This is a genomic window from Polymorphobacter sp. PAMC 29334, from assembly GCF_019431245.1.
In the GTDB taxonomy this organism is placed as follows: Bacteria; Pseudomonadota; Alphaproteobacteria; order Sphingomonadales; family Sphingomonadaceae; genus Polymorphobacter_B; species Polymorphobacter_B megasporae.
In genome coordinates this window covers 112,869-224,849 of sequence record NZ_CP080243.1, presented here as the reverse complement: position 1 = coordinate 224,849, position 111,981 = coordinate 112,869, and the positions used below count along the sequence as shown (strand labels likewise).

Sequence of the window (111,981 nt, the reverse complement as noted above, 5' to 3'; positions counted from 1 at the left end):
TCGGCGGACCCAGTCGCCGAACGATTTCCCGAACCAGCTCGCCGAACTCCTTGGCTATCTCGAGGACGATCTGCCGCCGGGTCACGCTTTCGCCAATCTTTCAAGGACTCTGCCCGGCCTGCCCGAGACGCCCGAAGTGTGGCTGCTCGGCTCGTCGCCTGATAGCGCGGCGTGGGCGGCGGAGACCGGGCTGCCGTATTGCTTCGCCGACTTCATCAACAGCGACGGCGCGGAGATCGCGGCGCAATACCAGCGCGCGTTCCGCCCCGGCGTGCGGGCGGCGAAGCCGTATACGATGGCCGCGCTATGGACGGTTTGTGCCGAGACCGACGCCGAGGCCGAACGGCTGGCGCTATCATCGCGGATGATGCTCGCGCATTTGCTGACCGGGGTGCTGATCCCGGTGCCGTCGCCGGAGAAGGCCAGCACCTGGCTCGCGGCAAATCCGAACGCAGCGCAGCGTCGCGGCCGCCGGATGATCGTCGGCTCACCCGCGACGGTTCGCGCCGGGATCGAGGCGGCGGCCGCGGAGTACGGCGCGGACGAGGCGATGCTGGTCAACATCGTTCACGATCATGCAGCGCGGGTGCGGAGTTACGAGCTCGTGGCGGAAGCGTTCGCGGATCGACGGCTAGCGGCGTGAACTCTTCCTCCCCTCCCCTGAAGGGGAGGGAAGCAGGAAGAGCGGGGAGGTGAGGGCGCTTGGCTTTAAGCCGCGATCGCTCGCCTTGCGTCCGCCGCCTTCACCAGCTCGACAGTATTCCGGATATTCGCCCGGCCCGACGCGCCGAACACCATCGACTCGATCTGCGGCTGTTCGGCGACCCACGCGATCGCCTCGGCGGGCGGGATCGCGCCGCTCGCGTAGATCGACATCGCGATGACGCGGCACGGATAGGCGTCGATCGCCGCCGCATACGCCGCCCAGCCGCCCGACATGCGGAAGCCGATCTTGTTCATGTTGGCGCAGACGATCGGGTTCTCGACACCTTGTGCTTCGAGCGCGCGGAGCAGCAGCGGAAGGTTCATCGTGATGAAGCCCGGCTCGGCGTTATAGCGCTTGCGGCAATGGTCGGCGAAGATACGGAACGCGTCCTTGAACTTGAGCCCGAGGAGCAGGTCGACGACGACGTTCTGGAGGAAGATCACCGGGGCCTGCACGCCCTCGAACATCTTCATCTCGGCGTCGACGAGCAAAGTGATCAGCCCCTCGACGTCCTTGTTGGCGATCGACAGGCCGCCACGGACCGCCGCATCGAGCAGCCCCTCCTGCGGCAGGAAGCGCTTGAGCGTCCCAAGATAGCCGTCTTCGGTCACCGCATTCGCGTATTTATGCGCGTACGGCATCCCGGGATAGAAGATGAAGTCGGCGTATTTCGCCGGGTTCGCCTTCATCGTCTCGACGATCTCGAGGATGCGGTCGTGGGTCGTGCACATGAAGGTGCGGACGCCCTCGGCGAGCGCGATGTCGAGGACATCGACGATCGACTGCGTCTTCTGGAAGCGCATCGCCCCGGCGCGCGCCTTCTCCTCCGACATGTGGTTGATGCCGAAGAACTGGTTATCGCCGAACAGCAGGCGGTCCATCTTGTGAGCCATCAGCGGCGTCCCATCAGCTTGCCGATCATTCCGGTCTTCGCCGCCGCCGGGGCGGGCGCGCGGAAGGTCGCCTCGACCGCGCCGTCGTTCTCGATGAACATCGCGAGCGTCTTGTCGGTCTCGACCGCGCTGGCGAAGTCGTTCTCCAGCGCCCCGCCGCCGATCGCCGCGATCCAGCCGTCGATCTGCGCCGAATATTCCTCGCCGCGGAGGTAGAAATCGACCGGATCGCTCAGTTCGGTGGTGTAGCGCGTGTTCCAGCCGGCGGTGTAGCCCTCGGGCAGCGCGCCGACGTCGTCGCGGAGGAACAGCTGGATCTCCTGCCGGTCGGCGTACAGCCGTCCGGCGGTGCCCCACAGGGTCAGCCGCGTCGTCATCTTGCGCACCGAGGTGTCGGTCCAGTCGACCGAGACCTGCGCGGTCAGCCCGCCGTCGTAACGCAGCGTGCCGTAAACCTGGTCGTCGGTCTCGGCCGAGAACACTGGCACCAGCGCCGCCCCGGCGACCGTTGCGGGCGCGCCGAACAGCCACGTCACGAGGTTGATCGGGTGCGCAGCGTAATCGTACAGGCAGCCGCCGCCCTGCGCGCGCTGGGTCCGCCACGACGATCCCTTGGGCTTGGTCACGACCGCACCATACGCCTCGGCCAGGACGTGGGTGACGCGCCCGATCGCATTGGTATCGACGAGTCGCTTGACCTCGCGGAACGCGCCGATGAAGCGGTTGTGGTAGCCGACCTGGCAGATCAGCCCTTTTTCCGTGGCAAGAGCGGCCAATGCCGCGCCCTCGTCGGGGTCGAGGCAGAACGGCTTTTCGCAGAAAACGTGGAGGCCGCGATCGAGCGCGGCGCGGACCATCGGGCCGTGCATCGCCGACGGCGTCGCGATAAGCACCGCGTCGAGGTCGACCGACTTCAGCATCATCTCATAGTCGGTGAAGGTTGCCAGCCCGGTGTATTTACCGAGGACGTCGAGGACGTATTTCGCGCTGTCGCAGATGCCCGCGACCTCGACGCCGGCATGGGCGTTGATCACCGCAAGGTGCGACAGGCCCATCTTGCCCATTCCGACGACGCCGACCCGGACCAAATTCCGCCTCCTCGAGCAATGCTGCAGCTTCGTAACCATAGTTCGCACCTGCAACAAGCCGGTTGACAGCGCGAGGCCACCCGCCTTGATGCGAACGATAGAGCGGTGGGGTTGAGGAACAACGAATGGCGACACGGCGAGTGCGTGTCCTCGCGGTCGCTTCGGGCGGCGGGCATTGGGTGCAATTGCTGCGACTGCGTCCCGCATGGGACGGGTGCGACGTCGCTTATGCCACCGTCCATCCTGAAGCCGCCGCGCAAGTCCCGGGCGCGCGTTTCTTCAGCTTCAAGGACGCGAGCCGCAAGAACAAGGCGAGCTTCGCCATCGTCGCGCTCCAGCTGTTCCGCGCGGTCGCCACCGTCCGCCCCGATGTCGTCGTCACCACCGGTTCGGCCCCGGCGCTTTTCGCGATTCTGTTCGGGCGGCTGTTCGGCGCGCGGACTTTGTGGGTCGACAGCATCGCCAACAGCGAAGTGATGTCGTCGTCGGGGCTGCGGGCGCGCAAGCTCGCGCATCAATGCCTGACGCAATGGCCCGAGCTCGCCGCCGATCCGGTCCCGAAATATTGGGGAGCGGTGCTGTGAGCGTGGGCCCGAACGATGCGCCCGAAGTCTTCGCCAGCGTCGGCTCGATGTTCGCCTTCGACCGCTTCGCCCGCGCGCTCGACGATTGGGCTGCAGCGCACCCGGCGACGCATGTGCTCGTCCAGATCGGTAGCGGCGCGTACGAACCGAAGCACGCCGCGTTCGTCCGGATGATGCCGCCCGCATTGTATCAACGCCGTATCGCCGAGGCGCGGTTGTTCGTGGCCCACGCCGGGATGGGGTCGATCATCGCCGCGATCCAGGCGGGCAAGCCGCTGTTGATGATGCCGCGTCGACTCGATCTGGGCGAGCACACCACCGACCACCAGTTCGCGACGCTCGCCAAATTCGCCGGGCGCGACGGGTTGCACACCGCGATCACCGTCGAGGACCTTTACGCCGGGATCGACGCGCTACTCGCCGATGGGGGGACGCCGCCCGCGCCGATCGAGCCCTTCGCCTCCCCTGCGTTCACCGATCGCATCCGCGCATTCATCCACGGTTCGGACGCCGGCTAGATGGCGCTGATCGACCTCGGCACGACCGACAGCGCGACGCGCTTCACCCTCGCGGTGACGCCGACCCTCAGCGTCGGGCCGCCCGACCAGCAGTTCCTGTTCGGCGGCGCGGGGCTCGGCAGCGCGATCGCCGCGCTCGAGGCGGCGACCGGGCGGCCGACGGTCTGGGCGACCGCGCAATATCTGTCGTTCGCCCGGCCCCCGGCGGTCCTCGACCTCGACGTCGTCGTGCCGGTCAGCGGGCGTCATTCGAGTCAGGCGCGGGTGACCGGGCACGTCGGCGCGACCGAGATCTTCACCGTCAACGCCGCGCTAGGCAGCCGCCCCGGCACGCTGGCGATGCAGTGGGCGGCGATGCCCGCGGTCCCGCCGCCCGCAGACTGCCCGCCGATGGTCTACGACTGGGTCCGGCGCGACGACGACCTCAACGCCAATTTCGAGCAGCGGATCGCGCGCGGGCGCTACGGCCCCGCCCGGCGCAGCGGCGGGCCGAGCGTCGACGGCGAGTCGGCGATGTGGGTCCGCCGGACCGACGGCGGGCCGGTCGACCGGATTACCCTCGCGCTGATGGCCGACTTCGTGCCGTCGGGGATCGGCCACGCGACCGGCGCGGCGATGGGGGGCAACAGCCTCGACAACACGATCCGTTTCGTCGGCCTCGCCCCGACCGAATGGGTGCTGTGCGATACCGTGATCGAGGGGATGGCGAACGGCTTCGCCCACGGCCGGATGCGGCTGTTCGCCGAAAGCGGCGCGCTGCTCGCGACCGCGAGCCAGTCGATGATCGTGCGGACACACGTGCCGCCAGCCGCTTGATCGACGCGCCGCGGCGCTGACGCCGGTTCAAATCCCGGGTGAAATGCGCTAGATAAGGGTCAAGCCTTGGGAGTCCGTCCGTGAATATCCAGACCAAGATCGCCGCCGATACCGCGCCGCGCTGGCCGCGTTTCGACTGGTCCGACCCGCTCCTGCTCGACGCGCAGTTGAGCGAAGACGAGCGGATGATCCGCGATTCAGCGCGCGCCTTCTGCGACGCCGAGCTGCTGCCCGCAGTCCGTGAGGCCAACCGCCACGAGACATTCGACCCCGACCTGATGAAGAAGTTCGGGCGCGCCGGGCTGCTCGGCGTAACGATCGACGGCTATGGCTGCGCTGGCGCAAGCTATGTCGCCTACGGCCTGGTCGCGCGCGAGGTCGAGCGCGTCGACTCGGCGTACCGCTCGGCGATGAGCGTCCAGTCGAGCCTCGTGATGTACCCGATCCACGCCTACGGCACCGAGGAACAGCGCCAGAAATACCTCCCCGGCCTCGCGACCGGCGACCTGATCGGCGCGTTCGGCCTGACCGAGCCCGACGCCGGCTCCGATCCCGGATCGATGAAGACCCGCGCCCGCGCCACCGCCGACGGCTTCGTTTTGAACGGCGCGAAGATGTGGATCACCAACTCCCCGATCGCCGACGTCTTCGTGGTGTGGGCGAAGCTCGCCGACGACGCGGGGGTCGACTCGATCCGCGGCTTCATCGTCGAGCGCGCCGACGCCGGGCTGTCAACGCCGAAGATCGAGGGCAAGTTCGCGCTTCGCGCTGGGGTCACCGGCGAGATCGTGCTTCAGGACGTCGCCATCCCCGCCGACCGCATCCTGCCCGGGGTCAAGGGCCTCGCCGGTCCGTTCGGTTGCCTCAACAACGCGCGCTACGGCATCGCGTGGGGGGTCATGGGCGCGGCGGAGTTCTGCTGGCATGCGGCGCGGCAGTACACGCTCGACCGCAAGCAGTTCGGCCGCCCGCTGGCGCAGACGCAGTTGGTGCAGAAGAAGCTCGCCGACATGCAGACCGAGATCACGCTCGGCCTGACCGCCGCGCTTGCTGCCGGTCGCCTGCTTGACGTCCACAACCTTGCGCCCGAGGCGATCAGCCTGATCAAGCGCAACAATTGCGGCAAGGCGCTCGATATCGCCCGCGTCGCCCGCGACATGCATGGCGGCAACGGTATCTCGGACGAATATGGCGTGATCCGCCACGTCATGAACCTCGAGGCGGTCAACACGTACGAGGGCACCCACGACGTCCACGCGCTGATTTTGGGACGCGCACAGACAGGGTTGCAGGCGTTCTTTTAGATCGCACTCGCTTGTTGGAATCGTCATCCCCGCGAAGGCGGAGACCCATCAACACTGAATGTCGGGGTGATGGGTCCCAGCCTTCGCGGGATGACGGTTGTGTGTTGTCTGCGTGAGCAGCAGTTTGCGTCGCTTCCCCGAAACGAATACGCTTAGATCGCCGTCAGCCCCAACTGCACCGCGACATCGATCACCGGCGTGTCCTGTGGGACGACATATACCAGCCCCGGGTCGCGGCTCGTCGTCACCGCAACCGCGCGGCGCGGGCACAGCTTCATGCAGCCGGTCTCGACGATGCGGATCGGCGAGCGTTTCCACTTCGGCAGGCCGAGCGTCTTGATCAGCGCCTTCGCCAGCGACTTCGAGCCGTCCTCGCCGAAGCCGCCGCCGACCTTCTTGCCGCACTTCTTGCAGATCGCGACGAGGGTCGTCGCTGACGTGGGGACGGCGCGGATACCGGGTAAGCTCATGCGTGCTCCTGCTTGACGCGTGCGGCCCAACGCTTCACGCCGCCACGATGCTCCTTCTCGCCCTTCTTTTCGTCTGTGGACTATGGGCGGGGACACAGAACGCCCTCGCCGGGGGCGGTTCGTTCGTCACGTTGCCGGCGCTGATCCTGACGGGCCTCGACCCGCGCATGGCGAACATCACCTCGACCGTCGCACTGTTTCCCGGACAGGTCACGACCGGGTTCGCCGGGCGCAGCCTCGTCGCCGGGGCCGAGCGGTTGTCGTTTCGCGCGCTCGCGGTCATCAGTCTCGTCGGCGGAATCGCGGGGGCGCTCCTGCTCCTCGTGACGCCGTCGAAGGTGTTCGGCGCGATGGTCCCGTGGCTCGTACTGGCGGCCACGGGCCTGTTCGCGTGGAGCAGCTTCGGGCCGAAGCCCAAGGGCGAGACGACACCGCCACCGGCATGGGTGTCGGCGCTGATCCAGGGGGTCATCGCGGTTTATAGCGGCTTCTTCGGTGGCGGCGCGGGGATCGTCACGCTCGCCGCGCTGACCCTCGCGCGGATGCCGATTCGCAACGCGGCGGGGACCAAGAACGTCCTCGTGTCGCTCTCGAACATCGCCGCCGCGATCGTCTTTGCCGCAACGACGGCGATTCCCTGGGCGAAGGCGGCGGCGGTCGGCGCGGGGTCGATGGTCGGCGGCTATGCCGGGGCGATCCTGCTCAAGCGCGTTCCGGTGATGTGGCTCAGGGTCGGGGTCATCGTCATCGGTGCCGCGCTGACGATCGGCCTGTTCGTTCGTGGCTAGCGGCTTTAGCCGCGGGCGTGCCTGGCGGCTCTAGCCGCGGGCGTGGCTAGCCCGCTATAGGCGCTGGATGCCCGACAATTCCCCCGACCCGCACGCGCTGGCGAAGACCGAAACGCTGATCGAGGCGCTGCCGTATCTCCAGCGATACGCAGGCCAGACCTTCGTTGTGAAGTACGGCGGCCACGCGATGGGCAACCCCGAAATGGCGAAGGACTTCGCCGACGATATCGTCCTGCTCAAGGCGTGCGGCATCAACGTCGTCGTCGTCCACGGCGGCGGCCCGCAGATCGGCGCGATGCTCGAACGGCTCGGGCTCCACAGCACCTTCGTCGACGGCCTGCGCGTCACCGACGCCGCGACCGCGCAGGTCGCCGAGATGGTCCTCGCCGGGTCGATCAACAAGGAGCTCGTCGCGTGGATCAACGCCGCGGGTGGCGTCGCGGCGGGGATCTCGGGGAAGGACGCCAACCTCGTCCGCGCGGTCAAGGTGACGCGGACGACGCGTGACCCGGGGAGCAATATCGAGCGCGAGATCGACCTCGGCTTCGTCGGCGAGCCCGTTGCGGTCGACCGCACGCTGATCGACGTGCTGACGACCGCGAACATGGTCCCGGTGATCGCGCCGGTCGCGACCGGGGTCGACGGCGCGACGTACAACATCAACGCCGACACGATGGCCGGGGCGATCGCGGCGGCGATCGGCGCGGCGCGGCTGTTCCTGCTGACCGATGTCGCCGGGGTGCTCGACAAGGACGGCCTCCTGCTGACCGATCTCAATCCGCGTACGATCACCGCGCTCGTCGCCGACGGCACGATCTCGGGCGGGATGATCCCCAAGATCGAGACGTGCATCACCGCGGTCGGCGCGGGCGTCGGCGCGGCGGTCATCCTCGACGGGCGCGTCAGCCACGCGATGCTGCTCGAGATCTTCACCCGCGAGGGGGCGGGCACGCTGGTCCGCGCTTAGCTCGTGCTCGGCTTCGCCCAACGGGAGCGAAGATTGCGCGCGGGGGCGACACGCCCTAAATGCTGCGGCGCAACCTCAAGGGCTCGAACATGAATTCGCTCGCCGCAATCGTCGGCATCGTCATCATGGTGCTGCAGTGGCTGATCTGGCTGTTGATCCTCCAGGCGATCCTGTCGTGGCTCATCGCCTTCAACGTTATCAACACCTACAACAGCTTCGTGCGCGGCGTCCTGCGGACGCTCGATGCGATCACCGAGCCGCTGCTGCGGCCGATCCGGCGCATCCTGCCCGACCTCGGCGGGATCGACCTGTCGCCGATGGTGCTGATCCTGATCATCATCCTGATCCAGCGGCTGCTGCCCGCGATCCTGCTCGATACGGGTGTGATCTGAAGGCATGGGGGGCCATTTCGGGCGGCGTGACGCTGAGCGTCCGCGTGTCGCCGCGCGCCGGGCGTAACGCGGTCGAGGGCCTGCTCCCCGACGCCGAGGGCAAGCTCCACCTCGGGGTGCGCGTCGCCGCCGCCCCGGTCGACGGCGAGGCGAACGACGCGGTCGAAGCGACCCTTGCACGCTGGCTCGGGATCAAGCCGCGCGAGGTCGAGGTCACCGGCGGGCTGACCGCGCGGTCGAAGGTCGTGACGATCGACGGCGATCCCGTCGCGCTGATCCGCAAGCTGCAGACGCTCACCGCACCAAAGGTAACGGCATGACCGCGACGATCATCGACGGCAAGGCGCACGCCGCCGCCCTTGTCGAGCGGGTCGCCGCTGCGGTTCCCGCCTTCGCCGCCGCGCGCGGGCGCAATCCGGGGCTCGCGGTGGTGCTGGTCGGTGAGAACCCGGCGAGCGCGGTCTATGTGAAGAACAAGCTGGCGCGGACCGTCGCGGCGGGAATGCGCTCGATCGAGCACCGGCTCGACGCGACCGTGTCGGAGGACGACCTGCTTGCGCTCGTCGCCGCGCTCAATGCCGATGATACAGTCGACGGCATCCTCGTCCAGCTGCCGTTGCCCAAGCATATTGCCGAAACCAAGATCCTCACCGCGATCGACCCCGATAAGGACGTCGACGGCTTTCACCCGGTCAACGCCGGGCGGCTCGCGACCGGGCTGCCGGGGCTGGTGCCGTGCACCCCGTTCGGCTGCATGATCCTGTTGAAGGCGGTCTTCGGCGATTTGAGCGGGGCCGAGGCGCTGGTCATCGGCCGCTCCAACATCGTCGGCAAGCCGATGGCGGCGCTGCTCACCGCGGCGTCGGCGACCGTCACCATCGCGCATAGCCGGACCCGCGACCTCGCCGCCCACGTCGCGCGCGCCGACATCGTTGTCGCCGCGGTCGGGGTGCCGAACCTCGTTCGCGGCGGTTGGATCAAGCCGGGGGCGACGATCATCGACGTCGGCATGAACCGCATCGCCCTTCCGGACGGTAAGACGAAGCTCGTCGGCGACGTCGATTTCGCTGAGGCGGTCGAGGTCGCGGGTGCGATCACTCCGGTCCCAGGCGGGGTCGGGCCGATGACGATCGCGTGCCTGTTGCGCAACACGATGGTCGCCGCGCACCTGCGTGCTGGCCTGCCGCCGCCGGTCGGGCTGTGATCGCAACGCTCTTCCCGCTGTTCGTCTCGGCGTTCGTCACGCTGTTCGTCGTCCTCGACCCGCCCGGCGTCATCCCGATCTTCTCGTCGCTGACATCGGGCGCGTCGCCGTTGCACCGCCGGGCGATGGCGTGGCGCTCGACCGCGATCGCCAGCGGTGTGCTGCTGCTGTTCGGCATCTTCGGCCAGGGCTTTCTCGGCGCTCTCGGCATCAGCCTCGCCGCGTTCCGCATCGCCGGCGGCATCATGGTGTTCCTGATCGCGATCGACATGGTCTTCGAAAAGCGCACCGAACGCCGCGAAAATCGCGCTGAAGAGATCAGGGGCGGTCGCGCGGTCGTCGAGGAAGACATCTCGGTGTTCCCGATGGCGATCCCGATGCTCGCCGGGCCGGGCGCGATCGCTGCGGTGATGCTGCTGTCGGCGCGCGCGCATGGAATCGCCGAGCACATCGTCGTGTTCGGCGCGCTCGCGGCAGTGCTGGCGATCACCCTCGTCGCGTTGCTCGCTGCCGGGCCGGTGATGCGGCTGATCGGAGTCAAGATCGAGGCGATGGTCACACGGCTGCTCGGCGTGATTCTCGCCGCGCTCGCCGCGCAATTCGTCATCGACGGGTTGCGCGAGGCGTTCCACCTCGCGTGAGGCCGTTCATCGACGGTTGACCCGGGTGTTGTAGTGCGGCGCACGCGTCGCTACGAGCGAGCCCAACGAGGACCGACCAGATGGACGCGATCACTCTCACAGCCCCGCCGACCGATGTTGAACCGTCGGACATCGAGCTATCGATCGTGATGCCGTGCCTCAACGAGGCCGAGACGCTCGCGATCTGCATCGAGAAGGCGAACCGGTTTTTGGCGACGAGCGGCGTCGCGGGCGAGGTCGTCATCGCCGACAACGGCTCGACCGACGGCAGCCAGGACATCGCGCGGAGTTTGGGCGCACGCGTCGTCGACGTGCCCGCGCGCGGCTACGGCGCAGCCCTGCAGGCGGGCATCATCGCCAGCCACGGGCGCTTTGTCGCGATGGGCGATTCGGACGATAGCTATGATTTCGAGGGGTTGATGCCGTTCGTGCTCAAGCTCCGCGAGGGGTACGAACTCGTCATGGGCAACCGCTTCCAGGGCGGGATCAAGCCCGGCGCGATGCCACCGCTCCACCGCTATCTCGGCAACCCGGTGCTGAGCTTTGCCGGGCGGCTGTTCTACGACGCGCCGATCGGCGACTTTCACTGCGGCCTGCGCGCGTTCCGCCGCGACAGCATCATGGCGCTCGGGCTGCGGACGACGGGCATGGAGTTTGCCTCCGAGATGGTCGTCAAGGCGACGCTCGCGCACATCCGCATGGCCGAGGTGCCGACGACGCTGTCGCCCGACGGCCGCTCGCGGCCGCCGCACCTGCGCAGCTGGCGCGACGGCTGGCGGCATTTGAAGTTCCTGCTGACCTTCGCGCCGAAGTGGCTGTTCTTCTATCCCGGCGCGGCGCTCGCCGGGATCGGGCTCGTCCTGCTGATCGCGCTGCTGCCCGGCAGCCTGCGCCTCGGCAGCGTCACGCTCGGCGTCCACACATTGTTGTTCGCGGCGGCGGGCGTCATCATCGGCGCGCAGTTGATGAGCTTCGCCGTCGTCGCGCGGCTGTTCGGGGTGCGCGAACGGCTGTGGCCGACGTCGCCGCGGATCGAGCTTGCGCGGACCTGGTTCTCGATCGACCGGACGTGCGTCGCGGGCGCGATCATGCTCCTCGCGGGCATCGTCATCGCTGCGGTCGCGCTCGGCGGCTGGGCCGGGACCGGGTTCCGCGACATGAACGTCGAAGGCACGATGCGCCTCGCGATCCCGTCGGTCCTGCTGTGCGCGCTCGGTGTCCAGGCGCTGGTGACGGGGTTCTTCACCGCGCTGCTGACGAGCGACTGAGCGATGCCTGAGGGGGGATTGGGCGGGCGGTTGCGCGCGATGCCGCCGTGGGCGGGGCAGGTGTTCCGCTTCGGCATCACCGGCGGTCTCGGTTTTCTTCTCGATGCCGCGGTGTTGTGGCTGATGATTCGTGCCGGCGCATCGCCGTACGCCGGGCGCGTCGTCAGTATCGCCTGCGCGATCGTTCTGACGTGGTGGCTCAACCGCCGCCTGACCTTCCGCACCGCCGCGCCGCCGTCATGGCGCGAATTTGGCGCGTTCCTCGTCCAGTCGCTCGCCGGGGCGGCGGTCAACTACGCGGTCTATTCGGCGCTGCTCTGGGCCGGAGCCCCCGTGGTCGTCGCGCTTGTCGTCGGTACCGCGATCGCCTCGGTCTTCAACTTCTTCCGCTATCGCGCGATCCTGAGTTAGGCCCAGGCGGCGGCGTCCTCGCCTGCGAGGTCGGTGACGACAAACGACCAGTCGCCGTCGTCGCTGACGAGCGTGTCGATCGCGGTGAAGGTCATCAGCGCCTTGCCGTCGGCGTCGACCAGCCGCCAATTGGTGGTCACCCGCGCCGCGTCATCGGGCAGCGGTTCGACCTTGTCAACGACGGCGGTGACCCCCTCGACGCCGTGCGAGTCCCATTCGGCAAGCCGCGCATCGATCCACGCGACGAGTTCCTCGTCGGTCTCAATGAAGGTCGAGCCATCGCTGCGCGCGAGCATCTGCGGCAAGCCCATGACGTCAGCGATGGCGTCGACGTCGCCGGTGTTCCACGCATCGGCGTGCGCCGCGATGAAGGCGGCGATTTCCGCGTCGATGCTCATTCCGGGTTTCCTTGGTCGCGCCGTCCGAGCAGCCGCAGCCGCAGCGCATTCAGCTTGATGAACCCCGCCGCGTCGCGCTGGTCGTACGCCCCGGCGTCGTCCTCGAAGGTGACGATCTTCGGCGAATACAGCGACAGCGGCGACTTGCGCCCGACGACGCTGACCGACCCCTTGTACAGCTTAAGCCGCACCGTCCCGGTCACCTTCGCCTGGCTATTGTCGATCGCCGCCTGGAGCATCTCGCGCTCGGGGGCGAACCAGAAGCCGTTGTAGATCAGCTCGGCATATTGCGGCATCAGCGCGTCCTTGAGGTGCGCCGCGCCGCGATCGAGCGTGATCGATTCGATCCCGCGATGCGCCAGATGCAAGATTGTCCCGCCCGGCGTCTCGTACATCCCGCGCGACTTCATCCCGACGAAGCGGTTCTCGACGAGATCGAGTCGCCCGATGCCATGCTCGCGGCCGAGGTCGTTGAGCTTGGCCAACAGCGCAGCCGGTCCATACCCCTCGCCGTCGACCGCGACCGGATCACCGCGCTCGAAGTCGATCGTGATATATTGCGGCAGGTCGGGCGCATCCTCGGGGCTGACGGTGCGCGAATAAACATAATCGGGGACCTCGTCCCACGGGTCCTCGAGGACTTTCCCTTCCGAGCTCGTGTGGAGCAAATTGGCGTCGGTCGAGAACGGCGACTCGCCGCGCTTGTCCTTCGAAACCGGGATCTGGTGCGCCTCGGCGAAGGCGATCAGCGCCTCGCGGCTCGTCAGGTCCCATTCGCGCCACGGGGCGATGATGCGGATATCGGGCGCGAGCGCGTAATAGCCGAGTTCGAAGCGGACCTGGTCGTTGCCCTTGCCGGTCGCGCCGTGGCTGACCGCATCGGCCCCGGTCGCGCGGGCGATCTCGATCTGCTTCTTCGCGATCAGCGGGCGCGCGATCGACGTGCCGAGCAGATACTGGCCTTCGTACAGCGCGTTGGCGCGCATCATCGGGAAGACATAGTCGCGGACGAACTCGTCGCGCAGGTCCTCGATGAAGATCTCCTTGACCCCGAGCAGCTTGGCCTTGGCCCGTGCGGGTTCGAGCTCCTCGCCCTGGCCGAGGTCGGCGGTGAAGGTGACGACCTCGCAATTATACGTCTGCTGGAGCCACTTGAGGATGACGCTGGTGTCGAGCCCGCCCGAAAACGCGAGCACGACTTTCTTCACCGGAGCCTTGTCGTCGTTTCGCATCTTCGTTCCTCGGGGCAGCGCGGGCGCACCATAGCGGCGGCTTGCCGCGATGCAACGCGGACGCGGAACACGCGATGGCAGCCGCCGGTTATGCCGCAACGCACCCAAGGAACCGCCGATGGACCCCCAAGTCGCTGCCTGTATCGAAGCCTGTAATCGCGCCCACGGCATCGCGCTCGGGATGGCGATGAATCACTGCCTCGAGACCGGTGGCGACCATGTCGAGCCGAAGCATTTCCGCCTGATGGGCGACTGCGCCGCGATGTGCGCTACCGCCGCCGACTTCATGCTGCGCTCGTCGCAATTCCACGCCGACAGCTGCCGCCTGTGCGCTGATGTCTGCGAAGCCTGCGCCGACAGTTGCGCCGGGCTCGACGGCATGGAGCCGTGCATCGACGCGTGCCGGGCGTGCGCCGCAAGCTGCCGGGCGATGGCGGGCTAACTTACTCGATCGAATGAGGGCGCGACCATTCTCCAACCGCCGGGTCGCTGCGCGAGCACGAAGCGGTGGTACAGCAGCGCTCCAATGATCGTTCCCGCGACGACCAGCTCGCCGGTTCGCCCGGTCTCGGCGTCCTGCCACGTCATCACCGCGAGCACTGCGGTCACAACGAGGCTGACGATGTTCGGGAGCGGGAAGAGCGGCGCGCGATAGGCTTCGCCTTGCCCGGTCACGCCGCGTCGCCGCCCGACCCATGCCGCAGTGTTGAGTAAAGCCCAGTTGGCGATCCCGTTTGCCGCCGACAGCAGCACCAGCATCGGCAGGCCGAGCAGGGTGAAGCCCATCGCCGTCACCCCGACCACGATGGTCGCGACCCATGGCGAGCCGAAGCGCGGATGGATGCTGACCAATGCCCGATTGATCGGCGCGGCCCAGATCGCGTCGCGCCCCGAGCTCCACAACCAGCGCCCGTAGCAGATCACCCCGGCCATCACCGCGTTGAAGATCGCCGCGGCAATGCCGAGCCCGATCAGCGTCGCGACGAGCGGGGAGGCGTGCTGCGCGATCAGCGCAGCGAATGGAGAGTCGGCAGCAAGCGTCGCGGGCAGGTCGCGCGCGCCGATCGTTAGCGCCAAAACCGGCAGCACCATCGTCACGATCGACGCGAGGGTTATGCGGATAACGAGGCGCCCGACGCGGACCGGATCGTGGAGCTCCTCGGCGAAATAGATCGCCTGCCCCGATCCGCTGATTGCCCACGACGCTGCGGATATCGCGACCGCAGCGATGCCGAGCGTGAGGGAAGCCGCCAGCCCGCCGGTGAACGTGACCGGTGCGGTCAAGACCTCGCCGATTCCGCGCGCAGGACTGCCGAGACCAAGGACGCTGACGAGCGCGAGCGCTGACAGTTCGATCGCGAGGAAGACTCCGGTGATGACGGCGTTGGTCCGAACGTTGAGCACGGCAAGCATTGTCGCCACCGCCAGCGCGGCGATCGCGGTCGGGACGTTGGGCAAGGCCGGCGCGACCCCGTGGAGATAGAGCGCGATCCCGCTTGCGGTGAGCGCGAGCAGAACCGGTGTGCTGAGCATGTCGAGCCCGAACTGGACAAACCCCCAGCGCGGACCAAGCGCCTGTCCGATCGTCGCGTAATCGCCGCCGGCAAAGGGAAATGCCGACCCGAGCTCGGCCTGCGCGAAGGTGAAGATGAGTGTCAGCAGCCCGCCGACGATGAATGCCAGCGCCGCGCCGGTCCCCGCCTGATGGATGATGTCGGCCCCGGTAATGAACACCGACGCCGCCGGCGACAGCACCGACAGCGTCAGCAGCGACACCGCAACCGGGCCAAGCGTGCGTTTCAGGCCCGGTGTCGCGATCGCCGCCTGTGTCGCCATCCCGTCGTCCCCGCTGCCCGGACACACGGTGGCCCGACCGGCGAGTTCACGTCAATCCCGGCGCGCTGCAGCGAAGGGTCGGCCTATTTGGCGGCGGTGATCTTCGCGGTCAGTTCGGGGACGAGCGTGAACAAATCGCCGACGAGGCCGATGTCGGCGACCTGGAAGATCGGCGCGTCGTCGTCCTTGTTAATCGCGACGATGATCTTCGAATCCTTCATCCCCGCGAGGTGCTGGATCGCTCCCGAGATGCCGACCGCGACATACAGCTCGGGGGCGACGATCTTGCCGGTCTGGCCGACCTGATAGTCGTTCGGGACATAGCCGGCATCGACCGCGGCACGGCTCGCGCCGAGGGCGGCACCGAGGCTGTCGGCGAGCGGGTCCATGATCTCATGGAACTTGTCGCCGCTACCGAGCGCGCGGCCGCCCGAAACGATGATCTTCGCCGCCGTCAGTTCGGGACGCGCGCTCGTCGTCAGGTCGGCACCGACAAAGCTCGACAGGCCGGCGTCGGGGGTGGCGGTGACCGTTTCGATCGTCGCGCTGCCGCCGGTCGTCGCTGCCTTGGCGAAGGCGGTGCCGCGAACGGTGATGACCTTCTTCGCGTCGGACGACTTGACCGTCGCGATCGCGTTGCCGGCGTAGATCGGGCGGGTGAACGTGTCAGGACCCTCGACCGAAAGGATTTCACTGATTTGGGCGACGTCGAGCGCAGCGGCGACACGCGGCGCGACGTTCTTGCCGCGCGTCGTCGCGGGAGCGACGAAGGCGTCGTAGTTCGCCATCAGCCCGACGATCAGCGGGGCAAGATTTTCCGCGAGCGCGTGGCCGTACGCCGCGTCGTCGGCGAGGAGAACCTTGGTCACGCCCGCGACCTTCGCCGCCGCGTCGGCAACCGACTGCGCGCCTTGGCCCGCGACAAGCAGATGCACGTCGCCGCCGAGCTCGCCGGCGGCGGTCACCGCAGCGAGGGTTGCATCCTTGAGGACGCTGTTGTCGTGTTCGGCCAGAACCATGACGCTCATCCGATCGCTCCCAAAACCTTCAGCTTGTCGACAAGTTCGTCGACCGTCTTGACCTTGACACCGGCGGTCCGCTTCGACGGCTCGCTGACCTTGACCACCGTCAGCCGCGGCGTCGGGTCGACGCCGTAGTCGGCGGGCGTCTTCGGCTCGATCTTCTTCGCCTTCGCCTTCATGATGTTCGGCAGCGATGCGTAACGCGGCTCGTTCAGGCGCAGGTCGGTCGTGATGATCGCGGGCAGCTTGAGCGACACCGTTTCGGCGCCGCCGTCGACTTCGCGCGCGACGGTGACATGATCGCCCTCGACGGTGACCTTCGACGCGAAGGTACCCTGCGGCCAATCTAGCAAAGCGGCGAGCATCTGCCCGGTCTGGTTGGCGTCGTCGTCGATCGCCTGCTTGCCGAGGATGATCATCCCGGGCTGCTCCTCCTTGGCGATCGCCGCGAGGATCTTGGCGACCATCAGCGATTCGGTGGTCTGGTCGGTGACGACGAGGATGCCGCGATCGGCGCCCATCGCGAGCGCGGTCCGCAGCGTCTCCTGGCACTGCTGGACGCCGATCGAGACGACGACGATCTCGGTCGCGACGCCCTTTTCCTTCAGGCGGATCGCTTCCTCGACCGCGATTTCGTCGAACGGATTCATGCTCATCTTGACGTTGGCGAGTTCGACGCCGGTGCCGTCGGTCTTGACCCGGACCTTGACGTTATAATCGACGACCCGCTTGACGGGGACGAGAAGCTTCATCGCGTTGGCTTTCCCAAGGAACTTGGCGGTGTCTGTAGGAAACGCAGGCGCGGTCCGTCAATCACGGTTCGATCGCGCCGTCGTCGCGACGCCACAGGTGGAGTGCAAAGCGCGCTGCGTCGTCGGTCCATGCGTCGACGGGATCCCAGCCGGCGGCACGAGCGAGGAGGCGAGCCTCGTCGAGGGTCCATTTGTAGCTGTTTTCGGTATGGATCGTCTCGCCTGCCGCCATCATGATCGGCGTGCCGAGGACGGTGAAGCTCGTGTCGCGGACCGCGCGGAGGTGCATCTCGATCCGCCCGAGATCGGCGTTGAAGGGGGCCCAATGGGCGAAGTCGGCGACGTCGATGGTGCCGTCGAGCTCGCGGTTGATCCGGTGCAACAGGTTGAGATTGAATGCTGCGGTGACCCCGGCGGCATCGTTGTACGCGGCTTCGAGGGTGGCCGAGTCCTTGCGCAGGTCGAGGCCGATGACGAGCCATGAGCCCTCGCCGAGCGTGTCGGAGAAGGCACGGAGCAGGTCGATCGCGGCAGCGGGGGCAAGGTTGCCGAGGGTCGAGCCGGGAAAGAAGCCAAGCTTGGGGCGACCCACGATGCCGGCGGGCAGTTTGAGTGGGCGGGTGAAGTCGGCGGCGAGCGGAAAGACGGGCAATTCCGGCAGCTTGCGCGCGAGATCGGCGGCCGCCATGTCGAGGAATTCGGCCGAGATGTCGATCGGGACATAGGCCGAGGCGGCGACGGTGCGTAGAAGCAGCGGGGTCTTGGCCGACGATCCCGAGCCGAACTCGATCACCGCGCGACCCGGGCCGACCGCAGCGGCGACCGCTGCGCCATTGGCGGTGAGGATGCCGACCTCGGTCCGCGTCGGATAATATTCGGGGAGGGCGGTAATCTTCTCAAATAGTTCGGACCCGATCGTGTCGTAGAAAAAGCGCGCGGGGATCGTTTTTTGCGGCTGGGCAAGGCCGGCCAGCACCGCCTCGCCAAAGTCGCCGTCGTCGTCGTCGCGTACGGCCAGATGGAGCATCAGACGTCCTTCGCCAGCCGCAGTCCGGTGAACTGCCAGCGCTGATGGGGATAGAAAAAGTTACGCAAACTCAATCGGCTATGCCCGCGGGGGGTGGCACACGAGGCGCCGCGGAGGACCATCTGCCCGCTCATGAACTTGCCGTTATATTCGCCGACCGCGCCCGCTTCGGGGCGGAAGCCGGGATAGGGGAGGAATGCGCTCGCGGTCCAATTCCAGACGTCGCCGAACAGCCCGCCGCCGGCGCGCGGGGCGATCGTCCCGGGGCCGTCGAGCTGGTTGCCGCTGGTCGGGTCGACCCCCTGCGCGGCGATCTCCCACTCGAACTCCGTCGGCAGCCGCGCGCCTGCCCAGGTCGCGAAAGCGTCGGCTTCATAATGGCTTAGATGGACCACTGGAGCATCGGCGGCGCGCTCGACCCGTCCCGAAAGCGTGAAGCTGGTGCCGTCGTCGAACCAGTAAAGCGGCGCTGCGATCGCCTCGCGCTTGACCCACGCCCAACCGTCGGACAGCCATAATGCCGCGGTCCGGTACCCGCCGTCGGCTATAAACTCGGCCCAGTCGGCGTTGCTGACGAAAGCCCCGGCGAGGGCGAACGGGCGAAGCAGCACTTCGTGCGCCGGACCCTCGCAATCGAATGAAAACGCAGGCGAACTTCGCTCCGCACCGACCCGCACAATGCCCGCACGATGCGATGTCCACGCGCGCCCATCGGGCGCAGCCCCGGCCGGCGCGGAAGGCGTCGGCAGATAGACGCCCGGTTCGATCGGATTCGCCGAAAACAGATGGAGGATATCGGTCAGCAGCAACTCCTGATGCTGTTGCTCGTGCGCAATCGCCAGTTCGATCAGCGTCAGCGCGGCGGGCGGCAGGCGGCCCCATGCGGCATCGAGCGCGGCATCGACATGCGCGCGCCACGCGATGATCTCGGCAAGCGCGGGGCGCGTGATCAAGCCGCGGGCGGCGCGGGGATGCCGCGCGCCGATCGACTCGTAATAGCTGTTGAACAGGAAGTTGAAGCGGTCGTCGAACACGCGGTAGCCGGCGGCTTCGTTCAGAATAAATGTCTCGAGGAACCACGTCGTGTGGGCGAGGTGCCACTTTGCCGGTGACGCATCGGCCATCGACTGGACGGTCGCGTCGGCGTCCGACAGCGGCGCGGCGAGCGCCACGGTCAGCGCACGCGTCGCCCGGAAGCGATCGCGCAGCATATCGTCCTCAAGTTTCGCCGCCGTTGCCATTGCCCCGTCGCCGGTCCCCTCCTGTTCCGCTGGTTGTAACGCTAACGACCCGCTCCGGGTACCCACAACACGTCCCCGGTGCTGCGATTTGTCACCCGGGCAAGGACGAACAGATGGTCCGATAGCCGGTTGAGGTAGCGGATCGCGGTCGGGTTGATCACCTCGACCAGCGCCGCCGTCACCGCCAGCCGCTCGGCGCGACGGACGACGGTCCGGGCGAGGTGCAGATGCGCCGCCGCCGCCGTTCCGCCCGGCAGGATGAATGAGCTAAGCGGGGCGAGCGTCGCATTCATCGCGTCGATCTCCGCCTCAAGCCGGTCGACTTGCGATGCGGTCGCGCGGAGCGACTTCGAATCCGCCGCGAAGTCGTCGCCCGGGGTCGCGAGATCGGCGCCGACGTCGAACAGGTCGTTCTGGATGCGCGCGAGCATCGCGTCGGTCTCCGCGTCCGCCGCGAGCCGTACGATCCCGATCACCGAATTCGCCTCGTCGACGGTACCGTAGGCGGCAACGCGAGCGTCGTCCTTCGCCCGGCGCGACCCGTCGGCGAGCCCGGTCGAGCCGTCGTCGCCGGTGCGCGTGTAGATGACGTTGAGTTTCACCATGGTCGTGCTGATCCTGCTCGGATGTACGTCTCGTCACCCCGGCGGAGGCCGGGGCCCATCTTGGTGCAAGCTCCGAATTTCGCGTTGCGGGGTGAGTTGGGCCCCGGCCTGCGCCGGGGTGACGGTAGGGTGATTTGCGCGCTTTGCATCAATGCCGGTTGATCAGGAACAGGATGATGATGAATACGATCGCCAGCGCCTGAAAGCCGACACGGTAGCTCATCAACCGGTTCGACTGGACCCCGGTGACGTCCTTGCCGCGCGCCATAACGATGATGCCGCGCGCGAGCATGCCGAGCGTCGCCAGCGCGGCGGCGATCATCAGGACGATCAGGACTGTCTGCGGCATGAGCTGGGCCTTTGGAGTGTCCAGCTTTAAATGGGCGTGCGCGGTGCGAAACGAAAGGCCATCCGCACAACGTCATTGCCGCAGTAAATCGAGGCAGCTATATCCGGTGCTGTCATACGCACGACACACTTTCTGTTGTAAGGGCGTATCACGGATAGAACGAACGGCCGCAGACGATTTGCGGTCTTGAGTGCGACGAGGCCTGCGAGTCCAACCGGCCGCTCCAGCACGGGAGCAGGCTACGCGCATGTATCATCCCAATCTTCTGTCGCCCCCCGAAGCCTGCCCGGCGCTCGTGCTAAACGCCGACTACACCCCATTGTCCTATTACCCGCTGAGCCTGTGGTCGTGGCAGACCGCGATCAAGGCGGCGTTCCTCGAGCGCGTCGACATCGTCGCCGAATACGATCGCGAAATCCGCTCGCCCAGCTTCGCGATGAAGCTGCCGTCGGTGATCGCGCTGCGCCAGTATGTCCGCCCGGCGACGCACCCGGCGTTCACCCGGTTCAACCTGTTCCTCCGCGACAAGTTCGCCTGCCAGTATTGCGGCGCGCGCGAGCGCGAGGACCTGACGTTCGACCATGTTGTCCCGCGCGCGTACGGCGGGCGCACGACATGGGAGAACGTCACCACCGCCTGCGCGCCGTGCAATTTGCGCAAAGGCGGCCGCACCCCGGCGGAGGCGCACATGCAGTTGAACCAGCGCGCGTTCCAGCCGAACAACCACCAGTTGCAGGAAAACGGCCGCGCGTTCCCGCCGCACTTCCTCCACGCGACGTGGCGCGACTATCTGTACTGGGACAGCGAACTGGAGGCGTAGGGGCTACGCTTCACCTGTCGCTGCGGCCAAGCCGTCCGGACATTTAGAGCTCGCTGAAATTTCCATAGACCGTCATCCCCGCGAAGGCGGGAACCCATCATCACAACCGGTTGGGGTGATGGGTCCCGCCTTCGCGGGGATGACGGCAGTGGTTGTGACGGTTGAGTATGTGACGGCTGTGTTTGTATTGACGACCCCATCAAACGACGATCGTTGTCTCAGCGAAACCTCATCCCGCGCTAAAGCAGCCCGAGCGCGCGGAAGCTGGCGTGGCCGGTCTTGCCGATGACGACGTGGTCGTGGACCGACAGGCCGAGGTGCCGTCCCGCCTCGATCACCGACTTGGTCATGGTGATGTCGTCGCGGCTCGGGGTTGGGTCGCCGCTCGGGTGATTATGGACGAGGATCAGCCCCGATGCGCCGAGTTCGAGCGCGCGCTTGACGATCTCGCGCGGGTAGACCGGGGCGGCGTTGACGGTGCCGCTGCCCATCGCCTCGTCGCGGATCAAGATATTGCGATTGTTGAGGAAGATGACGCGGAATTCCTCGGTGACGCGGTGCGCCATCGCCGCGTGGAGGTAGTCGGTCAGCGCCTGCCAGCCCGCGAGAACCGGGCGGTCGAGCGCCGCCGCGCAGAGCGACCGCAGCGACGCCGCCTCGACGAACTTCATCGCCGCCGCCCCGCCAGCAGACAGGCCTTCGACGCGTGACAGCTCGGCGGGCGACGCGGCGAGCACCGCAGGGAACGAGCCGAATTCGCTCAGCAGGCGCTTCGCCAGCGGCTTGGTATCGCGTCGCGGGATCGCCAGCCCAAGAATATATTCAAGGAGTTCGTAATCGAGGAAAGCATCGCCGCCGCCTTCGAGCAGCCGGGCCCGGAGTCGTTCGCGGTGCCCCCCCGGGTCGGTGTCAGATGGCGTAGGGGGGATGGCTCAACCCGGCGGGGCTGGTGGTGAACACCTCGCACCCGGTCTCGGTGATCCCCACAGAATGTTCGAACTGCGCCGACAGCGAGCGGTCGCGCGTCACCGCGGTCCAGCCGTCGTCGAGCAGCTTCACCTCGGGACGACCGAGATTGATCATCGGCTCGATCGTGAAGATCATGCCGGGCTGGAGCACCGGGCCTTTGCCGGGACGACCGACATGGACGACGTTTGGCGCATCGTGGAACACCCGCCCGACGCCGTGCCCGCAGAAATCGCGGACGACCGAGCAGCGCTGGCCCTCGGCGAACGACTGGATCGCCCAGCCGATGTCGCCGAACGTCGCGCCCGGCTTGGCCACGGCGATGCCGCGCTGGAGGCACTCCCACGTGATGTCGACCAGGCGGCGCGCCTTGAGCGGGACGTCGCCGACGAGATACATCCGGCTGGTGTCGCCGTGCCAGCCGTCGACGACGACGGTGACGTCGATGTTGACGATGTCGCCGTCCTTCAACCGCTTCGCGCCCGGAATTCCGTGGCAGACGACGTGGTTGACGCTGATGCACGAGGCATGGGCGTAGCCGCGGTAGAAGATCGTCGCCGGCACCGACCCGGCGGCCATGACAAATTCGTGGACCATCCGGTCGAGATCGGCGGTCACCGCCTCGGGGACGACATGGGCGACGAGCATGTCGAGAACGCGCGCGGCGAGCTGCCCGGCGGCGCGCATCCCGACAAAGGCTTCGGGCCCATGGAGCTTGATCGCGGTCGATGGCTCGTCGAGGATATCGGCAGTGGCGGCGTAGGTCATGGTCACAAGGTAAGCCGCCGGGTGCGACGTGGCAACCACGGCGGCGTTGTCGACACCCGGGGCGGGCTGGGCTAAACCGCGCCCATGTCAACCACCGCCGCTGCCCCCGCCGATCGCATCTACACCGCCGCGCTCGTCGTCATCGGCGACGAGATCCTGTCGGGGCGGACGCAGGACGCGAATACCGCATATCTGGCGAAGTGGCTCGGGGTCCAGGGCATCCGCCTGCGCGAGGTTCGCGTCGTCGCCGACGACATGACCGCGATCGCCGATGCGGTGAACGCGCTCCGCGTCGCGCACGACTATCTGTTCACGACCGGCGGCATCGGCCCGACGCATGACGACATCACCGTCGACGCGATCGCCGCCGCCTTAGGGGTCGCGGTCGTCCATCATCCGCGCGCCGTCGCGATCCTCACCGAGCATTACGGCGACCGGATCAACGACGCGCGGCTGCGGATGGCGCGGGTTCCCGACGGTGCCGAACTCATCGCCAATCCGCGCACCCAGGCTCCGGGTATCCGCATCGGCAACGTCTTCATCATGGCGGGGGTGCCGGCGATCACCCGGTCGATGCTCGCCTCGCTCGACGGCCAGCTTCCGGGCGGCTTGCCGGTCCTGACGCGGACGATCGCGGCGTGGACGTACGAAAGCCGGGTCGCCGAGCTGCTCGCGAGCGTTGAAAAAGCGCACGACGGCATCCAGATCGGCAGTTACCCATTCTGGCGCGAGGGCAAGACCGGGGCCAATTTCGTGCTGCGCAGCGTTGACCGGATTACGCTCGACACGACGGCGAGCGCGCTGATCGCCGCGCTTGCCGATGAAGGTATCGAGGCAGTCGACGGCGAGTTATGAGGAGAATGCCGCGATGAAGGCCATTAAGTTGATCGGCTTCGGCGCGTTGCTTGCGCTGTTCGTGCTGTTCGCGTTCAACAATTGGACGCGCGTGTCGGTCGACCTGCCCAACGGCTCGATCGTGCTGATCTTCCTGCCGGTGATCGTGCTGGTGTCGATCCTGATCGGCTGGCTGCCGATGCTGCTCGTTCACGTCGCGTCGAAGTCTGCGTGGCGTCGGCGAACGACGCGGGTCGAACGCCTGCTCGACGAGGCTCAGGCGCTGGGGCCGCGCGTCGCCCCGCCGGTCACCGAGCCGATCGTGACGCCGATGCCGTCGAGCTTTCCCCCCGCCGCGTGACGACCAACCCGATCTACGTCGCGATCGATACGAGTGAACTCGCTGCAGCCGAGGCGCGCGCCCGCGCGGTCGCGCCGCATGTCGGCGGGCTCAAGCTCGGCCTCCAGTTCTTCATGGCGCACGGTCCCGACGGGGTGCGCCGGATGCAGGCGTTCGGCCTGCCGATCTTCCTCGACGTCAAGCTTCACGACATCGGCAACACCGTCGCCGGGGCAATGACCTCCCTCGCGCCGCTCGGGGTGGCGATCGTCAACGTCCATGCCTCGATCGGGGTCGAGGCGATGAAGGCGGCGCGCGCGGCGATCGCTCCCGCGACCGCGATCATCGCGGTGACCGTGCTGACCAGCTTCGACGACGGCGACCTCGCCGCGATCGGTGTGACCGCGCAGGTGTCCGATCAGGTTGCGCATCTCGCCAAGATGGCGCGCACCGCCGGGTTGCAAGGGATCGTCTGCTCAGGGGCCGAAGCGGCTGCGACGCGCGCGGCTTGGCCCGACGCGATTATCATCGTGCCGGGCGTGCGGCCTGCGGGCGGCGAGCTTGGCGATCAGAAGCGCGTGATGACCCCGCGTGCCGCAATCGACGCAGGCGCGTCGATCCTCGTTGTCGGCCGCCCGATCACCGGCGCCGCCGATCCCGCCGCCGCCGCCGCCGCGATCGCCGCTTCGCTGTGACCCTCGATATCAAGATCTGCGGGCTGTCGACGCCCGAAGCGATCGACGCCGCCGTCGGTGGAGGCGCGAGCCATGTCGGCTTCGTGTTCTTTGCGGCCTCACCTCGCAATGTCGATCCCGACCGGGCATCGGCGCTTGGCCAGCGGGTGCCGTCGCACGTCACCCGCGTCGGCGTTTTCGTCGATCCCGACGATGCCTTGCTCGACCGCACGGCAGCCGGGCTCGACGCGATCCAGTTGCACGGGCGCGAGACCCCAGCGCGCGTTGCCGAAGTCCGCCGCCGCTACGGCCGCCCGGTGTGGCGCGGTGTCGGCGTCGCCAGCCGCGACGATATCGACGCGGCGGTCGCGGCGTTCGGCGGCACTGCCGACCGATTGCTGTTCGATGCCAAAGCGCCTAGGGGAGCCGCCTTGCCCGGGGGAAACGGCCTGCGCTTCGACTGGCGATTGCTCGACCGCGTCGGTCGCGCATGCTGGGGCCTGTCGGGCGGGCTCGATGCGGGATCGGTGGCGGAGGCGGTGCGGACCGCGCATCCGTCGCTGGTCGACGTGTCGTCGGGAGTCGAGGACGAGCCGGGAGTGAAGTCGGTGGCGAAGATCAAGGCGTTCATCGCCGCAGCGCGGGCCGCGTAATGGCGACGGCAGCAGTAACCGGGAGCGGGCGTCCGAGCCTGCGGACCGGCCCCGACTCGCGCGGGCATTTCGGGGCGTTCGGCGGACGCTATGTCGCCGAGACCCTGATGCCGCTGATCCTCGAACTCGAGGTCGCGTATCGCGCGGCGCAGGCCGACCCGGCGTTCGCCGCCGAGTTCGATTACCTGATGAAGCACTATGTCGGGCGTCCGTCGCCGATGTATTTCGCCGAGCGGCTGACGAATGCGCTTGGTGGCGCGAAGATCTACTTCAAGCGCGACGAGCTCAATCACACCGGCGCGCACAAGATCAACAATTGCATCGGCCAGATGCTGCTCGCCCAGCGGATGGGCAAGACGCGGATCATCGCCGAGACCGGGGCGGGGCAGCACGGCGTCGCCACCGCAACCGTCGCCGCCCGCGCGGGTCTGCCGTGCACGATCTACATGGGCGCGCGCGACATCGCCCGGCAGGCGCCGAACGTGTTCCGCATGAAGCTGCTCGGGGCCGAGGTGCGGAGCGTCGAATCGGGGTCGAAGACCCTGAAGGACGCGATGAACGAAGCCCTTCGTGACTGGGTCGCGAACGTCCACGACACCTTCTATATCATCGGCACCGCCGCCGGGCCGCACCCCTATCCCGAACTCGTTCGCGACTTTCAGTCGGTCATCGGCAAGGAAGCGCGCGAGCAGATCGTCGAGGCCGAGGGCCGCCTGCCCGACGTGCTGTGCGCCGCGATCGGCGGCGGGTCGAACGCGATCGGGCTGTTCCACCCGTTCCTCGACGACGACGTCCGCATGATCGGGGTCGAGGCGTCGGGTCATGGCCTCGATACGACCGAGCATGCCGCAAGCCTCGCCGGCGGGGTGCCCGGGGTACTGCATGGCAACAAGACGATGTTGCTCCAGGACGCCGACGGCCAGATCACCGAGGCGCATTCGATCTCGGCGGGGCTCGACTATCCCGGCATCGGGCCCGAGCACGCGTGGCTCCATTCGATCGGGCGCGTCGAATATCAGTCGGCGACCGACGCCGAGGCGCTCGCGGCGTTCCAGCAGCTGTGCCTGCTCGAGGGCATCATCCCCGCGCTCGAACCCGCCCACGCGCTCGCTGCAATCCGGCGGTTCGCGCCGGGCATGAGCCGCGACACGATCGTTCTCGCCAACCTGTGCGGGCGCGGCGACAAGGACATCTTTACCGTCGCCGAAGCGCTCGGGACCCAGATGTGAGCGATCGCTTGAGCCGACGCTTTGCTGCATGCGCCGCGCAGGACCGTGCCGCGCTCGTCACCTTCGTCACCGCGGGCGATCCCGATCTCGACCGGGGACCGAGCATCCTCGCCGCACTCGTCGCCGGAGGAGCCGACATCATCGAGCTCGGCATGCCGTTCACCGACCCGATGGCCGACGGCCCGGCGATCCAGGCGGGCAATATCCGCAGCCTGATCGCGGGGACGACGCTGCGCGGCGTGCTGGCGATGGTCCGCGCCTTCCGGGCGACGGATGCCGCGACGCCGCTGATCCTGATGGGCTATTTCAATCCGATCCTCGCCTATGGAGTCGAGGCGTTCGCCGCCGATGCCGCCGCCGCCGGGCTCGACGGGACGATCGTCGTCGACCTGCCGCCCGAGGAGGACGCCGAACTCGCGCCGATGCTGACGGGGCACGGTCTCCACAATGTCCGGCTGGCGACGCCGACGACCGATGCGGCGCGACTGCCGACGGTCCTGTCGGGGGCGTCGGGGTTCGTCTATTACGTCGCGGTCGCGGGGGTCACCGGGACCGCGTCGGCCGCCGATGCCGATATCGCCAGCGCGGTCGCGCGGTTGAAGGCGGCGACCAGCCTGCCGATCGCGGTCGGCTTCGGCATCAAGACTCCCGCGCAGGCCGCCGCGGTCGGGCTCCACGCCGACGGCGTCGTCGTCGGCTCGGCGCTCGTGTCGCTGATCGGCGCTGCCGCCGAAACCCGCGCGAACGACCTTCCCGAACAGGTTGAAGCCTTTGTCCGCGGGCTTGCCGACGCTGTCCGCACCGCGCGTATCAGGACCGCCGCATGAGCTGGTTGACCCGCATCCGGCCGCGCCTGACGGCGATGCTGACCCGGCGCGAGACGCCTGAGAACCTGTGGCGGAAGTGCGCCAAGTGCGGCGCAATGCTGTACATCAAGGACTTCGAGGAAACGCTGGGCGTCTGCCCGCGCTGCGGTCACCACGAGCGGATCGACCCGACGACGCGTTTCCACCAGATTTTTGACGGCGATTACAAACGGCTCGATGTCGCCAAGGTGCCCGAGGACCCGCTCAAGTTCCGCGACCAGAAGCGCTACGTCGACCGGCTCAAGACCGCGCGGGCCAACACCGGCGAGCCCGAGGCGATGGTCGTCGCGACCGGGACGATCGGCGGCGAGGCAGCGGTCGTCGCGGTGCAGAACTTCGCCTTCATGGGCGGGTCGATGGGCCTGGGCGTCGGCGAGGCGTTCCTGTCGGGGGCGATGGCGGCGGTCAAGGCAAAGTGCCCGTTCGTGATCTTCACCGCAGCCGGCGGCGCGCGGATGCAGGAGGGCATTCTCAGCTTGATGCAGATGCCGCGGACGACGGTCGCGATCGCCGAACTGCGCGAGGCTGGGCTGCCGTACATCGTCGTGATGACCGACCCGACCACCGGCGGCGTCACCGCGAGCTATGCGATGCTCGGCGATATTCAGATGTCGGAGCCCGGTGCGTTGATCGGGTTCGCCGGGCAGCGGGTGATCGAGCAGACGATCCGCGAGAAGTTGCCCGAAGGCTTCCAGCGCGCCGAATATCTGCTCGACCACGGCATGCTCGACATGGTCGTCCACCGGAAGGACCTCAAGGCGACGCTCGCGCGGCTGATCGGGCTGTTGATGCGGCAGCGCGTGACGCCGCCCGTCGCTCCCGCGGCCTGATCCGGGGCAGGGGGCAATGGAGGCGGCGCGGTCCGACAACCCGGTGCTCGATGCGCTGCTCGCGGCGGCGTTCAAGCTCCATCCGGCGACGATCGACCTCGCACTCGGACGGCTCGAACGCCTGCTCGGGCGGCTCGGCAACCCGCATCTCAAGCTGCCGCCGGTGTTCCATGTCGCCGGGACCAACGGCAAGGGGTCGACGGTCGCGTTCCTGCGTGCCGGGCTCGAGGCGTCGGGGCGGCGGGTCCATGTCTACACCTCGCCGCATCTGGTCCGCTTCAACGAGCGGATACGGCTCGGCGGGGCGATCATCGACGACGCGACGCTGATCACGACGCTGCGCGACGTCCTCGACACCAACGGCTCGGCGGCGATCACCTTTTTCGAGCTGACCACCGCAGTCGCCTTCCTTGCCTTTGCGCGCAGCCCCGCCGACGCGGCGGTGATCGAGGTCGGGATGGGCGGGCGGCTCGATGCGACCAACCTCGTCACGCCGGTCGTCACCGGGATCGCCGCGCTCGGCCTTGACCATCAGCCATGGCTCGGAAACTCGATCCTCGACATCGCCGGCGAGAAGGCCGGGATCGCCAAGCGCGGTGTGCCGCTATTGCTGTCGCGCTATCCCAAGGCGGTCACCGCGCGGATCGCTGAGGTCGCCGGGCTGGCGGGGGCGAAGCTGCGCATCCGCGGCGACGACTGGGACGCCGCGCTGTACGAGGGCGCGCTCCACTACCGCGATATCGATGGCAAGCTCGCGCTACCGCTGCCCCGGCTGACCGGCGCGCACCAGCTCGACAATGCCGCGCTGGCGGTGGCGATGCTCCGCCACCAGAACGCGGTGCCGGTGCCCGATAGCGCGCTGCGTGCCGGGATGGGCTGGGCCGAATGGCCGGCGCGGTTGCAACGCCTCGACCGCGGGCCGCTCGTTGCGACGCTGCCGGCGGGGAGCGAGGCGTGGCTGGACGGCGGGCACAACCCGTCGGCGGGGCGGGTGATCGCCGATGCCTTCCGCGGCCATCCGCTCGCCGAACGTCCGTTCTATCTTGTCGTCGGCATGCTCGACACCAAGGACCCGGCGGGTTTCCTCAAGCCGTTCGCGGGGCGCGCGACGGCGGTCTATGCCGTGCCGATCCGGGGCCATGCGTCGCATCCGGGCGAGACGATCGTCGCGCGGGCGAAGGATACCGGGCTGCCCGGGATTGCCGCCGCCTCGGTCGCCGACGCCCTCGCCGCGATCGCCAAGGGCGCCGACCGCGCGCGCCCGCCGGTGGTGCTGATCACGGGGTCGCTCCATCTCGCGGGCGAGGTGCTCGCGGCGAACGGACAGAGCCCGGCCTGACGGCTTCCCCTCCCCTGAAGGGGAGGGGCGAGAGACACGCTTCTTGGCGTGGCCCGGGGGTGGGGGCTTCTCCAAGCGATGCGGTGCGAGGCGACTGCCCCACCCCCGACCCCTCCCCTAAAGGGGAGGGGAGGAGAAAAGCTCAGTTCGTGTCGTTCGCGCCCGCCGTAAACCGCCCCGCGTACCGCTTGGTAATCCGCTCGACCGGCATCACCACGAACACGTCGACCGTGTTGAACTGCGGGTCGACATACGCCCCGTCGCCGATGAATGCCCCGACGCGGAGGTAACCCTTGACCAGCGGCGGCAGCGCCCGCGCGGTGAGCCGCTGGTCGTAGGCAAGCGCGGTCATCCGGTCCATCGGGACATAATGTTCCGCAAGCGCCCTTGCGCGCAGCTCGGGCGGGGCAAGGTGGTGGTGGTACAGATACGACAGCTCGGCGGCATGGACCCGCGGGTCGGCCCCGTGGAGCGACGCGCAGCCGAACATATGGCCGATGGCGTGGGTCTGGAGATAGCTTGCGATCCCGCGCCACAACAGGGTGATCGTCGCGTTGTTGCGGTACGCCGGGGCGACGCAGCTCCGCCCGAGCTCGAGCAACTGCCCGCCGGTGGTCGACTGCTCGATCAGCGGCGACAGGTCGTATTCGCCCGCCGAATAGAAGCCGTGATTCATCTGCGCGACGACCTGGCGGAGCAGGCGATAGGTGCCGACGACGTGCGGCCCGTCCCCGGGCATGCCGTGGTCGATGACGAGCAGGTGGTCGCAGATCGCGTCATAGGTATCGACGTCGCGCTTGGCCGCGACCATCGCTGGTGACGGCGTCGCGCCCATCTCGTCGTAGAAAATCTGGTAGCGCAGCGCCTGTGCGGCGGCGATCTCGGCCTCCGACGTCGCCAGCCGGACGTCGAGCTGTCCCGACCGGTGGATGTGCGGAGCCCCGGCCAGCACATGCGCCGCCACCGCCGTCGCCTGCTTCGCCGCAAAACCCATGATCACGTCCCCGCGCCGCGCCCAAGTCCGGGCATCTACCGGTGAATTGTTACAGTGTAACTTATACGGGCGGGGCGGGGCTAGCGGTGCCGTTCGGGGTTGTCGCATCACGGGGCGGGGAAACGCGCGGTGCTTCGTCGATCAGCCCGCGCCGAAGCATGTAGAGATAAATCAGAATGCCCGGCAGCGCGGCGACGGTGGTCAGCAGGTAGAACGACGGATAGCCGATCGCGGTGATCAATGCTCCGGTGCTCAGCCCCGCGACGAGCCGCCCGAGAACCGACGCCGCCGCCGACAGCAAAGCGAACTGTGTCGCGGTGAAGCGCAGGTCGCACAGCGCCGAGAGATAGGCGACGACCGCGACGCCCCCGACCCCGCTGCTGAAATTCTCGAAGCCGATCGACGCCGCCATGCCGATGTTGGTATGCCCGGCGACCGCCAATGCGGCGAAGCTGAGGTTCGACACCATCATCAGGATGAGGCTGACGAGGACCGCACGGCGCAGCCCAAGCTGGGTGTAAACGATCCCGCCGACGAATATTCCGACGAGCGTCGCAACGAGCCCGAGCCCGACATCGTAGAAGGCGACCTCGTCCTTGGTGAAGCCGAGGTCGTGGAACAGCAGCCGGAAGCTGAGGTTCGCCAGCGTGTCGCCGAGCTTGTGGACCAGCACGAAGAGCAGGACGAGCAACGCCCCGTCGCGGCGAAAGAAGTCGGCGAGCGGGGCGATCACCGCATCGATAACCGCACTCACGCCGCGCGCGGTATTGGCGACCCGCCGCTGGATCGGCTCGCCGAGCAGCCAGCCCGCCGCGATCGCGGGGAGCGCGAACAGCGACATCGCGACATAGGCGGTCGACCAGCCCTGTCGCGCGGCGATGACGAGCGCGAAGCCGCCCGCCGCCTTCGCCCCGAGCTGCCAGCCGTATTGCGACATGCCCGACCCGACGCCCAATTGTTCGGGGGTCAGCGTCTCGATGCGAAAGGCGTCGATGACGATGTCGTAGCTCGCGCCGAAAAACGCGACCGTCAGCGTCGCCGCGACGACCGGCGCGAGCCCGGCGGCAGGATCGGCGAGGCCGAGCCAGCACACCGACGCCATGACGCCAATGCCGATCACCACCAGCCACGCCCGCCGCTGTCCGATCAATGCCGCCAGCCCCGGGATGCGGAAGCGGTCGATCAGCGGCGCCCAGAGGAACTTGATGTTGTAGAGCAGGAAGGCGAGCGTGAACGCGGTCACCGCCTTCTTGTCGATCCCCGCCTCGGCCAGCCGGGTCGTCAGCGTCGCCGCGATCATCGCGAACGGGAATCCCGACGAAATCCCGAGCAGCAACGCCCCGACCGGCGCGCGCTCGGTATAGGGGCGGATGCCAGCGGGGATGGCAGCGCGCCAGCCGGTCGCGGAGGTCAAAGCGCGCTCTCCGACTCGTTCGCGCGATCGGAAGTTGACGAAGTTGACGCCACGTCGCGATGAAACGCACCCCCGGTGAACTGGGTCGGTGTTTTCGGCTGGGAGCGGAAGGGCGCGGTGTTCATCGAGCGATGTTACCCGCTCGGCTCGCGTGTAGGACAGCGCTAATTGCTGCCCGCTCTCCAATCACCCCGGCGAAGGCCGAGACTCCGCCGTGTCGGCACCGAAGCTCGCGTTGCGGTGAGAGTGGGGCTCCGCCTTCGCCGCGGCGACGGCGAGGGTTGGACGACGATGCTAGCCTTCGTGGGGCTCGCCTTCGTGGAGCGTCACGGTATGAGGGCAAAATGAACCGCCTGCTGACCTTCGATGCCGACGCCTTCGGGGTGATGGCGCTGTGCCTTGGCGCGGCGTTCGTGCTGGGTCTGATTATCGGTCTCGAGCGCCAAATCCGCCAGCGCAGCGCGGGTCTGCGAACGATGGTGCTCGTCTCGCTCGGCGCCGCGGCTTTCACCCTGCTCGGCGGTCGCCTGCTCGGCGGCGAAGGCCAGGTTCGGATCATCGCGTATGTCGTATCCGGGATCGGCTTTCTCGGCGCCGGCGTCATCATGAAGGACGGCGCGCAGGTTCGCGGGCTCAACACCGCCGCGACGCTCTGGGCATCGGCCGCCGTCGGCGCGACGGCAGGCGCGGGGCTGTTGGTCGAAGCGGCGCTGGTGACGGCGTTCGTGCTGGCCGGCAACACGCTGCTTCGGCCGCTCGTCGACCTCGTCAACCGCCAGCCGATCGATACCAGTACGGAGGCGCTTTACCGGGTCCATGTCACCTGTGACCCCGAAGCGGTCGCCGCGGCGCGCGACCTGCTCGATGCCGAACTCGAACGCTTCCATTACCCCGTGCGCGAGGTCGAATTGCTGTCCGACAATGATGATGTCGTCGAACTCGCGGCGATCCTCGTGCCGACGACGGCGATACCGGCCGACCTCGATGCGATCGTCGGCCACCTTGTCGGGCACGACGAGATCGACAGCGCGACGTGGAGCGTCAGCGCGACGACGTAGTTGCTCGCGCGGCATGTGACGCCAGCGCAGCGGCTTCGTGCTTTCACGGTGCGGGCGTGTGCGGTACCATGTGCGCGTGGACCTGCACGCTCCCTTCCGCACCCCGACCGCTGGGCAGCTCGCGCTCGCCGAGGCGATTCCGCGCGCCACAGGGGCCATTGTGAGCGGCACCACCAGCCGGGTTCCAGCGTCGGTCTATACCGACCCCGAACACTTCGCCGCCGAGCAAACCGCACTCCGCCGCCTCCCCGTCGTCGTCGCGCCGTCGGCGTTGCTGCCGGGGCGCAATATGAGCGTCACCCACGACGGCTTCGGCGTCCCGCTGCTCCTCGCCCGCGACGGCAAGGGGGTGCTCCGGGTATTCCTCAACGTCTGCCGCCACCGGGGGACGCGGCTCGTCGAGGCAGACGAGCCGACGACCGCGCCGCGGCTAGTTTGTCCTTATCACGCATGGACTTATGCGCTCGACGGGCGGCTGACCGGGCTGCCGCGGCCCGAGAGTTTCGCCGGGCTCGACAAGGCGTCGCGCGGGCTGGTCGAGATGCCGAGCGTCGAAGCGGGGGGCCTGATCTGGGTCGGACTCGACCGCGACCACGACTATGATTTCAGCCTTGCGAGCGGACCGCTCGGTGCCGACTTCGACGCGCTGGGGTTCGCCGACCAGTATCTGTATCGCCGCCGGACCCATACGGTCGCGTCGAACTGGAAGCTGATTATGGACGCGTTTCTCGAGAGTTATCACGTCACCCGCCTCCACGCCGCGACGATCGGCCCGTATTTTCAGGACGGCGTCACCACCGGCGACACGATCGGCCCCCACGCCCGGTCGGCGGTCGGGCGCGCGGAGAAACTCGACGGGGTCGACTGGAGCGACTGGGGCGCGTTGCGGCGGACGGTGACCTTCGCCTACCAGCTTCTGCCGGGGACGGTGATCGTCGCCTCGCCCGATTATATCAACATCATGACACTGATGCCGCAGAGCGTGAACACGACACTGGTCGAGGATTTCATGCTGATCCCCGAACCCCCGGCGACGCCGAAGGCCGAGGCGCACTGGGACAAGTCGTGGAATTTGCTCGACGGCGGCGTCTTCGCGGGGGAGGATTTTCGCGCCGCCACGCTCGGGCAGCAGGGGCTCGAATCGGGCGCGGTCGACCATGTCTTGCTCGGGGGGATGGAGCAGGGGATCAAGCGCTTCCACGACACGCTGACCGGACTGATGGCAGCCTGAAGGAGACGATGATGACGCCGACGACCATCGCGATCCTCAGCAGCGCCCTCAGCTTCGGCGCGCCGCTCGCGCTTGCGGTCTATGAGATCGTCACGATGCGAAAAGGCCCGCGCGGCGGTGACGACGACCGCCGCCCCCCGGTCATCGGCCCGCAGCCGAAGCCGCTCCCCGACTGCCTGCTGCCGGTCAACCTGCTGCGCCGCGGGCGAATTCCGGACTTCGAAGACGCTTAGCCGGCCGATCGTCGCCGGTGCTGGGTGAAACTATATCGATCGCTGTGGTGTTGCATGTGCGAACCACAGGAGACGGGCATTGGCGGGAACAGCGTTGGTCGTCGGGGCGGGCGGTATCGTCGGCAGCGCGACCGCGACGCTGGCGATCGAACAGGGATGGACAGTGCATGGTCTGGCGCGGCGTCCGACTAACCAGCTTGGGGTGCATCCGGTCGCCGCCGACCTGCAGGACGCCGACGCGACGCGATCGGCACTCTCCGGGGTGAACCCGGACGCGGTATTCATCACGACATGGCTGCGGCAGGACAGCGAGGCGGAGAATATCCGCGTCAACGGCATGATGGTCCGCAACCTGCTTGACGGGCTGCCGAAAGCGACTGCGCCGCGCCATGTCGCGCTGGTGACGGGGCTCAAGCATTACCTCGGGCCGTTCGAGGCGTACGGTAAGGGCGCGCTGCCGCAGACGCCGTTCCGCGAGGAGCAGTGCCGCCTCGACGTCGAGAATTTCTATTACGCGCAGGAGGATGAGGTCTTCGCCGCCGCCGAGCGCGACGGCTTCACCTGGAGCGTCCACCGCCCGCACACCGTCATCGGCAAGGCGGTCGGCAACGCAATGAACATGGGGACGACGCTAGCGGTCTACGCGACGTTGTTCCGTGCGACCGGGCGGCCGTTCTATTTCCCCGGGTCGACCGCGCAATGGGCCGGGCTGACCGACATGACCGACGCGCGCCAGCTTGCCCGCCATCTGCTGTGGGCGACCGAGACCGAGGCGGCGCACGACCAGGCGTTCAACGTCGTCAACGGCGATGTCTTCCGCTGGCAATGGATGTGGAGCCGCATCGCCGACTGGTTCGGGCTCGAGGCCGCCCCGTTCACCGGTGCCGAACATCCGCTGGCGGAACAGATGGCCGACGACGCGGGGCTGTGGCGCGAAATCGCTGCGCGCCACCGACTCGCCGAACCCGACCTCGCGCGCCTCGCGTCGCCGTGGCACACCGACGCCGATCTCGGCCGCCCGATCAAGGTCGTCACCGACATGTCGAAGAGCCGCCGTCTCGGTTTCACCGGGTACGAGCCGACCGACGATGCGTTCTTTGCGTTATTCGAAAGCCTGCGTGCGGACCGCCTGATCCCCTAAGCGACGAGGCATCCGCCCGCCCCGCTTGACCCGCCGCCGCCGCTCCCGCACCACGGCGTCATGCGGGAACCGTCATGAAAAGCACGCGCCTCACCAGCTTCATCCTGGTTGCGCTCGTCCTCGGGCTGGTCACGGGATGGTGGGTCCATTCGGCCTATGCCGCGCCTCAGGCCAAGGCGATCGCCGCCAACCTGTCGATCCTGACCGACGTCTTCCTCCGCCTGATCAAGATGATCATCGCGCCGCTGGTGCTGTCGACGCTGACGGTCGGCATCGCGCATATGGGGGCGAAGGACGGCGGCGCGTCGTTGGGGCGGATGTTCGGGCGGACGCTCGGCTGGTTCATCGTCGCGTCGCTGGTGTCGCTGACGCTTGGCGCGGTGATCGTCAACCTGCTCCAGCCGGGGGTAGGGGTCGGCCTTGCGCTTCCCGCCGCCGACGCCGCGACCGGGCTTGCCAAGACCGCGTTCAACCTCAAGGACTTCGTCACTCACCTCGTGCCAAGCTCGATCTTCGACGCGATGGCGAAGAACGAGGTGCTCCAGATCGTCGTCTTCTCGGTGTTCGCCGGGTGCGGGCTGATCGCGATCGGACCGGCGGGCGCGCCGATCGTCCGCGCACTCGACGCGGTGGCGACGCTGATGCTCAAGGTGACGGGCTACGTCATGTACGCCGCGCCGTTCGCGGTGTTTGCCGCGGTCGCCGGGTCGATCGCGACCGAGGGGCTGGCGATCGTCATCACCTTCGGCAAGTTCATGGGCGGCTTTTACCTCGCGCTGGCAATCCTGTGGGTTTTACTGCTGGGCGCCGGAGCGGCGGTGATCGGACGCGCGCGAACCGGCGGGCTGCTCAAGGCGATCCGCGAGCCGTTCCTGATTACCTTCGCCACCGCGTCGTCGGAGGCGAGCTACCCCAAATTGCTCGAGGCACTCGAGCGTTTCGGCGTCCCCAACCGGATCGCGTCGTTCGTCCTGCCGCTCGGCTATTCGTTCAACCTCGACGGGTCGATGATGTACTGCGCCTTCGCCTCGCTGTTCATCGCGCAGGCGTACGGCATCCACCTCAGCCTCGCCGCGCAGGTCAGCATGCTGCTGCTATTGATGGTGACGTCGAAGGGCATCGCCGGCGTCCCGCGCGCGTCGTTGGTCGTGATTGCGGCGACGCTGCCGTTCTTCAACATCCCCGAGGCCGGGCTGCTGCTGATCCTCGCAGTCGACCACTTCCTCGACATGGGCCGCAGCGCGACCAACGTCATCGGCAACGCCGTCGCGGCGGCGGTGGTCGCGAAGTGGGAGGGGGAACTCGGCGCGACTGAAGACGGGCCGGTGCTCCTTCCCGCGTAGCGGTTAGCGGCGTGAAGCGGATCCGGAGCGCGGGGCAAAACTCCTCGCGGCAGGAGCGTCGGTTGCGCGACGATCAGGGCGATTCGCTCAATTGACCGGCGCATGGCGGCGATAGCTCAACGCCTCGGCAATGTGAATGCGCGTGACTTTATCCGCTCCCGCCAGATCGGCGAGCGTCCGCGCGACGCGGAGCACGCGGTGATACCCGCGCGCCGACAGTCGCAGCGCCTGCGTCGCCTGCACCAACAGCTTCTGCCCCGCGTCGTCGGGGGTCGCGACCGCTTCGAGCAGTTTGCCGTCCGCTTCCGCATTCGTCCGCGTCGTCGTCCCGGCGTAGCGCGCGTTCTGGATCTCGCGCGCCGCCGCGACTCGCGCGCGGACGGTAAGGCTGTCGTCGGTCGGGGGGGGCAGCGTCAGGTCGGCGGCGCTGACCGCGGCGACGTCGACGTGGAGGTCGATGCGGTCGAAAAACGGCCCCGAAATGCGGCTTTGATAGTCCGCCGCGCACTTCGGCGCGCGCGAACAGGCGAGCGCGGCGTCGGCGAGGTGCCCGCAGCGGCACGGGTTCATCGCCGCGATCAACTGCACGCGCGCCGGGTAGGTCAGGTGCGCCGCCGCGCGGCTGACGGTGACCGTCCCGGTCTCGAGCGGCTGGCGCAGCGAATCGAGCACCGCGCGCTGGAACTCGGGCAGCTCGTCGAGGAACAGCACGCCGAGATGCGCGAGGCTGACCTCGCCCGGTCGTGCCCGCGCGCCGCCGCCGACCAGCGCCGGCATCGACGCACTGTGATGCGGCGAGCGGTAGGGGCGGGCGCGGAGGAGTTTGCCGCCCTCCAACTCGCCCGCCATCGACGCGACCATCGACACTTCGAGCGCCTCCGACGGCGTCAGGTCGGGGAGGATGCCCGGCAGCGCGGCGGCGAGGAGCGACTTGCCCGACCCCGGCGGCCCCGACATCAGCAAATTATGCCCGCCAGCAGCGGCGATCTCGAGTGCACGCTTGGCGGTCTCCTGCCCCTTGATCTCGCCCATGTCGGGGCCCGAGCGGACGATCTCGGCGACGCTGCGGATCGGCGGCGACAGCAACTGCGTGCCCTTGAGGTGGTTGATCAGCGTCAGCAGGTCGGGCGCGGCGATGACGTCGACCTCGCCCGCCCACGCCGCCTCGCCGCCCTGTGCCGCCGGGCAGATCAGCCCGAGGTCGTGCGCCGCCGCGTGGAGCGCCGCGAGCAGCACCCCCGGCACCGGCGCGATCCGTCCGTCGAGACCCAGTTCGCCGACGACGAGGAAACCGCTGAGCATCTCGCTATCGAGCAGCCCCATCGCCGCAAGCAGCCCGAGCGCGACCGGCAGGTCGTAATGCGACCCCTCCTTGGGCAGGTCGGCGGGCGACAGGTTGACGACGACGCGCTTCGGCGGAAGCGCGAGACCGATCGCGTCGAGCGTCGCCTGGACACGCTCGCGACTTTCCTTGACCGCCTTGTCGGGCAGCCCGACGATGATGAAGTCGGGCCTTCCGCCGCTGACCTGCACCTGCACGTCGACCGAGCGCGCCTCGAGCCCGAGGAACGCGACCGTCCCGACATGTGCCACCATTTCGTTACGCCCCCGTCACGCCCCGCTCCCCCTGTAGCGGCAAGGTGCGCGCGTGGGCAAATCGCTGGGATCGTTCCGGGTGTGACGCTGTTCACAGCGGATGCATCGGCGCTTGTCCAAATTGCGCCACAGCCTGCCGCTATGGAATTGCTTCAAATGATCCACCAAAGCTTCGTCACCAGCCTGATCCGCAACGAGCCGGCGCGCGTCGCGCAACTCGGGGCCGGACTGGTGCTGATCGCGGTCGCCCCGCCGCTTGCTTTGATCCCGCAGCCGTTCCCGATCGCGATCATCGTCGCCGGTGCCGGGCTCGCGCTGGTGTTGCGCAATTCGAGCTGGGCGCGACGCCGCTATGTCCGCTGGCACCGCCGTCATCCGCGCGCGGGGCGCGTCGCCGATTTCAGCCTGCAGCGGCGCGGGCACCGTGACGTTCGCGATTTGTGGCGCTAAACCTCAAGGGATGATCGCCACCCGAAGTTTGCTTGTTGCCGTATGGCTGCTCGTCGCCGGGTGCAGTGGCCTCCTCGACAAGCACGGGTTCACCGATGTCGTCGAGACGAAACCGAGTCCCGACGGCGCACTGGTCGCCGCGCTCGTCTGGGAGGAGCGCGGCATGGGCAAGCCGCACACCAGCGGCATCGTCGTCGTCGCGAAGGGTGGCGATCCGCTGACCGGAACCGCGGTCCTTCTGCAAAGCGAAGACTTCCGAAACGTCGAATACCGCTGGACCGGGGCGAACGCGCTCGAAATCCGCCTGCCGTGCGGCCAGTGGTCGTCGCTCGCGAACCATTGGCTGCAGCCTGAGACCAAGCGCGTCGTGGAGATCGACTTCCTGTCGCCGAAGGGGTGCGTGGCCAAGCCCGGCACGACCGCGCTGCCCCCCGGCGCGACGCAACCGGCGGCGTTGCAACTGTCGCCGAATTGACTCTTGGCGATCGTGCCGCTAAGCGCACCACCTTGATTTCGGCCCCGAGTTTCGTGGCCGCAACGCGACGCCCGAGGAATGAGCGATGAAGCGGACCTTTCAACCGAGCCGACTGGTGCGAGCGCGCCGTCACGGCTTCCGCGCACGCATGGCGACCCCGGGCGGCCGCAAGGTGTTGGCGAACCGCCGCGCCAAGGGCCGGACCAAGCTGAGCGCCTAGCCGTTTCTGCGGTCCCGGTCGCACAGACGCATATTCCGACGGTTTCGGCGCGCAAGGACTTCCTTGCCGCCAATTCTGGCCGTCGCGCACCGACTCCCGGTTTCGTCCTGCTCGTCCGTCGCCGCGATGACGATGCGCCGATGCGCGCGGGCTACACCGTGACCAAGAAGATCGGCAACGCGGTGATCCGCAACCGGCTCAAGCGGCGGATGCGCGCGCTTGTCCGTCAAGTGCTCCCCGCGAACGGCGTCGCCCACGCCGATCACATCCTGATCGGGCGGAGCGAAGGGCTGACGCGCGGCTTCGACAAGCTCGCCGCCGATTTGATCAAGGCGCTTGCGCGATGCGCTGGCTGATCAACGTCCTGATTGCGCCGATCCGCGCGTACAAGCTCGTGCTGTCGCCACTGATGCCGCCGTCGTGCCGGTTTACCCCGACGTGCTCGACCTATGCGATCCAGGCGATCGAGCGCCACGGCCCGCTCAAGGGCGTCTGGCTTGGCACGAAACGCATTTGCCGCTGTCACCCATGGGGCGGGTCGGGCTATGACCCTGTTCCGGACGCTGCGGCGACCCCACATATCGCCCCGACGCAATGACGCCCCGCCCGACGCCCGCCCAGAAGAAAGCCTCCGCGTGACCGATAATCGCAACTTTCTCCTCGCCATCGTCCTGTCGGCGATCGTGCTGCTCGGCTGGAATTTCCTGTCCGACCGCTACATCCCCAAGGCTCCGGTGGCAAAACCGGTAATCGCGTCGCAACCGGCCAATCCTGTCGCGGTGGCGTCCGACGGCACCGTCGTCCCCGCGGTCGGCGGGGCTGGCCAGTTGCGTGATCGCGGCGCAGTGCTGCGCGAGACGCCGCGCGTCGCGATCGACACGCCGCGCCTGTCGGGATCGATCAACCTCAAGGGCGCGCGCTTCGACGACCTCGTCCTCAAGGGCTATACCGAGACGATAGCCAAGACCTCGCCCGACGTCCGCCTGCTCGCGCCGAGCGGCTCGGCTCAGGCGTATTTCAGCCAGTTCGGCTGGAGCGGGACCGATGCCCCGCCCGCCGACGCGCTGTGGACCGCGAGCGCGGCAAAGCTGACTCCGTCGACCCCTGTGACGTTGTCGTACACCGCGCCCGGCGGCACCGCGTACGAGATCGTCGTTGCGGTCGATAACGACTATCTGTTCACTGCGACGCAGCGCGTTCGCAACGCCGGCACCGCGCCGGTTACCGTCCGCGCATGGGGCCTCGTCAGCCACGCGGGCGAGGGGCTCGAGAAGGACGCGGGCAACCTCCACGTCGGCCCGATCGGCGTCGTCGGCGACCGGCTCAAGGACAGCGAGGTCGCGTATAAAAAGCTGACCGACGACGGGCCGCAGAGCTTCCCGACGACCGGCGGCTGGCTCGGCATCACCGATAAATACTGGGCGGCGGCATTGATCCCCGACCAGAAGACCGCCGTCGTCGCACGCTTTGCCAAGGCTCCCGACAACCGCTTCCAGACCGATTACCTCAGCCCCGCTGTGATCGTCGCGCCAGGCGCGACGATCACTTCCACCGCGCATCTGTTCGCGGGCGCGAAAGAGGTCGACGTCATCGGCCGCTATAAGACCGCGCTCGGCATTCCGTTGTTCGACCGCATCGTCTCGTGGGGCTGGTTTTGGTTCATCGCGCAGCCGATCTTCCAGCTGCTCGACTTCCTGTTCAAGCTGACCGGCAACTTCGGCGTCGCGATCATCGGCCTGACGTGCATCATCCGGCTGATCATGTTCCCGATCGCGGCGAAGCAGTTCAGTTCGATGGCGCGGATGCGGGTCGTCCAGCCGAAGCTCAAGGAGCTTCAGGAGCGCTACAAGGAAGACAAGCCCAAGCTCCAGACCGAGATGATGGCGCTGTACAAGAAGGAAAAGGTCAACCCGGTCGCGGGGTGTCTGCCGGTCGTGCTGCAGATCCCGATTTTCTACGCGCTGTACAAGACGCTGCTGGTGTCGACCGAAATGCGCCACCAGCCGTTCGTGCTGTGGATCAAGGATCTGAGCGTCGCCGACCCGCTGACCCCGGTCAACCTGTTCGGGCTGCTGCCGTTCACGCCGCCCGCGATGATCGGCATCGGGCTGCTGCCGATCATCCTCGGCGTGACGATGTACTTCCAGCAGAAGCTCAATCCGCCCCCGGTCGATCCGGCGCAGAAGCAGATTTTCGCGCTAATGCCGTGGGTGTTCATGTTCATCATGGCCCCGTATGCTGCCGGGCTCGTGGTGTACTGGGTGACGAACAACTGCCTGACGATGCTCCAGCAATGGGTGATGATGCGGCGGCATCCGATGCCCGCGACGCCCGCCGTCATCAAGTGATCGACGCTCCCCCTATCGGTCCCGAGGATCCTCCCGAAGACCCGAAAGCTGCCGCGTACCGGATCGAGACGGCGCGGCGCGTGTTTGCCGGGCCGATCGAGTTCCTGCTGTCGGCCCCCAAGCTCGAGTTCCTTCCCGAGCCGAAGGTGTCCGAGATTGCCTTTGCCGGTCGATCGAACGTCGGCAAGTCGTCGCTGCTCAATGCCCTGACCGGGCGCGCCGGGATCGCGCGGACGTCGAACACGCCGGGGCGGACGCAGGAGTTGAACGTCTTCGACGTCGGCGATCCGCTCCACTTCCGCCTGATCGACATGCCCGGCTACGGCTATGCCGAAGCGCCGAAGGACGTCGTCCGCAACTGGAAGGCGCTGGTGTTCGACTATCTGCGCGGGCGCGCGGCGCTGAAGCGCGTCCTCCTCCTGATCGACGCGCGCCACGGCATCAAGCCGGTCGACGCCGAGATCATGGGGCTGCTCGACAAGGCGGCGGTCAGCTACCAGGTCGTCCTGACGAAGGGCGATAAGATCAAGCCGACCGCGCTCGTGGGCACTGCGAAGGCGGTCGCCGATATCGCGCGGACGCATCCCGCGGCGTTCCCCCACGTGTTGACGACAAGCGCGGAGAAGGGGGAGGGTATCCCCGAACTCCGCGCGGCGGTGGTGGCAGCGCTGACATAGCGCGGTTCGAAGCGATCGAGTCGCGTGTCATTTGGCGATCGCGACATAACAAGGGGCGGGAAACGATATGCTCAAGCTCATCATCGGCAATCGCGCATACTCGTCATGGTCGCTGCGCGGGTGGCTCGCGCTCAAGCAGTCGGCGCTGCCGTTCGAGACGGTGCTGATCCCGATGGACACGCCCGAATGGGTCGACGGATCGGCGAAGACGCTGATGCCGTCGGGCAAGGTGCCGACCTTGTGGGACGGCGACATCGCGGTGTGGGACAGCCTTGCGATCATCGACTGGCTCGCCGATCACCTGCGGACGGCGCGGATCAGCCGCGGGCATTTCTGGCCGCATGACCCTGCCGCGCGCGCGTTTGCGCGGTCGATGTGCGCCGAAATGCATAGCGGGTACGCGGCATTGCGCGCGGGGTGTTCAATGAACCTCAAGCGCGACTATCCGGGCTATGTCCCGACGCCCGAGGTCGCCGCCGACATCGCGCGGATCGACGCGCTGTGGACCGAGGCGCGGACCCGTTTCCACTCGATCGACGATGCGCATGATGGGCCGTTCCTGTTCGGCACGCTCAGCGCCGCCGACATCATGTTCGCCCCCGTCGTCACCCGCTTCAAGACGTACGGGATCGCCTTGAGCGAGACGAGCGCGGCGTATGTCGCCGAAATGCTCTCGCACCCGTGGATGATCGAATGGACCGACGCGGCGAAGGCCGAGACCTATCCGTTCAACCGCGACTATTTCGAGCAGCACGGCGGCGTCGACGGCGGCGTTCCCGCCTGAGGCCGGGCCTTGAGCGAGACTAACCGCCGCCGAGCGCCGAGGCGGGGACATAACCCGTCGCTTCACTCCAGAACATGTCGACGTCGGGGTAGGTGCAGCGGTCGGTCGCCGGCCGGTCGGTGCCGACTGCGAGGAAGACCGCATCGGCGGTGCTGCGATTGACGAGGTGATGGCCGTCGACGACGCCCTTGGCAAAGCTGGCAACGTCTCCGGGACGCATCAGGGACTCGCCGGCGTCGTCGATCAGGACCGCCTCGCCCGACAGCATGACGACGAGTTCATCCTCGTCCGAATGCCAGTGGCGCATCGACGACATTGCGCCCGGTGCGAGGGTGACAATGTTCGCCCCGAAATCGGTCAGGCCGCCGCCGACCGCCCGGTTGCGGCGCCCGGCGACGAGTTTGTCGTATGGCGGGAGGTAGCCGGTCCTGCTGACTTCCGGGAGAGCGGCGAGGTCGAGTTTGGGCATGGCTCATCTAGTCGCAACCGTCGTCGCTTGAGAAGGGGGCGGACAGCGGTTAGGCGGAACGGATGATCGATGCCCTCGACCTCGCCCGCCGCCTGATCGCCTGCCCGAGCGTCACTCCCGCCGATGCGGGCGCACAGGATGTCCTCGCCGCCGCGCTCGAAGCGATCGGCTTCACCGTCCACCGGCTGACCTTCGGCGAAGCGCCCGACGGGCCGATTGCCAATTTGTTCGCAACGATCGGCAGCGGCGCGCCGCATTTCGCCTTTGCCGGACATACCGACGTCGTTCCCCCCGGCAACGGGTGGACAGGCGACCCGTTCGCCTCAACAGTCGAGAATGGCTGGCTCGTCGGGCGGGGCGCAGCCGACATGAAGGGCGGGATCGCCGCGTTCGTCGCTGCCGCCGCGACCACGGTCGCGCGCGGCTTCGATGGCAAGCTGAGCCTGATCATTACCGGCGACGAGGAAGGCCCCGCGACCTTCGGCACCGCGCCGCTGCTCGACTGGATGGAAGCGAACGGCCATGTCCCCGATTTTTGCCTCGTCGGCGAGCCGACTAGCGCGGCGGTGCTCGGCGACATGGTGAAGATCGGGCGGCGCGGGTCGCTCAACGCGTGGATCACGGTCAAGGGCGCGCAGGGCCACGTCGCCTATCCGGCCAAGGCCGACAATCCGGTGACGCGACTTGTTCGCATCCTGACGCGAGCCAAGGAGCGCGTGCTCGATACCGGCAGCGACTGGTTCGACGCGTCGAACCTCGAGGTCACCGACCTCACCGTCGGCAACCCGGCGGGGAACGTCATCCCGGCGCAGGCCAGCGCGCGGCTCAACATCCGCTTCAACGACCTCCACCGCGGGGCCGACCTCGAGGCATGGCTGCGCGCGATCGTCGCCGAGGAGGCGCCGTCGGCCAACGTCGTCGTCCGCATTTCGGGTGAGGCATTCCTGACCGAGCCCGGCGCGCTGTCGACGCTTGTCGCCGGGGCGATCGAGTCGGTGACCGGCACAACGCCCGCGCTGTCGACGAGCGGCGGGACGTCGGACGCACGCTTCATCCGCCGTCTGTGCCCGGTCGTCGAGTTCGGGCTCGTTGGCGCGTCGATGCACAAGATTGACGAAGCGGTGCCGGTCGCCGACATCGCCGCGCTGACGGCGATCTACACCGAAGTGCTGACGCGCGTCTTTTAGCTGCTGAACGCCATGCAGGCCGCGCGCCTGATGCATGCGCGGAGTTCGCGTTGCCCTACGGTCCGGGCGCGCTTGGTGCGCTTGACCTCGCTCAACGGCTTTTCGGGCCGGGGGAGAGCGATCCGGTAGAAGGCAGGCGTTGCCCGCACGCCGCCGATACTCTCGAAAAAAGTGTCGTACACGTTCGCGAAGGCTTGTTCGTCGCCAGTATCGCGAGCGGGTTGGGCGCTTGCTGCAATCCCGGCGAGCGCAGGGATGCCATAGCAATTGGCGATTCCGGCCAGGACAGCGATGAAGACGATGGCCGGTGACAGGTTGCCGAGCGACCGGATTGCCGCCCGCAAACGGTTGAGATCCGCCGGCATGCCTTGGATGCGCGTCACCGCGATGATCGTCTCGGCGGGCGACCCCGCCAGCGACCCTGGGGCGAAACTGAACGAGCAGATCGAAAGGATCGCATCGTCGAGCGTGTACTTAAGCGTCAACTCGCCCTCGTTGTCGGTCGGATGCGAGAAGACCACGTCGACGCGGTGATGCCCGGCATCACTGTCGTGGCACCAAAGTTGCTTGCCCCCGTCGACGATTGCCAAGAATGTGACCGCCGGGACTCTCGTCGCGATGAAATCATAGTGATGGATCATCAGCGCGGCGCGCTCGTCGCTCGTCAGTCCGATCGCCAGATGAAAAGGGTTCAAATATTTTCGCGCGAGCTGGGGTTGCCGCGCGCGGATCGCCGCGAAGATTGGCCGTCCGACCGCCTCGCGGACCGCGCGATGCCGGCCGCGATTCGCCAGCAAGGTGCCGAGACGCGCTGCCAGTCCGGCAAGCTTCGCGCCTTCGGCGACAAAAGCAGTCGGCTGGATGCGCATCGAGATCAAGCCGTCACTTGCAGAATAATCACCAGACCCGTGTAATAACCCCCGAAGCCGAAGGAAATACCGGGGCAAGTAGCATTGTCAAGCTGGACGCCTAGACACAAATAATGTTCCGCTTGCCAAACGACTTTGGTCATTTGATTAACTATAGTGCCCAATGCTGATGCAGACACTACATTCGGGACGATGTTTTGTCATGCTGACTACGATCATCGCCGATAGGCGGCCGCAGGCCGTCATCGCTACTTTGCAGCCAGCAGAGGTGACGCATGGGTTGCGGCGGGCGGCCCGCGACGCCATTTCGGAGCGACATAAATCCGGGGCTCCCATGCAGCACGACGACGATACCGACCTTTCGCCCGAACTCGCCAGCGTTGCGCCGATCCCGCAGGAACGCGTCGAGGCGGCGATCCGCGACTTGATCCGCTGGGCAGGCGATGACCCCGATCGCGAAGGGCTGCTCGACACGCCGGGTCGGGTAGCGCGCGCGTATCGCGAATATTTCCGCGGCTATCTCGAGGATCCCGGTGTCCACCTTGCCCGCACCTTCGGCGAGGTCGGCGGGTATGACGACATCGTCCTCCTCCGCGATATCCCGTTCCAGTCGCACTGCGAACACCACATGGCCCCGATCATCGGCAAGGCGCACATCGCTTATCTGCCGCGCAACCGCGTCGTCGGCATCTCGAAGCTGGCGCGCGTCCTCCACGGCTATGCGCGGCGGCTCCAGGTCCAGGAGCGCCTCACTGCCGAGGTCGCTGACTGCATTCAGAAGCAACTCGATCCGATCGGAGTCGCCGTCGTCATCGAGGCGACGCACAGCTGCATGAGCGCGCGCGGCGTGATGACGACGGGGGTGACGATGACCACCAGCCGGATGATGGGCGTCTTCCGCGACGACGACCGATCGCGGAAAGAAGTTCTCGCGCTAATGGGCAAGGGATAGCGGCCGTCCGGGCTTCTATCCTGTGATCAGACTTGTGCGCGGCAGCCGATTCGCTGACTAGGAACGATCTATCAGTCTCGCCTCCTGAGCGAAGGACCACGACCCGATGACGATGTTCATGTTTGCCACCGGCATCGAGAATTCCTACCCGATGGTCGGTGGCAAGCGGGTCGACGAGATGGCGAAGTGCCGTCACTACGATCACTGGCAGGCCGATTTCGACGCGGTCGAGGACCTCGGTATCGGTTATCTGCGCTACGGGCCGCCGATCCACACGACATGGCTCGGCGACGGCAAGTACGACTGGAGCTTCACCGACACGGTGTTCAACGACCTGCTCCGGCGCGACATCACCCCGATCGTCGACCTGTGCCATTTCGGCCTGCCCGACTGGCTCGGCAACTTCCAGAACCCCGATTTCCCGGTACTGTTCGCGCGATACGCTGGCGACTTTGCCGCGCGCTTCCCGTGGGTCCAGCTCTACACGCCGGTCAACGAGATGTTCATCTGCGCGTTGTTCTCGGCGAAATACGGCTGGTGGAACGAGGCGCTGTCGAGCGACCTCGGCTTCGTCACCGCGCTGAAGCACATTGTTCGCGGCAACGTGCTGGCGATGCAGGCGATCCTCGACGCACGCCCCGACGCGATCTTCATCCAGTCGGAGAGCTCGGAATATTACCACGCCGACAACCCCGCCGCGATCGGTCCGGCCGAGGTGCTCAACTCGCTGCGCTTCCTCAGCCTCGACCTCAACTTCGGGCGGCGGACGGGATCGGAAATGTACCAGTACCTCCTCGATAACGGGATGAGCCGCGACGAGTACGACTGGTTCATGAACGTCCGGCTCAAGCAGCACTGCATCATGGGCAACGACTATTACTTGACGAACGAGCATCGCGTCGCCGCCGACGGCAGCAGCCGAGCGTCGGGCGAGGTGTTCGGCTACGATGGGATCACGTGGCAGTATTTCCAGCGCTACCGCCTCCCGACGATGCACACCGAGACCAATCTCGCCGACTACGGTGACGGGCAAGCGTCGGTCGACTGGCTGTGGAAGCAGTGGGCGAGCGTCCTCAAGGTGCGCAACGACGGCATCCCGATGGTCGGCTTCACCTGGTATTCGCTGACCGACCAAGTCGATTGGGACACCGCGCTGCGTGAGGACAATGGCCGGGTCAATCCGCTCGGCCTGTATGACCTCGATCGCAAGATTCGGCCCGTCGGCGCGGCGTACAAGCAACTGATCAAGGACTGGGCGCTCGTCCTGCCAACGCAGAGCGTGTGCATGGTCGTGCCGCTGGTCAAGCCGAGCGAATATAACGATCCGTGGGCGCAACGCCGCCGCGAGGACGCCGCCGCGGTGCGCCGCGCCAAGCACGCCAACCTGACGCAGATCGAAACGAACAGCTAGGCGGCCTCGCGTAGCTTCGCCGGGGCATTGAACTCCATCGTCCCGTCGGCGACCTTCCCATAGCGCAGCGCCAGCAGGTCGCGGACGTAGTTCTGGTGGACCTTCCACGGCACTGCGGTCCCCTGCTTGGGGAACTTGTCCATCGACCGGGTGACGTAGCCCGACGAGAAGTCAAGGAACGGCGTCTCGCCGCTCGCCCCGGCGTCGCGCCGGGGCGTCGCGATGCGCGTGCCGGTGCGGTCCATGTGCTTGAGCAGGCGGCAGACGTACTCGCTCGTCAAGTCGGCCTTGAGCGTCCACGAGGCGTTGGTGTAGCCGAACGCACTCGCGAGGTTGGGGACGTCTGAATACATCATCCCCTTGTAATTGAAGGACTTCGCGAAATCGACCGGCGCACCGTCGACTGACACTGCCATCTTGCCGAGCAGCGACAGATTGAGCCCCGTCGCGGTGACGATGACATCGGCGGGCAACTCGGCCCCCGACTTGAGGACGATGCCGTCGCGGGTGAAATGGTCGATGTGATCGGTGACGACCGACGCGCTGCCACCCTTGATCGCGTCGAACAGGTCGGCGTCGGGAACGAGGCACAGCCGCTGGTCCCACGGATTGTACGCGGGGGTGAAGTGCTTTGCGACGTCGTAGTCGGGGCCGAGCTGGGCGCGGACGCCGTCGAGGATCAGCCCCTTCACCTTCGCCGGATTCTTCCGCGACTGGTTGAAGAACATCATGCCGAGCAGGACATTCTTCCAGCGGACGAGCGCATAAGCGAGCTTGGCGGGGAGGTTGCGCCGCAGCCGGTCGGCGATGCCGTCGACCGCCGGGCGCGCAACGACGTATGACGGCGACCGCTGGAGCATCGTCACATGCGCCGCCGTCCGCGCCATCGCGGGCACGAGGGTTACCGCCGTCGCGCCGCTGCCGATGACGACGACGCGCTTGCCGGCATAATCGAGGTCGGCGGGCCAGTGCTGCGGGTGGACGATCTGGCCGGCAAAGTCGGCACTTCCGGCGAAATCGGGCGTGTGTCCCGCCGCATAGTCGTAATAGCCGCTGCACATGAAGAGGAAATTGCAGGTCAATTCGACGGGCACGCCATCGCGGGTCGCGGTTACCGTCCACAAAGCGTCGGCGCTCGACCATGCGGCGCTGTCGACGTGGTGGCCAAAGCGGATGTGGTGGTCGATGCCGTGGTCGGCGGCGGTGTCGCGGACGTAGCTCAGGATCGACGGGCCGTCGGCGATCGCCTTCGCTTCGCGCCACGGGCGGAACGAATAGCCGAGCGTGTACATGTCCGAATCGGAGCGAATGCCGGGGTAGCGGAACAGGTCCCACGTCCCGCCGATCGCGCCGCGCCCCTCGAGGATCGCGTAGGTCTTGCCCGGACACAGCGTCTGCAGATGGTACGCCGCGCCGATGCCCGAAAGGCCCGCGCCCACGATCAGAACGTCGAAATGCTCGGTCATTGCCGCGCCTCCACCCAAGTCATTGAGAGGCTAGCCGATCTTTTGCGGACTGGCTATCCGCGCAGGCGGTAGCTCGTGCCGAGTGCAAAAGTCTCGCCCGGAGCAAGCGTCGCTATCCCCGGATGCCCCGGGGTATTGAGCGCATCGGTCGGGTGGGTCACCGCCTCGATCGCCGTAATCGTGTCGCCGACCGGGGCGAAGACGACCATCCACCGCGCCGCCGGCCCTGCGACGATGTCGAGCGAGACGCCGTCGGGCCACTCGATCGTGGCGTCGCCGCCGAAACCCGCAAAGACATTGTCGGTATCGTGGTCGGCGGGATGGAGCCGGTCGGTCAGCTCGGTCGACGGGTCGGCGACGAAGGCGGTCGGCATCACGAACGCGTCGGTCTCCCACCAGCCTTCGGTCCGCGTGATCAGCCGCGTTCCCGGCGGGTTGGGGAAATAAGGGTGGAGGCCAAGCCCGGCGGGCATAGGGGTCGCGCCGTGGTTGGTCACTGCGATGACCCAGTCGATGCCGTTCGGCTGGACGACGAAATCCTGCGTCGCGACGAAATCCCACGGCCATTCGTCGGCGACGTGGACATAAGTCAGTCGCGCAGTCGACTGGGTCACCCCGCTCGGCGCCCACGGTTTATGCCAGCCAAGGCCGTGGATACTGTGCGGCGACGGCGGAAAGTTGAGAGGGAGCTGGACGCGTCGCCCGCCCCAGTCGAAGCGGCCACGGTCGATGCGATTGCTGTACGGCACCAGCGGAAAGGCGCTTAGGCTGAGCGGATCGCGCTTCTCGACCGCCCCCGGCAACGCATCGCGCAGCACCGGCCGCCCGCGCCAGTGGAACGCGGCGATGCCGCCCCCGGCCTCGGGCGCGAGCGTCAGCAGCGTGTCGCCGCTGGTGAGGGTCAGGAGATCAGTCATGCGCGGGCGAAGATGGCGGCGACTTCGGCCGGACGCAATGGCGGCGCGAGTTGCGCAATGTCGCACTGATGCGGGGCCTTGTCGGGGCGCCAGCGGACGAAGCCGGTGCCGTGGCGGAAGCGGCCCGAGGTGACCTGATCGTACGTCACCTCGACGACGAGTTCGGGGCGCAGCGGCTGCCATTCGGCCGAGCGTTCTGTGTTCCATCGGCTCGGACCGCCGGGGGCCTTGCCGGTGAAACCCGGGGTCTTAACGAGGGCTTCGAGCCGTTCGGTCAGCGCCGCGCGGTCGACGTCCTTGATCCCTGAGGTAAAGCCGACGTGATCGAGCTGCCCGGCGGCGTCGTACAGCCCGAGGAGGAGCGACCCGACCTGTTTGCTGCCACTCGCGTAGCGGAAGCCGCCAACCACGCAGTCGGCGGTGCGGCTGGGCTTGAGCTTGAGCATCGCGCGCTCGCCGCTGCGATAGGGATCGTCGCGGCGCTTGGCGACGATGCCGTCGAGCGCGCCGCCGCTCGTCGCGAGCCACGCCGACGCGGCGGTGGCGTCGCGGGTCATCGGGGACAGTTGCAGCATCGGATCGTCCTCGCCCGCCATCAGCGTTTCAAGCGCCTTGCGGCGGCTGCTCAGCGGCTCGGCCGTGAGGTCCTGACCGCCCGCAGCGAGGCAGTCGAAGACGATGAACTGCGCCGGGGTTTCGCGCGACAGCTTGGCGATCCGGCTCGCGGCGGGATGGAGCCGTGCCTGCAGCGCATCGAACGCCAGCGCGCCGTCGATGGTGACGATCACTTCACCGTCGAGGACGAAGCGATCGGCGGCGAGACGCGCGACCAGCGCCTCGATCTCCGGAAAAAAGCGCTGGAGCGGCTTGCCCGACTTCGACATCAGCGCGACATCGCCGCCATCGCGAAAGGCGAGGCAGCGGAAGCCGTCCCACTTCGGTTCGTACTGCCAGCCGTCGCCGTCGGGTAGCGCCGAGACAAGCTTCGCCTCCATCGGCGCGGTGGTGAGGGGCAGCGGCAACACGCAGCGTCTAACGCGGCTCCCACCCGGGCGGGGCCATCTCGAATCCGGCGAAATCAAAGCCGGGGACGACGACGCAGCCGACGAGCGCCCAGCCGTCGCCCGCCGTCGCTGCCTGCCATAGTCCTGGTGCGACGACGTGCTGCGGGGCGTCGCCTGCCGTCGGGTCGGGGCCAAGGCGGATCACGGTTTCGGTCCGGTCGAAGGTCCGCAGCGTGAGCGGCGTCCCGGCATGGAACAGCCAGATCTCGCTCGCATCGACGCGGTGCCAGTGGCTCGATTGCCCGGCTTCGAGGAGGAAGACGATCGACGTCCCCGCCGCGCGCTCGCCCGGCTCGGCGTCGGCGCGCCACGTCTCGCGGTACCACCCGCCCTCGGGGTGCGGCGCAAGTCCGAGCGCGGCGATCATTGCCGCCGCGTCAGCCACGGTAGATCCCGCCCGGCATCCCGGTGACGCCGTGGCCGAGTATTTCGAACAGCCCCCCGGCGAGCGGCTGCGCGGCGGCGGCATCGGCGTCGAGCTCCTGCGCCGCGCTGGTGACGAACAGCCGGTCGAAGCGCGCGCCGCCGAACGCCATGCAGGTGATGTTCGACACGGGCAATTTATGCTCGGCAACGATCTCGCCCTCTGGGGACACGCGGCGGACGCACCACCCGCCCCAGAAGGCGACCCACAGATGCCCTTCGGCGTCGGTCGTCATTCCGTCGGGGTTGCCCGACACGTCGCGCCAGACCTTGAACACCCGCCGGTTCGACACCTCGCCGTCGGCGGCGAGGTCGAAGGCATAGGTCGTCCGGTCGAGCGTGTCGGTGTGATACAGGATTTTGCCGTCGGGGCTGAACGCCGGGCCATTCGAGATGCGGTAGCCGGTATCGATGCTCGTCCATCGACGGTCGGCGCCAAGGCGGTAGAGCACGCCCGACCGGTCGCGCTTGAGGTCGTCCATCGTTCCCGCCCAGAAATTGCCGTACGGGTCGATCTTGCCGTCGTTGAAGCGGTTCGTCGGAAAATCGGGTTCGGGATGGTCGATCACCTCGAAGGCGCCGGTGTCGGGGTCGAGGAAAGCGAAGCCGAGCTTGGTCCCGGCGACGAAACCGCCGCTTGCGCGCAGGCCGATCGACCCGACCCGGCATGGCGCAGTCCAGTCGCGGCGCTCGCCAGTTGCCGGGTCGAAGCGGTGGATCGTCGATCGCTCGATGTCGACGAACCACAGCAATCCGCGCGCCGCGTCCCAGATCGGCCCTTCGCCGAGGTCGCAGTGCGCCGGCCACACGCAGCGCCAGCCGGGACCGTCGAGTGCTGTTTCCATCGTTGCTCCTTAGCGCCGAGAGACTAGATACGCTATCGCCCGGGCCGACCGTGGCCATGAACGTTGGAAACCGCATGACCGATCCCAAGCCCCTCCGCTCCGCCGCAACCTACGGCAAGCGCGACCGCGACGGCTTCATCCACCGAAGCTGGATGAAGGCGCAGGGCTTCCCCGACCATGTCTTCGACGGCAAGCCGATCATCGGCATCTGCCAGACCTTCAGCGAGTTCAACCCGTGCCACAGCCACCTCCGCGACATCGCCGAGGGGGTCAAGCGCGGGGTCTGGGAGGCGGGCGGCGTCCCGCTCGAATTCCCCGCGATGTCGCTCGGCGAGACGCAGATCCGCCCGACCGCGATGCTGTTTCGCAACCTGATGAGCATGGACGTCGAGGAATCGATCCGCGGCTATGCGATGGACGGCGTCGTCCTGCTCGGCGGGTGTGACAAGAATTCGCCCGCGATGCTGATGGGCGCGGCGTCGGTCGGCCTTCCGGCGATGCTCGTCAGCTCGGGGCCGATGCTCAACGGCAAGTTCCGCGGCACCGACATCGGCAGCGGCACCGACGTCTGGCGCTTCAGCGAGGAGGTTCGCGCGGGGACGATGTCGAACGCCGACTTCATGGCCGCCGAGGCCGGCATGTCGCGCTCGCCCGGCACGTGCATGACGATGGGCACCGCGTCGACGCTGGCGTGCATCTTCGAGGCGATGGGGCTGTCGCTGCCGTTCAACGGGACGATCCCCGGGGTCGACGCGCGACGCAAGGCGATGGCGCACCGCACCGGCAACCGCATCGTCGAGCTCGTCCGCTCGGGCGCGACGATGGCCGATGTGCTGACGCGCGAGGCGTTCGAGAATGGGGTCAAGATGTGCGCGGCGATCGGCGGATCGACCAACGCGGTCCTCCATTTGCTCGCGCTCGCCGGGCGCGCCGGGGTCAAGTTCGACCTCGCCGACTGGCAGCACCTCGGCGCATCGGTGCCGCTGCTCGTCGACCTGATGCCGTCGGGGCGCTTCCTGATGGAGGATTTCCATTATGCCGGCGGCGTCCCCGCAGTGGTCGCCGAACTCGGCGAGGCGCTCCATCTCGATCATGTCGGCGTGTCGGGGCTGAGCCTGCGCGATATCGCGGGGACGGCGCGCAACGATGATCCCGAGGTCATCCGCCCGCTCGACAAGCCGCTGATGGCCGAGGGCGGGCTGGTCATCCTCAAGGGCAACCTCGCCCCGCGCGGCGCGGTGATCAAGCCCGGCGCAGCGTCGCCCGAGCTGCTCCAGCATCGCGGTCGCGCGGTCGTGTTCCATTCGATCGAGGATTTCCACGCGCGCGTCGACGACCCCGATCTCGACATCGACGCGTCGTGCGTGATGGTCCTCCAAGGCTGTGGCCCGCGCGGCTATCCGGGGATGCCCGAGGTCGGCAACATGCCGCTGCCGCGTAAGCTGCTCGAGGCCGGCGTCCGCGACATGGTCCGCGTGTCCGACGCGCGGATGAGCGGCACCGCGTTCGGCACCGTCGTCCTCCATTGCGCCCCCGAGGCGCATATCGGCGGGCCGCTCGCGTTGGTCCGCGACGGCGACATGATCGCGCTCGATACGGCGAATGCGTCGCTGACCCTCGAGATCAGCGACGAGGAGATGGAGGCCCGCGCGGCCGCATGGGTGCCGACGCCCCCCGCCTACGACCGCGGCTGGTACAAGTTGTACATCGACCACGTCACCCAGGCCGACCAGGGCGCCGACCTCGACTTCCTGCGCGGATCGAGCGGAAGCGTCGTGACCCGCGAGTCGCACTGATGGCGGGGACCGACTTCTCGAACGGCTTCGTCGCGGTCGACTGGGGCACGACCAACCGCCGGGCGTGGATGATTGACGCCGCCTGGGCCGCGAGCGCGCCGGTGACCGACGCCGAGGGCATCCTCAGCGTGACCGACTTCCCCGCCGCCGTCGCCGCACTCCGCGACCGCGCCGGGGGCCGCCCGTTGCTGATGGCGGGGATGATCGGGTCGAACCGCGGCTGGCATGAGGTGCCGTACGTCGCTGCCCCCGCCGGGCTCGCTGAAATCGCCGCGGCGGTGACATGGGTCGAATCCGGGGTCGGCATCGTGCCGGGCGTTTCGTTCATCGACGGCGACCTCCGCGCCGACATCATGCGCGGCGAGGAAGTCGCGCTGCTCGGCGCGTGCGCGGCGGCGAGCGTCGAATGCGACGGGCTCGTCTGCCACCCCGGCACGCACACCAAGTGGGTCGAGATGGAGGAGGGCCGGATCGCGCGCTTCCGCACGGTCATGACCGGCGACGTCTTCGCCGCGCTCGCGCAGAAGTCGATCCTGTCCGACCTGCTCGCCCACCCCGCCCCGGTCGACGAGGCTTTCCTCGCCGGGGTCGATCACGCGCTGGCGAATGCCGACCTGACCGCCGAACTGTTCGCGGTCCGCGCGCGCGTCATTCTCGGCAAGGCGGAGGCGGTCAACGCCGCGTCGTACGTCTCGGGATTGCTGATCGGCAACGACGTCAAGATCGGCCTCGGGCGGCTGCGCGCCGACGTCGTTCCCGTACTCGGCAGCCCCGATCTGACCGGCCGCTTCGCCGTGGCGCTCGCCCGCGCCGGCCGCGAGACGATCGAGCGCGACGGCGACACTGCCTTTGTCGCGGGAATGAACGCGATCGCGGGAGCCTTGGCATGAGCCATCTCGACACCTTCCGCGCGCATTTTGCCGAATGTCCGCTGATCGCGATCATCCGCGGCGTCGCGCCGGGCGAGGTCGTCGCGGTCGGCGATGCGCTGGTTGCCGCAGGAATCCGCATCATAGAAATCCCGCTCAATTCACCCGATCCGTTCACGAGCATCGAGCGGCTCGCGAAGCATCTCGGCGATACGGCGACGGTCGGCGCGGGGACGGTCCTTTCGGCGGCGCACGTCGAAAGCGTCCACGCCGCCGGGGGGACGCTGATCGTTTCGCCCAACATCGACACCGCCGTCATCACCGCGACGGTCGCTGCGCGACTGGTTTCGGCTCCGGGCTATTTTACGCCGAGCGAGGCGTTCGCCGCGCTCGCCGCCGGGGCGCACATCCTCAAGCTGTTCCCGGCCGAAGCCGCAACGCCGACGGTGCTCAAGGCGCTGAAGGCGGTGCTGCCGAAGGACGTCCCGGTGCTTCCGGTTGGCGGGATCACTAGCGAAAGCATGGCGGCATGGATTGACGCCGGTGCCGCGGGTTTCGGGCTTGGCGGCGGCGTGTTTCGCCCTGGCATGACCCCCGCCGACGTAAGAAATGCTGCATCGCAGTATGTCGCGGCGCTTTCACGCTAGACCCGTGATTCTCGGCTGCTAGGCTTGGGCGATGGCCACTGCACTTTCCGCCCCCGCCCTGTTGCGTGAGCGCGTCTCGCTCGACGGCGTCTGGGATTTCCGCCTCGACCGCGAGGAGACATGGCGCGCGATTCAGGTCCCCGGCGTCTGGCAGGCGCAGTTCGACGATCTGCGCGAGACGCAGGGCGTCACATGGTACCGGCGCAACTTCACCGTCCCGCGCAAATGGCAGAGTGGCGACGCCAGCCATGAAGTCGTCCTCGGCTTCGGCGCGGTCAACTATCTCGCCGAAGTCTATGTAAACGGACGCCGGGTGACGGTCCACGAAGGCGGCTATCTGTCGTTCGAAGTGACGCTCGACCGCGACGCCTTGTGGTCCGACAACAGCCTCGAAGTGAAGGTGACGCTGCCGTCGAACGACCGCGCCGAGTTTCCCGACCACCCGTTCCAGGAAATCCCGCACGGCAAGCAGAGCTGGTACGGCCCGATGGGCGGGATCTGGCAGCCGGTCTGGCTCGAACGCCGCGCGGTGGCGAACCTCGGCACAATCATCCTCGGTGCCGATCTCGACTCTGGCGCGGTCGGGGTGTCGGTCGCGGTCTCGCCCGGCGCGGCCGGTGCGGTGCTCGTCGCGACGATTGCTGGACCCGACGGCGCAGTGGTGGGGCGCACGCGTGTCGATTGCGGCGATCTGGCGCTGGTCCCGTTCGGCATCACCGTCACCGATCCGCAGGCATGGTCCCCCGACACGCCGCATCTTTACGACCTGTCGGTCGAACTTGTCACTGGCACGACGGTGCGCGACAGCGGCACGCGGCGCTTCGGTTTCCGCACGATTGCGACGAAGGACGGGCAATTCCTGCTCAACGGCAAGCCGTTTTACATGCGCTGCGCGCTGGACCAGGATTACTATCCGGAGGGGCTCTACACCGTCCCCAACCTCGCCTACCTCGAAGACCAGTTCCGCAAGGCGAAGGCGCTCGGCCTCAACACTGTCCGCTGCCACATCAAAGTCCCCGACCCGCTGTATTACGACGTCTGCGACCGGCTCGGGCTGTTGGTTTGGACCGAGTTTCCCAACTTCGAACGCTTCAGCGAAAAGGCGAGTGAGCGCGCTCGGACTACCGCCGAGGGCATCATCGCGCGCGACGGCCACCACCCGTCGATTATCGCGTGGACGATCATCAATGAAGATTGGGGGACCCGGCTGACCGAGGACCCCGATCACCGCCGCTGGCTGATCGACCAATATGACTGGCTGAAGAAGCACGACCCGAGCCGCCTCGCGGTCGACAATTCGGCGTGCTTCCCCAATTTCCACGTCAAGACCGACATCGAGGACTATCACTATTACCGCGGTGTCCCCGACCGGCGCGGCGAATGGGACCATCTGACCGACCGCTTCGCCGCGCGCGAGGACTGGACCTTCAGCCCGTATGGTGATGCCGAGCGGCGCGGCGACGAGCCCTTGGTCTGCTCGGAATTCGGCGTCTGGGGGCTGCCCAACCCGCGCGACCTGCGCCGGGGCGGCACCGTCGACCCGTGGTGGTTCGAGACCGGCGCGCAATGGGGCGAGGGCGTCGCCTACCCCAAGGGGCTCGAGCAACGCTACCGCGGCTTCTTCCTCGACCGCGCCTTCGGCAGCTTCGACGCGTTTATCACCGCGACCCAATGGTATCAGTTCACCGGGCTCAAATACCAGATCGAGAAGCTCCGCAGCAGCGCGTCGATCCAGGGCTATGTCATCACCGAGCTGACCGATATCTATTGGGAAGCCAATGGGTTGATGGACATGGAGCGCAACCTGCGCGCCTTCCATGTCCCCTTTGCCGACGTCAACGCCGACATCGTCCTCGTCCCCGGCTTCCGCCGTTGGGGGTATTGGGCGGGCGAAGCAGTCGATTTCACGCCCGCCGTCGCTACCGGCGGCTGCACGGTCGAGCCCGGCGCGGTCCTCGACTGGACCCTCGAACCGCTCGGCCTATCGGGACGCGTGCCGGTCGCAGCGGCGGGCACCGGCTCCGTCACGGCGATTGCAGGGTTCGACGTCGTCCTCCCGGCGGTCGAAGCGTCGGTCGCGGTGACGCTGCAGATGATCCTGCGCGATGCCGACGGCGGGGTACTCGCGCGCAATTACGAAGCGCTGAGCATCTATCCGCGCCTTCCCACGCCCGAGACTCCGCCGATCTGGACCGACGACGAGGGGATGCGCCACCGGCTCGTCGCGCTTGGCTACACGCTTGCCGATACCCCCGACGCGGCGCTGTCGCTTGGTCGCGCGATGGACACGCGGCTCGTCGAGGCGGTGCGGCGCGGTCATCGCGCGCTGGTCGTGGTCGAGGACGGCCCGAGCCGCTGGCTGCGGTCCGACGAGCCGCCGTCGCTGATGCCGGTACCGTATCACATGGACCAGGCTTTCCCCGGGCTGTTCGCGCAGAACCGCGACAACACGATGTATCGCGGCGACTGGATCACCGCGTTCAGCTGGCTCCAGCGGTCGGGGCATTTCGCCGCGATCCCGGCGCACGCGACCAACGGCCCGATGTTCGACCTGTCGTTCGAGCGCATCGTGCCGCATCACGTTCTCGTCGGCATGAAGCCGTGGGAGCATGAGGCGCACGTCCCCGCCGGGCTGGTCGTCGGCTGGGGCCACCGCGCCGGCGCGGTCATCGCCGAACGCTGGTTCGGGCGCGGCAAGGCGGTGCTGACGTCGTTCCGCGTGTGCGCCGACGCCCCGGGAGCCGATCCGGTGGCGACGACGCTATTCCATGCGCTCATCGCCCAAGCGCTTAGCGGCTAGCATCGAGCGGCTGGCCTTATTTCGTGTCGTCGGCCTTCTTGTCGGTCGAGATCCCCGCAGCATCGCGTTCGGTTTAGCTCCCCGACACCGTGCCCGACTGGGCGTTGGTCCCCCCGGTCGCGTGACCCGAGGTGTTTGCCGCCGCGGGGAGGTCGCGGTCGTCGTTGCTGCCGGTCACTGCGCGTCGCCGCCGTCGCCGTCACGGGTCGCGTTCGGATTGTCGCCGCCGCGATACGCCGGGTCGGTCTGCCCGCCGGGCGAGCCCGCGCCGCCGGTCGTGTCGGTTGTTTCGGAGCGTGCGCCACCACACGACTCGCCGCCGCCGTTTGCACCCGGCGTGCCGTCGATATCGGGCCGGGCATCGACGTTGCCGAAGCCAAGTTCGCGATGATCCTTGTGGTCGGTCATAGTCCGTCCTCCTGCGAGGGTTAACGTCCGCCTCGCCCGCGCCGTTCCGCACTGCTAGGTTCTGCCGCAACACGCCCGGGCCGTCGCGTCCGCGCACAACGTCTTGGGGACGATGATGACCGACGAGCTTTATCCCGTGACCGCCGCTGCGGCCGCACATACCGGGATCGACACCGCGACCGCCGCCGCGATGCGCGCCGCCGCGCACGACGACCCCGACACCTATTGGCGCGGGCAAGTCGACCGCCTCGACTGGGTCAAGCCGCCGGCGAAGATGGGCAATTGGAGCTTCGATCCCGTCGATATCCGCTGGTTCGAGGACGGCGTGCTCAACGCCAGCGCCAATTGCCTCGACCGCCACGACCCCGCTGCCGTCGCGATCGTGTGGGAGGCCGACGACCCCGCGACCGCGCCGCGCCGCATCACGTATGGCGAACTCCTCGCCGACACCTGCCGGATGGCGAACGTCCTGATCGGCCTCGGCGTCGACAAGGGCGACCGCGTCACGATCTATTTGCCGATGATCCCCGAGGCGGTCGTCGCGATGCTTGCGTGCGCGCGGATTGGCGCGGTCCATTCGGTCGTCTTCGCCGGTTTCTCGCCCGAGGCGATCGCTGGGCGGATCACCGACGCCGCGAGCCGGGTCGTCATCACCGCCGACGGCGGCTGGCGCGGCGGCAAGCCGCTCCCGCTCAAGGCCGCGGTCGACAAGGCCGCCGACATCGCAGGGACCGTCGAGGCGATCCTCGTCGTCCGCCATTCGAGCGCGCCGGTGACGATGCACCCGGAGCGCGACCATTGGTGGCATGACCTCAAGAACGCCGTCCCGGCTACCTGCACCCCTGAGCCGATGGGGGCCGAGGACCCGCTTTTCCTGCTCTACACCTCGGGATCGACCGGCAAGCCGAAGGGCGTCCTCCACACCACCGGCGGCTATCTGCTGTGGGCGAACCTGACCTTCGATATCGTCTTCGACTATCGCCCCGGAGAGGTTTTCTGGTGCACCGCCGACGTCGGCTGGGTCACCGGACACAGCTATACCGTCTATGGCCCGCTATCGGCGGGGGCGACGGTGCTCATGTTCGAAGGCGTGCCGACCTTCCCCGACAGCGGGCGGTTCTGGGCGATTATCGCGCGGCACAAGGTCAATGTCTTTTACACCGCGCCGACGGCACTCCGCTCGCTGATGCGCGACGGCGATGCGCCCGTCGAGGCGCACGACCTGTCGTCGCTGCGGTTGCTCGGCTCGGTCGGCGAGCCGATCAATCCCGAGGCGTGGGGCTGGTATCACCGCGTCGTCGGCAAGGGCCAGCTGCCGATCGTCGACACGTGGTGGCAGACCGAGACCGGCGGCATCCTGATCTCGCCGCTCCCCGGCGCGACCCCGCTCAAGCCCGGGTCGGCGACGCTGCCGCTTCCCGGGATCGAACCCGCGCTGGTCGATGCCGAGGGCAAGTTCATCGACGGCGCGGCGAGCGGCAACCTCGTCATCACCCGAAGCTGGCCCGGGCAGGCGCGGACGCTCTACGGCGACCATGCCCGCTTCGCCGAGACGTACTTCAGCACCTACAAAGGATTGTACTTCACCGGCGACGGCGCGCGCCGCGACGACGACGGCTATTATTGGATCACCGGGCGGGTCGACGACGTCATCAACGTCAGCGGCCACCGCCTCGGCACCGCCGAGGTCGAAAGCGCGCTCGTCGCTCACCCGCACGTCGCCGAGGCGGCAGTCGTCGGCTTCCCGCACGACATCAAGGGGCAGGGGCTGTACGCGTATGTCACGCTGATCGCCGGGATCGAATGTTCCGACGAGTTGCTCGCCGAACTTCGCACCAGCGTCCGCACGATCATCGGCCCGATCGCCACCCCCGACCACCTCCACATCACCCCGGCACTCCCGAAGACCCGGTCGGGCAAGATCATGCGGCGCATCCTGCGCAAGATCGCGGAAAACGACTTCGCCGCGCTCGGCGATACGTCGACGCTCGCCGACCCGGGTGTGGTCGATACGCTGATCGAGGGGCGGCAGAACCGCTAGGCGGTTATGGCTGCTTCTGCGGCGCGCCGACGGCAAAGGCCTGCCCGCCGATGACGACCTGCGACAGCCGGTTGGAGGTCGATGCGGCGGCGGCATAGTTGCCGCGCTGGAGGTTGGCGGTGATCGCGATCTGCGCGCTGCGCAGCTTGAGCAGCTCCGACGGGGCGATCAAATGCGGGCTTGCGGGGGCCGACGGCTGAACTGCAGTTACCACCGGAGCCGCCGTCAGCGCCGCGACAAGCTGGCCGTTGCTCGCGGCAAGGTTCTGCGCCGTCGCCTTAACCTGCTGAAGACTGCGCGCTTGTTCGATCAGATTGTCGGCGCTGATCTTGAGCGTCGCCCCCGATGCGACGTCGAACGGCGTGTCCTCGACCACGGCGGCACCCCCGTTTGCGTCGAGCAGGCGCATCGCCGGCGTCGGCAGGTTTTCGGTCGCGAAGCTCGGCGAGAAGGTCACCGTCATGCGGCCCGGTCCGGCGGGCGCGCCCTGCCCGATGGTAAACTGCGCGAGCGAGATCAGCAGGGCGACGAGCGCGAAGGCGGCACCGAGCGTCAGCGCGCGCATCCGGAAGGCGGCAAGCCCCGGATCGACCGGCTGCCCGCGCCAGACGAGGAGAAAGGCGAACAGGAACACCGCCATGCCGACGCCGATGCCGCCGAGTTGCGCGAGTTTGGCGACGCCGTCGATCAGGCTTGCCGGTAAATCCATCGCGCTTCCCCCGCTTAGACTTTGGCAAGCCTAGCACAGATCGGGGAACGAATCATGGGACGAGCTGCTATCCATGGTCTTCAACGACGATGGAACCGCGATGGCCGACCTTCTCTGGCAGGGCAAATACCTCGAAGTCCGGCGCGACGGGACGTGGGAGTATGCCGCTCGGGTCGGCGGGATGGGCGCGGCGGTCATCCTGGCGGTGACCGACGCGCGCGAGATCGTGCTGGTCGAGCAGCTGCGCCGGGCATTGGGGAAACCGACGATCGAACTGCCCGCCGGGCTGATCGGTGACGACGGCGACTTCGACGCGGCCGCCGCCGCGGCGCGCGAGCTCGACGAGGAGACCGGGTTCACCGCAACCGGCTGGGAGCGCATCGGCGACTTCGCGACGTCGCCGGGGATGTCGTCGGAGATGTTCACGTTGTTCCGCGCAAGCGGGCTGAAGCAGACCGGCTCGGGCGGCGGTGTCGCCGGGGAGGACATTACCGTCCATGTCGTGCCGCTCGACGGGATCGGCGACTGGCTCGCGGTGCAGCGGGGGCGTGGCTGCGTGATCGATTGCCGCCTGATCGCGGCGTTGGGGCTGGTCTGACGCCCGACCGCGGCGCTGCCCTACAGGCGCGCCGTTATGCTAGACTTTCCAGCGACGCGGACGTGCGACAAAGAGGGGGGAAGCATCTCCGTTCCGCCAGAAAATGAGGCGCGAACTCCACCGCCTTTTGTGTGAACTTATTTTGAACTTCCCAGATAGGTTCGTTCAGATCCGCTTCGTCAGCGCGATTGCGACCCGGCAGCCGGCGCGGATTACCGCCGACATCACCGGGAAGCCGGTCCCGCCCATCGCGCTCGCGGTCTCTTTATGCTCGACCTCCTCGGCCTGGAAGTCGGCGATATGGGCAGCGAGCTCGGGGTCGATGTCGCCGCCCTTGCCGTCGGAAAGCGCGTCGCGCTGCGACTGGTAATGCCGGTCGATCTCGGTCTCGACCGCAACGGTGCACGCCATTGCGGCGTCGGGGCCGAGCAGCGCGGTCGCCGCACCCAACGCATAGCCGGCGACGTGCCAGATCGGGTGGAGCAGCGTCGGGCGGACCCGCCGCGCGACGATCAACCGGTCGAACACCGCAAGATGCCGCGCCTCCTGCGCCTTCATCCGCCCGATCTCGGGAGCGATCGGTGACCGGTTGCCCATCACCGCAAGCTGCCCCGCATAAATCCGCGCCGCGCCGTACTCGCCGGCGTGGTCGACCCGGATCATCTGCTCGACGGTCTCACCAGCCACAACGCAACGCCTCCAATCAGGGTCGAAAACAAGGCGTTATACCCCGCCATCGAGATACCGAACAGCGTCCACGCCGCCGCATCGCAACGGATCATCGGCGTCGCCAGCGCGGCAGTGATGAAGTCGGGGCCCGAGGCCAGACCCGCGGCGGTGCACGCCTGCGGCCCGGCCCACCAGTGATACTCGACCCCAGCGTGAAAATATCCGATCGCCGCCGTCGCCAGCACCGCCAACGCGGCGAGCGTGACGACCGCGCGGTTGCTCCGCATCGCCCAGGCGACCAGCCCGAGGACAAGCGCGGCGACATGCGGCCAGCGCTGCCACAGGCACATCTCGCACGGGGCAAGGTGGCCGATGTACTGGAACGCGAGTGCCCCGCCGAGCAGCGCAGTGCTGCCGACAAGGACGAGCGCGTTGGCGGCCTGATTAGAGCGCATAGCGGATCACCACGAAAGCGGTCAGCAACAGCAGGCAGACGATCGCGACCCAGTGGAAATGATGCTCGATGAAATGCTGCGCGGCCGTGCCGAACTGGCGGAGGAGCAGCGCCACGACGAGGAATCGGCCGCCGCGTCCGACGATCGAGGCGAGCAAGGCTCCTGCCAATCCGAGGTGGACGCTCCCTGCCGCCACTGCCGCTGGCATCGGCGCGAGCAGGAACGCGACCGGCCACAGCGCTGCATTGCCCGCGACCTGGACCTTGAACTGGTCGAACTCGGCTTTCTTGTGTAGGAAGATCAGCAGCGGATCGGCGACCGCGTTGAACAGCGACGCGCCGATGTAATAGGCGATCACGGCACCTGCCGCCGACGCCACCGCGCCGATCACCGCATAACGCAGCGACCGTTTCGGCTGGGCGATCGACATCGGCAGCTGGAGCAATTCGGGCGGAATGGTGAATAGCGCCCCGTCGATGAACGCGACCAGCGCCAGCCAGCGCTCGGCATCTGGGCGGCCGGCGAGGACGATAAGCCGGTCGTAAAGTGAGCGGAGCAAGCAGGGACCCTTCCGGCAGCGACGATTTGCCGTCTAGCACGTCGGCGGCTCAAGTCGTCGACAAAGGTGTCGCCGTGCGTTCGGTAGTGATCAAAGGAGCATGTTTTTGATCGACGACCACAAAGACGACCGCGGCGCGACACTCGAGCGGAAGCGGACGCTCAAGATGGCGGAGTCTACCCACGCCTACGTCCGGGGCAACACCGTAAAATTCTACGAGTGGCTTGCCGAATCGTCCGCCGCCGCCGCGCTGCCCGCCGGACCGCCGGTATGGATCTGCGGCGACTGCCACCTCGGCAATCTCGGGCCGCTCGCCGATGCTGACGGCAAGGTCGACGTGCAGATCCGCGACCTCGACCAGACCGTCATCGGCAATCCGACCCACGACCTGATCCGGCTCGGGCTGTCGCTCGCCACCGCCGCGCGGGGTGCAGACCTGCCCGGGGTCACGACCGCGCGGATGATCGAGGAAATCGTCGACGGCTACGATTCCGCCCTCGCCGATCCCAGCCATCACGACCCGGCCCCCGAGCCCGACGCCGTCCGCGCGGTCAGGCGGCGTGCTCTCGGCCGGCGCTGGCGGCACCTTGCCGAGGAGCGACTGAGCGACATCAAGCCGACGATCCCGCTCGGCAAGAAGTTCTGGGCGCTGACCGACGCCGAGCGATCCGGTCTCGACGCGCTGTTCGCCGAGGACGGGGTCAAGCAGATGGTGACCACGCTCAGCGGACGGAACGATCACAATGACGTCGCGCTGGTCGACGCGGCGTACTGGATGAAAGGGTGCAGCTCGCTCGGGAAGCTGCGCTTTGCGGCCTTGATCGCCATCGAACGCCACGGCAGACCGCCACAAATGGCATTGGTCGATATCAAGGAAGCGGTCGCGGCCGCGGCCCCGGCAGCCGCCGGCGCAACCATTCCAGCCGACCACGCAATCCGCGTCGTTACCGGAGCCCGCGCGCTATCCCCGAACCTCGGTGAACGGATGCTCGCGGCAAAGCTGCTCGGCAGCCCCGTCGTGCTGCGCGAACTGATGCCGCAGGACCTCAAGCTCGAGATCGACCAGTTTTCGCGGGTCGAGGCGACGCGAGCGGCGCGATAACTCGGGCAGGTCGTCGGCAAGGCGCATGCCCGGCAAATGGACGGTGCGACGCGGCGCGAGTGGCGATCGTTGCTCGGCGACTACCGCGGCAGCGGCATCGAGGCACCATCCTGGCTATGGCGCGCGGTCGTCGACCTCGTCGCCAGCCACGAAGCCGGCTACCTTGAACATTGCCGCCGCTATGCGATGGCCGCTTAGCCCTTCGCGGCGGTCTGCACCGCTGCGAAGGGCGCGAGCCGACTGATCAGCTTGACCGCATAGTCCATTTGATAGTCGGTGATGCCCTTTTTCTTGAGCGTCTCGGGGGTGTCGGCGAAGCGCGGATCAGCTTTGACGTCGGTCTCGATCAGCTTGTCGCCCGCCTTGACCTCGTTGATCAGGTGGCGCTTGAGATCGGCCTCGCGCAACTTGGGGCGCGACGCGTCGGCGGCGAGCGGATCGCTGAGCTGCGGCACGACGATATCGGGCTCGATCCCGGCTTCCTGCACCGACCGGCCGGACGGGGTGTAGTAACGCGCGGTCGTCAGCCGCAGCGCGCTCGTCTCGTCGAGCGGGATCAGCGTCTGGACCGACCCCTTACCGAAGCTGCGCTGGCCGAGGATGATCGCGCGGCGCTGATCCTGCAGCGCCCCCGCGACGATCTCCGCCGCCGATGCCGAGCCTTCGTCGATCAGGACGACGACGGGCTTGCCGCCGGTCAGGTCGCCGCTGTGCGCGTAATAGCGCTGGATGTCGTTCTTCGTCCGACCGCGCTGCGAAACGATCTCGCCGTGGTCGAGGAAGGCGTCGCTGACCTCGATCGACTGGTCGAGCAGCCCGCCGGGGTTCGAGCGCAGGTCGACGACGAAACCAGCGAGTTTGTCGCCAAGCTGCTTCTCGATGCCGGCGATCGCCGCCTTGGTGGCGGGACCGGTCTGCTTGCTGAACGACGAGATGCGGATGATCCCGGCGTCGCCCTTGACCTCCCACTTGACCGGCTTGATCTGGATGATCTCGCGCTTGAGGGTAAATTCTAGCGGCTTCGGCGCGCCTTCGCGGATGACGGTGATCTTGATCGTCGTGCCCGCCGCGCCGCGCATCTTGTCGACCGCCTCGGTCAGCGTCACGCCATACAGCAGCTCGCCGTCGATCCGGGTGATGTAGTCGCCCGACTTGATCCCGGCGCGTGCGGCGGGCGTATCGTCGGTTGGGGCGACGACCTTGACCGCGCCCTCTTCGGTCGAGACGGTCAAGCCGAGTCCGCCGTACTCGCCGTCGGTGACCTGCTTCATGTTGGCGAAGTCGCGTGCGTCGAGGTAGCTCGAATGCGGGTCGAGGCTGGCGAGCATGCCGTTGATCGCGCCCTCGATCAGCTTCTTGTCGTCGACCTTGTCGACATAATCGGCGCGGACGCGCTCGAACACGTCCATCAGCGCGTCGAGGCGCTTGTTGGTGTCGGTCTCGGGTGCAGCCTGAAGCATCGGCGCGGGGAGCAGGACGAGAAGGCTCGCGGTCAGCGCAAGTCGGACGCGGGTCGACAGCATAAGCAATTCCTTCGGCAATGCGCCAGATATAGCATTTCGGCCGCAGCTAGCCATCACGATGATACGGATGTCCCGCCAGCAGCGATGTCGCACGATAAAGCTGCTCGGCGAGCATGCCGCGAACCAGCAGGTGCGGCCATGTCGCGGGACCGAAGCTGAGCAACAAGCCGGCATTTGCCCGCGCAGTTTCGCCATGCCCGTCGGCTGGACCGATGACGAAACGCGCCTCGCGCATCCCGTCGTCGCGCCATCCGGCCAGTCGATCGGCAAAGGCTCGCGACGTCAGCGCGGTGCCGCGTTCATCGAGGAGGATCGTCACCGCGGGGCTCGGCAGGTCTGCGACCTTGCCGCTGCCCGCGTCGCTCAATTCGGTCAGTGTCAGCGGCCACGTGATACGCTTGAGATAGCGATCGACGAGGTCGGCCTCCGGTCCGCGTCCGATCCGCCCATGCGCGACGACGTGGAGGCGCAACTAGGCGTCTTCGCCGTCGTCGAAGGCATCTTCGGTGCCGAGCGATGCGGCCTCGAACGGGGTCGCGTCGGGAACCGGATCGAGATCCTTGAATGCGGCGGCTTTCGGCGGGGCGCGGCGGTCGCTGGTCGATCCGCTCGGGCCGTCGAACGCCCACATCTTCTCGAGGTTGTAAAAGGTGCGGACCTCGGGGCGGAACAGGTGGACGATGACGTCCTGCGCGTCGATCAGTACCCAGTCGGCGGCGGGCAGGCCTTCGATCCGAACACTGCGTCCAAGCTCAGCCTTGGCGCGCTCGGCGATCTTCGCCGCCATCGACGCGACCTGCCGCGTTGACCTGCCGCTGGCGATGACCATGTGATCGGCGATCGATGTCTTGCCGGCGAGCGGGATCGACACGACCTCGACCGCCTGGTCGTCCTCGAGCGTCGACATCACCAGCGCGTGAAGCGCCATCACCGCGGGGTCGTTTGCGCCGACGGCACGCGGTGCAGCAGCGGTCGTCAAAGCCGTCCGGGGAGCGGCGGCGGGAGTCAAAGCCAAGTCGTAGTCCTCATCATCGGGAAGCCCTGTCGGGATCTGCCCAGTTCGGGTCAGCGCTCCGGATCGCTGTCGCCGACAGCGGGCTCATCCTGATGTCGAGAACGACGATCGCCGGAAGCCTCCATTCGCGCCAGCGCCGCACGGATGCCGAAGCATGCCGCCAACGCCTGAACCACGCCATCGCCGGCGCCGTCAAAGCCCGTCCCATATAGCCCGGACGCGCGAAAACCGCAATCGGCACCAGAAGCGCCAGCGCGCGCCACCGCGACCAATGGTCGAAGTCGACGAGGTTGTCCGCGCCCATCAGCCAGACGAACCGGACCTTGGGGTAGCGGCGAAGCAATACGGCGACGGTATCGACGGCATAGCGCGTGCCGAGCCCGACTTCGAGATCGCTGACGACGATGCGCCGGTGCCGCGCGACGACGTTCGCCGAGGCAACCCGCGCTGCGAGCGGGGCCATGTCCGTGCTGGCTTTGAGCGGGTTCTGCGGGCTGACCAGCCACCAGACTTCGTCGAGATCGAGCCGCCGCAACGCCTCGACGCTGATGTGCCGATGCCCGGCATGCGCGGGATTGAACGACCCGCCGAGGAGCCCGACGGTCTTCAGCCGCGGACCTGTCCGGTGCCGCGGACGACGTTCTTGTACGTCGTCAGCCCTTCGAGTGCGACCGGGCCGCGGGCGTGAAGGCGGCCGGTGGCGATGCCGATCTCGGTGCCGAAGCCGAACTCGCCGCCGTCGGCGAACTGGGTCGAGGCGTTGTGGAGGACGATTGCGCTGTCGACCTCGGCGAGGAAGAAGGCGGCGGTGTCGGGGTCGGCGGTGACGATCGCGTCGGTGTGATGCGAGCCGTGGCTGGCGATGTGGTCGATCGCTCCGGAGACGCCATCGACGAGTGTGACGGCGGCGATGGCGTCGAGATATTCGTTGTCCCAGTCTTCGGCGGTGGCTGGGACGAGGCGGCGGTCTAGCGGCATGAGGTCGGCTAAGGCACGGACTTCGCAGCCGGAATCGAGCAGGGCGGCGATCAATCCGGCGGGGTCGGGGTAGGCGCGGTCGATCAGCAGCGTTTCCATCGCGCCGCAGACGCCGGTCCGGCGCATCTTGGCGTCGAGGACGATCGCCTTGGCCATCGTCGGATCGGCGGCGGCGTCGACGTAGACGTGGTTGTTGCCGTCGAGGTGGGCGAGGACCGGGACCCTCGCTTCGGCGAGGACGCGCGCGACTAACCCCTTGCCGCCGCGCGGAATTATGACGTCGATCAGACCGTGGGCGGCGAGCATTGCGCCGACCAAGGCACGGTCGGGGGAGGCGACGAGCTGGATCGCGGCGGCGGGGAGTCCCGCGGATTCAAGGCCTTCGACCAATGCGGCGTGGATCGCGGCGTTCGATGCCGCTGCCTCGCTGCCGCCGCGGAGAATGACGGCGTTACCCGCCATCAGGCACAAGGCTCCGGCGTCGGCGGTGACGTTGGGGCGGCTTTCGTAGATGATCCCGATGACGCCGAGGGGAACCCTAACCCGTTCGAATCGCAGGCCGTTGGGCTGTTCCCAGGCGGAAATGACCGCACCGACTGGGTCGGGCAGGGCGGCGACGGCGTCGAGTCCGGCGGCGATTGCCTCGATTCGGGCTTCGTCGAGGTGTAAACGGTCGCGGAGGGCAGGTGAAAGTCCGGTCGCAGCTGCCAGATCGTGCCGATTCGCCGCCAGAATCGCGCCGGCCCTCACGCGCACAGACGCCGCACAGGCGCGCACCCCGTCGGCTTTCGCCCGCGCCGTCTCGCGCGCCAGCAGCGCCGCCGCCCCGCGCGCAGCGGCCCCCATTTCGGCGATGATCGCCGTCGCGTCGGTCACAGTAGCACCAGATGATCGCGGTGGATCAGCGCCGATCGCGGAGCATAGCCGAGCAGCCCGGCGTGGGCGTCGTTGCGTTGTCCGGCGATCAGAGCGGCGTCGGCGGCGTCGTACGCGACCAGCCCGCGCGCGACTGCTCCCGCCGGGCCGACGACCTCGACGACGTCGCCGCGTTTGAAGCGGCCCTCGACGCGGATTGCCCCGGCGGCGAGCAGGCTGCGTCCGGCGGCGAGTGCGGTGACGGCCCCCGCGTCGACGACGATACGGCCGGCGACGGTCAGGCGTCCGGCAAGCCACGCCTTGCGCGCACGCGCCGCCGGTCCCGCGACGAACACCGTGCCGTGGCCGGTCGCGGCGAAACGCGCAAGCGGACGGTCGACGCGCCCGTCGGCGATCGCGAGGTGGATGCCCGCCGCGAGCGCGATCTTCGCCGCCGCGATCTTCGCCGCCATGCCGCCGGTGCCGAATCCCGAACCTGAGTCGGCGGTCGCCATCGCGTCGATCTCGGGGCCGATCGCGTCGACGGTCGGGATCAGCGTCGCCGCCGGATCGCGCCGCGGATCGCCCGAATACAGTCCGTCGATGTCGGACAGCAGGATCACCGCCACGGCCCCGGCGGCCTGTCCGGCGCGCGCGGCGAGGCGGTCGTTGTCGCCGAAGCGGATCTCGGCGGTGGCAACGCTGTCGTTCTCGTTGATCACCGGGACGACGCCGAGCGCCAGCAGCCGGTCGAGCGTCGCCGCGACGTTGAGATAGCGCCGCCGGTCCTCGAGATCGCCGAGCGTCAGCAGGATCTGCGCCGCCTGGATATCATGGTGCCCGAGCAGTTCGGCGTAGCACGACGCGAGCATGATCTGCCCGGTCGCCGCCGCCGCCTGCGCGTCCTCAAGGCTCGCGCGTCCGCGCTTGGGCAGTCCGAGCCGTTGCGCGCCGAGGGCAATCGCCCCCGAGGTGACGATCGCGACCTGCTGTCCCGCGGCGCGGCGTTCGGCGATATCGGCGAGGACGCCCGCAAGCCAGTCGCGGCGGACGGTGCCGTCGTCACCGACGAGGAGCGAGGAGCCGATCTTGACGATGAGTCGGTGGCATTGCGCGGGGGAGAAGCGCGCGACGCGCTGGCGGATTGCGTCGTCCCCCCCATTAAGCTTGTCATCCCCGCGCAGGCGGGGACCCATCACCCCGACCGGCTGGGCTGATGGGTCCCCGCCTGCGCGGGGATGACGGTTGAGATTGTGACCGCCCTCCTCAACTGAATCCGCACCCCCGCCTTCGCGGGGATGACGGTTGGGGTTGGACCCGCCAGCGTCAACTGCATCCACGCTTTCGCTGGGTGCGCGGTTGGGATTGGCTCCGCTCCTTAGACCGGCGTCCACGCCTTGTCCTTCGCTGCCCCTGCCGCCGGGGCCTTCGCCTTGCCGACCGCCTCGACGAGCCGGTCGAGCACCGCATCCATGCCGTCGCGGGTCGCCCCCGACAGGACGAACACCGGCTTGCCGCTCGCTTTTTCCAAAGCTTTCTTCTTTTTCGCCAGCACCTTCGGCTCGACGAGGTCGCTCTTGTTGAGCGCGATGATCTCGTCCTTCGACTCGAGGCCCGCGCCATAGGCGTCGAGTTCGTCGCGGACGATCTCGTACGATTCGACCGGGTCGGGCTCGTTGGCGTCGACGAGGTGGAGGAGGATGCGGCAGCGCTCGATATGGCCGAGGAAGCGGTCGCCGATGCCGACGCCGTCGGCCGCGCCGGCGATCAGCCCGGGGATGTCGGCGAGAACGAACTCCTGCCCTTTGTGGCCGACGACCCCGAGCTGCGGCTTCAATGTCGTGAACGGATATGCGCCGACTTTGGCATGGGCGTTGGTGATCGCGTTGAGCAGGGTCGACTTGCCCGCATTCGGCATGCCGAGCAGCCCGGCGTCGGCGATCAGCTTGAGCCGCAGCCAGACCCACGCCTCGGCATAGTCGCCGCCGGGTTCGAACTCGCGCGGCGCGCGGTTGGTCGACGTCTTGAAGAAGGCATTGCCCTTGCCGCCCTCGCCGCCGCGCAGCAGGACGATCCGCTGCCCGACCTTGGTGAAGTCGGCGAGCAGCGTCTGGTCGTCATCGTCGTCGATGATCTGCGTGCCGACGGGGACCTTGATGACGAGGTCGTCGGACCCGGCGCCGGTGCGGTCGCGGCCCATGCCGTGCTGGCCGCGCCCGGCCTTGAAATGCTGCGAATAGCGGAAGTCGATCAGCGTGTTGAGCCCGGCGACGCTCTCGAAGACGACATCGCCGCCGCGTCCGCCGTCACCGCCGTCGGGACCACCGTATTCGACGAACTTCTCGCGACGGAACGAGACGGCACCGTCGCCGCCCGCGCCCGAGCGGAGGTAGATCTTGGCTTGGTCGAGGAACTTCATGGCGGACTAATACACGATTCTGGCGCGAGGTGCTTGCTGCGGAATGGGGCGGGGCGAGGGTCGATCAGATGCTCACGGGCAGCGCGTCGCGCCTTGTAGCGGAGCGTTGCGATGACTTGCGAGCAACCCAGAAAGACAGCGACCTCTAAACGGCGTCATCCCCGCGAAGGCGGGGACCCAAAGTCACTGACGGTGGTGACCTTGGGTCCCCGCCTTCGCGGGGATGACAGAATTGAGGGCGGGGCCGATCGATAGACGACCGCGAACCGCGCGCTCCAGCGAGCTATTCGGCGGCGATGGCCATCGGTTCCGGCCGTGCGTCGACGCTGACGTACTTGCGGCCGAGCTTGCCCGAGTGAAACACGACGACGCCTTCGGCAGTCGCGAACAGCGTGTGGTCCTTGCCGAGGCCGACGTTGCGGCCCGGATAGACGAGCGTGCCGCGCTGGCGGATGATGATGCAGCCGCCCGTGACGTCTTGGCCGCCGAAGCGCTTAACGCCGAGACGACGCCCTGCCGAGTCGCGACCGTTGCGGGACGAGCCGCCTGCTTTCTTATGTGCCATGGTGCCTTAACCTACCGAAACGATCTTCAGGACCGTCAGCTGCTGACGGTGCCCGTTCTTCCGGCGATAGTTATGCCGGCGCTTCTTCTTGAAGATGATGACCTTGTCGCCCTTGGTCTGCGCGACGATCTCGGCGGTGACGCCGCCCGCCGAAACGAGACCGCCGTCGCCGAGCATCAGCGTCTCGAGCGTGACGGTATCGCCCGCCACGCCGTCGAGCTTCTCGACGATGATCTTGTCGTCGGTGGCGACCCGATATTGCTTGCCGCCCGTGCGCACTACCGCGAACATGTTCTTTAACCTTGGCCGAATCGATTTGCGCACGGGTCCGCCACGGGGGCGGTCGTACGGGAAGCGGGTTGCTAGAGGGTGAGGCCGCGGTTGTCAACGTTTACGGGGGCGGGGGTTGGCGCCGGCTTCTTCCCTCTCCCCTTGAGGGAGAGGGACGGCGCGCCCTCGCGCGCCAGGGTGAGGGTGAGTGCGGGGAGAGAGCGACTCGATATGCCATCCTCACCCTCACCCTGGTCGCGCGAAGGGCGCGACCGTCCCTCTCCCTCAAGGGGAGAGGGAAGACCGTCACCCGCTGCGACCCCGCCGCCGGGTGACGCTGCCCCCCGCCGTCCCTATCTTCGCCCTATGAACATCGCCTTCACGCCCCCCGCGCCGGTGCCGCTGGCCAAGCCGTTGTCGCGACTGCGCGGGGCGGCGCAGTTGCTCACCGATCCGCTGGGGATGTGGACGCAGCGGCACTTCGACGAGTGGGTGTTGAGCGGCAAGTCGCTGCTCGGGCATATCACGATCGTCAGCGACCCGGCGTCGATCCGTACCTTCATGCTCGATCACGCGGCGAATTACGTCAAGGACGACCTCCAGCTGCGGGTGCTCAAGCCGAGCCTCGGCGAGGGACTGTTCACTGTCGAGGGGCCGGCGTGGAAGGTTCAGCGGCGCGCGCTCGCCGGGCTGTTCACCCCGCGCACCGTCGCCGGGTTCGCCGGGCCGATGGCGGCGGCGGCGGTGGCGCTGACCGATCGCTGGGCAAGACGCGGCGGGCGCAGGCTGCTCCAGGTCGACCGCGAGATGACGCAGGTGACCTTGGATGGGCTCGACGCGTCGATCTTCTCGGGCGGGCTCGGCGGTGACCGGGCGCAGGTCCATGACGCGCAGTCGTTCGTCACCGCTGCCGGGGCGATCGATCCGCTCGACCTGTTCGGCGCGCCGGCGTGGATTCCGCGCGTCAGCCGCCTGCGCGCGGCCCCGGTGCGACGCTACTTCGACGGGCTGATCGACCGCCTCGTCAGCGATCGCCGTGCGCTTATTGCGGCCGACCCCGCCGCCGCGCCGCGCGATCTGCTGACCTTGTTGTTCGAGGCGCGCGACCCCGAGACCGGCGAGGGGCTGACCCCGGCGGTGGTGCGCGACAACGTCCTGACTTTCCTCGGCGCGGGGACCGAGACGACGTCGAGCGCGCTGAGCTGGGCGCTGTATCTGCTGTCGCAGGATCACGCCGCGCGCGAGCGGATCGAGGCCGAGGTCGACGATGTTCTCGGCGGGCGGACGGTCGGGGCGGACGATGTCGCCAAGCTGGTTTTCACCCGCGCGGTGATCGACGAGACGCTGCGGCTGTACCCGACCGCGCCGCTGATCCAGCGGATGGCGGTTGCCGAGGACACGCTCCACGGGGTGACGATCCCGCCGGGGTCGACCGTGGTCTATGCGCCGTGGGTGCTCCACCGGCATCGCAAATTGTGGGACCGGCCGGGCGAGTTCGACCCGACGCGGTTCTTGGCCGGAGCGCCGCCGATCGACCGCTTTGCCTATCTGCCGTTCGGGGCGGGGCCGCGGGTGTGCATCGGCGCGAGCTTTGCGCTCCAGGAGGCGGTGGTGACGCTGGCGACGATCGTCCAGCGCTGCCGCCTCGACCTGCTGCCGGGGGCGGTCGTCATGCCCGAACACCGGATCACGCTGCGCCCCAAGGGCGGATTGCCGATGCTGGTGACCGCGCGCTAGACTGCGCGCATGGTCCGTATCCTCTTCGCCGCGCTCGCCCTGTTCTTTACCGGAGGTGTCGCGAGCGCCGCCGCGGTGCCGGTCGAGGGCGACTATGTCGTCCGCGATTTCACCTTCGCCTCGGGGGAGAAGCTGCCCGAGTTGCGGCTGCATTATACGACGCTCGGCACGCCGCGGCGCGATGCGGCCGGGCACGTCACCAACGCGGTGATGGTCCTCCACGGCACCGGCGGGAGCGGCAAGCAGTTCTTCGCGCCGCAGTTCGCCAACGCGCTGTTCGGCCCCGGCCAGCCGCTCGACACGTCGGTCTATTACGTCATCCTCCCCGACGAGATCGGTCACGGCGCGTCGTCGAAGCCGAGCGACGGCCTCCACGCGCGCTTCCCGCATTACGCCTATGCCGACATGGTCGCGGCGGACCATCTGCTGCTGACCAAAGGGCTCGGTGTCGACCGGCTGCGGCTGCTGATGGGGACGTCGATGGGGTGCATGCACACGCTGACGTACGCCGAGGCCTACCCCGGTTTTGCCCGCGCGCTGATGCCGCTGGCGTGTGTTCCGGTGCCGATTTCGGGGGCGAACCGGCAGTGGCGCAAGCTCGCGATCGACGGGATCAAGCTCGATCCGGCATGGGCCGGAGGCGATTATAAGGTCGAACCGGCGGCGGGGCTGCGGACGGCGATGTCGCTGCTCGTCGCGTTCGGCAGCGCGCCGCTGGCGATGCAGCACGACCTGCCGACCGGCGACGCGGTCGACGCCGCGGTGACCGCGCGGATGGCGCGCGACATGCCGCTGCGCGATGCCAACGACCTGATCTACCAGCTCGATTCGTCGCGCGACTATGATCCCGGGCCAAAGCTGGCGACGATCGACGTCCCGCTGACATGGATTAATTCGGGCGACGATCTGATCAACCCGCCCGAGTTGCACCTTGTTGAAGCCGCGATCGGGCGAGTGCAGCAGGGGCGTTTCGTTCTGATTCCTGCCAGCCTCGCGACGCGCGGGCACGGGTCGCATACCTCGGCGGTGCTGTGGAAGGACGAGCTTGTCGCGTTGCTGGCGCGGTCGGGCGACCAGAAAAAGCTGTCATCCCCGCGAACGCGGGGACCCAATGTCCCGATTGCGACCTTGGGTCCCCGCTTTCGCGGGGATGACATCCAAACAATCGTTCCCCACTAGGCTGGTAGCTTCTGCGCTTTCGCCTTCTCCGCCGGGCGCTTCGACTGGGCGAGGACGGCGGCGGGGTCGGCGGCGGTGAAGGCGCTGCCGGCGACGGTTTCGCTGAGCTGCGCCCAGGTGATCGGAACCGCCACCCCCGCCCCTTCGCGCGCGCGGACCGAATAGGGCAGGACCGCGGTCGCGCCGCGCTGGTTGCGCAGCCAGTCGACGAAAATTCGTCCCTTGCGCTTGGCCTTGCTCATGTTGGCGACGAAGGCGTCGGGCATCTCTGCCTCGAGCGATTCGGCGAACGCCTTCGCCCACGCCTTGACCGTGGGCCATTCGGCGTCCGGGACGAGCGGCGCGACGACGTGGACACCCTTGCCACCGGTGAGCATCGGGAAGCTCGCCAGCCCCGCTGCCTTGAGCCGGTCGCGGATCAGGACGGCGGCAGTGCGGACGACGGCGAAGTCGAGCCCCTCGTCGGGGTCGAGGTCGATCACCAGCCGGTCGGGGCGCTCGATATCGGCGACGCGGCTGCCCCAGCCGTGGAACTCGATCGTCCCCATCTGGACGCAGTTGAGCAGCCCCTCGGGGTTGTCGACGAATAGGTAGGGCTCGGTCTTGCCGTCGGATTCGGCGATGTCGACGTGGTGGACGTCTTCGGAGAACATGCCGCTGTCGTGCTTCTGGAAGAAACACGCCTTGGCGCGCCCCTGCGGGCAGCGGACGAGGCTGATCGGGCGGCCGCCGAGCTCCTTGAGCATGACGTCGGCGACGACCGCGTAATAATCGACCAGCGCGCCCTTGGTCATGCCGAGGTCGGGGAAGACGATGCGGTCGGGGCTGGTGACGCGGACGCCGTGGCGGTCGGGAGCAGGGGTGGCGGCGACAGGATCCGAACCCTTCGCCGGGGCTTCGAGCACGACATCCGCCGCCGTCTTGTCGCCGCGCAGGCCGAGGAAGCTGGCGTGGCGAACGTGGCCGTCGGCGGTGAATTCGGCGAAGGCGACCTCGGCGACGAGTTCGGGCCGGACGAAGTTCGCGCCGCGCTTGGCGATCGCGGGCAGCTTGGCGGCGAACGGGGATTTGTCTGCGGCGAGCTTGGCGAGTTTCGCGGCAACATCTTCGAGCGTGCGGTCGTCGAAGCCGGTGCCGACGCGCCCGGCGTAGCGCAACCCGCCGCCTTCCTGCATGCCGAGGAGCAGAGAGGCGAAGCCGCGCCCATTCTCGGACTTCGACCAGCCGCCGATGACGAACTCCTGGCGGTGGGTGCATTTCGACTTGAGCCACGACCCCGATCGACCGGGGCGCGACTTGCCGTCGGCGCGCTTCGACACGACGCCTTCGTAGCCTGCCGCACACAACGCCGAGAACATCGCCTCGCCGCCGCCGCGGACGTGCTCGGAATAATGCAGCGGCGCGGGGGCGTCGGCGAGGAGGGTCGCGAGCTTCGCCTTGCGCTCGATGAGCGGCAGACCTGCGAGATCCTCGCCGTCGAGTTCGAGCAGGTCGAAGGCGAAATACAGCAGCGGGCCATTGTCCTTGAGCGCGGCCTGGAGCGTCGAGAAGTTGGGCTTGCCAGCGGCATCGAGCGCGACGATCTCGCCGTCGATCAGCGCCGACGCACACGGCAGCGTCGCACACGCCGTCGGCACCGCGCCGAACTTCGCGGTCCAGTCGAGCCCGCTGCGGGAGTAGGCCACAGCCGTGCCGCCGCCGACCGCGATGAGCGCGCGGTAGCCATCGTATTTGGTTTCGTGGAGCCAGTCGTTCCCTGTCGGGGGCGTGTCGACGAGAGTGGCAAGTTGGGGTTCGCGAAAAGGGGGTGGTTTGAGGGTAGGGGATTTGCCCGACTTCGGCTTGTTCCCATCGCCTTCGAACTTTCTGTCATCCCCGCGAACGCGGGGACCCAATGTCGAAACATCGGGACCTTGGGTCCCCGCTTTCGCGGGGATGACAGTCGATTTTTTGCGGGCCGTCGCGGTGGTCGTTTTCACGGGCGGCTCACCCGCCGCAATCGCCTCCATCGTCCGCCCGGTCTCCACACTCGTATCGAAATCGAGCTCAGCCCCGATCGCAAACTCATCCGCGATCTTGCCGAGCAGCCAATTCTCCGCCTTGCCCTCGGGCTTGAGGCGGATCAGCACCCATTCGCCCTTCATCCGCTCGCCGGTGAGCTTGAAGTGTAGCTTGCCCTTCGCCATCCCCTCGCGCGGGTCGATCTCGTTGGTCCACGTCCCGCGGTCCCACAGCATGACCGTGCCGCCGCCGTATTCGCCCTTGGGGATCGTCCCTTCGAAGGCCGCGTAGCTCAGCGGGTGGTCCTCGGTGCGGACTGCGAGGCGCTTGACCGACGGATCGCCGCTCGGCGGCTTGGTCACCGCCCATGACAGCAGGACACCGTCGAGTTCGAGACGAAAGTCCCAGTGCATGCGCGACGCCGCGTGGCGCTGGACCATGAAGCTGTTGCCGGTGGCGCGCCCGGGGGTGCCCGCGGGCTCGGCGGTTTTCGCGAAGTCGCGCTTGCTGTTGTACTTGGCGATAGCGTCGGCGGGGGTGGGCATGGTGTGATCCCGATCTCTGCCGTCATCCCCGCGAAGGCGGGGGCCCATCACCACGGACGGTTGGGGTGATGGGTCCCCGCCTTCGCGGGGATGACGTTATAAAAATGAGCAGTCGCGCACTTTGATCGTGGCAACCCAGAGGGTCACGCGCGCTTCCTCGCCGGGGCCTTGGTCTCCGGCTCGGCCTTCGCCGCCGCCTTCGCCTTGCGCGGTGCAACCTTCGGCGGAGCCGCCGCCGGGGCCGCGCCGCCCTTCTCGATCGACGCCTTCAACGCCGCCATCAGGTCGATCACGTTCGATGCCTTTGGCGCAGGCTCATTGTTCTCGACATCGGCGACCTTCTTGCCGCGCTTCTCGTCGATCAGCGCGCGCAGCGCATCCTCGTAACGATCGTGGAACTTGCCCGGATCGAACTTCGCGGTGCGCTTGTCGATCAGCGCCGTCGCCAGCTCCATCAGTTCAGGCGTCGCGGCGTCGTCGGGGATCGAGCGGAAGAACCCGCTCGCCTTGTTGACCTCCTCCTCATAGCGCAGCGTCTCGAGGATCATCCCGCGCCCGCACGGCTTGAGGCTGATCAGATACTCGTGGCCGCGCATCGCCAACTGGCCGAGCCCGACCTTCTTCGCCGCCTTCAGCGCGTCGCGGATGACGCAGAACGCCTCCTCGGCGAGCTCGTCCTTGGGGACGCAGAAATACGGCTTTTCGAAGTAGATCGGGTCGATCTCGGCGGCGTCGACGAACTGGGTGAGTTCGAGCGTCTTCTTCGATTCGAGTTTGACCCCCTCGATCTCGTCGTCGGACAGGATGACATACTTGCCCTTTTCGACCTCGAAACCCTTGACGATCTCGTCGGGGTCGACCGTGCCGAGGCCGGGGACGGTCTTCTCATACTTGATCCGCTTGCCGCTTGGCTCATGGATCTGGTTGAGCGCGATCGTCCCGGCGCTTCGTGTCGCCGAATAGAGCTCGATCGGGATCGAGACGAGCGCGAGGCGCAGCTGTCCCGACCAATAGGCGCGCGCGGCCATGTCGTCCCTCCATTGTCGCCGGATCAACTTATGCGTGCGCGAGTCGTTCCGCCACCGAAACGGGAACCGCGACGACGATGGGGCGCTAGGGAGGCGCGCGCTCTCGCGCTAGGACGTTAAGTGAGGCGCGCGGCCGCGCGCCGGGGGGACGCATGAAGACACTCTGGCTCGTCCTCAATACCGCGAGCGGATCGACGAGCGACGCGATCGTCGGCGAGTTCGAGCAGGCGTGCGGTGACTATGTCATCGCCGGGCGGACCGCATTTCCGGCCGAGACGCTTCCCAATGCGACGGTGCTCGACGCCGCCGGGGTCGATACGCTCGTCGTCTTCGGCGGCGACGGCACGATCAATGCGGCGACGTGCAAAGTCGAGGACTGGGACGGGACCGCGCTGATCCTGCCCGGGGGAACGATGAACGGGCTGGCGAAGCAGCTCCACGGCGACATCGGCTGGGCCGAAGTCCTCAAGCGCGCGCCGAACGGGCACGCGATCCACGTCCCCATCGCGATCTGCGGCCAGCACCGGGCCATGGTCGGGGTCATCCTCGGCCCGGCGTCGTCGTGGTTCCACGCGCGCGAATATGTCCGCAGCGGCGCGTGGTCGAAGGTGACCCGCGCATTGCGCTACGCCGCGCGCAAGACCTTCGCGCGGACGATCCGCGTCGTCGGGGAAGGGGCCAACTCAGGGCGGCACCGTGCGGTGATCGTCACTCCGCGCGACCATGATCTCGAAATCGCCGCGGTCAGCACCGACAGCTGGTTCATCGCTGCACGGCTCGGCTGGTCGTGGCTGCTCGGTGACTGGCGCGATGCCGATGGCGTCACCGTCACCTATGCGCCGTCGGTCGACCTCGCCTCATCGCGGCAGGTGTCGGTGCTGTTCGATGGCGAGCCCGCGAAGCTGCGCGCGCCGGTCCATGTCGAGCACGCGGTGACCCGCCTCACGTTCATCGCGACCAAGGCATGACGACCCAAGGCCGAGGGCCTACTTCATGACCCGCTTATTCCACGTCTCCGACCTGCATTTCGGGACCGAGGACCGCGACGCGCTGGCGTGGTTCGCCGCCGCCGTCGCCGCCGAGCAGCCCGACGCGGTGATCATGACCGGCGACCTCACCGCCGCTGCGCGCCGCCGCGAATTCACCGCCGCGTGCGAGTGGCTGGTCGCGCTCAACGTCCCGGTGACGGTCGAGCTCGGCAATCACGACATGCCGCTGTTCAACCTGTGGGAGCGCTTCACCGATCCGACCAAGCGCTTCGACCGGCTAGAACGCACCGTCGAGCGGCCGCTGGTGCTGCCGGGCGTGTCGATCGTACCGCTGCGGACCGCAACGCGCGCCCAGCTCCGGCGTAACTGGGCCGAGGGGATCGTCCGGCCGCATCGCCTCGCCGAGACGCTCGCGCTGTTGGCGAAGGCGCCGCCTGAAAACATGAAGATTGTCGCCGGGCACCATCCGCTCGGCGGGCTCGGGAGCCGCCATCGGACGCGCGGCGGGCGGCGGGCGCTGGCGGCGTTGGCGGCAACGGGGGTCGACGCCGTGCTCAGCGGTCATACCCACGAGCCGTTCGACATCGTCGTCGACGGCGTGCGGCTGATCGGCGCGGGGACGTTGTCCGAACGCATCCGCGTCTCGCCGCCGTCGTTCAACGAACTGACGATCGACGCCGGATCAATCGGCGTCGTGGCCCGCGTGATGGAGTGAGCGATGGCGGACTTGAAGAAGGGTGACAAGGTCGAGTGGGATTCGAGCGGCGGCCACTCGGTCGGCAAGGTGGTGAAGAAGGTCACTACCCCGACGAAGATCAAGGGCCACAAGGTTGCCGCGTCGAAGGACAACCCCGAATATATCGTCAAGTCCGACAAGGGCGGCGAGGCGGCGCACAAACCGGAAGCGCTGAAGAAGGCGAAGTAGGCCGGACTCTCCGCCGTCAGCCCCCCGCGAGCGTCATCCCGTCGATGCGGATCGTTGGCACGTTCGTCGCGTGGCGGAAGACGAGGTCGTCGGCGGGGGTCAGGTTGCGGAACATGTCTTTTAGATTGCCCGCGATCGTCACCTCGGCGACCGGCACCGTCAACTGGCCGTCCTCGATCAGATAGCCGCTGGCGCCGCGGCTATAGTCGCCGGTCAGGCCGTTGACGCCCATGCCGATCAGCTCGGTGACGTAGAAGCCGTGCTTGATGCCCTTAAGCAGGTCGGCGCGGCTCGTCGTCCCCGCCACCATATGGAGGTTCGATGGCCCCGCTCCCGGGGGGCCCGACACGCCCCGCGCGGCGTGGCCAGTCGGCTCGAGGCCAAGCTGGCGCGCGCTCGCCGAGTCCATCAGCCAGCCGGTCAGCCGCCCGGCGTCGATGATCGACCGCGCCGTCGTCGCCAGCCCCTCGCCGTCGAACGGGCGCGAGCGGAGGCCGCGGATGCGGTGCGGTTCGTCGCGGATCGTCACGCCGGGGGCGAATATCTCGGCGCCGAGGCTGTCGCGCAGGAAACTCGTCCCGCGTGCGATCGACGAGCCGGTGATCGACCCGACGAGATGCCCGAGCAGCGACGAGCCGACGCGCGGATCGAACACGATCGTGATCGCCTGCGTGTTGAGCTTCGACGGATTGACCCGTCGCGTCGCGCGCTCGCCCGCCTCGCGGCCGATGACGGCGGCGGCGTCGAGGTCGGCGAAGTGGCGGACGCTGTGATAGGCGTAATCGCGCTGCATCGCTTGGCCCTCGCCCGCGATGACGCTCGCCGACACGCCGTAGCTCGTGCCGCGGTAGCCGCGGGCGAAACCGGTCGACGTCACCAGCGCCATCACCGCGCGCCCGGCACTGCCGCCGCCGCCTTCGGAGTTGGTCACGCCGGCGACGCTGCGCGCGGCGTCTTCGGCCTCGATCGCGAGCGACTTGAGAAGTTCGGCCGGGGGGTCGCCGCCGTCGTCGAGATCGAGCGCCGGGGGGTCGTCGTGCATCAGCCGGTCGGCGGGGGCGAGCCCGGCGTATTCGTCCTCGGGGGCCTCGCGCGCCATCGCGACCGCACGGTCGACGACCGCGGTCATCGCCGCGATCGACAGGTCCGACGTCGACACGCTCGCCGATCGCCGCCCGACGAAGACGCGCAGGCCGACCTCCTCACCTTCGGATCGGCCGATATCCTCGAGGGCGCCGAGGCGGACGCTGACCGAGGTCGAGGCGTCGCCAACATAGACCGCATCGGCGGCGTCGGCCCCGGCGGCCTTGGCGGCGGCAAGGGCATGGGTCAGGCGATCGATCGCCGCATCGACTTTAAGCATAGTCGCGACTTAGGGACGGTGACCGGGCGACGCAACCGTTACGGAGGCGGGGCGTTGAGCCCCAACCATAGATACAGGGAGCAAAAATATGGGCATCGGCACGATCCTTCTCATCGTCCTCATCCTCCTCCTGATCGGCTCGCTGCCGAGCTGGGGTTATTCGAGCGGCTGGGGCTACGGCCCGTCGGGCGGGCTCGGCCTGATCGTCGTCATCGTCGTCATTCTGGTGCTGATGGGTCGGATCTAGTCCCGATCGCACGTTCGAACAGGAAGAACGTGCCGCAGGCGAGCAGCGCCGCGAGCACGAACGCCGCCCCCGGCAGATGGACCGGGGCGGCGGGGCTCGAGAAATAGGCGAAGGCCTGCGTCATCACTGGCGGCCCGACGATCGCTGCAAGGCTGACGAGGCTCGACACCGCGCCCTGCAACTCGCCCTGCGAATCGCGCCCGACCTCCTGCGACATCAGTGACTGCAGCGACGGGTAGACCAATCCGCCGAGCGTGCCGACCGCAATACCGGCGTACATCATCCAGCCTTCGCTCGCGCTGGCGTAAATGACATAGCTCGCGATCGCGCTCAGCACGGCCCAAGGCACGAGGCGCTTTTCGCCGAAGCGCGGGATCAGCACGCGGGTCAGGACCGCCTGCGCGATGATCGCCGAGACCCCGACCGCCGCGAGCGACCACCCAACCTGCTTCACGCTCCAGCCGAACCGCGCGAGGGTGAAGTAATTCCACGTCGACTGGAGCGACATCTGCGCGAAGCTCCACAGAAAGGTCGCGCTGGCGAGGGTCAGGACGATCGGGCGCAGCGCGCGCAACCGGACGAGCGATCCCCAGACATTCGCGCGACGCCAGTCGAAGGCGCGCCGGTCGGCCTTGGCGAGCGACTCGGGCAGAGCGAGATACCCATAAGCGACGTTGACCAGCGCGAGACCCGCCGCGACAAAGAACGGCGTCCGCGCGCCGTACACCGCAAGCAATCCGCCGATTGCCGGTCCGATGATGAACCCAACGCCGAACGCAAAGCCGAGCAGCCCGAAGTCCTGCGTCCGCCGCTCGGGCGGGGTGACGTCGGCGATATAGGCATAGGCGCTGTTGAACGACGCGCCGGTGATGCCGGCAATGATCCGCCCGGCGAACAGCCACGCCAGTGTCGGCGCGAACCCGGTCAGCAGATAGTCGAGGCCGAACGCGGTCAATGACGCGAGCAGGATCGGTCGCCGGCCGTATTTATCCGACAAGCCGCCGAGCACCGGCCCCGACACGAACTGCATCGCCGAATACGCCAGCATCAGATAGCCGCCGATGCGCGCCGCCTCGCCGATTTCGACCCGCGCCAATGACATGATCAGCTCCGGCAGCACCGGCATGATGATGCCGAAGCCGATCACGTCGATCAGGATGGTGACGAAGATGAAGGCGAGTGCGTGGGGGTGGCGTGATGGAGCGGCGGTGGGGTCCGGGGCGGGGGGTGAACTGGTCATCGGCGTCAGCATTAGCGCAACCGCAAAGCCGGGTCGCGCGTCGTCTCGTGGCGCTGCTCCCGTCGCGCGCTCGTGTCATGCTATAGGAGATCGATGACCGGCCCGACCCTGATCGATGCGCGCGGGCTCCGCTGTCCCTGGCCGGTTCTCAGGCTGGCGCGGGCGTTGCGCGACGGCGCGTCCGTCGAATTGCTCAGCGACGACCCGGCGGCGGCAGGTGAGGTTGCGGCGTTCGCTGCCGGGCGCGGGCTGAAGATCATTGCCAGCGAAAGCGCGGCGGGAAGTATGCGATTCGTCGTCGGCGGCTGAGGTCGGCTTGGCCTGGAGGTGAGGCCTTACAGGCGTCAGACCATCATCGACCCATCGGAGCGCGCGGCGATGACGCGACCGATCGCGTCGAACAGTTCCTCCATCGCGACCGGCTTGAGCAGGAGCTCATCGGCACCGTGCGCGAGACACTGCGCGCGCAAATTATCGGCGGCGTCGGCGGTGATGACGATGATCGGCAGCAACGCCTTGGCGTCGTGGCGCTGGCGGATCAGTCCGATCGCTTCAAATCCATCCATGCCGGGCATCCGCAAGTCCATCAGGATGGCATCGAAATCCATCCCGTCGATCATCCGCAGGCCCTTCTCGGCGCTGTCGGCTTCGTCCATGCCAACACCCGCAACCATGAGCATATCGCGCACGACGCGTCGATTCAGGGCATCGTCCTCGATCGCCAGTACCTGCATCGATACCTCATGCGGACTCACCGATGTCCGTCCGTCAATCCATCGCTAGTTCACTCGGGTCCAAAAAACCATGCTGAACAATAAATGACCGGGATTAGCATGACACGAGTGCCGCTTGGGGCAAAGCGGCGAGGGCGTCGCGGAGCCCGTCGATGCTGACCGGCTTGACGATGATCGCGCCGGCCCCATGGCTGTGAAGGACGTCGGCGGATGCCGCCATTCCCGCCGGGACGAGTACCGCGACTGCGACCGGCAGCGCCGCGAGCCGAGCGACCACGCCGGTCAAATCATCGCTTTCGAGACCCTCGGCATCGATCAGAACGATGTCGGGCTGGTCCTGCCCGGTCCGCTCGATCGCCTCGGCGACATCGCAGGCGCCGCACCGGTCGAAGTGCGGATCGAGCCGGGTCCGCAGCATGCTTCGCGCGATCGGGTTGGGGCCGACGATCAGTAATTCTGGTCGCGCACGGCTGGCGCGGTCGGCGACCTGCGGCACGACCGGCACGGCCGCGACGGCGATCGTGTAGGGAATCTGCAATTTGAAGACCGACCCTTCGCCGAGAACGCTGTCGACGACGATGTTGCCGCCGAGCGCGCGGGCGAGATGGCGCGAGATGGCGAGCCCGAGCCCGGTCCCGCCGAAGCGCCGGGTGGTGCTCGTGTCGAGCTGGCGGAAGGGTTCGAAAATCGTTTCGAAGGCTTCGGCGGGGATGCCGACACCGGTGTCGCGAAACGCGATCTCGACCTGTTCGGTACCATCGAGCGTTGTCGGCGCGGCGGTGATGCGGACCGACCCCTCGGTGGTGAATTTAACCGCGTTCGACAGCAGGTTGAAGGTGATCTGGCGCAGCCGGACGACGTCTGTGACGATCGGCACGAGGGTCTTGTCGACGACGAGATCGAGGGTGATCCCCTTGTCGAGCGCTTCGACGCGCCACAATGCGACGAGGTCCGGCAACACGATGGCGACATCGACCGTGCCCGATTCGATCGCCAGCGCCCCCGAATCCATCTTGGCGAAGTCGAGGATGTCGTCGACCAGCGTGCGCATCGCCTGCCCCGCCGAATGAACCAGCCCAAGCCGCTCGCGAGTCCCGCCGGTGACGGTCCGGTCGGCGAGCATGACCTGGGTCATGCCGAGGATACCGTTGAGCGGGGTGCGGATTTCGTGGCTCGTGGTCGCGAGGAACTGCGACTTGGCGAGCAGCGCCTCGGCGAGTTCGGAGTTGGTCTGCTCGAGTTGGCGGTTCGCCGCGAGGATCTCGTTGCGGCTGCGACGAAGCGCCTTGAGGTAGATGATCAGAAATAACGCGGCACCGGCGACGAGAACGAGCAGGCCCGCAAGCAGCAAGGTCCGTTGCCGTGCCTCGAGCCGCGCGAGCGTCACCGCCGCCTCGAGCTTCTCCGTCTTGTACGTGGCGATCTTGGCATTCTGGTTCACGAAATCGAAGCGTGCGGCGATCAGCGACGAGCTCGTCGAGGTGGCGAGGGTCCGCCCGGCTTCGTCGAGTGTGCGGAACGATTCGAGGTGGTCGAGCGCGCGCTGATAATCCCCCGTCAGCTTGTATGCGCGGTATGCGGTCAGGTGGATCGGGCGGTAGGTCTGGTCGGTCGTCGTGTTCTCGGCGTTGGCAAAGGCCGACTCGATCGCACGGACTGCAGCGTCGGGATTTCCCTCCGCGAGTTCGAGCCGCGCCTGCGCGCCGAGCAGCGAGGGCCGCTCGGCACTCGCCTTGGGATCGGTCGTCAACGTGAGCCCCTGCCGGATCGTCAGCCGGGCGGCCGCAAACTTCCTGTCGATGATTTGTAGATCGGCGATATTGTTCAGGATACGAGCACTCAGAAGCGGACTTCCCAGTTGCTGCGCGAGGCCGAGCGCATGTTTGTATTCCTGCATCGCCGAATCCGGCCGGCCGGTCTGGGCGTAAGCGTTCGCCATATTATTGCTGGCGGACAGACCGAGCGTCGGATCGCTCGGGTAAACTTCGCGCGCCTGCCGGTAGTAATAAAGGACGCGGTTGAAGTCCTGCGCGTCTTGATAGATCGAGCCAATGCTCTGCAGCGCTTTCGCCTCGTTACGCGCATCGCCAAGCTTGGCGAACATGCCATAGGCCTGCTGGAGGTCGATCAGCCCGGCCTGGGGCCGCCCCTGCTCGACCGCGATCCTCGCCCGCGTCAGCAGCAGGTCGGCCTGCAGCTTCGAACCCGGCGCGATACGCTCGACGGTGTGCAAGGCGACCACGATCCGCGCCTGTGCTGTCGAGACGTCGTTGGTTCGAAACGCGGCTTCGCCTTCGAGCCATTGCGAGGTCGCGAAGGCAATGTCGCGCGCATCGCCCGGCGGCCATCCGACCGCGATCTTGCCGGCATCCTCCGCCAGACGCGCGGCGCGAACCGGATCGCCGAGCATCGCCGCCCTGGTCTGGACGATGGCGGCATCGAACGCTTTGTGATCGATGGGGGCGGCCGTTCGCGGCGTCGATGCGGCGGCCGGCGCCGACAGTGCGACGACAAGTGCCAGGCCAACCGCGCAGATGCTGCGCGTAAGGCTAATCCGTCGCGGTTGCGCCATCTGCGACTGCTCCCGGTGGGTTGTCGCGCTCGGACCGGATCCAGAACGCTTTTGCCGGCGTGAGCGAGGTGTCGGTGTTGGTCAGCCGTGCCAGGTGCGCGGTGTCGCGAAGAAATGTCTCGAGCTGCGCGATCCTGAGCGCGGGGCTGATGAAAAAGCCTTGTGCGACGTCGCAGCCCATGACGCGGAGCAAGGCGAGGGTCGCATGGCTTTCGACGCCTTCGGCAACGACCCGCATCCCGAGCGCGTGGGCAAGGTCGATCGTCGACCTAACGATCAGTGGATCGCGGTTGCTCTTGGTCATGCCGCTGACGAACAGCTTGTCGATCTTCAATTCGTCGGCGGGCAGTTCCTTCAAATACGCGAGCGATGAATGGCCCGAGCCGTAGTCGTCGATCGAGAGGCGAATGCCCGACGCCGCGAGCAGGTGGAAATTGACGAGCGCCGCCGCGGGATGATCGATGAATGCTGTCTCGGTTATTTCGAAACCGATCACGCCCGGGGCCGATTTCACCATCGCGCACACGTCGGCGACGAAGACGTCGTTACTGAGCGACTTTCCCGACATGTTGACGTGGAAGCGAAGCTCGATGCCTTGCTTAAGCAGTCGTTTCTGGTCGGAAATCGCCTGTCGCAGCACCCATAAGGTCAGACTGTTGATCTGACCCGACTCCTCGGCGATCGTGATGACACTGCCGCGATCGACCTCACCGAGATTGGGGTGTTGCCACCGGATAAGCGCCTCGACACCGTCGTAGATCCCGCGGCGCAGGCAGAGCTTGGGCTGGTAGACGAGATAGATTTCGCCGCTCTCCAGCGCGCAGTCGAGTTCGCTGCGCAGAAGCCGCGCATAATCGCGGGCGCGCCGCCGCCGTATCCGCTCGGCCGGGTCGGTGCGGGCATTGGCGGGGTTCGAGAAACGGGCAAACGTATGGCCGACCGCAGCGGCGATTTTGGTATAGAGGCGAAGAGCGTCGGTCACGCTGCAGCCTAGCGCTAAACCGGCTCACTATCGACAGCTTTTATCAGGTCGCGAATCAGCATAGGGCAGAAATCAATCTCTCGTCTGTGCGGTTCGACCCGGTAGCAGTGCTTTTTCAGCCGCCTGCCCCGCCAAAAACGACGCGCAAGTCCTTAACAGACTATTTACGAAGGTTTATAAGTGTTTATAGTCAAAGGGATTTTCGCGTCTTCAGAGAAAAATCGGTATTAATGGAAAAAAACCACTAACTTTTGGACGTGGCCTCTTGCGCGTCAAGAGAAAATATGGTCAACAGAATATAGACTGCAACGACGCCAACTGTGGAGTTCGAATTATGGGTATCCTGCTCGGTATTATCTCTACCTTTTTCCGCGACATCCCGCCCTGGGCGCAGTAAGACGCGGATAGTCTATTCGAGAGGACTTCTTCAGAAGTCGCTCGTATTGACGAAGACATAGCTCCGCTGTCGGCTTTTGGTCGACGGCGGAGTTTGTTTGTTGGGGCGTTGCCCTTCTACATCGGGTCCGGCTGAATCCCCTTGCGATCTTGATTCGATCTGGTCGATGGCGGTAACGATTGCCCGCAATCATATTTCCAGGGTGCGACGATCTCTTTCATCAGACTGGCTGCCAGCTTGATTACCGACGCTGGGAGCTACACGGGTGGCTCGAATTAGTCCGGTACCGATCCGAGTTCTTGACGGCGTCCGCGTGCTTGATCTCTCGCGCGTGCTTGCCGGGCCGTGGTGCACCCAGATCCTGGCCGACTTTGGCGCCGACGTCCTCAAGATAGAATTGCCCGGTCGCGGTGACGATACCCGCGCGTGGGGCCCGCCGTTCGTCGGGTCGCCCGACGATCCCGACGCGCTCGGCGAGAGCGCGTATTACCTGTCGTGCAACCGCAACAAGCGCTCGGCCGCGATCGACATCGCGCATGCCGAAGGGCGCGCCTTGCTGCTTCGCCTCGCGGCCGAGGCCGATATCGTCGTCGAGAACTTCAAGGTCGGCGGGCTGGCGAAGTACGGCCTCGACTATCCCACGTTTGCGGCGATCAATCCGCGGCTGGTCTATTGCTCGATCACGGGCTTCGGCCAGACCGGGCCGTACGCCGACCGTGCGGGCTATGATTTCGTCGCGCAGGCGATGGGCGGGTTCATGAGCATCACCGGCGAGGCCGACGGCCCACCACTGCGCGCCGGGGTCGCGTCGTGCGATCTCGCCACCGGCATGTACGCGACGGTCAGCATCATGATGGCGCTGCGCCATGCCGAGGCGACCGGGGTCGGCCAGCATATCGACGTCGCGCTGCTCGACACGCAGATCGCGATGCTCGCCAACCAGTCGCTCAACTGGCTCGCGGGCGGTGTCACTCCCGGCCGCATGGGCAACCGCCATCCGACGATCGTGCCGTACACGACCTTCGACGCCGCCGACGGGACGATCGTCATTGCGGTCGGCAACGACGGGCAGTTCCGCGCCCTGTGCACCGAACTCGGCATCGCCGAACTCGGGACCGACCCGCGCTTTGCCACTAGCCGCGCCCGCCTCGCCAACCGCGATGCGATCGAGGCCGAGGTTCAGGCGCGTGTCGGCATCCTCGACGGTGCCGCGTTGATCGAGCGCCTGTCGGCGTGCGGCGTCCCCGCCGGGCCGGTCAACTCGATCCCGCAGGTCTTCGCCGATCCCGTCATCGCCGCACGCGGAACGGTCCACAATTTCGAGCGCGACGACGGCGTCGTCATCCCCTCGGTCGCGTTTCCCGGCAAGCTGTCGGCGACGCCCGCCGATTATCGTGCCCCGCCGCCGTTTCTCGGGCAACACACGCGTGAGGCGTTGTCCGACTGGCTCACGATCGACGACGCGGCGCTCGACAGCCTCGTCGCGGCAGGGGTCATCGCGCAGCACGATTGATACGCAGCGCACTCCGGCGACACCGCAGACCCTAGCCGATCGCGCCGCCACGACGTAAAGCCAGCCAATTCTCCGCGCAGCTGGACCGATCCGAAGCCCCATGCACCCGATCGAACCGGCATCGCCGCCGTACCCTCAGCCGCCGTACGCGCGCGACGAGCTGCTCCACGAGATTTTCGCTGCGACCGCAGCGCGTTCGCCCGATGCGACCGCGCTGCGCCTCGCCGATCCCGATGTCGCGAGTGGACGGCGCAGCACGCTCACCTACGCCGATCTCGGCCGCCGGGCAGCGCAGGTCGCGCACTTCCTCCGTGATCGCGGCGTCGCGCGGGGCGACCGCGTCGTGCTGTGCCTGCCGCGCGGCCTCGACCAGTTCGCCGCGATCCTCGGCGTCCTCCAGGCGGGTGCCGCCTATGTCCCGGTCGACTGGGGCTTTCCCGCCGAACGGATCGACTTCATCGCCGCCGATGCTGCGGCCAAGCTGATCCTGACGACGGTCGAACGCCTCCACGACTTCACCCACCCGCAGGTCGTGCCGCTCGACGACCGCCTCGGCGAGATCGCGACCGGCGAGGCGTGGCATTTCACGCGAAGCTCGACCGCCAACACCCCCGACGACCTCGCCTATATCATCTACACCTCGGGGACGACCGGGCGGCCCAAGGGCGTCGCGATCCGTCACCGTAATATCGCGCATCTGGTCCGCTCGGAAAGTGCGATCCTCGGCCTGACCACCGCCGACGTCGTCTTTCAGGGCTTCAGCCTCGCCTTCGACATGTCGCTCGAGGAGATGTGGCCCGCCTTCCTCGCCGGGGCCGAGCTCGTCGTCTCGAGCGAGGCGCTGGCGAAAAGCGGCCCCGAAGTCGCCGTCGCGATCGCCCGCGAAGGTGTCACCGTCTGGCATTGCGTGCCGTCGCTCCTCGCGGTCGTCGATACGCCGCTGCCGCACGTCCGCCTGATCAACCTCGGCGGCGAGGCGTGCCCGCCCGACCTCGCGCGGCGCTGGGCGCGCGACGGGCTGCGGCTGCTCAACACCTATGGCCCGACCGAGACGTCGGTGACCGCGACGTGGGCCGAGTTGAGCGCGACCGCGCCGGTGACGATCGGCACGCCGCTGCCCGGCTACCGTGCATGGGTCGTCGGCGAGGACCTCGTCGCGGTGCCGCCGGGCACCCCGGGCGAACTCGTCATCGGCGGTCCGGGGGTCGGGGAGGGCTATGTTGGTCTCGCCGAACAGACTGCAGCCAAATTCGTCACGCTAACGCTCGACGCCGACGCCGGTCCCGAACTCGTCTACCGCTCGGGCGATCTCGTCACCGTCGGGCCCGACGGCAATATCGCTTTCGCCGGACGGATCGATACGCAGGTCAAGATCCGCGGCTACCGCGTCGAGCTCGGCGAGATCGAGGCCGCGATCGGCGACGACCCCGCCGTCGCCGCGGCGGTCTGCGCGCTCCACGCCGCCGACGGGATCGAAACGCTTGTCGCCTATGTCGTCGCGCGTCCGGGCGCGACGATCGACACCGCCCGGATCGCGGCGGCGCTCAAGAATCGCCTGCCGTCGTACATGCGCCCCGGCCTGTACGAGCCGCTCGACCGGCTGCCACTGCTGGTGTCGGGCAAGGTCGACCGCAAGGCACTCCCCGCGCCGGTCGCGCGCGCGGCGCCAACCTCGATCGAAGCCCCCGAAACCGCAATGGAAACCGAACTCCACCGAGCATGGAGCGAAATCTTCGCGCCGCTGCCGGTCTCGGTGACTGCCGATTTCTTCGAAGACCTCGGCGGCCATTCGTTGCGCGCGGCACGGGCGGTATCGCGCGCACGCCAGCTGCCGGGGCTCGCCGAGCTGTCGATCAACGACTTGTACGCTGCGCCGACGATCCGCGCATTGGCGACGCGACTGGCGGCGCGCGGGGTCTCGGCGGGGGCGACGATGACGACGGCGTTCGCGCCGGTGCCGCAACTGCGTTTTGTGCTCTGCACAATCGCGCAGACGCTCGCGCTGCCGCTGATCTACGCCTTCGCCGGGTTGCAGTGGCTGCTGCCGTATCTGGCCTATGTCTATTGGGCGTCGAACGGCCTGACGCGCGCGCAGGCGGCGGCAGCAGGAGCCGCGGCGTTCATCGCGCTGCCGCCGATCCTGTTGCTGATCTCGGTCGCGTGCAAATGGCTCGTCCTCGGGCGGACCAAGGCGGGTGAGTATCCGCTGTGGGGCCTTTATTACTTCCGCTGGTGGTTCGTCCGCCGCGTCCTCGAGACCGTCGCATCGCAGTATCTCGCGGGCACCCCCGCCTTTGCATCCTACTACCGGTTGCTCGGAGCGAAGGTCGGGCGCGACGCGCTGCTGCTGTGCGATTTCATCGACACCGCCGACCTTGCGACGATCGGCGATGATGCCTCGCTCGATTCGGGATCGATGCTCGCGACGAGCGCGGTCGAGGGCGGACTGCTCAAGCTCGGCCCGGTCGTCGTCGGCGCGCGCGCGACGATCGGCGCGATGGCGGTGGTCGGGCGCGGCGCGCGCGTCGGCGACGGCGCGATGCTCGACGGACTGTCGGCGCTACCGACCGCTGGGGTAATCCCGGCGGGCGAGCGCTGGTCGGGATCGCCTGCCGAGTTCGCCGGCAAGCACGCCGCCGACCTGCCGCCGCGCGCAAGTGCTGTCCGCCGCCACGTCACCGCCTTCGCCCTGCTCGTCGCCGCCGGCCTGTTACCGATCGCGGCGTTGATCCCGATCGCCCCCGGCCTGATCGCGATGATCGAGGTCGACTGGTCGACCGAGGGGTATAGCTTCGTCGCCTTCTCGCCGCTGCTCGCGACCGCCTATGTCATCCTGATGTGCGCGCTGATGGCGGCGGTGAAGTGGGTCCTGCTCGGCCGCGTCCGCCCGGGTGTCCACGCCGTGACGAGCGGCTTCTACCTGCGCTTCTGGATCGTCCGCCAGCTCGGCGCGCTCGCGCTCGAACTGCTCCACCCGATCTATGCGACCTTGTTCGTCCGCCCGTGGTTCCGGCTGATGGGCGCGAACGTCGGCCGCCGCGCCGAGATTTCGACCGCGACGTCGGTGGTCCACGATCTGGTCACGATCGGCCCCGAAAGCTTCATCGCCGACGGCGTCGTCCTCGGTGCGGCGCAGGCCGAGCCGGGGCGCATCCGCCTCGCCGCGACGATAGTCGGGCGGCGGACCTTCGTCGGCAACAGCGCGCTGATCCCCGCTGGCAGCATCCTCGGCGACGACTCGCTGATCGGCGTGCTGTCGCGCCCGCCCGAGGAGCCTGCGCTCGCCGCCACGCCGGGGGCGACGTGGTTCGGCTCGCCGCCGCTGCGGCTGCCGGCGCGGCAGGTCGCGACGATGTTCGACGAAGGCGCGCGCTTCAATCCGCCGAAGCGGCTGGTCGCGGCGCGACTGACGATGGAGACGCTGCGGACGATCCTGCCGCTGTCGATCTTCATCTCGCTGCTCAGCCTGCTGCTCAGCGTCGTCGGCGACCTTGCCGACATGCCGCACCCCGCCGAGGCGATCGCGATCTGGTTCGCGCCGCTGTATTTCGCCTTCGTCCTCGTCGCCGGACTTGCGGTCGTCGCGCTCAAGTGGATCGTCGTCGGTGAATATCGCGCGACGACCAAGCCGCTGTGGAGCTGGTTCGTCTGGCGGACCGAACTCGTCACCGCGACGTACGAGAACCTTGCGGTCAATCTCCTCCTCGCACCGCTACGCGGGACCCCGTGGCTCGCCGCATATTTCCGGCTGATGGGGGCGAAGATCGGCCGCCGCGTCTATCTCGACACCACCGACATGACCGAATTCGACCTGATCGAGATCGGCGACGACGCGGCTTTGAACGACGCCGCCGGGCTCCAGACGCATCTGTTCGAGGACCGCGTGATGAAAGTGTCGGCGGTCCGCATCGGTGCCCGCGCGACGGTCGGGTCGCTCGCGATCGTCCTGTACGACGCGGTGGTCGACGACGGCGCCGAACTCGGCGACCTGTCGGTCCTGATGAAGGGCGAATCGCTCGCGCCCGGCACGGCGTGGGAGGGATCGCCGGCCCGGCCCGCCGCGCGGTGATCGGCTGGAGGCTGGGGGATGTCGGCGGCGACGTTGGCAGCTTCACCGGCCCGGTGGCGCTACTCCTGCCGGAGACCGAGGTCGCAGGCCTCGCCCCGTTGACGACTGCGCAGCTCGCCGACGCGGCGCATGGCGGGGCCCCGAGCGTCCTCCGCCGTCAGCTCCTCGGGGCGCTGGCGCAGCGGGTGCTCGGGATCGATGCGCGTGATGTGCGCCTGCTGTGCGGCGCGGGCGGACGTCGGTTCCTGAACGAGCCGACGGTGTTCGCCAGCGTCGCGTGGCGCCCGGGCTGGATCGCAGCGGCGATCGCCCCGACGCCGGTCGGGATCGACGTCGAACTCGTCGCCGAGGCCGAAGCCGCCCGCGATATCGCCCTCGCCGGGTTCGACGCGAGCCCCGCCGACCTCGCAGTATGGCACGGACCTGCCGGAGTCTGGGCGGCAAAGGAGGCCGCGCTCAAGGCGAATGGCCGTGACCTGACGTCACCGCCCCGACGCTGGATTTTCAACGGCATGACCCTCGCCGCGGGCGAGTCCGCGCCGCTGGCGATCACGCTCGAGCGGCACGGCCCCGTCGTCGTCGCGCTTGCTGTTGGGATTTGACTGGCGGAGTCGGAGTCCATCGAACTCCTGTGGCTGATTGCGTGCGCGGACATTCGTCAAAGACCATAAGTAATTGTAATTGAAAGAATGCCATGCTCATATCGATTGCCGAGCAGTGCATGTTTGATCGCTGTTATTCGTCGCAGACCGTGCTAGAAGTGGGCACGGGAGTGGGCATGAGGGTGGTCAAGACCGGATTGCTTTTATGGTTGCGGAGCTTTTCACATGGCGCGCGCTCTTAATCGACTCACGGTGCGGCAGGTGTCAGCCGCTAAGGATCCCGGCCGACATTCTGACGGCGGTGGACTCTATCTGCGGGTTACGCCTGGCGGCGCTCGAGCTTGGGTCTTCATGACCGCAACGGCGGGTAAGAGGGTCGAGATCGGTTTAGGCCCGGCGTCGTCGGTGCCGCTTGCGACGGCACGTCGGCTGTCAGCACAAATGCGAGAGGCCGTGGCTACCGGCAGCGACCCTCGCGCCGTTATCGCTCCTGCAACGCCTCTAGGGCCGGTAGAGATAACCACGTTCGGCAAATTTGCAGAGGACTACATCGCGAGTGTCGAGGCAGGTTGGCGGAATGCCGTCCACCGGCAGCAGTGGCGCCAGAGCCTCAAGGATCACGCGCGCGGCTTGACTGACCTGCCAATCGGCGACATCTCGACCGACGACGTCCTCGCGGTCCTTCAGCCCATCTGGCTGACCAAGGCCGAGACCGCCAAGCGCGTCAGGGGGCGGATCGAGAAGACCCTAGACGCGGCGAAAGCACGAGGGCTTCGCTCGCGCGAGTCGATGAACCCGGCTGTCTGGCGCGGGCACCTAGCTTTGCTGCTTCCCATGCAGTCAAAACTTGCTCGCGGCCATCATCCTGCGCTGCCGTGGAGTGAAGCGCCTGAGTTCGTCGCAGCGTTGCGCCAGCGTCGAGCGGTCGCGGCGCGGTGTTTGGAGTTTGTCATTCTGACGGCCGCTCGTAGCGGCGAAGCACTCGGCGCGACGTGGAGCGAGATTGACACAAAGGCGCAGCTGTGGACCATTCCGGCGGGCCGGATGAAAGCTGGCGTCGAGCATGTCGTCCCTTTGTCGAGCGCCGCCGTCGCGCTTCTCACGCTAGTCAATCCGAGCCAGACGTCACTCCACAGTCCTGTCTTTGCCGTCGGCGGAGTTGCACGCTCCAACATGGCGATGGCGATGCTGTTGCGCCGGATGGGCCACGGCAACATTACGACACATGGCTTCCGTTCGACATTCCGAGACTGGGCGGGCGACGCGACGGCGTTCCCGCGCGAGATCGTTGAGCAAGCGCTGGCTCACACCATCCAGAACCAAGCCGAGCGAGCGTACCGTCGTGGTACGGCAGTCGAGCGCCGCCGGGAGCTTATGGAGGCTTGGGCCGAGTTTATTACTCCTCGTCCGGTTCACTTAGGGGCCTCGTAAACCACTCGTCATCATCGTCCTTATTGCCTTCATGATCATCGCCACTTTCGTCTGGATCATCGTCACCGTCGTCCACGCCGTCGTAACCATCGTCGAAGTCTCGTTCCTTGCTTGGAGGAATGATCGCCAGGATGCGCCCCGGATAGGTGCCTCGGCTATCAAAATTCGTTTCCTGAGCTAATTGCTCAGCAATCCACTCATCGAAACCAGGCTCAATTTCTTCGTCTGTCGCTCGACGCGGCAGATCTTTAGACCCGATCTGTTTGAAAAAGCCGTTCAAGAAAACTGGCGGTACATAGTGTCGGTATGCGTGCCAAAGGCGCTTGCCGACGCGTTCCCGAAGCCCTGCTGATATCGCATCCCCTTGGTGGGCGGTTATCGCCATGAGTGCCGTCTGAAATATCGTGCCCGAGCTACGCGGGCCTCGCAACTTACGCTGATATTGCTCGATACGAGCCTCAAAAGCGTCTTCAGCCTCGGACTTAATATAGCCCATCACCAACGCGTAGCACGTTCTTTCAAGCCAGGCGTTGGGGGCGTCGTCTGGTGCCACCGCCATCGTCCTACATCGGGCCAGCCATTCGTCGCAGACCATTTTAGCGGTGTGGTCGAGTAATCTACTCACCTCGAGCGGCGTAGCCCACGTCTCCGGCAGTTCGATCGAGCCGGACGACCTGCCTAAGCGGGAGAATTTCATCGACACGAGAGCGTACTATCACAAACATCCCAGTTCATTGAGATGTTCTTTTACACATAATTTGCATAGTATATTTAGTTTAATCAAAATAGTTTGGTAGACATCGTGTTTTGATGGCAATAAATGATTTCTCTCTGCACATAGGGAGTCAGCAAATGTCACGTAATAACGATATAACTATTATGTCTGATATTGTCATACTACGAGCGAATGGCGTCGCTGATCGCTGCACATTGGCGGAAGCCGATGGAGCAATAGCGCGTTTGTCTTTGGCACCAATCACCGTCTCTATAAAGGAATGTTGCCGTTATACATCATTTGGGAGGACGAAGGTTTGGCAGCTCATCCGGGACGGCCGTTTACAGGCCTGCCGTATCGATCGCCGAACGCTAGTTTTGATGAGCAGCATTCGCACGTTGATCGCCAATAGCGTCATCGCCTACCCGGAGGACCTCCGGTGAGCCGGCTTGGCATTGATGGTCTTCGGCTGGGCAGTCTGGCCTACAGACCCGGTTCACTGGCGAATCGCTCTCGCGGTAAGTTAAAGTTCGAAACCAGGACTGAGGCCGCCATTGAGGATGAGACGCGTGTACGTATGCTGCTGGCATCGACCCGGATGTCGAGCTTAGCTGAGGTCGTGTCGGCTACAGCACTGGGCGATCGGTTAGCTAAAGGCGATGAACGGGGTGATTGGCCAGAAACCTTGGCATCGGCTCGGTTCCAGCGTGATCTGCGCGAAAGGGTGGGCGGTGCCATCTGGGAGCACGTCGACAAAACAACCTGTCGCGTCGCCACGTGCACCGTCATCCCGCGTGGATGCAATTTATCGCCAGAGGAGCTGGCGGTATTCAACGCTAAGAAATTATTGGCGTCGTTTCGAACAGCGCTCAACAGATGCGGTGCGAGGGGAGCCGACGGTTGGGCGATCGTGGTCCTCCACGGCGAGTTCGACCCGGGCAAATGTCGCTTTCAGATACACTTACACGGCGTAGTGGTCGGCGGCATGATCGACGTCGTCGATTGCCTCGGTAGCCGGCGCAGATACGCGTCGTCACGTGCGCACGAGCAGCCTGATGATGGGGTCTATCAACGGGTCAGGGTTAGTCGAAAACCGCTGACCAACCTACCGAGCCCGATCACGTACATCCTCCAGCCGTTCTGGCCGAGCCGATGGAGCGGGGACACCGGGGACGGCGTCATCAATCGCCAGCGCACAAAGCACCGCATCCCAGAGCCATACCATACGCAATATCTATTGTGGCTCGATCAATGGTCATTAAGCGAAATTTCGCTGCTCATGAAATTACGCGTCCAAAGTGGGTCTCTAATCACAAAATAACCAACATATGCGTACACGAATCGAGGAAATTATCATGCACGGATACCTAGGAACGAGACCTACGGTGGCACGGTTGAGTGAAGATAGCTGTATCATTAAACAACACTGTGTAGCTTACATCCAGCAGTACAACAGTATCACAGCAGCGGCGGAGAGAGCGGAGAGAGCGGGGATATCGGGGATACCGGGGGATTTGGCTGAGTGGCGCTGTGCGGCTGGCGCACCGGGGAGGCCAGCATGATTGATGGTTCGCCTTCGGTACGGGGATGGGCGACCGCCAGTGGCGGACGTTGGGTAGAACTTACTCGTGGCAGCAGCACGGCGTGGGTCAAGGAATCCGAATTTGTCGGTACCCAGACTGCGGTATGGAAACGGCTCGCCGACCAAGGCGTCAGCGTACTAGGCAAAAAGACTTGCGATCAGGTGCTCGCCAAAGTGGCCGCCTTGGACTTTTGTCACGTCAGGCCGTTGATTGAACACAGCGGTTGGAGCGGGGCGTGCTTTGCCTTTCCCGATGCAACGGTCTTTGCCCCGGAAGGCGTCCATGACGCTGTCGTCGTCTTCGATCCGCTACAAGACAAATGCGCGAAGAAAGGCACACTGAAGGGCTGGAAGCGGCATGTGGCGGTGAAGATGACCGGGCAGCCGATACCCATGTTCATGCTTATGCTCACGTTTATGCCGCCGCTGCTTCAGCTGAGCGATCGCCCGGACAACTTTGGCTTTGAACTGGTTGGACCTGGGGGGACCGGCAAAACCACGCTTCAGCTGGCAATGTCGTCGATTTTCGGCGGCACCGGCCGTGGCGGGGGCGGGAGCTATTGGATCACGTTTGATACCACTCTCAACGCACTCGAAGACCAGATGGCGGTCCATTCAGACCTGCCGCTGATCATCGAGGAGGCCAACCTCTATATGGCGGGCTCCTCGGCTGCCAAGCGAGCCGAGGCTTTCAAAGCCTTCGTGTTCAAGATGAGTGGAGGGAAGCAAAAGGGTAGGCTGGGCGCCGCACCGACGCGCGACTACCGGTTTAGCTATCTGAGCTCATCGAATGAACCCTTGGCCGAATTGATAGGTCAGGCGTCCGACGTTGCCAAAGCTGCCGGCGACCGGCTCATCACGTTGCGGGTAGGTTCAAACCGTCCCTATGGCGTGTTTGAGTTCCTGCCGACTGGGATCGGCAGCGCGAGTGAACTGGCCGGCGAACTAACCGCCGGGGCGGCCGCTCACCACGGCACGTCGGGACGACGTTTTCTGGCCGAACTGGTCAGGGCCCGGGCAACCGATGAGGCAGAACTCCAGAAGGTGATACGCGGGTGCGTCAGTAAGTTTGCACGCCACGCGGGCATCGACTTGAACAACGGCTCCGAAGTGCGCGTCGCAGAGGCGTTCGGGCTTGTCTACGCCGCCGGTCGCTTGGCGCAAAAATACGGGGCGCTACCGAAAAAGTGGAAGTGCGGCCCTGCAGTCCTCGCGTGCTATCGCCAACACAAGCACGACCAAAGGCCATCGCGCAGCTTTACCGACCGGCTCAGCGACCTCGCCGCCGCTGCTGACACCGTTCACCTCGGCCGGGCCGGCGAGCGGCCAAGCAGGGCAGGTATCGCTAAAGCGAACGTGCTCGTGCTGCATCGCAGCAGCGGTCGGGAGTTGCTGATCCGCCCTGTCGGAATTGCTGCGGCTTTCCCCAATTGGCGGGACCTTAAGGGGCGTGCTGACGTCACGGCAATCCTGAACAATGATAAAGGACACCTGACGACCAAGCGCAAGCTGCACAAAGGGGTCGGGGCCGAACGAGTACATTCATTCAAGCTACCGGCTGAGGAGGGCGAGTGACTTAAGTATGATCGAGTGAGAGCCGCGACCTCGAGCGAGGTCGCGGCTCATGTTGTTTTTTCTAGTTTCATACCATCGTGTGGGGCGCGCCGTCACGGGCTAGACGATGTTAACGGAGTCACGCGCTTCACCGATCTCGATGCGAGCTTCAAGATCCATAGCGGCAGCCGAGCCAACACCGATTCGTCTGGCTGCCAGACCGTCGCGCCCGGCGACTATGCGCGTTTCGCGAACGCGGCTTCGGGCAGCGCCCAAGCAAGCTATCAATATGTCCTGACGCGGGTACAGCCATGAGGTTTGCTCTGCCTCTCATGCTCGCGATGATGATCGTTACACCTGCGAGCGCCGTGCCCGAACCCTCGAACGCCTGCCGGATCGAGGCATAGTCGATCGACCCCGATCCGACCGGCTGCGCGTCAGGGCGGCGCCGTCCGCAGCCGCACGCGAGATTGGGCGGCTGCCGCCGTTCGTCCGTGACCGCGACGGGAATTACGGACCGGCGTTCACGATAATAGCGGCGCGCAACGGCCGGTTGCGGATCGCCGGCGCAAACGACCGCTGGCGGCCATCCGACCTTCCGCTCCGGCGGGTCTACGGCGGCGGGGGCTGGGTCCACGGCTTCCGCGCGCGGCTGGCGGTGCAGTCGGGGGTCGGCCGCGCCGGGCCGCGCCGCGATGCCGCGGTGGTCGTCGACAGTGGCGACGCGCGGCTCACCTACGCCGGGACGATCGGCGCGATCACCGACTGTGCCGGCAGCTACGTCAAACTTCGCTATCACCTGCCGGCGACGGTCAAGGCGACCGGACCGAAGGACGGCGAGGTATGGTTCGCCCGGACCTGCGGTGATCAGCGGACGACCTACGACCTCCCGCCCGACGCGGGGCGACCATTGCCGCTCGAAGGTCACGGACGCGCCTTCTCGCCGAACCCCAGTCGAGATACGCCGCGAGCCGGATGCCGCCCGGTTCAAGGCGCAGCTCGCGCACAAATCCACGCATACCCGCGGACATCGGCGCTGTCCGAGCTACTTAAGTAAGCCTATGATCCCAATGACAAACCCAGAGACACCGAAAAAACTGGAGTAGGCAGGAGTCGATAGAAGATTTAGTATGACCTTCCATTCAGGCTCAGGGGAATCGATGAGGCTCATTAGAGCATTATTGATAGAATGGGCTTTGGCTTTTTCAGCATTGTTCAAGCCGGTCTTTTCGATAAGAACGTTGACTTCCTTTAGGGAGGTCATGATGCGCTCCATGATCTCCGGGTCGGATGCGACGCGCTCTTCAATCCCCGTCCACTCAAACGCAGACGCTGCCAGCTGGTCCCGGAAAGATGCGATCGCTCGGGCGGACTCCTCAGGGGGAAGATTGCTGGGATCCGTGAATAACAGCAAAAAAAGCGATGATATCACGCTGGTTCAGCGGCTTGGCTAGCACGATTCATATTCGAGTATTTATGCAGACACGCCGGCAGCTTTGCGCAGCTTTCGCAGGGAAGCCAATTGATCAGGTGTGATGAGCGTTGCCATTCGTTCAGCACTCCAGTCGGCCGTACCGCTCAACGGCAAAGCCATCAGCCACCATGCGGCACGATAGGTCAACGGAGGCCGCGAAGCACTGTACCACGCGCCTGCCATAGTGATCGACGTCAAGTTGGCGACATTTCACCGCCTTGCCCGTCGTCAGAGCCGTCAGATGGTCTCGGCTGGCGTACGGATCGCCGGGAGTGCAGCGACGTCCTGGGCGACACGCGCCAGGCATCTCAGGGGCGTCTATGGCGTACAGGCGCATTGATCGCCTGGCGCCTTCACAGCGGATCGCGTCGCCGTCGTGGTGGGTAGGGCCGTTGCAGGCAAACGAGGCGGATGTGTACGCAATGGCAGGTGATGCGCCCAGCGCACTAGAGACGGTAGCTGGCGCTGACCAAAGTCCGGCGATGTAGCCAGCAACCAGAACCGTCCCGGAGAACGTTGCCACTGCAGCGGCCACCCTTGGGACGGATACTCGGCGCTTCGGCTTGCCGCCAACGTGAGCAAAGCCCTCTCCAGGAAGCCTGTTCATTCTCTAGCTTATAAAAGGCGCTACACGCACGAACAAGCGGCCACACAGGCAGCGATCTATCGGCCTATCATCCCAATGCGGTGCAGTTCGCCGAATAACCGTCTTGTCGCCTTAGCTAGAATGCCTAGAATCGCGACCCTGATGTCACGCTCATAAAACGGCACACCGTGGTGCTGCACGGGGCGCCCGATATAGCCCAGAGACTAAGTGCCCAGAATCCGACGATCACCGCTTCATGACATTCTCACACTATTGGCATGGCGCGTCGTCGCGGGCAGCTTTGATATGCGCCAACATCAGCCTTGCCGCTGACTACTGCTTGAGCAGCCAGCGATCGAGTCATTACCGACGCACCTGCGATTTTGAAGACCGGATGATCCGCTTTCAGCTGCCAACATCGCGACAGCGTCAAATAGAAAAGCGCAGATCGAATCTGGCCTTCGCCAGCGCTGATTCCGGCGGTCGTCGCGACATAGCCGATGCCTTCGCGCATGAGCAGTTTTGCGTGGAGAACGATTTCGGAACGAAGGCTCTGTGGTGCTGTAACACGTCTGCGCGACGCGCGAAGCGGCTCTCATTAACACGCCACGCTTTTGACATGAGTCGCGCATCGGCTGCCGGTTCACGTGCAAGGCTGCGTAAGCCGACCCGGGGCTGCTTTTCGTTACCGCGTCGGCGATCGTCTCGTCCGATGATCGTGCTCTTACGACATCTCACCAAAACTCGAGCCACATCGAGGCGATACCAGCTCCGGAGCTAGTTCGCCTCCAACCAAGTCCATATATATATCTGCAACACACATCTGGAGAGAGTACATGAGTGCAGTACAACACGAACCATGGGTCGGGCTCAATTACGGCTCAGGCGCCTTCAACGGAGAGAAGATTGCGATCGTCGGCTACTCGCACTGGGACAACGACATAGACACTAACGAAAAAACCAAGGAAACCTTAGCGGGTGTAGCAACCGGCTCAACGGTCGAAATCGCGTTTTTCAACAAGATCATGGGCTATTTCAAGCGCGACGATCCGGCGTTCTGGAATGAAGTCATGTTTTTCAACTTCATTCCGAACACGATCGGCACCGGTGACGAGCGACACGATAGCGGCACGGATGAGCAGCATCGCCTAGGCCAAGCCCGCGCTCTCGCCCTTATGGAAGAGCACAAGCCGGACCGTGTATTCGTTTTTTCAGCCAAGGCATGGAGGAACTTTCCGAAGTCCATCGAGGATCTCGCAGAGCTTCAGGCCGACGAGATAATCCCAGAAGAGGCTGAGTTCGTGCGCAACCATTACCGCGTTGAGGATCACGTCGTGCTGGCGTTCGGGTTACGCCACCCTCAAGGTGCCGCAGACGCGATTATGTACCCGGCCGTTGCGGCCGCGCTGCGCATGACGTCGTCCCCGCCGAGAACGTAACTTTAGTCGATCAGGATCCGACCTCCGCGTTCTTGCCAACGTGGAGAGTTGGGATGTCGTGGACAAGCGGGTATGGCCGATCAGCGTCTGTGCATGTGGCAACTGTAACGTTAAAGGACTCCTCACTGCAAAGATATCGTACCAATTAACTGAGACAACGCTCACGTTGGTAGCCGTCGGCTCTCGGGTCGCATTCTAAACCGTCCGATGATCGAATTTGCTATCGTTCACCCACCCGGACAGCCTGGCGCGCCTTTCGGCGTGCGTTCCACTAGCTACACTTGCCCTGGCCGTACAAAGCGGCGAGCACCCGGCTTCACACTACCAGTTGTCGGTTCTACCCTCTGCCCTAGTCGGTCCCGCCACTCTATCGCATCGAGCAATGGTGACACGTCAACCTGAAGTCCATTGAGGTAGCGGTGTTCGCCCACGACGAGCCCGATCGGCACGGGAGGACCCCGGGTGTAGAGCGCTGCCAACTGTGGGGGACCTCCAGAAAAAAGATCGTCGCCTGATACAATCGCGTCATGAAAGGCAGACAGGATCGCCCGGCTACGGCTGCCGACGTCAGACCGCAGCCACTTGGTCCGGTGCTCGTCTGCCGCATCTCCACCGCTTCCAAACGACTTGATGAGCGCGGTCGTCGCCGGAACGGCAATAGGGGACGATGTGCAGCGCCGCTGAGCGACTTCGTGGCCGATCTGCCATGCGCGGAATTCGGTGTTTGGCCAGTCGCCAGAGCGCATCAGGTGGTGGATTGTGAAATCGAGCGACGGGGTAGCAACAGTCGTCGCGACCGCGCGCTGAATGGCGCCCAGCACCGCTTGATGTTGCTCGTCCGGGGTTGCCTGAGGGTCTATCAAAATGCCTGCGTCAATCGCGGCGGACACCTGACCGAGTATCAAACCTGGAAGAACGACGTCGCCGACGAAGCCGAATAGATGTGGCGCTGTTGTCGGCGCGAAGATCTTGCGACCGCTGTCCCAGCGGTGGTCGGCGGTATCCCAAGTGATCCTGCTGTCGGACGCGAGGTAGACGGCCCGGGGCTTGTGAGGGATTATGTCAGCGTCGCTGAACGAAACCCACGATAGAAGTGTAGTCACGAAGAGTCCCTCTCATGATAGTGGAGCGCCCGGGTGCTCTGGCCGATCACCTTAAAGTTCGCGCGCATTCCATAGATACTGTTATTCGCGCTAACTGGCACGAGATAGCTTTCCCTTCACGGATACGCTCCCAATATCGCACGAGCATGACCTGGAAGCAGACGAAAACATGCTGACGAGCGCCCATCGAAGCGCTTAGGATCAGAGCCGAAATTTGGGGGACACGAACTTGCTCGAGCATATTCAGTTATTGAGAAATATCGGCCAGTATGAGTCAGTAAGTGCAGGCACCCAAATCTCGCTCACAAAACTGTCGCTGATCTACGCTGAAAACGGCCGAGGCAAGACGACACTCGCCTCAATTCTTCGCTCACTTGGAACAGGCGACGCGGGTCTCATCCTTGATCGCCACCGCTTGGGCGCGCCGAACCCGCCTCATGTTGTGCTCAGTTTTACCAGCGGCGTGGTTCAGTTTCAGAACGGGGCTTGGCCGGCGCCGATGCCTTGCATCGCAATTTTTGACGACGCTTTCGTTGCGGCGAACGTCTGCTCAGGCGTCGAAATCGACACTGGCCATCGACAGAACCTTCACGAGCTAATTTTGGGTGCGCAGGGCGTTGCTCTCAACGTGGCGCTGCAGGGTCACGTCGTCCAGATCGAGGTGCATAATCGCGCAGTCACGCAGAAGGCCACCGCGGCAGACACCGCTGTGCGCGGCGCAATGACCGTGGACGCTTTCTGTGCCTTGGCGGTCAATCCCGATATTGACGCCGCTATCGCACTTGCGGAACGGAGCTTAGCGGCGGGTCAATCGGCAGACGCCATTCGCGAGAAGCCGGCCTTTCGACCGCTATCTCTACCAGCTTTCGACACGGCCGCCATCGACGCGCTACTTGCGCGCACCTTGGCCGACCTTGAAGCCGAGGCAGCCACGCGCGTCCGAACGCACCTGCGTCGGCTCGGCCGGGGCGGCGAAGCCTGGATCAGCGACGGCATGGTGCGCATTGCCGGTTCATCGGAAGGTCAGGGACACGAAACCTGCCCCTTCTGCGCGCAAGACGTCACCGGCGCACCGCTGATACAGCATTACCAGGCCTATTTTAGCGACGCCTATGACGCGCTGAAGACCGCGATCACCGAAGTCGGGACGGGCATCAACACCGCCCACGGCGGCGAGGTGCCGGCGGCGTTTGAGCGATCAGTGCGCGTCGCGGTCGAGGCACGCACATTTTGGAACGCGTTCGCCGAGATCCCCGAAATCGACGTCGACACAGCCGCGATCCTGCGCGCTTGGACGGCCGCGCGCGGGAGCGTGCTGACTGTGTTGCGCGCGAAGGCAGGCGCGCCGCTCGAGGCCATCGCACTTTCGCCTGAAACCTTGGCCCTGATTGACGTCTACGGCAGGCAGCGGGCCGCCATCGACGCCCTATCCTTTGCGCTGCAGGCCTGCAATTCGCCGATTGGCATCGTGAAAGAACGGGCAGCTGCCGCCAACGTGGCCGTTTTGACGACCGACCTTGCTCGCCTTGTGGCGGTGCGAACTCGGCATAGCGAGGGCGTTGCCGAGCTTTGTGACGACTACCTAAATGAAAAGGCCGCCAAAGCCGTCACCGAAGCGCTGCGCACTCAGGCGCGAGCCGAGCTCGACAACTACCGACGGAATATTTTCCCGGCCTACGAGGCGGCGATCAATCTCTACCTGCAGCGCTTCAACGCCGGCTTCAGGCTGCTGGCGATGAATCCGGTCAACACGCGCGGCGGCTCGTCGTGTAACTACAACATCGTTATCAACAATGTGGCCGTGGCGCTGACCGGTGATGCGGGCGCTGCATTCCACAATACCCTTAGCACCTGTGACCGCAACACTCTGGCCCTGGCTTTTTTCTTCGCCTCACTGGAGCAAGACCCGCAAATTGCCGACAAGATCGTCGTCATCGACGACCCCATGACCAGCCTTGATGAACATCGCGCGCTGACCACCGTGCTCGAACTGCGGCGCATGCTGTCCCGCATTAGCCAGATGATCGTGCTGTCGCATTCGAAGCCCTTTCTCTGCCAGCTTTGGCAAGGTGCGGACGTGGCGCAGCGCCAAGCCGTCCTCATCCGGCGCGAGGGTGCCGGATCGACCTTGATGCTCTGGGACGTCAATCAAGATTGCATCACCGAACATGACCGCCGGCATGCTCTTGTGGCGGCCTATATGCAGGCCGGGGATCCCACCAGCGAGCGGCGCGTAGCGGCCGCGCTGCGTCATATTCTCGAGGCCTTTATTCGTGTGGCCTATCCGGCATCTTTTCCGCCCGGCCAGCTACTCGGGCCGTTTCTCAGTGTCTGCCATCAGCGCGCCGGGCAGATCAACCAGATCTTGAGCCCGGCCGACATCGAGGAGGTGCGCGCAGTGTTGGTTTATGCGAACCGCTTCCATCACGACACCAACTCCGCGTACGAGACCGAATCGATCAACGATCTCGAGCTAGCCCAATTCTGTGGCCGGGTGCTGGCTTTCGCACAGCGGCCGTGAGGTCAGTCGCAGCGGACACTGTTTCGAGCTATGAGGCGCGCGACACTAGGAAGAATTTGCCTTGAGCACCGCCCCTTTGGATACCCCGCCAATAGTGATCCTTACGGATATCGAATTAGCGGAAGCTAAGCGCGTCGCCGTGCTTCGTCAGCTTCGCAAGGAAGAGCTGAGATCGACCCAGCATTTTCATCCAGGAGAGACCTCTCTAGATGGCCACGTACTCGGAGTACTTGGAGAGTTAGCGGTTGGAAGATTTTTAGGCGCCGACATAGACAAAACGCAGCGCAAGACCGGCGACAGCGGGTTCGATTTTAACATCCGAGGCGTGACGATAGATGTACAAACCACGTGTCATATACCAGGGTATCTGAAATACGATAGGACTAGACACAGTTTCCGTGCAGATATAGCCGTAATAGTTGAACAGATTTCTGCAGTAAAATACCGATTAGCGGGATGCATCTCTATAGAACAGTTTCTCGAAAGGTGTTTTTGGAGAAATTTTCAGCATGGAAACAGATTGACGGTCGATCCGCGAGATACGCGACCAGTAACCGAATTAGCTCGGTGGCTATTGACTTTATAGTTTTTCATTTTAGCTAAAACCAGCTATTGAGGGCCGTAATACGTAGAGTGTGCTCGAAACCTTTTCGAGTGGGATATCGTAGATTGCCTCTGGATCAGCAGAATGATCTACAAGTTCGAAATCTGATCGTAGAAAATGCTTAAACTCGACGACGTAAATTGCTCTCTCATTTATTCCCTTTATATCGGTATCGAGAACTTGAATGGCTAAAGGCTTCACGGCGTCAATCGGCCGGTCCGTATGCTTTTTTGTAATGTAAAATGCGACTTTGACTTGTTCAATAATCTGATCTTCAAGAATTCGCTCACCAAACTGTTTAGCTTCACATGTAACGAACATGTTCAAGTCAGCACCTTGAGATGCCTCGTTGGAGTATGACGCAATATATGCGGCGTCGATCTCAGGTCTCGTCTTTATGCTCATTTGAAGGTGGGTCACATCTAGAATACGAAATTTTAGAGCATCAGACGAATATACTGCTAATTGGGTCTCCACCAACCTTAGATTAACCGCTACTTGAGTTAGCCACGTTTCGTCCTTTCTGCCCAAGCTGCGAGCTAGATGGGGCAGGGACGCGGTCTGTACAGCATAGCATTCCGTTTCATCAGTTGGGTCGAAGCGATCTATGAACGCAGCCGTCCATCCAGGACGTTTCACAAATTGAAATACCCGTTTGTCTCCATAGCGTTGCCGCGCACCGACGCCATCGGCCCAGATCTCGGCCGGCCAATTGTCATTGACGTTCCGCTTCCGAATTAAATCCTTCAAAAAATTGGCAGGGTTTGCGGTTCCGAGCGTCGAGCTCGTGTCTTTCATTGCCTTAAGAATATCACCGGATTTCACGATACCCCGATCAAATTCCTCGAGCTTGTGCCGCCGATATAGCTCCTTGAGTACGTCTGATTTATCTGATGCCATGTCCGTTACGCGCCCCCCATTAGCGAGCGGGACCTAGCCTGATTTTCAATCCGAGCGTAGGAAAACATGTGGTTGACAATCGAACCCCGTCGAGCCGGAGCGCATTGATGGCGCGCATACCCTCGAAAAACACATCGCCAGAGATGATTGTCCGACGGGCCCTTCATGCAATGGGTCGCCGTTTCCGGCTGCACCGTAACGACCTTCCCGGTACCCCCGATATCATCTTGCCCGGGTCGAAGAAGGCGATATTCGTCCACGGCTGCTTTTGGCATTGGCACGGCTGCAAAATCGGCAACCCTCCGAAGTCTCGCCCGGAATTTTGGCTTCCCAAGCTGCAGCGGAACCGAGATCGGGATGCCGAGAAGACAGCGGCTCTGATCGCAGCCGGCTGGAATGTGCTGGCGATCTGGCAATGCGAGACCCGTCAGCCCACCACCCTACAGGCGCTTCTGTCGGCTTTTCTCGACGAGGAACGAAAAGCGATCGACATCGAGCCCGGCGGCTGTTAGGAATGTATTTTAGAAGCTCCGAGAACGGATGAACGTATGAGGCCGATCGGCATCGATTTATTTGCTGGCGCTGGCGGGATGAGCCTGGGCTTCGAGCAGGCCGGCTTCGATGTCGTAGCCGCGGTCGAAATCGACGCGGTTCACGCTGCCGCGCACAGCTACAACTTCCCGGACTGTGCGGTTCTTGCGCGCTCGGTCGTTGGACTATCGGGAGACACCATTCGTAAGGCCGCCGGCATTGGCAAGCGTAAGGTCGACGTCGTTTTCGGCGGGGCGCCGTGCCAAGGCTTTTCGCTGATAGGCCAGCGTGTGCTCGACGATCCGCGCAACAGCCTCGTTCGTGAGTTCGTGCGGATTGTCGTAGAGTTGAACGCCTCCTATTTCGTATTCGAAAACGTGAAGGGTCTCACCCTGGGTCGCCACAAGGCTTTTCTGGAGGAGCTTATTCAGCTGTTCGAGGAGAGCGGATACGACGTGCAGCTTCCTTGGAAAGTGCTCGACGCTGCGGATTACGGCGTCCCGCAACATCGCCAGCGCCTTTTCATAATGGGTGCGAAAGCCGGCAAGAGGCTTCCAGTTTACCCTCTCGCCGTGACAAAACCTGCTGACAGGGTCGGGGCAACGGATTTGCCTGTTGGACCTAGTTCGAGTGACGCTTTGGGCGACCTCCCCGACGCAGACAAATTCGATATTCTCAGCGTTACAGATGAAGTTGTCGTGCCGGTTTGGCGCGCACCTTCCGCCTATGCGAGAATGATGCGCTGTTTGAGTAACGACGCTTGGCACTTTGGGCATGTTCGAAATTGGAACGCCGTCCTGATGACCTCGAGCGCACGAACGGTTCACACGGACATCTCAAAGCGGCGCTTCAAGGCGGTGCTTCCGGGTGGGGTCGAGCCGATTTCCCGGTTCTACAAACTTCATCCCGACGGGCTGAGCAACACCCTGAGAGCCGGCACCGACGGAACTCGAGGCGCCTTCACCAGTCCACGACCGATTCACTATGAGTTTGCCCGTTGCGTCACGGTTCGCGAGATGGCTCGACTGCATGGGTTTCCCGACTGGTTTCGGTTCAATGAAACGAAATGGCATGGTGCCCGGCAAATCGGGAATGCCGTTCCGCCGCCTCTCGCACGCGCGGTCGCCTCCGAAGTAGTCCGTGCGGGACGTTATACACCAGTGCGGCCAGGCGCGCCCATCAACCTCGGCGATACGGTCCTATTGCGCATGGACATCACTTCGGCGTGCGCCCATTTCGAAGTGGCTGCGCCTCGCTCCGTACGTGACAAGAAAAGCGGCGCGACGAAGCGTACGCAGCGCGAGACCGAAGCTTGGCTGCAATCCAGGACTGTCGGAATTGACTGAGGCTGCACCGCTCCCAACGCCCCCGAATGCATATCAAGCTCTGATCGAACGAATTTTTCTCGATCGGTATACGCCTGGCGCAACTGTCGTTGAGTTCGAGCGCCACGATATACCGACTGCTGCCGAAGCTATGGGGCGGGACCGCCCTAAAAACCTCGGCGATGTGATCTACGCACTTCGCTACCGCACGAGCATGCCCGCAAGCGTTTTGGCTACGCAGCCCGAAGGAATGGAGTGGATCATCGAAGGGAGCGGTCGCGCACGTTACCGTTTCTGCTTGGTACCTTTGAACCGCATCGTTCCCCGCAATGATATGGCTTCTATCGCGATTCCGGACAGCACTCCTGAAATTATCCGAGCCTACGCGCTCGACGACGAGCAAGCGCTACTTGCAAT

114 protein-coding genes and 2 pseudogenes (2 of these 116 running past the window's edge) are annotated in these 111,981 nt (G+C 66.3%); 65 read left to right on the top strand and 51 right to left on the bottom strand.

Features of this window, described 5'->3' with window-relative positions:
- Positions 1-643, top strand: the 3' portion of a protein-coding gene (locus KZX46_RS04905; protein WP_219775715.1) for an LLM class flavin-dependent oxidoreductase. It extends 365 nt beyond the left edge of the window; only the last 643 of its 1,008 coding nucleotides appear in the window; the start codon falls outside the window, past its left edge; it ends in the stop codon at positions 641-643.
- Positions 644-708: 65 nt separating this feature from the next.
- Here KZX46_RS04905 and KZX46_RS04900 read toward each other — a convergent pair whose 3' ends face one another.
- Positions 709-1,599: a hypothetical protein gene (locus KZX46_RS04900; RefSeq protein ID WP_219775714.1), complete on the bottom strand. Its 891-nt coding sequence runs from the start codon at positions 1,597-1,599 to the stop codon at positions 709-711.
- On the bottom strand, positions 1,599-2,687 hold the full coding sequence (locus KZX46_RS04895; RefSeq protein ID WP_219775713.1) for a Gfo/Idh/MocA family protein: 1,089 nt from the start codon (positions 2,685-2,687) through the stop codon (positions 1,599-1,601). The genes KZX46_RS04900 and KZX46_RS04895 overlap by 1 nt, the downstream gene beginning before the upstream one ends.
- 125 nt (positions 2,688-2,812) lie before the next feature.
- Here KZX46_RS04895 and KZX46_RS04890 point away from each other — a divergent pair, with 125 nt between their 5' ends.
- From KZX46_RS04890 to KZX46_RS04875, 4 genes are all read left to right on the top strand, one after another.
- Positions 2,813-3,271, top strand: a complete 459-nt coding sequence (locus tag KZX46_RS04890) for a glucuronosyltransferase (protein ID WP_219775712.1) — start codon at positions 2,813-2,815, stop codon at positions 3,269-3,271.
- Positions 3,268-3,789 (top strand): glycosyltransferase, encoded by a 522-nt coding sequence (locus KZX46_RS04885; RefSeq protein ID WP_219775711.1) that lies wholly within the window; start codon positions 3,268-3,270, stop codon positions 3,787-3,789. The genes KZX46_RS04890 and KZX46_RS04885 overlap by 4 nt, the downstream gene beginning before the upstream one ends.
- A complete protein-coding gene (locus tag KZX46_RS04880) occupies positions 3,790-4,605 on the top strand; it encodes an acyl-CoA thioesterase II (RefSeq protein ID WP_226896099.1) in 816 nt (271 codons plus the stop codon). It begins immediately after the preceding gene.
- Between the two features lie 86 nt (positions 4,606-4,691).
- Entirely contained in the window at positions 4,692-5,909 is a 1,218-nt protein-coding gene (locus tag KZX46_RS04875; RefSeq protein WP_226896312.1) for an acyl-CoA dehydrogenase, read from the top strand.
- A gap of 152 nt (positions 5,910-6,061) precedes the next feature.
- Here the strand turns inward: KZX46_RS04875 and KZX46_RS04870 are convergent, their stop codons facing one another.
- Positions 6,062-6,379, bottom strand: coding sequence for a (2Fe-2S) ferredoxin domain-containing protein (locus tag KZX46_RS04870; protein ID WP_219775710.1), 318 nt, complete (start codon positions 6,377-6,379; stop codon positions 6,062-6,064).
- 2 nt (positions 6,380-6,381) lie between these two features.
- Here KZX46_RS04870 and KZX46_RS04865 point away from each other — a divergent pair, with 2 nt between their 5' ends.
- From KZX46_RS04865 to KZX46_RS04830, 8 genes are all read left to right on the top strand, one after another.
- The gene (locus KZX46_RS04865; protein WP_226896098.1) at positions 6,382-7,167 is read left to right on the top strand and encodes a sulfite exporter TauE/SafE family protein; all 786 of its coding nucleotides are present in this window, start codon (positions 6,382-6,384) and stop codon (positions 7,165-7,167) included.
- A 67-nt stretch (positions 7,168-7,234) separates the two neighbouring features.
- Positions 7,235-8,134, top strand: a complete 900-nt coding sequence (argB, locus tag KZX46_RS04860; RefSeq protein WP_216711477.1) for an acetylglutamate kinase — start codon at positions 7,235-7,237, stop codon at positions 8,132-8,134.
- 89 nt (positions 8,135-8,223) lie between these two features.
- Positions 8,224-8,526 carry a YggT family protein gene (locus tag KZX46_RS04855; protein WP_216711490.1) on the top strand — a complete coding sequence of 101 codons (303 nt, stop codon included), beginning with the start codon at positions 8,224-8,226 and terminating at the stop codon, positions 8,524-8,526.
- Positions 8,527-8,552: 26 nt separating this feature from the next.
- A complete protein-coding gene (locus tag KZX46_RS04850) occupies positions 8,553-8,846 on the top strand; it encodes a DUF167 family protein (RefSeq protein WP_216711476.1) in 294 nt (97 codons plus the stop codon).
- Positions 8,843-9,730 (top strand): bifunctional methylenetetrahydrofolate dehydrogenase/methenyltetrahydrofolate cyclohydrolase FolD, encoded by an 888-nt coding sequence (gene folD, locus KZX46_RS04845; RefSeq protein ID WP_219775709.1) that lies wholly within the window; start codon positions 8,843-8,845, stop codon positions 9,728-9,730. The genes KZX46_RS04850 and folD overlap by 4 nt, the downstream gene beginning before the upstream one ends.
- Positions 9,727-10,371 carry a MarC family protein gene (locus tag KZX46_RS04840; protein WP_226896097.1) on the top strand — a complete coding sequence of 215 codons (645 nt, stop codon included), beginning with the start codon at positions 9,727-9,729 and terminating at the stop codon, positions 10,369-10,371. Before folD ends, KZX46_RS04840 begins: the two co-directional genes overlap by 4 nt.
- A gap of 80 nt (positions 10,372-10,451) precedes the next feature.
- Complete coding sequence (locus tag KZX46_RS04835) at positions 10,452-11,639, top strand: glycosyltransferase family 2 protein (RefSeq protein ID WP_219775708.1); 1,188 nt, start codon at positions 10,452-10,454, stop codon at positions 11,637-11,639.
- Between the two features lie 3 nt (positions 11,640-11,642).
- Positions 11,643-12,050, top strand: coding sequence for a GtrA family protein (locus tag KZX46_RS04830; protein ID WP_216708195.1), 408 nt, complete (start codon positions 11,643-11,645; stop codon positions 12,048-12,050).
- On the opposite strand, the gene KZX46_RS04825 is transcribed toward KZX46_RS04830, so the two are convergent.
- Entirely contained in the window at positions 12,047-12,448 is a 402-nt protein-coding gene (locus KZX46_RS04825) for a hypothetical protein (protein ID WP_219775707.1), read from the bottom strand. The two genes, KZX46_RS04830 and KZX46_RS04825, sit on opposite strands and share 4 nt — an antisense overlap.
- Positions 12,445-13,680: an argininosuccinate synthase gene (locus KZX46_RS04820; RefSeq protein ID WP_219775706.1), complete on the bottom strand. Its 1,236-nt coding sequence runs from the start codon at positions 13,678-13,680 to the stop codon at positions 12,445-12,447. The genes KZX46_RS04825 and KZX46_RS04820 overlap by 4 nt, the downstream gene beginning before the upstream one ends.
- Positions 13,681-13,798: 118 nt before the next feature.
- Here KZX46_RS04820 and KZX46_RS04815 point away from each other — a divergent pair, with 118 nt between their 5' ends.
- Positions 13,799-14,122 (top strand): four-helix bundle copper-binding protein, encoded by a 324-nt coding sequence (locus KZX46_RS04815; RefSeq protein WP_219775705.1) that lies wholly within the window; start codon positions 13,799-13,801, stop codon positions 14,120-14,122.
- Here the strand turns inward: KZX46_RS04815 and KZX46_RS04810 are convergent.
- The 7 genes from KZX46_RS04810 to KZX46_RS04780 all read right to left on the bottom strand — a co-directional run bounded on the left by KZX46_RS04810 (position 14,119) and on the right by KZX46_RS04780 (position 20,512).
- Positions 14,119-15,516 (bottom strand): APC family permease, encoded by a 1,398-nt coding sequence (locus tag KZX46_RS04810; RefSeq protein ID WP_219775704.1) that lies wholly within the window; start codon positions 15,514-15,516, stop codon positions 14,119-14,121. The genes KZX46_RS04815 and KZX46_RS04810 overlap by 4 nt on opposite strands.
- 83 nt (positions 15,517-15,599) lie before the next feature.
- The gene (locus tag KZX46_RS04805; protein WP_219775703.1) at positions 15,600-16,544 is read right to left on the bottom strand and encodes an electron transfer flavoprotein subunit alpha/FixB family protein; all 945 of its coding nucleotides are present in this window, start codon (positions 16,542-16,544) and stop codon (positions 15,600-15,602) included.
- Positions 16,541-17,290 carry an electron transfer flavoprotein subunit beta/FixA family protein gene (locus tag KZX46_RS04800; protein WP_216708201.1) on the bottom strand — a complete coding sequence of 250 codons (750 nt, stop codon included), beginning with the start codon at positions 17,288-17,290 and terminating at the stop codon, positions 16,541-16,543. Before KZX46_RS04800 ends, KZX46_RS04805 begins: the two co-directional genes overlap by 4 nt.
- A gap of 61 nt (positions 17,291-17,351) precedes the next feature.
- Entirely contained in the window at positions 17,352-18,317 is a 966-nt protein-coding gene (gene egtD, locus KZX46_RS04795) for an L-histidine N(alpha)-methyltransferase (RefSeq protein WP_219775702.1), read from the bottom strand.
- Positions 18,317-19,558: an ergothioneine biosynthesis protein EgtB gene (gene egtB / locus KZX46_RS04790; RefSeq protein ID WP_219775701.1), complete on the bottom strand. Its 1,242-nt coding sequence runs from the start codon at positions 19,556-19,558 to the stop codon at positions 18,317-18,319. The genes egtD and egtB overlap by 1 nt, the downstream gene beginning before the upstream one ends.
- A 41-nt stretch (positions 19,559-19,599) precedes the next feature.
- Positions 19,600-20,163 (bottom strand): cob(I)yrinic acid a,c-diamide adenosyltransferase, encoded by a 564-nt coding sequence (locus tag KZX46_RS04785; protein ID WP_216708204.1) that lies wholly within the window; start codon positions 20,161-20,163, stop codon positions 19,600-19,602.
- Positions 20,164-20,311: 148 nt separating this feature from the next.
- On the bottom strand, positions 20,312-20,512 hold the full coding sequence (locus tag KZX46_RS04780; RefSeq protein ID WP_216708205.1) for a twin transmembrane helix small protein: 201 nt from the start codon (positions 20,510-20,512) through the stop codon (positions 20,312-20,314).
- Positions 20,513-20,759: 247 nt separating this feature from the next.
- On the opposite strand from KZX46_RS04780, the gene KZX46_RS04775 reads away from it, so the two are divergent.
- Positions 20,760-21,332, top strand: coding sequence for an HNH endonuclease (locus KZX46_RS04775; RefSeq protein WP_216708206.1), 573 nt, complete (start codon positions 20,760-20,762; stop codon positions 21,330-21,332).
- 239 nt (positions 21,333-21,571) lie between these two features.
- Here KZX46_RS04775 and radC read toward each other — a convergent pair whose 3' ends face one another.
- Both radC and map read right to left on the bottom strand, forming a co-directional pair.
- Positions 21,572-22,201, bottom strand: a complete 630-nt coding sequence (gene radC, locus KZX46_RS04770; RefSeq protein WP_370647562.1) for a DNA repair protein RadC — start codon at positions 22,199-22,201, stop codon at positions 21,572-21,574.
- Between the two features lie 40 nt (positions 22,202-22,241).
- The gene (map, locus tag KZX46_RS04765) at positions 22,242-23,066 is read right to left on the bottom strand and encodes a type I methionyl aminopeptidase (protein ID WP_216708830.1); all 825 of its coding nucleotides are present in this window, start codon (positions 23,064-23,066) and stop codon (positions 22,242-22,244) included.
- Positions 23,067-23,150: 84 nt separating this feature from the next.
- Here map and KZX46_RS04760 point away from each other — a divergent pair, with 84 nt between their 5' ends.
- Genes KZX46_RS04760 through KZX46_RS04725 form a run of 8 tightly spaced genes read left to right on the top strand, consistent with a single transcriptional unit; the run spans position 23,151 to position 29,831 of the window.
- Positions 23,151-23,921 (top strand): molybdopterin-binding protein, encoded by a 771-nt coding sequence (locus KZX46_RS04760; RefSeq protein WP_219775700.1) that lies wholly within the window; start codon positions 23,151-23,153, stop codon positions 23,919-23,921.
- A gap of 13 nt (positions 23,922-23,934) precedes the next feature.
- Positions 23,935-24,261, top strand: coding sequence for a hypothetical protein (locus KZX46_RS04755; RefSeq protein WP_216708208.1), 327 nt, complete (start codon positions 23,935-23,937; stop codon positions 24,259-24,261).
- Entirely contained in the window at positions 24,258-24,935 is a 678-nt protein-coding gene (gene pyrF, locus KZX46_RS04750; protein WP_219775699.1) for an orotidine-5'-phosphate decarboxylase, read from the top strand. Before KZX46_RS04755 ends, pyrF begins: the two co-directional genes overlap by 4 nt.
- Positions 24,932-25,567: a phosphoribosylanthranilate isomerase gene (locus KZX46_RS04745; protein WP_219775698.1), complete on the top strand. Its 636-nt coding sequence runs from the start codon at positions 24,932-24,934 to the stop codon at positions 25,565-25,567. Before pyrF ends, KZX46_RS04745 begins: the two co-directional genes overlap by 4 nt.
- Positions 25,567-26,796, top strand: a complete 1,230-nt coding sequence (trpB, locus tag KZX46_RS04740; RefSeq protein WP_219775697.1) for a tryptophan synthase subunit beta — start codon at positions 25,567-25,569, stop codon at positions 26,794-26,796. The genes KZX46_RS04745 and trpB overlap by 1 nt, the downstream gene beginning before the upstream one ends.
- Positions 26,793-27,623 carry a tryptophan synthase subunit alpha gene (gene trpA / locus KZX46_RS04735; RefSeq protein WP_219775696.1) on the top strand — a complete coding sequence of 277 codons (831 nt, stop codon included), beginning with the start codon at positions 26,793-26,795 and terminating at the stop codon, positions 27,621-27,623. Before trpB ends, trpA begins: the two co-directional genes overlap by 4 nt.
- Positions 27,620-28,492: an acetyl-CoA carboxylase, carboxyltransferase subunit beta gene (gene accD, locus KZX46_RS04730; RefSeq protein ID WP_219775695.1), complete on the top strand. Its 873-nt coding sequence runs from the start codon at positions 27,620-27,622 to the stop codon at positions 28,490-28,492. The genes trpA and accD overlap by 4 nt, the downstream gene beginning before the upstream one ends.
- 16 nt (positions 28,493-28,508) lie before the next feature.
- Positions 28,509-29,831, top strand: a complete 1,323-nt coding sequence (locus KZX46_RS04725) for a folylpolyglutamate synthase/dihydrofolate synthase family protein (RefSeq protein ID WP_219775694.1) — start codon at positions 28,509-28,511, stop codon at positions 29,829-29,831.
- A gap of 142 nt (positions 29,832-29,973) precedes the next feature.
- On the opposite strand, the gene KZX46_RS04720 is transcribed toward KZX46_RS04725, so the two are convergent.
- Together KZX46_RS04720 and KZX46_RS04715 are read right to left on the bottom strand one after the other, a co-directional pair.
- On the bottom strand, positions 29,974-30,825 hold the full coding sequence (locus KZX46_RS04720; RefSeq protein ID WP_219775693.1) for a GNAT family N-acetyltransferase: 852 nt from the start codon (positions 30,823-30,825) through the stop codon (positions 29,974-29,976).
- A gap of 61 nt (positions 30,826-30,886) precedes the next feature.
- On the bottom strand, positions 30,887-32,239 hold the full coding sequence (locus KZX46_RS04715; RefSeq protein ID WP_226896096.1) for an MFS transporter: 1,353 nt from the start codon (positions 32,237-32,239) through the stop codon (positions 30,887-30,889).
- Between the two features lie 344 nt (positions 32,240-32,583).
- Here KZX46_RS04715 and KZX46_RS04710 point away from each other — a divergent pair, with 344 nt between their 5' ends.
- From KZX46_RS04710 to KZX46_RS04690, 5 genes are all read left to right on the top strand, one after another.
- Positions 32,584-33,297, top strand: coding sequence for an MgtC/SapB family protein (locus tag KZX46_RS04710; protein ID WP_219775692.1), 714 nt, complete (start codon positions 32,584-32,586; stop codon positions 33,295-33,297).
- Positions 33,298-33,373: 76 nt separating this feature from the next.
- Positions 33,374-34,528 carry an aromatic ring-hydroxylating dioxygenase subunit alpha gene (locus KZX46_RS04705; RefSeq protein ID WP_219775691.1) on the top strand — a complete coding sequence of 385 codons (1,155 nt, stop codon included), beginning with the start codon at positions 33,374-33,376 and terminating at the stop codon, positions 34,526-34,528.
- 11 nt (positions 34,529-34,539) lie between these two features.
- Positions 34,540-34,761, top strand: coding sequence for a hypothetical protein (locus KZX46_RS04700; RefSeq protein ID WP_216708216.1), 222 nt, complete (start codon positions 34,540-34,542; stop codon positions 34,759-34,761).
- A gap of 79 nt (positions 34,762-34,840) precedes the next feature.
- On the top strand, positions 34,841-35,902 hold the full coding sequence (locus KZX46_RS04695; protein ID WP_219775690.1) for an SDR family oxidoreductase: 1,062 nt from the start codon (positions 34,841-34,843) through the stop codon (positions 35,900-35,902).
- Positions 35,903-35,976: 74 nt separating this feature from the next.
- A complete protein-coding gene (locus tag KZX46_RS04690; protein ID WP_219775689.1) occupies positions 35,977-37,245 on the top strand; it encodes a dicarboxylate/amino acid:cation symporter in 1,269 nt (422 codons plus the stop codon).
- An 87-nt stretch (positions 37,246-37,332) separates the two neighbouring features.
- On the opposite strand, the gene KZX46_RS04685 is transcribed toward KZX46_RS04690, so the two are convergent.
- Positions 37,333-38,841 (bottom strand): YifB family Mg chelatase-like AAA ATPase, encoded by a 1,509-nt coding sequence (locus tag KZX46_RS04685; RefSeq protein WP_219775688.1) that lies wholly within the window; start codon positions 38,839-38,841, stop codon positions 37,333-37,335.
- A gap of 156 nt (positions 38,842-38,997) precedes the next feature.
- Here KZX46_RS04685 and KZX46_RS04680 point away from each other — a divergent pair, with 156 nt between their 5' ends.
- The 8 genes from KZX46_RS04680 (at position 38,998) to KZX46_RS04645 (ending at position 43,795) form a co-directional block, all read left to right on the top strand.
- Entirely contained in the window at positions 38,998-39,291 is a 294-nt protein-coding gene (locus tag KZX46_RS04680) for a hypothetical protein (protein ID WP_216708220.1), read from the top strand.
- Positions 39,292-39,301: 10 nt separating this feature from the next.
- Positions 39,302-39,766, top strand: coding sequence for a hypothetical protein (locus KZX46_RS04675; RefSeq protein WP_219775687.1), 465 nt, complete (start codon positions 39,302-39,304; stop codon positions 39,764-39,766).
- An 85-nt stretch (positions 39,767-39,851) separates the two neighbouring features.
- Positions 39,852-39,986: a 50S ribosomal protein L34 gene (gene rpmH, locus KZX46_RS04670; protein ID WP_216708834.1), complete on the top strand. Its 135-nt coding sequence runs from the start codon at positions 39,852-39,854 to the stop codon at positions 39,984-39,986.
- Positions 39,987-40,018: 32 nt separating this feature from the next.
- A complete protein-coding gene (gene rnpA, locus KZX46_RS04665; RefSeq protein ID WP_219776848.1) occupies positions 40,019-40,342 on the top strand; it encodes a ribonuclease P protein component in 324 nt (107 codons plus the stop codon).
- Entirely contained in the window at positions 40,330-40,584 is a 255-nt protein-coding gene (gene yidD, locus KZX46_RS04660) for a membrane protein insertion efficiency factor YidD (RefSeq protein WP_219775686.1), read from the top strand. Before rnpA ends, yidD begins: the two co-directional genes overlap by 13 nt.
- A gap of 37 nt (positions 40,585-40,621) precedes the next feature.
- Positions 40,622-42,334 carry a membrane protein insertase YidC gene (yidC, locus tag KZX46_RS04655; RefSeq protein ID WP_219775685.1) on the top strand — a complete coding sequence of 571 codons (1,713 nt, stop codon included), beginning with the start codon at positions 40,622-40,624 and terminating at the stop codon, positions 42,332-42,334.
- Entirely contained in the window at positions 42,280-43,011 is a 732-nt protein-coding gene (yihA, locus tag KZX46_RS04650; RefSeq protein WP_219775684.1) for a ribosome biogenesis GTP-binding protein YihA/YsxC, read from the top strand. Before yidC ends, yihA begins: the two co-directional genes overlap by 55 nt.
- A gap of 67 nt (positions 43,012-43,078) precedes the next feature.
- Complete coding sequence (locus KZX46_RS04645) at positions 43,079-43,795, top strand: glutathione S-transferase family protein (protein WP_219775683.1); 717 nt, start codon at positions 43,079-43,081, stop codon at positions 43,793-43,795.
- A 19-nt stretch (positions 43,796-43,814) separates the two neighbouring features.
- Here the strand turns inward: KZX46_RS04645 and KZX46_RS04640 are convergent, their stop codons facing one another.
- A complete protein-coding gene (locus KZX46_RS04640; RefSeq protein ID WP_219775682.1) occupies positions 43,815-44,264 on the bottom strand; it encodes a cupin domain-containing protein in 450 nt (149 codons plus the stop codon).
- 62 nt (positions 44,265-44,326) lie between these two features.
- Between KZX46_RS04640 and dapE the strand changes: the two genes are divergently transcribed.
- Positions 44,327-45,451 carry a succinyl-diaminopimelate desuccinylase gene (dapE, locus tag KZX46_RS04635; RefSeq protein ID WP_219775681.1) on the top strand — a complete coding sequence of 375 codons (1,125 nt, stop codon included), beginning with the start codon at positions 44,327-44,329 and terminating at the stop codon, positions 45,449-45,451.
- On the opposite strand, the gene KZX46_RS04630 is transcribed toward dapE, so the two are convergent.
- Complete coding sequence (locus tag KZX46_RS04630) at positions 45,448-46,320, bottom strand: DUF535 family protein (protein ID WP_219775680.1); 873 nt, start codon at positions 46,318-46,320, stop codon at positions 45,448-45,450. The two genes, dapE and KZX46_RS04630, sit on opposite strands and share 4 nt — an antisense overlap.
- A gap of 334 nt (positions 46,321-46,654) precedes the next feature.
- Between KZX46_RS04630 and folE the strand changes: the two genes are divergently transcribed.
- Together folE and KZX46_RS04620 are read left to right on the top strand one after the other, a co-directional pair.
- Positions 46,655-47,272: a GTP cyclohydrolase I FolE gene (gene folE, locus KZX46_RS04625; RefSeq protein ID WP_216708229.1), complete on the top strand. Its 618-nt coding sequence runs from the start codon at positions 46,655-46,657 to the stop codon at positions 47,270-47,272.
- Positions 47,273-47,378: 106 nt separating this feature from the next.
- On the top strand, positions 47,379-48,683 hold the full coding sequence (locus KZX46_RS04620) for a family 1 glycosylhydrolase (RefSeq protein ID WP_219775679.1): 1,305 nt from the start codon (positions 47,379-47,381) through the stop codon (positions 48,681-48,683).
- On the opposite strand, the gene KZX46_RS04615 is transcribed toward KZX46_RS04620, so the two are convergent.
- Genes KZX46_RS04615 through KZX46_RS04595 form a run of 5 tightly spaced genes read right to left on the bottom strand, consistent with a single transcriptional unit; the run spans position 48,680 to position 53,398 of the window.
- The gene (locus KZX46_RS04615; RefSeq protein WP_219775678.1) at positions 48,680-50,149 is read right to left on the bottom strand and encodes an NAD(P)/FAD-dependent oxidoreductase; all 1,470 of its coding nucleotides are present in this window, start codon (positions 50,147-50,149) and stop codon (positions 48,680-48,682) included. The two genes, KZX46_RS04620 and KZX46_RS04615, sit on opposite strands and share 4 nt — an antisense overlap.
- Before the next feature lie 53 nt (positions 50,150-50,202).
- The gene (locus KZX46_RS04610; RefSeq protein WP_219775677.1) at positions 50,203-51,066 is read right to left on the bottom strand and encodes an aldose 1-epimerase; all 864 of its coding nucleotides are present in this window, start codon (positions 51,064-51,066) and stop codon (positions 50,203-50,205) included.
- Positions 51,063-52,091 (bottom strand): ATP-dependent DNA ligase, encoded by a 1,029-nt coding sequence (locus KZX46_RS04605; RefSeq protein ID WP_226896095.1) that lies wholly within the window; start codon positions 52,089-52,091, stop codon positions 51,063-51,065. Before KZX46_RS04605 ends, KZX46_RS04610 begins: the two co-directional genes overlap by 4 nt.
- A gap of 7 nt (positions 52,092-52,098) precedes the next feature.
- Positions 52,099-52,497, bottom strand: coding sequence for a cupin domain-containing protein (locus KZX46_RS04600; RefSeq protein ID WP_226896311.1), 399 nt, complete (start codon positions 52,495-52,497; stop codon positions 52,099-52,101).
- Positions 52,498-52,507: 10 nt separating this feature from the next.
- The gene (locus tag KZX46_RS04595) at positions 52,508-53,398 is read right to left on the bottom strand and encodes an SMP-30/gluconolactonase/LRE family protein (protein WP_216708234.1); all 891 of its coding nucleotides are present in this window, start codon (positions 53,396-53,398) and stop codon (positions 52,508-52,510) included.
- A gap of 74 nt (positions 53,399-53,472) precedes the next feature.
- Between KZX46_RS04595 and KZX46_RS04590 the strand changes: the two genes are divergently transcribed.
- Genes KZX46_RS04590 through KZX46_RS04575 form a run of 4 tightly spaced genes read left to right on the top strand, consistent with a single transcriptional unit; the run spans position 53,473 to position 59,510 of the window.
- The gene (locus tag KZX46_RS04590) at positions 53,473-55,194 is read left to right on the top strand and encodes an IlvD/Edd family dehydratase (RefSeq protein WP_219775675.1); all 1,722 of its coding nucleotides are present in this window, start codon (positions 53,473-53,475) and stop codon (positions 55,192-55,194) included.
- Complete coding sequence (locus KZX46_RS04585) at positions 55,194-56,084, top strand: 2-dehydro-3-deoxygalactonokinase (protein WP_219775674.1); 891 nt, start codon at positions 55,194-55,196, stop codon at positions 56,082-56,084. Before KZX46_RS04590 ends, KZX46_RS04585 begins: the two co-directional genes overlap by 1 nt.
- Positions 56,081-56,710, top strand: a complete 630-nt coding sequence (locus KZX46_RS04580; protein ID WP_219775673.1) for a 2-dehydro-3-deoxy-6-phosphogalactonate aldolase — start codon at positions 56,081-56,083, stop codon at positions 56,708-56,710. The genes KZX46_RS04585 and KZX46_RS04580 overlap by 4 nt, the downstream gene beginning before the upstream one ends.
- A 31-nt stretch (positions 56,711-56,741) precedes the next feature.
- A complete protein-coding gene (locus KZX46_RS04575; RefSeq protein WP_219775672.1) occupies positions 56,742-59,510 on the top strand; it encodes a glycoside hydrolase family 2 protein in 2,769 nt (922 codons plus the stop codon).
- A gap of 174 nt (positions 59,511-59,684) precedes the next feature.
- Here the strand turns inward: KZX46_RS04575 and KZX46_RS04570 are convergent, their stop codons facing one another.
- Positions 59,685-59,918 (bottom strand): hypothetical protein, encoded by a 234-nt coding sequence (locus KZX46_RS04570; protein WP_219775671.1) that lies wholly within the window; start codon positions 59,916-59,918, stop codon positions 59,685-59,687.
- A gap of 115 nt (positions 59,919-60,033) precedes the next feature.
- On the opposite strand from KZX46_RS04570, the gene acs reads away from it, so the two are divergent.
- Positions 60,034-61,959, top strand: coding sequence for an acetate--CoA ligase (acs, locus tag KZX46_RS04565; protein WP_219775670.1), 1,926 nt, complete (start codon positions 60,034-60,036; stop codon positions 61,957-61,959).
- 4 nt (positions 61,960-61,963) lie between these two features.
- On the opposite strand, the gene KZX46_RS04560 is transcribed toward acs, so the two are convergent.
- Positions 61,964-62,668 (bottom strand): hypothetical protein, encoded by a 705-nt coding sequence (locus tag KZX46_RS04560; protein ID WP_219775669.1) that lies wholly within the window; start codon positions 62,666-62,668, stop codon positions 61,964-61,966.
- Positions 62,669-62,768: 100 nt separating this feature from the next.
- Here KZX46_RS04560 and KZX46_RS04555 point away from each other — a divergent pair, with 100 nt between their 5' ends.
- On the top strand, positions 62,769-63,266 hold the full coding sequence (locus KZX46_RS04555; RefSeq protein WP_226896094.1) for an NUDIX hydrolase: 498 nt from the start codon (positions 62,769-62,771) through the stop codon (positions 63,264-63,266).
- Positions 63,267-63,431: 165 nt separating this feature from the next.
- Here the strand turns inward: KZX46_RS04555 and KZX46_RS04550 are convergent, their stop codons facing one another.
- The 3 genes from KZX46_RS04550 to KZX46_RS04540 are packed head-to-tail and all read right to left on the bottom strand — an operon-like array spanning position 63,432 to position 64,949.
- Entirely contained in the window at positions 63,432-63,929 is a 498-nt protein-coding gene (locus tag KZX46_RS04550) for a demethoxyubiquinone hydroxylase family protein (protein ID WP_219776846.1), read from the bottom strand.
- Positions 63,926-64,390, bottom strand: a complete 465-nt coding sequence (locus KZX46_RS04545; RefSeq protein ID WP_219775667.1) for a disulfide bond formation protein B — start codon at positions 64,388-64,390, stop codon at positions 63,926-63,928. Before KZX46_RS04545 ends, KZX46_RS04550 begins: the two co-directional genes overlap by 4 nt.
- Positions 64,380-64,949, bottom strand: a complete 570-nt coding sequence (locus KZX46_RS04540; RefSeq protein WP_216708245.1) for a YqaA family protein — start codon at positions 64,947-64,949, stop codon at positions 64,380-64,382. Before KZX46_RS04540 ends, KZX46_RS04545 begins: the two co-directional genes overlap by 11 nt.
- Positions 64,950-65,049: 100 nt before the next feature.
- Between KZX46_RS04540 and KZX46_RS04535 the strand changes: the two are divergent.
- Positions 65,050-66,249: pseudogene (locus tag KZX46_RS04535) on the top strand (DUF2252 family protein).
- Here the strand turns inward: KZX46_RS04535 and KZX46_RS04530 are convergent.
- From KZX46_RS04530 to rplU, 9 genes and pseudogenes are all read right to left on the bottom strand, one after another.
- On the bottom strand, positions 66,246-67,574 hold the full coding sequence (locus KZX46_RS04530) for a S41 family peptidase (RefSeq protein ID WP_219775666.1): 1,329 nt from the start codon (positions 67,572-67,574) through the stop codon (positions 66,246-66,248). The pseudogene KZX46_RS04535 and the gene KZX46_RS04530 sit on opposite strands and share 4 nt — an antisense overlap.
- Positions 67,575-67,620: 46 nt before the next feature.
- On the bottom strand, positions 67,621-68,046 hold the full coding sequence (locus KZX46_RS04525; protein WP_219775665.1) for a 23S rRNA (pseudouridine(1915)-N(3))-methyltransferase RlmH: 426 nt from the start codon (positions 68,044-68,046) through the stop codon (positions 67,621-67,623).
- Positions 68,047-68,181: 135 nt separating this feature from the next.
- Positions 68,182-68,502, bottom strand: a pseudogene (rsfS, locus tag KZX46_RS04520) (ribosome silencing factor); the annotation flags it as partial.
- 100 nt (positions 68,503-68,602) lie between these two features.
- Complete coding sequence (locus KZX46_RS04515; protein WP_219776844.1) at positions 68,603-69,199, bottom strand: nicotinate-nucleotide adenylyltransferase; 597 nt, start codon at positions 69,197-69,199, stop codon at positions 68,603-68,605.
- Complete coding sequence (locus KZX46_RS04510; RefSeq protein ID WP_219776842.1) at positions 69,196-70,413, bottom strand: glutamate-5-semialdehyde dehydrogenase; 1,218 nt, start codon at positions 70,411-70,413, stop codon at positions 69,196-69,198. The genes KZX46_RS04515 and KZX46_RS04510 overlap by 4 nt, the downstream gene beginning before the upstream one ends.
- A gap of 26 nt (positions 70,414-70,439) precedes the next feature.
- Positions 70,440-71,618 carry a glutamate 5-kinase gene (gene proB, locus KZX46_RS04505; RefSeq protein ID WP_219776843.1) on the bottom strand — a complete coding sequence of 393 codons (1,179 nt, stop codon included), beginning with the start codon at positions 71,616-71,618 and terminating at the stop codon, positions 70,440-70,442.
- 182 nt (positions 71,619-71,800) lie between these two features.
- The gene (gene obgE, locus KZX46_RS04500) at positions 71,801-72,841 is read right to left on the bottom strand and encodes a GTPase ObgE (protein ID WP_219775664.1); all 1,041 of its coding nucleotides are present in this window, start codon (positions 72,839-72,841) and stop codon (positions 71,801-71,803) included.
- Positions 72,842-73,124: 283 nt separating this feature from the next.
- Positions 73,125-73,406: a 50S ribosomal protein L27 gene (rpmA, locus tag KZX46_RS04495; protein WP_219775663.1), complete on the bottom strand. Its 282-nt coding sequence runs from the start codon at positions 73,404-73,406 to the stop codon at positions 73,125-73,127.
- A gap of 6 nt (positions 73,407-73,412) precedes the next feature.
- A complete protein-coding gene (gene rplU / locus KZX46_RS04490) occupies positions 73,413-73,697 on the bottom strand; it encodes a 50S ribosomal protein L21 (RefSeq protein ID WP_216708251.1) in 285 nt (94 codons plus the stop codon).
- 345 nt (positions 73,698-74,042) lie between these two features.
- On the opposite strand from rplU, the gene KZX46_RS04485 reads away from it, so the two are divergent.
- A complete protein-coding gene (locus KZX46_RS04485) occupies positions 74,043-75,413 on the top strand; it encodes a cytochrome P450 (RefSeq protein WP_219775662.1) in 1,371 nt (456 codons plus the stop codon).
- A 9-nt stretch (positions 75,414-75,422) separates the two neighbouring features.
- Positions 75,423-76,592, top strand: a complete 1,170-nt coding sequence (locus KZX46_RS04480) for an alpha/beta fold hydrolase (RefSeq protein WP_219775661.1) — start codon at positions 75,423-75,425, stop codon at positions 76,590-76,592.
- On the opposite strand, the gene ligD is transcribed toward KZX46_RS04480, so the two are convergent.
- Both ligD and KZX46_RS04470 read right to left on the bottom strand, forming a co-directional pair.
- Entirely contained in the window at positions 76,589-79,138 is a 2,550-nt protein-coding gene (gene ligD, locus KZX46_RS04475; RefSeq protein WP_219775660.1) for a DNA ligase D, read from the bottom strand. The two genes, KZX46_RS04480 and ligD, sit on opposite strands and share 4 nt — an antisense overlap.
- Positions 79,139-79,281: 143 nt before the next feature.
- The gene (locus KZX46_RS04470; protein ID WP_219775659.1) at positions 79,282-80,166 is read right to left on the bottom strand and encodes a Ku protein; all 885 of its coding nucleotides are present in this window, start codon (positions 80,164-80,166) and stop codon (positions 79,282-79,284) included.
- Between the two features lie 152 nt (positions 80,167-80,318).
- Here KZX46_RS04470 and KZX46_RS04465 point away from each other — a divergent pair, with 152 nt between their 5' ends.
- From KZX46_RS04465 to KZX46_RS04455, 3 genes are read left to right on the top strand one after another with little or no spacing between them, the layout of a single operon-like run.
- Positions 80,319-81,134: a diacylglycerol kinase family protein gene (locus KZX46_RS04465; RefSeq protein WP_219775658.1), complete on the top strand. Its 816-nt coding sequence runs from the start codon at positions 80,319-80,321 to the stop codon at positions 81,132-81,134.
- 25 nt (positions 81,135-81,159) lie between these two features.
- Positions 81,160-81,870, top strand: coding sequence for a metallophosphoesterase (locus tag KZX46_RS04460; protein WP_219775657.1), 711 nt, complete (start codon positions 81,160-81,162; stop codon positions 81,868-81,870).
- Positions 81,871-81,873: 3 nt separating this feature from the next.
- On the top strand, positions 81,874-82,080 hold the full coding sequence (locus tag KZX46_RS04455; RefSeq protein WP_216708257.1) for a DUF2945 domain-containing protein: 207 nt from the start codon (positions 81,874-81,876) through the stop codon (positions 82,078-82,080).
- A gap of 16 nt (positions 82,081-82,096) precedes the next feature.
- On the opposite strand, the gene KZX46_RS04450 is transcribed toward KZX46_RS04455, so the two are convergent.
- Positions 82,097-83,443 (bottom strand): TldD/PmbA family protein, encoded by a 1,347-nt coding sequence (locus KZX46_RS04450; RefSeq protein ID WP_219775656.1) that lies wholly within the window; start codon positions 83,441-83,443, stop codon positions 82,097-82,099.
- Between the two features lie 88 nt (positions 83,444-83,531).
- Between KZX46_RS04450 and KZX46_RS04445 the strand changes: the two genes are divergently transcribed.
- Positions 83,532-83,690, top strand: a complete 159-nt coding sequence (locus KZX46_RS04445) for a DUF3309 family protein (RefSeq protein ID WP_216708259.1) — start codon at positions 83,532-83,534, stop codon at positions 83,688-83,690.
- Here the strand turns inward: KZX46_RS04445 and KZX46_RS04440 are convergent.
- On the bottom strand, positions 83,662-84,930 hold the full coding sequence (locus tag KZX46_RS04440; protein ID WP_219775655.1) for a TCR/Tet family MFS transporter: 1,269 nt from the start codon (positions 84,928-84,930) through the stop codon (positions 83,662-83,664). The genes KZX46_RS04445 and KZX46_RS04440 overlap by 29 nt on opposite strands.
- A gap of 93 nt (positions 84,931-85,023) precedes the next feature.
- Here KZX46_RS04440 and KZX46_RS04435 point away from each other — a divergent pair, with 93 nt between their 5' ends.
- Positions 85,024-85,239: a sulfurtransferase TusA family protein gene (locus tag KZX46_RS04435; protein ID WP_219775654.1), complete on the top strand. Its 216-nt coding sequence runs from the start codon at positions 85,024-85,026 to the stop codon at positions 85,237-85,239.
- A gap of 35 nt (positions 85,240-85,274) precedes the next feature.
- Here the strand turns inward: KZX46_RS04435 and KZX46_RS04430 are convergent, their stop codons facing one another.
- From KZX46_RS04430 to KZX46_RS04420, 3 genes are all read right to left on the bottom strand, one after another.
- Entirely contained in the window at positions 85,275-85,604 is a 330-nt protein-coding gene (locus tag KZX46_RS04430; protein WP_370647498.1) for a response regulator, read from the bottom strand.
- Between the two features lie 154 nt (positions 85,605-85,758).
- Positions 85,759-88,236, bottom strand: coding sequence for an ATP-binding protein (locus tag KZX46_RS04425; RefSeq protein ID WP_219775653.1), 2,478 nt, complete (start codon positions 88,234-88,236; stop codon positions 85,759-85,761).
- Positions 88,214-89,218, bottom strand: a complete 1,005-nt coding sequence (locus KZX46_RS04420; RefSeq protein WP_219775652.1) for an EAL domain-containing protein — start codon at positions 89,216-89,218, stop codon at positions 88,214-88,216. Before KZX46_RS04420 ends, KZX46_RS04425 begins: the two co-directional genes overlap by 23 nt.
- Positions 89,219-89,928: 710 nt before the next feature.
- Between KZX46_RS04420 and KZX46_RS04415 the strand changes: the two genes are divergently transcribed.
- The 4 genes from KZX46_RS04415 (at position 89,929) to KZX46_RS04400 (ending at position 97,230) form a co-directional block, all read left to right on the top strand.
- The gene (locus KZX46_RS04415; RefSeq protein ID WP_255615252.1) at positions 89,929-91,128 is read left to right on the top strand and encodes a CaiB/BaiF CoA-transferase family protein; all 1,200 of its coding nucleotides are present in this window, start codon (positions 89,929-89,931) and stop codon (positions 91,126-91,128) included.
- A gap of 100 nt (positions 91,129-91,228) precedes the next feature.
- Positions 91,229-95,197 (top strand): Pls/PosA family non-ribosomal peptide synthetase, encoded by a 3,969-nt coding sequence (locus KZX46_RS04410; RefSeq protein WP_219775651.1) that lies wholly within the window; start codon positions 91,229-91,231, stop codon positions 95,195-95,197.
- On the top strand, positions 95,161-95,799 hold the full coding sequence (locus KZX46_RS04405) for a 4'-phosphopantetheinyl transferase superfamily protein (RefSeq protein WP_219775650.1): 639 nt from the start codon (positions 95,161-95,163) through the stop codon (positions 95,797-95,799). Before KZX46_RS04410 ends, KZX46_RS04405 begins: the two co-directional genes overlap by 37 nt.
- 225 nt (positions 95,800-96,024) lie before the next feature.
- The gene (locus tag KZX46_RS04400; RefSeq protein WP_219775649.1) at positions 96,025-97,230 is read left to right on the top strand and encodes a site-specific integrase; all 1,206 of its coding nucleotides are present in this window, start codon (positions 96,025-96,027) and stop codon (positions 97,228-97,230) included.
- On the opposite strand, the gene KZX46_RS04395 is transcribed toward KZX46_RS04400, so the two are convergent.
- Complete coding sequence (locus KZX46_RS04395; RefSeq protein WP_219775648.1) at positions 97,196-97,933, bottom strand: hypothetical protein; 738 nt, start codon at positions 97,931-97,933, stop codon at positions 97,196-97,198. The two genes, KZX46_RS04400 and KZX46_RS04395, sit on opposite strands and share 35 nt — an antisense overlap.
- Positions 97,934-98,384: 451 nt before the next feature.
- Here KZX46_RS04395 and KZX46_RS04390 point away from each other — a divergent pair, with 451 nt between their 5' ends.
- The 3 genes from KZX46_RS04390 (at position 98,385) to KZX46_RS04380 (ending at position 102,138) form a co-directional block, all read left to right on the top strand.
- Positions 98,385-99,266, top strand: coding sequence for a hypothetical protein (locus KZX46_RS04390; protein WP_219775647.1), 882 nt, complete (start codon positions 98,385-98,387; stop codon positions 99,264-99,266).
- A 237-nt stretch (positions 99,267-99,503) separates the two neighbouring features.
- On the top strand, positions 99,504-101,102 hold the full coding sequence (locus KZX46_RS04385) for a DUF927 domain-containing protein (protein WP_219775646.1): 1,599 nt from the start codon (positions 99,504-99,506) through the stop codon (positions 101,100-101,102).
- A gap of 532 nt (positions 101,103-101,634) precedes the next feature.
- A complete protein-coding gene (locus KZX46_RS04380; protein WP_219775645.1) occupies positions 101,635-102,138 on the top strand; it encodes a hypothetical protein in 504 nt (167 codons plus the stop codon).
- On the opposite strand, the gene KZX46_RS04375 is transcribed toward KZX46_RS04380, so the two are convergent.
- The 3 genes from KZX46_RS04375 to KZX46_RS04365 form a co-directional block, all read right to left on the bottom strand.
- Complete coding sequence (locus KZX46_RS04375; protein ID WP_219775644.1) at positions 102,127-102,495, bottom strand: hypothetical protein; 369 nt, start codon at positions 102,493-102,495, stop codon at positions 102,127-102,129. The two genes, KZX46_RS04380 and KZX46_RS04375, sit on opposite strands and share 12 nt — an antisense overlap.
- A 139-nt stretch (positions 102,496-102,634) precedes the next feature.
- Positions 102,635-102,862, bottom strand: a complete 228-nt coding sequence (locus tag KZX46_RS04370; RefSeq protein ID WP_255615585.1) for a thermonuclease family protein — start codon at positions 102,860-102,862, stop codon at positions 102,635-102,637.
- A gap of 544 nt (positions 102,863-103,406) precedes the next feature.
- Positions 103,407-103,655 (bottom strand): hypothetical protein, encoded by a 249-nt coding sequence (locus tag KZX46_RS04365; protein WP_219775642.1) that lies wholly within the window; start codon positions 103,653-103,655, stop codon positions 103,407-103,409.
- 322 nt (positions 103,656-103,977) lie between these two features.
- On the opposite strand from KZX46_RS04365, the gene KZX46_RS04360 reads away from it, so the two are divergent.
- Complete coding sequence (locus KZX46_RS04360) at positions 103,978-104,580, top strand: hypothetical protein (RefSeq protein ID WP_219775641.1); 603 nt, start codon at positions 103,978-103,980, stop codon at positions 104,578-104,580.
- Between the two features lie 275 nt (positions 104,581-104,855).
- Here KZX46_RS04360 and KZX46_RS04355 read toward each other — a convergent pair whose 3' ends face one another.
- Positions 104,856-105,683: a hypothetical protein gene (locus tag KZX46_RS04355; protein WP_219775640.1), complete on the bottom strand. Its 828-nt coding sequence runs from the start codon at positions 105,681-105,683 to the stop codon at positions 104,856-104,858.
- Positions 105,684-105,912: 229 nt separating this feature from the next.
- Here KZX46_RS04355 and KZX46_RS04350 point away from each other — a divergent pair, with 229 nt between their 5' ends.
- The gene (locus KZX46_RS04350) at positions 105,913-108,204 is read left to right on the top strand and encodes an AAA family ATPase (RefSeq protein ID WP_219775639.1); all 2,292 of its coding nucleotides are present in this window, start codon (positions 105,913-105,915) and stop codon (positions 108,202-108,204) included.
- A gap of 595 nt (positions 108,205-108,799) precedes the next feature.
- On the opposite strand, the gene KZX46_RS04345 is transcribed toward KZX46_RS04350, so the two are convergent.
- Positions 108,800-109,708, bottom strand: coding sequence for a hypothetical protein (locus KZX46_RS04345; protein WP_219775638.1), 909 nt, complete (start codon positions 109,706-109,708; stop codon positions 108,800-108,802).
- Between the two features lie 107 nt (positions 109,709-109,815).
- Here KZX46_RS04345 and KZX46_RS04340 point away from each other — a divergent pair, with 107 nt between their 5' ends.
- The 3 genes in view from KZX46_RS04340 to KZX46_RS04330 are tightly spaced (at most 36 nt apart) and all read left to right on the top strand, a layout consistent with a single transcriptional unit that may run on beyond the window.
- Positions 109,816-110,220, top strand: a complete 405-nt coding sequence (locus KZX46_RS04340) for a very short patch repair endonuclease (RefSeq protein WP_255615251.1) — start codon at positions 109,816-109,818, stop codon at positions 110,218-110,220.
- Between the two features lie 36 nt (positions 110,221-110,256).
- Positions 110,257-111,585: a DNA cytosine methyltransferase gene (locus KZX46_RS04335; protein ID WP_219775636.1), complete on the top strand. Its 1,329-nt coding sequence runs from the start codon at positions 110,257-110,259 to the stop codon at positions 111,583-111,585.
- Positions 111,578-111,981: the 5' portion of an endonuclease gene (locus KZX46_RS04330; RefSeq protein ID WP_219775635.1), read on the top strand. Its footprint extends 400 nt past the window's final position; the window shows 404 of its 804 coding nt (coding positions 1-404); its start codon is at positions 111,578-111,580; its stop codon lies off the right edge, out of view. The genes KZX46_RS04335 and KZX46_RS04330 overlap by 8 nt, the downstream gene beginning before the upstream one ends.

Bases quoted from the DNA above. Each gene is read 5' to 3' on its own strand.
- KZX46_RS04585 (WP_219775674.1), top strand. From the start codon at position 55,194: ATGGCGGGGACCGACTTCTCGAACGGCTTCGTCGCGGTCGACTGGGGC.
- KZX46_RS04825 (WP_219775707.1), bottom strand. From the start codon at position 12,448: ATGAGCATCGACGCGGAAATCGCCGCCTTCATCGCGGCGCACGCCGAT.
- KZX46_RS04685 (WP_219775688.1), bottom strand. From the start codon at position 38,841: ATGGTGGCACATGTCGGGACGGTCGCGTTCCTCGGGCTCGAGGCGCGC.
- KZX46_RS04710 (WP_219775692.1), top strand. From the start codon at position 32,584: ATGAACCGCCTGCTGACCTTCGATGCCGACGCCTTCGGGGTGATGGCG.
- KZX46_RS04690 (WP_219775689.1), top strand. From the start codon at position 35,977: ATGAAAAGCACGCGCCTCACCAGCTTCATCCTGGTTGCGCTCGTCCTC.
- KZX46_RS04785 (WP_216708204.1), bottom strand. From the start codon at position 20,163: ATGGTGAAACTCAACGTCATCTACACGCGCACCGGCGACGACGGCTCG.
- ligD (WP_219775660.1), bottom strand. From the start codon at position 79,138: ATGCCCACCCCCGCCGACGCTATCGCCAAGTACAACAGCAAGCGCGAC.
- KZX46_RS04370 (WP_255615585.1), bottom strand. From the start codon at position 102,862: ATGCCTGGCGCGTGTCGCCCAGGACGTCGCTGCACTCCCGGCGATCCG.
- map (WP_216708830.1), bottom strand. From the start codon at position 23,066: ATGACCTACGCCGCCACTGCCGATATCCTCGACGAGCCATCGACCGCG.
- KZX46_RS04485 (WP_219775662.1), top strand. From the start codon at position 74,043: ATGAACATCGCCTTCACGCCCCCCGCGCCGGTGCCGCTGGCCAAGCCG.
- KZX46_RS04800 (WP_216708201.1), bottom strand. From the start codon at position 17,290: ATGAAGCTTCTCGTCCCCGTCAAGCGGGTCGTCGATTATAACGTCAAG.
- KZX46_RS04880 (WP_226896099.1), top strand. From the start codon at position 3,790: ATGGCGCTGATCGACCTCGGCACGACCGACAGCGCGACGCGCTTCACC.
- KZX46_RS04430 (WP_370647498.1), bottom strand. From the start codon at position 85,604: ATGGTTGCGGGTGTTGGCATGGACGAAGCCGACAGCGCCGAGAAGGGC.
- KZX46_RS04450 (WP_219775656.1), bottom strand. From the start codon at position 83,443: ATGCTTAAAGTCGATGCGGCGATCGATCGCCTGACCCATGCCCTTGCC.
- KZX46_RS04870 (WP_219775710.1), bottom strand. From the start codon at position 6,379: ATGAGCTTACCCGGTATCCGCGCCGTCCCCACGTCAGCGACGACCCTC.
- KZX46_RS04470 (WP_219775659.1), bottom strand. From the start codon at position 80,166: ATGGCCGCGCGCGCCTATTGGTCGGGACAGCTGCGCCTCGCGCTCGTC.
- KZX46_RS04460 (WP_219775657.1), top strand. From the start codon at position 81,160: ATGACCCGCTTATTCCACGTCTCCGACCTGCATTTCGGGACCGAGGAC.
- KZX46_RS04630 (WP_219775680.1), bottom strand. From the start codon at position 46,320: ATGCGCATCCAGCCGACTGCTTTTGTCGCCGAAGGCGCGAAGCTTGCC.
- KZX46_RS04340 (WP_255615251.1), top strand. From the start codon at position 109,816: ATGGCGCGCATACCCTCGAAAAACACATCGCCAGAGATGATTGTCCGA.
- obgE (WP_219775664.1), bottom strand. From the start codon at position 72,841: ATGAAGTTCCTCGACCAAGCCAAGATCTACCTCCGCTCGGGCGCGGGC.
- KZX46_RS04555 (WP_226896094.1), top strand. From the start codon at position 62,769: ATGGCCGACCTTCTCTGGCAGGGCAAATACCTCGAAGTCCGGCGCGAC.
- KZX46_RS04620 (WP_219775679.1), top strand. From the start codon at position 47,379: ATGACGATGTTCATGTTTGCCACCGGCATCGAGAATTCCTACCCGATG.
- KZX46_RS04510 (WP_219776842.1), bottom strand. From the start codon at position 70,413: ATGGGGGCCGCTGCGCGCGGGGCGGCGGCGCTGCTGGCGCGCGAGACG.
- KZX46_RS04675 (WP_219775687.1), top strand. From the start codon at position 39,302: ATGATCGCCACCCGAAGTTTGCTTGTTGCCGTATGGCTGCTCGTCGCC.
- KZX46_RS04530 (WP_219775666.1), bottom strand. From the start codon at position 67,574: ATGCTGTCGACCCGCGTCCGACTTGCGCTGACCGCGAGCCTTCTCGTC.
- KZX46_RS04780 (WP_216708205.1), bottom strand. From the start codon at position 20,512: ATGCCGCAGACAGTCCTGATCGTCCTGATGATCGCCGCCGCGCTGGCG.
- KZX46_RS04615 (WP_219775678.1), bottom strand. From the start codon at position 50,149: ATGACCGAGCATTTCGACGTTCTGATCGTGGGCGCGGGCCTTTCGGGC.
- KZX46_RS04570 (WP_219775671.1), bottom strand. From the start codon at position 59,918: ATGACCGACCACAAGGATCATCGCGAACTTGGCTTCGGCAACGTCGAT.
- KZX46_RS04575 (WP_219775672.1), top strand. From the start codon at position 56,742: ATGGCCACTGCACTTTCCGCCCCCGCCCTGTTGCGTGAGCGCGTCTCG.
- KZX46_RS04820 (WP_219775706.1), bottom strand. From the start codon at position 13,680: ATGCGAAACGACGACAAGGCTCCGGTGAAGAAAGTCGTGCTCGCGTTT.
- acs (WP_219775670.1), top strand. From the start codon at position 60,034: ATGACCGACGAGCTTTATCCCGTGACCGCCGCTGCGGCCGCACATACC.
- rpmA (WP_219775663.1), bottom strand. From the start codon at position 73,406: ATGGCACATAAGAAAGCAGGCGGCTCGTCCCGCAACGGTCGCGACTCG.
- KZX46_RS04435 (WP_219775654.1), top strand. From the start codon at position 85,024: ATGACCGGCCCGACCCTGATCGATGCGCGCGGGCTCCGCTGTCCCTGG.
- folE (WP_216708229.1), top strand. From the start codon at position 46,655: ATGCAGCACGACGACGATACCGACCTTTCGCCCGAACTCGCCAGCGTT.
- KZX46_RS04720 (WP_219775693.1), bottom strand. From the start codon at position 30,825: ATGGGTTTTGCGGCGAAGCAGGCGACGGCGGTGGCGGCGCATGTGCTG.
- KZX46_RS04810 (WP_219775704.1), bottom strand. From the start codon at position 15,516: ATGGCGACACAGGCGGCGATCGCGACACCGGGCCTGAAACGCACGCTT.
- KZX46_RS04900 (WP_219775714.1), bottom strand. From the start codon at position 1,599: ATGGCTCACAAGATGGACCGCCTGCTGTTCGGCGATAACCAGTTCTTC.
- proB (WP_219776843.1), bottom strand. From the start codon at position 71,618: ATGGGTCCCCGCCTGCGCGGGGATGACAAGCTTAATGGGGGGGACGAC.
- KZX46_RS04855 (WP_216711490.1), top strand. From the start codon at position 8,224: ATGAATTCGCTCGCCGCAATCGTCGGCATCGTCATCATGGTGCTGCAG.
- KZX46_RS04385 (WP_219775646.1), top strand. From the start codon at position 99,504: ATGATTGATGGTTCGCCTTCGGTACGGGGATGGGCGACCGCCAGTGGC.
- KZX46_RS04595 (WP_216708234.1), bottom strand. From the start codon at position 53,398: ATGGAAACAGCACTCGACGGTCCCGGCTGGCGCTGCGTGTGGCCGGCG.
- argB (WP_216711477.1), top strand. From the start codon at position 7,235: ATGCCCGACAATTCCCCCGACCCGCACGCGCTGGCGAAGACCGAAACG.
- KZX46_RS04545 (WP_219775667.1), bottom strand. From the start codon at position 64,390: ATGCGCTCTAATCAGGCCGCCAACGCGCTCGTCCTTGTCGGCAGCACT.
- KZX46_RS04760 (WP_219775700.1), top strand. From the start codon at position 23,151: ATGTCAACCACCGCCGCTGCCCCCGCCGATCGCATCTACACCGCCGCG.
- KZX46_RS04680 (WP_216708220.1), top strand. From the start codon at position 38,998: ATGATCCACCAAAGCTTCGTCACCAGCCTGATCCGCAACGAGCCGGCG.
- KZX46_RS04440 (WP_219775655.1), bottom strand. From the start codon at position 84,930: ATGACCAGTTCACCCCCCGCCCCGGACCCCACCGCCGCTCCATCACGC.
- KZX46_RS04725 (WP_219775694.1), top strand. From the start codon at position 28,509: ATGGAGGCGGCGCGGTCCGACAACCCGGTGCTCGATGCGCTGCTCGCG.
- trpB (WP_219775697.1), top strand. From the start codon at position 25,567: ATGGCGACGGCAGCAGTAACCGGGAGCGGGCGTCCGAGCCTGCGGACC.
- egtB (WP_219775701.1), bottom strand. From the start codon at position 19,558: ATGGCAACGGCGGCGAAACTTGAGGACGATATGCTGCGCGATCGCTTC.
- KZX46_RS04830 (WP_216708195.1), top strand. From the start codon at position 11,643: ATGCCTGAGGGGGGATTGGGCGGGCGGTTGCGCGCGATGCCGCCGTGG.
- KZX46_RS04590 (WP_219775675.1), top strand. From the start codon at position 53,473: ATGACCGATCCCAAGCCCCTCCGCTCCGCCGCAACCTACGGCAAGCGC.
- KZX46_RS04400 (WP_219775649.1), top strand. From the start codon at position 96,025: ATGGCGCGCGCTCTTAATCGACTCACGGTGCGGCAGGTGTCAGCCGCT.
- KZX46_RS04365 (WP_219775642.1), bottom strand. From the start codon at position 103,655: ATGCGCGAAGGCATCGGCTATGTCGCGACGACCGCCGGAATCAGCGCT.
- KZX46_RS04775 (WP_216708206.1), top strand. From the start codon at position 20,760: ATGTATCATCCCAATCTTCTGTCGCCCCCCGAAGCCTGCCCGGCGCTC.
- yidD (WP_219775686.1), top strand. From the start codon at position 40,330: ATGCGCTGGCTGATCAACGTCCTGATTGCGCCGATCCGCGCGTACAAG.
- dapE (WP_219775681.1), top strand. From the start codon at position 44,327: ATGATCGATGCCCTCGACCTCGCCCGCCGCCTGATCGCCTGCCCGAGC.
- KZX46_RS04360 (WP_219775641.1), top strand. From the start codon at position 103,978: ATGAGTGCAGTACAACACGAACCATGGGTCGGGCTCAATTACGGCTCA.
- KZX46_RS04755 (WP_216708208.1), top strand. From the start codon at position 23,935: ATGAAGGCCATTAAGTTGATCGGCTTCGGCGCGTTGCTTGCGCTGTTC.
- KZX46_RS04480 (WP_219775661.1), top strand. From the start codon at position 75,423: ATGGTCCGTATCCTCTTCGCCGCGCTCGCCCTGTTCTTTACCGGAGGT.
- KZX46_RS04425 (WP_219775653.1), bottom strand. From the start codon at position 88,236: ATGGCGCAACCGCGACGGATTAGCCTTACGCGCAGCATCTGCGCGGTT.
- KZX46_RS04345 (WP_219775638.1), bottom strand. From the start codon at position 109,708: ATGGCATCAGATAAATCAGACGTACTCAAGGAGCTATATCGGCGGCAC.
- KZX46_RS04465 (WP_219775658.1), top strand. From the start codon at position 80,319: ATGAAGACACTCTGGCTCGTCCTCAATACCGCGAGCGGATCGACGAGC.
- KZX46_RS04560 (WP_219775669.1), bottom strand. From the start codon at position 62,668: ATGGATTTACCGGCAAGCCTGATCGACGGCGTCGCCAAACTCGCGCAA.
- KZX46_RS04700 (WP_216708216.1), top strand. From the start codon at position 34,540: ATGACGCCGACGACCATCGCGATCCTCAGCAGCGCCCTCAGCTTCGGC.
- KZX46_RS04410 (WP_219775651.1), top strand. From the start codon at position 91,229: ATGCACCCGATCGAACCGGCATCGCCGCCGTACCCTCAGCCGCCGTAC.
- KZX46_RS04600 (WP_226896311.1), bottom strand. From the start codon at position 52,497: ATGATCGCCGCGCTCGGACTTGCGCCGCACCCCGAGGGCGGGTGGTAC.
- yihA (WP_219775684.1), top strand. From the start codon at position 42,280: ATGGGTGATGATGCGGCGGCATCCGATGCCCGCGACGCCCGCCGTCAT.
- rplU (WP_216708251.1), bottom strand. From the start codon at position 73,697: ATGTTCGCGGTAGTGCGCACGGGCGGCAAGCAATATCGGGTCGCCACC.
- KZX46_RS04445 (WP_216708259.1), top strand. From the start codon at position 83,532: ATGGGCATCGGCACGATCCTTCTCATCGTCCTCATCCTCCTCCTGATC.
- KZX46_RS04805 (WP_219775703.1), bottom strand. From the start codon at position 16,544: ATGAGCGTCATGGTTCTGGCCGAACACGACAACAGCGTCCTCAAGGAT.
- KZX46_RS04890 (WP_219775712.1), top strand. From the start codon at position 2,813: ATGGCGACACGGCGAGTGCGTGTCCTCGCGGTCGCTTCGGGCGGCGGG.
- folD (WP_219775709.1), top strand. From the start codon at position 8,843: ATGACCGCGACGATCATCGACGGCAAGGCGCACGCCGCCGCCCTTGTC.
- KZX46_RS04645 (WP_219775683.1), top strand. From the start codon at position 43,079: ATGCTCAAGCTCATCATCGGCAATCGCGCATACTCGTCATGGTCGCTG.
- KZX46_RS04835 (WP_219775708.1), top strand. From the start codon at position 10,452: ATGGACGCGATCACTCTCACAGCCCCGCCGACCGATGTTGAACCGTCG.
- rpmH (WP_216708834.1), top strand. From the start codon at position 39,852: ATGAAGCGGACCTTTCAACCGAGCCGACTGGTGCGAGCGCGCCGTCAC.
- KZX46_RS04640 (WP_219775682.1), bottom strand. From the start codon at position 44,264: ATGCCCAAACTCGACCTCGCCGCTCTCCCGGAAGTCAGCAGGACCGGC.
- KZX46_RS04550 (WP_219776846.1), bottom strand. From the start codon at position 63,929: ATGATCCGGGTCGACCACGCCGGCGAGTACGGCGCGGCGCGGATTTAT.
- accD (WP_219775695.1), top strand. From the start codon at position 27,620: ATGAGCTGGTTGACCCGCATCCGGCCGCGCCTGACGGCGATGCTGACC.
- KZX46_RS04455 (WP_216708257.1), top strand. From the start codon at position 81,874: ATGGCGGACTTGAAGAAGGGTGACAAGGTCGAGTGGGATTCGAGCGGC.
- KZX46_RS04610 (WP_219775677.1), bottom strand. From the start codon at position 51,066: ATGACTGATCTCCTGACCCTCACCAGCGGCGACACGCTGCTGACGCTC.
- KZX46_RS04335 (WP_219775636.1), top strand. From the start codon at position 110,257: ATGAGGCCGATCGGCATCGATTTATTTGCTGGCGCTGGCGGGATGAGC.
- KZX46_RS04580 (WP_219775673.1), top strand. From the start codon at position 56,081: ATGAGCCATCTCGACACCTTCCGCGCGCATTTTGCCGAATGTCCGCTG.
- egtD (WP_219775702.1), bottom strand. From the start codon at position 18,317: ATGCTCCATCTGGCCGTACGCGACGACGACGACGGCGACTTTGGCGAG.
- KZX46_RS04815 (WP_219775705.1), top strand. From the start codon at position 13,799: ATGGACCCCCAAGTCGCTGCCTGTATCGAAGCCTGTAATCGCGCCCAC.